Source organism: Flavobacterium hauense, assembly GCF_054457175.1.
In genome coordinates this window covers 1-115,343 of the sequence record NZ_JBTKVX010000010.1, presented here as the reverse complement: position 1 = coordinate 115,343, position 115,343 = coordinate 1, and the positions used below count along the sequence as shown (strand labels likewise).

Below are 115,343 nucleotides of genomic sequence, written 5' to 3'. Positions count from 1 at the left end.
CCATACTCATAGCTCTCGAGTGCAAACTCGCTATAGGCAGTGGTTAATATGGTACGGGGTGGTTTTACCAGTTTTTGGAGCATTTCAATACCCGATATTTCAGGCATGTCAATATCAAGAAACATAAGATCAACCGTATTACTCTCGAGATATTCCATAGCCTCTACCCCATTATATCCCTGAAAAACAAGTTCCAGTAACGGATTTTGGCTGATGTAGTTAGCCAGCACATAATGCGCGGCAGGCTCATCGTCTATTATTATACATTTTTTAACTGACTGGCTCATACCTCTTTAGCTGTAATTGTAAATTTACGGTATAAATATCGGTTTCCTGTATGTCCAGCGAATAATTACCACCATACAGCAGTCTTAATCGTTCTGAAGTGTTCTTGATACCAATCTTTGTAGACACCACTTCGGTCTTCTTCTCCGGTAGTGAGTTCCTTACTACCATTTCAAGTTTTCCATCGGTTACGGTAATATCCACATCCACAAAGCATTTTTCTATGGTGCAGGTGCCGTGCTTAAAGGCGTTCTCAATAAAACAGATAAGCAGCATTGGCGGTATCTTATAGGCATTGGCATCATCGATCTCACTATTGAAACTGATATTGCAGCGATAGCCTACACGCTCTTTCTCAAGTTCTATATAACTGCTGATGAAATTTATCTCATCTTCAAGCGCTACACATTGCCTTTCGTTGCTTTCCAGTTGGTAACGCATCAGTTGCGATACATGCATGATGAGCTCCGGTGTGCGTTGCGGATACTGAAGGCTGATACCATACAGCGTATTAAAGGTGTTGAACAAAAAGTGAGGATTAAGCTGCTCTCTCAATGAGTTAAGCTGTGCCTGATTGTACAATATCTTTTCCTGATCAAGCTTCTTGCGGTCTCGGTAAAACTGCAATATCATGTGTACCGATAGTATACAGATAAGCGTTGCCACCAGTGTCGCCGCCTGAAAAAGATAGCTCTTCTGCTCCGATGATTTATACAGGAAACAGTTCTTGTATATCCATAGTGTTGCTACCTCATACATGATTATTGAAAAGACAAAAACCAATAGTGCTGTAAGCAGAAAATACAACAAAACCTTGTGCTTTTTTAGTAAAAAAGGCAAAAGCAAAAAGCGGTTGAGCTGTGCGTGTCCATAAAGCATAAGGAAATACATGCAACCCGACCAGATGCCGCGCCATGACTTGATGAGTATCCAGTCGTTAAGGGTAAAAAGAATGAAAGAGAATGCCAGTATAAAAAACTCCTGCGACCATTTATTCTCAATTACATTCCTGAAAATTTTATTCATGCCATTACATTTCTTACTGCAAAGTAACTACATAAATGCATAACTGTAACAATTTGTATGACCAATTCAATTCATCATTAATTATCGGCTTCGCCCAAAACCCCAATGTACATTTGCCAATAATTTCCAAAAAACACCATTAATCACTTACTACAATGTATTCACCAAAATTAATGTTAATCCTGCTTCTTGCCTCTTTTAGCGGTTTTAGCCAGACAAGGCTTTCCCTGAAAGATGCAGTAGACAAAGGCATTGCCAACTACGGCCTCGTAAAGGCCAAAGAAAGCTATGCTAAAGCAGCGCAGGAAACTGTAAAACAGGCCAGACGTGATTACCTGCCTAACCTTAACCTTTCGGCTCAGCAGGATTACGGTACGGTAAACGGACAGAATGGCCCGCTTTATGGTCTTGGCGGACTTGCCGTTGCTTCATCTGGGCTTCCGTTGCCGGAACAAAACTGGAATGCAGCCTTCGGGGCGCTGTACCTGGTAAACATGAACTGGGATTTCTTCACATTCGGGAGAATGCAGCAGCGCATCAACATTGCCAAAGCCGATGCCAACAGGCAACAAAAGGACTTTGAGCAGGAACAATTCCAACAAAAAGTAAAAATTGCCGGAGCTTACCTTAACCTGTTAGCGAGCCAGCGATTGGAACGTTCGCAGATCAAGAATCTTGAACGCTCTGAGGTTGTGCATAAAAATGCCGCTATCAGGGTGAGAAACGGGCTCCTTGCAGGTGTAGATTCTACACTGGCTTCCGCCGAAGTATCAAGGGCTAAGATCGCCCTGAACCAAATTAAGGAACAGGTAAAGCTGCAAAACAACAGACTGGTAGAGCTTATGGGTATTGAACCTGCAGATTTTATCGCCGATACCACTTTTGTGGCATCAATTCCTAAAGCAACCATTACAGGTACAAATCAGGCAGACAGCCTAAACAATCCTGTACGCCAGTTCTATAAAAGCAGGATTGAACTCAGCGATTCACAATTAGGTCTATATAAAAGGGAATACTATCCAACGTTTAACATGTTTGGTGTATTACAGACAAGGGGCTCAGGTTTTAGCAGCACCTACGCTTCAGACCAGACTGCCTATACCCGTAATTATTTTGATGGCGTAGACCCTACCCGCCAAAACTATCTGTTAGGAGTAGGTATGACCTGGAACCTGACTTCCATTGCGCGTTCATCTAAAAAAGTGAGTGCACAGAAACTTATCTCTCAGGGACTACAGGATGAATACCAGGCCGTAGATCTTCAGCTTAAAGCACAGGAAGATGCCGCTAATGTCCGTATGGATTATGCTATGCAAAACTTTACTGAAGCACCAAAACAGGTTAAAGCAGCACAGCAGGCTTACCTGCAGCGCACTACCCTGTACAATAATGGCCTTACCAATCTGGTTGATGTAACGCAGGCACTTTATACGCTCAATCGTGCCGAGACCGACCGTGATATCATTTATACCAATGTATGGCAGGCATTGCTGATGAAATCAGCTGCTACAGGCGACTTCAACCTTTTTATCAACGAATTTTAATATCTATTAAATAATGAATTTAATACGTTTTGCACTCCGCAAGCCTATCTCCATACTGGTACTGGTAGCCGGACTGTTCTTTTTCGGCATCGGGGCAGTAAAGGACGTTAAGGTAGATATCCTGCCTAAAATGAACCTGCCTGTTATCTACCTTGCCCACCCTTTTGGCGGTTACACACCCGACCAGATGGAATCGTATTTTGCCAAGAACTACATCAACATCATGCTATTTGCCAATGGTGTGAAATCGATAGAAACAAAAAACATACAGGGCCTTACCCTGATGAAGGTTACCTACTACGAAGATACTAACATGGCACAGGCAGCAGCCGAGCTGAGTGCCCTGTCTAACAGGATTCAGGCAGCTTTCCCTCCGGGGTCACAGCCACCGTTCGTTATCCGTTTTGATGCTTCTTCCCTTCCGGTAGGACAATTGGTACTGAGCAGTAAAACACGTACCAATAATGAACTTCAGGATTTAGCTAACGTATATGTACGTGCGTCATTTACCTCGATACCGGGATTATTGTCGCCTCCTCCATTTGGCGGAAGCCCAAGGACCATAGAGATAAATGTTGACCCGGCACAGCTTCGCTCGCACAACCTTACCCCGGATCAGATTGTAGAAGCGATAAGGATTAACAACCAGACAGCCCCATCAGGTAACGTAAGGATAGGCGATAAAAACTACCTTACACCAACCAACAACACCATAAAAGAAATCAAGGATTTTGAGAAGATCCCTTTATTCAAAGGCGGCGTTCAGAATCTTTCCTTAGGTGATGTAGCCACAGTAAGAGACGGTGCCGATATTACCAACGGTTATGCTCTCATTAATGGGAAGCGTTCGGTATATGTGAGTATAGCCAAAGCCGGCGATGCCTCAACTTGGGAAGTTGTAAAAAACCTTAAGGAAAACCTTCCGAAAATACAGAGCACACTGCCTGAAGATGTAAAGATATCATACGAATTTGACCAGTCGGTTTATGTAATTAACTCGGTAAAAAGTCTTATCACCGAAGGTATCATCGGAGCGGTGTTAACCGGACTGATGGTTATCCTTTTCCTTGGTGACAAAAGAGCAGCGCTCATTGTTATCCTTACAATACCAATCTCTATTATATCAGGTGTATTGTTCCTTAAATTATTCGGACAGACAATCAACCTGATGTCACTGAGCGGACTGGCACTGGCTATTGGTATACTTGTAGATGAGAGTACCGTAACCATCGAAAATATTCACCAGCATCTCGACATGGGCAAACCCAAGGCCCTCGCGATATGGGATGCGTGTAAAGAGATCGCGTTGCCAAAACTATTGATATTATTGTGTATCATTGCGGTATTTGCACCTGCATTTACCATGAAAGGCATACCGGGAGCATTATTCTTACCGTTGGCACTAGCCATAGGATTCTCCATGGTGATATCCTTCCTGCTTTCGCAGACGTTCGTTCCTGTAATGGCCAACTGGCTGATGAAATCAGGCGGACATGGTAAAGCCCACGCAACACATGACAAACAGGCTTTTGCCGACAGGGAAGATTTTGATGATGATGGCAAACTGAGCCGTTTTGAGCGCTTCAGGCTTCGTTTTATGAAACTGATAGACCGACTGATGCCAAAACGTAAATTTGTGTCTCTGGCCTATCTCTTGGGTATTTCAGCAATAGCTGTACTGATGCTGAACGTTATTGGTCAGGATGTGTTCCCTAAGGTGAACTCAAGCCAGTTCCAGGTAAGAATGCGTCTTGCTGATGGTACACGTATTGAACGCACCGAAGAAAAAGCACAGGCCGTATTAAAAGAGATTGAAACAATGGTAGGAAAAGAGCATATAGGTATATCTTCGGTATATGTGGGTACTCACCCATCGTTGTTCTCTGTTTCTCCTATTTACCTGTTCATGGCAGGACCGCATGAAGCTGTATTCCAGATTGCCCTTAAAGATTATCATAATGGCGATATGGACAGTTTTAAAGATGAGCTTAGGGCAAGGATCAAAAAAAATGTTCCGGGAGCATCAATATCTTTTGAGCCTATAGAGCTTACCGATAAAGTACTGAGCCAGGGGTCGCCTACTCCTGTAGAGATCAGGATTGCCGGCAAGAACAAAAAGCTCAATGAAGAGTATGCGAACAAAATCATTGCGGGGCTGAAACAAAAAGACTATTTCAGGGATGTACAGATAGCACAGCCTATCCACTACCCTGCGCTGGATATAAACATTGACCGTACAAGAGCTGCACAGTTAGGCGTAGATATGAATGATGTTTCGCGTTCACTGATAGCCTCTACATCATCATCCCGTTATACCGAAAAGAATACGTGGATCGACGAGAAAGCTGGATTATCTTATAACGTACAGGTTCAGGTACCACTGAATAACATGATGACCAAAAACGACATTAATGAGATTCCGCTATTGAAGAACTCAGTAAGGCCAGTACTTGGCGATGTGGCTACAATTACACAGTCTGAAACCCACGGCGAAAACGACAACCTTGGAGCCATGCCATACATATCGGTAACGGCAAACATAGACCATACCGACCTTGGTACTGCCACAAAAGACGTAAACAATGTAATTACGGGCCTTGGCGAACTGCCACGAGGATTATTTATTGAGCCGATAGGACTTAGTAAAGTATTGGTAGAAACCATGAAAAGCCTGCAGTCAGGATTACTGATAGCTGTAGTGGTTATCTTCCTGATGCTTGCTGCCAACTTCCAGTCGTTCAGGGTATCGTTAGTGGTACTTACCACTGTACCTGCCGTAGTACTTGGCGCATTGCTGATGCTGTTGGCAACAGGCTCTACGCTTAACCTACAATCGTATATGGGAATCATCATGTCGGTTGGGGTATCCATTGCCAATGCCGTACTGCTTATTACCAATGCCGAACAATTACGAAGAAAGAATGGTAATGCACTGCAATCAGCAAGGGAAGCTGCATCGCTCCGTCTTCGCCCTATCATTATGACCTCGGTTGCGATGATCGCGGGTATGCTGCCAATGGCCATAGGCCACGGTGAAGCCGGAGAGCAGGTATCGCCGCTGGGAAGAGCTGTTATCGGAGGGTTATTGTTTTCCACCTTTGCCGTACTGATCATCCTTCCGTTAATTTTTGCATGGGCACAGGGCAATGCCACTACTCAGTCGGTTTCCCTTGATCCCGAAGATGAAGAAAGTAAATTTTATGTACCTACTATAGAACACCAATAAAATGAAAAAGACATTAATAATACCATCGGCTCTTCTTCTATCCGCATTGCTACTCAACAGTTGCGGCGAAGAAAAAAAGGAAGCTATCCCTTTTGATGCTGCTCCCGTAATAGAAACATTTGACCTTAAAAAAGAAAAATTATCATCAGAGATTCGCCTTCCGGCAGAACTGTCAGGTTTCCGCCAGGTAGACCTGTATGCTAAAGTAGCCAGCTATGTAAAGGAACTTAAAGTAGACATTGGCTCTCAGGTTACCGAAGGACAAGTTTTGATACAGCTTGAAGCACCTGAGATAAGCTCACAGCTTGCGGCCGCACAATCAAGGCTGCATTCGCTTGAAGCGGTTTATACAGGCAGCAATGCCAACTATAACCGTTTCCTTGAAACCAGTAAAGTTGAAGGCACCATCTCTAAAAATGATCTTGACCAGGCACTGGCACGCAAAAGCTCTGACTATGCGCAATTGCAGGCTGCAAGAGCAACAGTAAGAGAAATTCAGGTGAACCAAAGTTATCTTCAGATACGAGCGCCTTTTACCGGAATAGTAACAGCACGTAATGTGAATACTGGTGCCTATGTGGGCCCTGCAGGAAAAGGTTCAGACCTTCCGCTGCTTACCGTACAGGACCAAAAGAAACTAAGGCTTGCAGTATCAGTTCCTGAAATCTATACAGGCTACCTTAAAAAAGATGATGAGATCGGATTTAACGTACGCTCACTTCCAAATGATAATTTTAAGGCTAAGATTCAGCGTATGTCGGGTGCACTTGACCTGAGGCTGCGTTCAGAACGTGTAGAGATGGACGTAATAAACAGCGACAGTAAACTGCTTCCGGGCATGGTTGCCGAAGTATTGCTTCCGCTAAAAGCACAGGACAGCACTTTTGTAGTGCCAAAATCGGCAGTTATCGCTACAGCCGAAGGCATATTCGTAATTCGTGTAAAAGACAATAAGACACAGCGCGTACCCGTGAAAAAAGGACGTGAAACAGCCGAAAGCGTTGAAATATTCGGAGAGCTTACTCCTAACGAAAAACTGGTTAAGGCTGCAAGCGAAGAACTTAAAGACGGCACAGATATAAAAGGTTAACCGAGATTTTTCTCCTGGTTATTTTGTTTGGTAGAATCCCCGGAAGCATTGCTCTCCGGGGATTCGTTTTTAAACAGAAAAAGGATAATCTCTTCTGATTATCCTTTTTCCCTCAAATTAATAAACCTTATGCAGTTAGTAATAACTATATGAATTTATATCCAAACCCGAACGTCCATATCTGCTTATTCTTGCTATCATAGCCGTAGTAAGGAGTAATAAACATCCAGCGGTTGTATTCAATTATTGGCGATACTGCCAAACGCGGTACTGCTTTATCATCAGCTATGAACAGCGAAGGAAAAGCACCTACCCCTACTTTAAACTTTTTAGTAAACTTATATTTAAGGCTCGGGCCTCCAACGTTTATGCCCAATACATCGCTGCCGTATGATACAGCCAGTAATCCGTCAAAGCCGGCTTCGACATTTTTAATTGTTTTGGGCACATCTGTTGCAGCAGGAGTTTCCTGTGCATAGGCACCCGGCGTTAACAGGCACGACAGCAACGCTATTTTAAGTATATTCACGCCCATTATTGTTTTATGATTAACAATGACGGAGTATCGTTAAGCCATGGGCTACGTGATTCTACCAGTTTTTTCCAGCTGTCAACGCTAATGATCATAAGATCCTGTCCCTGCAGGAACTCTTTTTCAAGTGTACGCTGACTCAGTAGTTTAATATGATTAGGCACATTGTGCTCAATAATACGGATAGCCTCTTTTATCTGAGGATTATTCTTAACCGAGCCGTCGGCATCAAGAACTGTAACCTGAGATCCCACATTGCTGATAAGCTTTTGTGCATAATCAATAAGGAAACTATCGGCAGCATCAAATATGGAAACAAACACCCTGTCAGTACTTTTAAACTCCTTGTCAACTAAAATCCCCACAGATGCCTCGCTCTTGGAAATAATATGCTGGGTACGTTCATCAAAGGGTGAGTTCTCAAAAAGCTTTTCTTTACCTGTAATGGTATTAACAATACTCTCCGGATTAATTATCCTTGTAGTAAAGCCTAAAATCTTACCTAATAACGTACCTTCAAATATGCTCTGCCCTATTCCGATCAGTACAAGGTCAAATTCACCTTTATTCGCTACAGTTGCAATATCACTGTCAATGTCTGTAGATGCCTTGAACAGTGTTGTTACCTTTTGCCCAAGCTCTTCGGCTTCGGCTAGTACCGGCTTGAAACTTTCTTTTTCGTATTCCTCAAGGTTAAAGGTATGAATCTCACTACTTGGCAATATGTGCATTGCAGTAACCATAGCATTAGAGCGCATTTTTTTCACCAATGAGTTACCAAGCCTAAGCAATGATTTCCCGTTTTCAGGGCTATCAAATGACACTAATATCTTAAACCTGCTTTCCTGGCGTATCTCAGCCGGAATGTAGTTTTTCTTTCTGTTGTAAATATAACCTATCAAATCCAGCGCGGGACCCGTCATAAAGGTTGTTGCAAGTGCCATAATAACCATCATCGAGAATATCTCTGTAGAAAGCACCCCTAGATCGTAACCAATGTTAAGAACGATAAGCTCCATCAGTCCGCGTGTATTCATCAATGCACCAATCGTAAAACTGTCCCGCCAATTCTGCCCGACAAACCTTGCTGTAATTGCACTTCCTGCAAATTTACCTATTACGGCAACTGCAATTATAAGTCCGCATACTTTCCATAAATAGGGATCATCAAGTAATCCGATCTGTGTACGTAATCCTGTAAACACAAAGAATAGTGGTAAAAGCATTACCTGAGAAACGTCTTCAACTTTCTCAATAAAGATACTTCTGAAACGCATGTTATCAGGCATGATGGCACCAGCCATAAATGCTCCGAACAGCGCATGGATACCAATGACCTCTGTTGCATAAGAAGATATCAATAGTGTAAGGAAAAATATTGCTATAACTGGTTTTGCCAGTGTTTCTTTATTGCTGTAGAGATCTCCTATACGCTTAAGGAAAGGTTTTACTACCCAAAGCATCAGGAATACATAAGCAATAGAAAGACCTATAATGTATAATGAACTTACAAATGAGCCCGCTTTTACGATAGCGATAACGGCAGCCAGTATACACCATGCTGTGATATCATCGGCAGCGGCACAGGTAATAACGAGTGCCCCTATTCGGGTACGGTGAAGTCCGCGCTCCTGAACAATACGCGCCAGTACAGGAAAGGCGGTAATACTCATCGCTATACCCAGGAACAATCCGAAAGATGCGAATGCTACTCCGTTTGGTGCGAAATCCTGATAAATGAAATAAGCAAGCATGATCCCCATAGTAAAAGGGATTATTATACTTGCATGACTGATAACCACCGCATCTTTTGCTTTATTTTTAAGTACTGTAAGGTCAAGTTCCATACCTACCACATACATAAACAATATAAGGCCTATCTGACTTAAGAATTGCAGGTTACCCAGTGATTCTTTTGGAAATAATAACGCTGAATATTCAGGAAAGACGGTACCCACTAATGATGGCCCTAAAACAATACCCGCAATCATTTCGCCGATAACGGTTGGCTGCCCTATCTTACGGCATATCCACCCGAAAAGGCGGGCAACGAATATTATTGTGATGATTTGTACCAGTAATAGTGCTAAGGGATGCGTAAGGTTATGAAACAGGGAATCTACAAAATCTCCCCATTGTCCTTTACCCGAAGTTTTATCAACAATGTTTTGTCCGGCCTCAAGGGTTTTACCATTCTTGAGTGCCCAATAAATCAGTGCTGAAAAAAAAGCAATTACCCCTATATAAAAGGCACTTGTTTTAAAGTTTTTCATGTGTGTTTTTGGCTTGTAGTTAATTTGCGGCAAAACTACACAGAAATAAACTCCTAAACAGCACGGGAACAGTTAGCTTACAAAGGTTTTGTAGTAAAAGGGATAAATTATGTAATGAAAACGAGAGATTAGATTTTAGTATTGAGATATTAGATGAAAGATGTGAGATAATAGACAAGAGATGTTAGATGTTTAACCATTCTTCTCAATTCTCAATTCTCAATTCTCAATTCTCAATTCTCAATTCTCAATTCTCAATTCTCAATTCTCAATTCCCTTTCACCTTTTTCATAAAGTCATTACGGTAGATCTCGCTTAAAGGAAAGGTAAAGTTTTTACCATCAGGATAAATGATATCGGCAGTTATCTCATCATGGCTGTAAAACTGCACATGCCTTAGCGCTATGACAGCCTTTTTATTGATACGGCAAAATTCCGCATCCGGGAGCATCTCCAGCAGTTTCTCAAATGAACTATTTTTGACCGTGATCTTTGAGCTGTCATTAAGAAAAAGTATTTTATCGCGACTATCGATCGTAGAAGTAACAATGCAAAATATTTTTGCCGTATTTATAAGTGCTTTTCCTTTATCGGTATTCAGCTGAATCTGTTTGGATGTTTCTTCAGGTTTTGCTATACGTGCAGCAACTTTTTGCACTGCTTGCTTTAGGCGTTCCGGTTTAACCGGTTTAACCACATAATCTACTGCATTCCTGTCAAAAGCATCAACAGCAAAGTTCTTGTAAGCGGTTGTAAAAATAATTGCTTTGCCTTTTATAGCATCTGCCACCTGAAGCCCATTCATTCCCGGCATTTCAATATCGGTAATGAGCAGGTCAAAATCCAGCGATTGCCATTCGTCAAGCAATGCCTGAGGGCTGTTAAAGGCTTTTACAACTTCCAGTTCGTCCATCTGCTCGCACACCATTTTTAAAAATGTAAGTCCGGGCAGCTCATCATCAAGCAGTAAGCATTTGATTTTTGTGTTCAAGCAGGTTTATTTTTAGTTTGGCAATATAAATATCTTCTTCCACATAGCGCTCCAGCTTAAAACAGCCATTATAAATAATCTTAAGGCGCTGTTCCAGTGTTGCAGCACCTATGCCGCTATGTTCTTTTAAAAAAGTCGATTTGGGTGATATCTTATTCGATACCATCATAGAGAACTGATTATCTTTAAACTCAATAACAACCGTTATAAAAGCATCCGGGCTTTGCAGGTCGGCATGCTTAAAAGCATTTTCGATCAGGTCAATAGAAATAAGTGGAGCCAGTATCTTTTCTTCATAAAGGGCATCCATCTCGTCTATCTTCTTTTTAACGTTGATAGAAAACAACGGGCTTATCTTAATCTTATTAATTTCGATAAGGTTGAACGCAAACTCGATCTCTTCCCGCGGACTTACAAAACGGTTCTGGCTTTCATAAAGTATATAATCCAATACATTGGAAAGCTTATCCATCGCAAAATAGGTCTGGTAAGCATGTGATTGTATCGAGTTAAGGATGTTCTTGAATAAATGCGGATTCAGCCTTGCCTCAAGGGTTTGCAATTGCAGAGTATTGGTCTTATTCTCCAGTTCAACAAAGCGGGTCTCCAGTGTTTTCTTAACCTTTTCCGCTTTACGCAACCTTACAATAACCGATATCAATACTATAAATAGTATAGTAATTACAGCTGCAAGTATAATATTTAGTGGAGTCAGCATTTTGACATATTAGTTTTGAAAATTCAGATAATAAACTTAAGCTTATTGCTTAAGAGGTTTTCCTGCTTCTGTCCAGGCATCAGTACCGCCCTGCAGTTCTACAACATGCACAAAGCCATTAATTTTCAGCGATTCGACCGCTTCTGCACTGCGGCCTCCCACTTTACAGTAAACGTAGACCGTTTTCTTTTTATCAAGTTTATTGATTCGCTCGTTAAAATCCTGATCATATAAATGGATATTTGTTGCCCCGTCAAGGTGTCCTGCTTTATATTCTTTGGGCGTACGCACATCTATCAGCTGCCCTTTATCCTGAGTCATCTCTTTTTCAAATTGTGCAGGAGGCAATAATTCTGTCCCTTTTTTGTGCTGTGCTTCGCACGATACAAAAGCAAAAGTTAACAGCAGTAAGTACATGGCTCTTTTCATAAGATTAAATTTTAATGTAAAAATAAGCGTTTTATACGAACCAATACACGATTACATCCGCTGGCTTATTTCTTAATTGTAAACGTCTCTCTGATTACCGCAAGCTGCTTGTCTGTAAGTTTTGAAGTTTTCTTAAGCTTAGTAATAAATTCGGTTACTTCTTCAGGACTACCCGGACAACCTAAATTCTCTCCTTTTGAATTAAAAGAATCAGTCTGTACAGCGCCTTTGGCATCCAGTATTACCCAAAATGGCAACCCGGCCTGTTCGCCTTTATATTTTTTAAGCAATGCTTCACCTCCCGGATTTTCGAGATCTTTGTTTTTTGGTGACTCTTTTACATCAATATGAACCATAACATAGTTATCTGTAAAATATTTGCGGCATGCATCGCTTGTCATGTTATCATCCATTTTTTTACACCATTTACACCATGATGCATGAAACATTACAAACACCTTTTTATTTTCCTTAGTTGCCTGAACAGATGCTTTCTCAAGCAATACCGAAACATTTTCCTGAGCATTGGCAACTGCTATTGCAGCTACAAGAAACAAGCATATAAATATTGACTTTAATTTCATGGTTTGGTAAATTATAATTGGTAAATTTAGATACGCAATTTAAGGAAATTACTTATACGATATATCTGCTTAGGATATAATATCAAACTAAGAAAAATCTGAAGAATTGCGGAAAAACCGTAATTGGGTTTTACAGAAATATCATATTTTGCAGGGGAATTGAGAAACTCCATCAACCAAAGCGATCAATCATGAAAATGCATAGGGACATACTTGTTATAGAAGATGACGAAGACGACAGGGATATCTTAAAACAGATATTCCGCGACCTTGGCTATAAGAATAACATAATGTTCTTTTGTGACAGTACAGAGGCTCTGGAATATATAAGGAAACCCGAAGTCAATCCCTTCATAATAATCTCAGATATCAATATGCCTAAACTTGGCGGATTTGAGCTTAGAAATATTATTATTGAAGAAGAAGTCTTAGCCGACAAAGACATACCTTATATATTTATTTCCAATGCTCAGGATGAATATTCGATAAAGCAGGCCAACAGGCTTGCTATCCAGGGTTATATTCAAAAAGGCAATGACTATAACAAATACAAAGAAAAGATTAAAAATCTTATCGACTACTGGAAAGAAAATATCCAAAATTTTTCTTCAAAAAAATAGGACTTCAACACAATATCGTATAGAATAAAATTCTTTTATATTATACTGCATGCTTATTCATAAAGATTTCTTCTGCAATGATTATTACATAATAAAAGTCTTAAACATAAAATATTGATTTCTATAAACAGCCAACTTTACTACGAAAAGAAGTAAAAAAATACTTACCAGAACTAATCCAATAAAATATATATTTGCACAAAACAAAGAAGCATGAATGTAAGTAACAAAATTCTGTATTTCATTTTAACAATTTTACTACTAGCAGACCTATCCTTTTCATGCTATCAGTACTCAAAATCAACAATAGATGGTGATTTTTCTGTAATTGTTTTAGGAAACGCCCCTTATGATAAAGTTTTAAAGGACCCTTTAGGCTTTTCAGTCCTTCAGGGAGAAAGCTATGCCGCTACTAACCGATTCACAGCACATGCAGTGATGTCCGGATATTTTAAATCTGTCCCGCTTCTTTTGCAAACAGTAGTATCGCCAACAGAAAGTGTATACATGAGTATTATTATTGCTAAACTGGCTATACATATCTTGTTATTACTTTTAATCAGTTACTATGCAACTGCGTGGAATGGCTTTAAATGGAAAAACATCCTTATAGCTTCGATACTTATAAGTCCTCTATTCCAGACCGAAGAAGGATTCATTACTTATTTAGCCTTAATTGATCCGGCTATAACATACACCATGTATTATGCTCTTCCTATGGTGGCCCTTCTAATTTTCTATTTGCCTTTTTACAAACATTTTATAACAGGCAAAAGTATATCTTCATCTAAACTATTTGTAATCGGGTGGATTCTGTTTTCTCTTCTCCTTTCATTCTTTGGCCCACTTACAGCTCCTGTAATTATATTAAGCAATCTGAATATATCTCTTTATCTCTTCTTCAAAAACTTTGACAGTTCCGATAAATCTAACATTCTGATAAAATGCTGGGAATCAGTAAAAAAAATAAACCCAACTATTCGCGTCTTAGTAATTACCTCGGGATTGTTTAGTTTATACTCACTGTATATTGGAACAAAAAATACAGAAAATGGTGCCCCTATGCCTCTTTCAGAACGTTATTCATTATTATTAGAAGGGATAAAAGACGCATTTTTTAATATCGAATCAGGCATTGCATATATACTTCTTGCGGCAATTACATGTATTACAATTGTATATTTTGCATATAGAAAAGAATACCCAAAGTACTTTAATCTTCTTGTTTTTCTTTGTGTATTCAGTATCCTTTACATTTTACTTTTACCAATGGGCGGATATCGTTTTTACAGACCTCTAATTATAAGACGGGATACCCTGACGCCGGTAATATGTATTATTTTATTTTGCTGGGCCAGTTCGTCACTTATACTATTAACTCGTCTTCCTAAACAAAAAAAAGCACTTCCAATAGCGCTGGCTTTAGTTTTTACTGTTTTTTACACAAAAAAGGATACCAGCCTGTATGAAAATCCAAATGTTGCGTGTGAAAAAGAAGCAATGAAAACAATTGCTGCATCTAAAGAGGACTGCATATTGCTGGAAAGAAATTGCGCTCTGGCACGATGGTCTTTTAACACTACATGTGAGGAAAGCGAAAACCCTGCCGCCTTATTAGAGTACTACAACATTACGCCACGAAAAATATATTTCCATTATCCCGAAGAGACTAATAAGCAATAGAATTGGTTATTTAAACATCTATCTTTTCTTCTATAATGTAACGTGGTCGCTGCTTAACTTCTGAATAGATTTTACCTACATATTCTCCTACTATTCCAAAGCAAAACAGCTGTACCCCACCCAAAAAATACATTGGGAGCACAGTAGAAACCCAACCGGGTACATTAGTACCGCTAAAAAAAGAAGTCAGGGCATACGCACTCATTAAAAGGCAAACTAAAAATATGACAAAGCCAATGACTGTTACTAACTTTAAAGGAAAAGTACTAAAAGAAGTAATGCCATTCCAGGCAAAAGAAAGCATTTTTTTAAATGGGTATTTAGATTCTCCGGCAAATCTTTCAAGCCTGTTATAATACACAACATCACTTTTAAAACCTATTGATGGAATAATACCCCTAATGAAAAGATTTACTTCATTGTAACCTGAAAGCGCGGCAATTACCCTATGGCTGCACAACCTGTAATCAGCATGGTTGTGAAGCACATTTACTTTCATTTTTTTCATTAAGTAATAAAACAGGAGCGCAGTGTTCTTCTTAAAAAAAGTATCCGTTTCACGCTTATTCCTCACACCATAAACTGTATCAACACCTGATTTAAATTTCTCTATCATATCAGCAATAACGCTTATATCATCCTGTAAATCGGCATCTATCGAAATCAACGCATCAGCCTCACTATTAAAGGTTAACAACCCCGCCAGTAAAGCATTTTGATGTCCAACGTTTCCAGCCAATTTTAATCCTTTAATATATACTTTTTGTTTGGTTAGGTCTTTAATAATAGACCATGTGGCATCACGGCTCCCATCATCCACAAATGCAATGAAGCTTTTTTCGGAGATCTTATCATTAGCAATAAGCTGTTCCATAAGAATATGCAATTCTTCAGATGTTTTCCTAAGTACTGCTTCCTCATTATAACAGGGTGATACTATACCGATTACCGGCTTACTGTTGATTTTCATTCTGATTGGTTGGTTAAATAAAGTGCAATAATAGTCATATTAATTGAAATTTGAAACGACAAACCTTACACATCTGGATATAAAAAAATCCCATGCTTTTCAGCACGGGACTTCCATATCTAGAATATGTGTTAGTTTCTAACTACTAGCTTAATGCAGCTTTAACCTGGTCTGCAGCTTCCTGGAACAATGTAGCAGAAAGGATTGGCATACCTGAGTTATCGATAAGTTCTTTAGCGATATCTGCATTAGTACCCTGTAAACGAACGATGATAGGCACTTTGATAGAGTCTCCCATGTTCTTGTAAGCATCAACTACACCCTGAGCAACACGGTCGCAACGAACGATACCACCAAAGATGTTGATAAGAATAGCTTTTACGTTAGGGTCTTTAAGGATGATACGGAAAGCCGTCTCAACACGTTTAGCATCAGCAGTACCACCTACGTCAAGGAAGTTAGCCGGTTCAAAACCTGCATATTTGATAAGGTCCATAGTTGCCATAGCAAGACCTGCACCATTTACCATACATCCTACTGTACCGTCAAGGTCAACGTAGTTAAGACCTACTTCTTTAGCCTCAACTTCGATTGGGTTCTCCTCGCGGATGTCGCGCATGTCAGCATATTTCTTTTGTCTGTAAAGTGCATTGTCATCAAGAACAACTTTAGCATCTACAGCCATGATTTTATCATCAGATGTTTTTAACACCGGGTTAATCTCAAACATAGATGCATCGCTGTCAATGTAAGCATTGTAAAGAGAAGCAACAAAAGCAGTCATTTCTTTGAAAGCATTTCCGCTAAGGCCAAGGTTAAAAGCAATCCTTCTTGCCTGGAAGCCCTGTAGGCCAACAGCAGGATCGATTTCTTCAGTGAAGATAAGATGTGGCGTGTGCTCAGCAACTTCTTCAATATCCATACCACCTTCGGTAGAATACATGATCATGTTACGGCCACGGCCCCTGTTCAATAGAACAGACATATAGAATTCAGAAGTTTCACTTTCTCCAGGGTAGTATACATCCTCAGCGATAAGTACTTTGTGTACTCTTTTACCTGTAGGAGGAGTTTGAGGAGTAATAAGGTCCATACCTATTATTTGTCCTGCTATCTCTTCTACCTGCTGAAGGTTTTTAGCAAGCTTAACGCCTCCGCCTTTTCCACGGCCACCTGCGTGAATCTGTGCTTTTATAACATGCCATGAAGTTCCTGTTTCTGCAGTTAGCTGTTTTGCAGCTGCTACCGCTTCGGCAGGACTGTTAGCAACGATACCGCGCTGAACGCGTACACCATGGCTGGCCAGTATTTCTTTTCCCTGATATTCGTGTAAATTCATAAGTATTGCATTTATCTTATTAAAAGTGGAACAAAAATAGCAAAATACATCCAACGACCATAAGTATTTTTAATTTTTTATCCACCGTAACAACTTCATAACTTATGACAATGCTTTTTAGCTTTTTGGGCATAAATATCACTTATGGATATAAAACACAATTAATCACCATTCATTATGAATTTTACATTATATCATAAATTTTGATTAACTTAACGCAACCTATTGGCAATTTTACTCTCTATAATAAAAGAACATTACTCACAAACAATTAATGCTATGAAAAAAATAATACTCCTTTTATTATTACCCATCCTTCTGCTGGCCGGCTGTGGAAATGATGATGAAGAAGGCCCTGAAGGCCTGAACGGTAAATGGAATCTTATCAGGATTACTGAACCGATGACTGCACAAAGTGATGACTATGTAAAAGGCGATATTACGCTAACATTTAATGAGTCGCAAACCAAAGTAGTCGTTAAAGATAACAGGACAATACTTCCGCAGCATGTGGGATTTGAAACACCCGCCACAGGTACTTATGACTATACTATCGGTGTATGGGATCCGGTATGCGATAGTGCAATGACATTTGGCAAAAAACAATATGGCTGTATGGAAATCAATGGTAATGAAATGACTTTTAGCACAGCAGCTGTAGATGGTGTGATCTTTAAATTAACCCGATAAAATTAATTATCATGAAGACAATTTTATGCTTAGTAACAACCGTGGCCCTTACTCTTATATATTTAGGGAAACGAAGAAAGTCTAAAATATAGGCTTTATAAAACACAACTACTATTGCATCATACTATTAACTATTTGTTTACTGCTTTCCTGTATTTCCGGGCATGATCTAAAGAGCAAATCATTACTGCCGCTTCAGGCAAGCCCGGAATTTTTTAAACTACCTATCAACTCAATCTAATAAAAAATGTTATGAAAAAAATATTGTTACCCCTACTGTCACTCCTATTGCTGAGCCTTAGCGGCTGCAATAACGACGATGACAAGAAACCGACCGACCCGCTTCTTCATCAATGGACACTTATAAGTGCCGAAGGAGGTTTTGCCGGAAGCAATTATGATTTTGAAGAAGGCCTTATTTTATGGAGATTTAAGGCTAATGGAACTGTCCAGGTCATTAATGGCAATACCGATGAAAATAAACCCGACGGTTTTGACAGCGGAACCTATGACTATGAAATAAATGACAACACCTCACAAATTCAGGATTGTCCCAAGTCTATGGATATTGACACATTTACTTTTTATTGCTATTCTATCCAACAAGGACAGCTCATACTTGATGATTCTCCTGTTGACGGAATCAAATATACCTTTGTAAGAGCTGATCTGATCCCATAACATTGGAAGGGACACATAATAATTTGTGATTTGAAAACGATATAGAATTCCATATTGTTATATTTGTAACTTTTTGTTATATTTTGTTAATGTTCTGTCAATTACTTTTTTAAGTAGTATATCGTGTCTATTTTTGTAGTCTTAAAAGTGATGCACGATGATGGATACAAAACAACTACTGCAAATGGCAGAAGAATTCGGCAGCCCGCTATATGTATATGATGCGGCAAAAATTCAATCGCAATACCAAAGGCTTGAGAAAGCTTTCTCTAAGGTTAATAACCTGCGAATAAACTATGCTGTAAAAGCATTATCAAACATATCAATACTTAAGCTACTGAAACAGATGGGCTCAGGCCTTGATACGGTTTCTATCCAGGAAGTGCAGCTTGGCCTTCTTGCAGGCTATACGCCTGAAAAAATCATCTATACGCCAAACGGTGTCTCTATGGAAGAAATCGAAGAAGTAGCAGCACTTGGTGTCCAGATAAACATCGACAACCTGTCTATACTGGAGCAGTTTGGAGCAAAACACCCTCAAACTCCGGTCTGTATACGCATAAACCCTCACGTTATGGCGGGAGGAAACAGCAATATATCAGTAGGCCATATCGACAGTAAATTTGGTATCTCTATCCACCAGATGCCACACCTGCTGCGCATTGTGCAAAATACAGGTATGCACATTAATGGTATCCACATGCATACGGGATCAGATATTCTTGATATCGAAGTATTCCTTTATGCTGCTGAGATATTATTTGAGACTGCGGCACAGTTCAAAGACCTTGAATTCCTTGACTTCGGCAGCGGATTTAAAGTACCTTATAAAAAAGACGATATCGAGACCGATGTTGAAGAGCTTGGCAAAAAACTGACCAAACGTTTCAACTCATTCTGTGCAGCATACGGACGTGACCTTACCCTTACGTTCGAACCTGGTAAATTCCTTGTGAGCGAAGCGGGTGTATTCCTTGCTAAAGTAAATGTGGTTAAGCAAACAACCTCAACAGTATTTGCGGGTATCGACAGTGGCTTTAACCACCTTATACGCCCGATGTTCTACGGATCACACCATAATATCGATAACATTTCTAACCCAAAAGGTAAAGACCGTTTCTATTCGGTAGTTGGCTACATCTGTGAGACAGATACTTTTGGCAGCAACCGCAAGATAGCAGAGATTAAAGAAGGAGATATACTTTGTTTCCGGAATGCTGGAGCCTACTGCTTCTCGATGAGCAGTAACTACAATTCACGTGTACGCCCCGCAGAAGTACTTTGGTATGAAGGACAGGGACATATCATTAGAGAGCGCGAAACGTTTGAAGACATCATCCGCAACCAGGTCATACTGAATTTTGAAGATAACGCTACTGTACAGCAGCAGGAAACCGTAACCGCATAGGTTATGAAATAATTGTTTTTAGTTAGAAAACCGCGCTGCAAAGTGCGGTTTTTTTTATTTACCTATTTAGTTAAAATCAGGTATTTTTACTTTATGAAAGGAATTCTTATTAAATTATCTTTGATATTTAAATATAAAAACGATGTATCATTATTCTCCAAAATTTTTACGCGAAGGAATAAATTCAACCGCATTCTATAGTATTGCCAATTCAAAAAAGCTTATAATTTTTGTACATGGATTTTCAGGCGTATCGCTAAATACATGGAATAACTTTTCTGAAATGATAGTTTATAATAAAAAATTTGAAAAAAGTGATATTCTTTTTTATGGATATGATAGTTTTAAAGGTCAAGTAACTGACCAATCATCAGATTTGTATCACTTTTTAGATAAGCACATTCCTGATTCTTACAACACAATACGAAAAAGTATATCATCGTATAAAAAGGTTATAATTATAGCACATTCACTTGGTGCTATAGTGTCCCGATATGCTTTATTAAAAGCAATTGATGAAAATGTTGATTGGAAAAACAAATGTAAATTAATGCTATTTGCCCCCGCTCATAATGGTTCAAGAATTCCTAATCTTTTAATGCTCAGCCTACCTTCTTTCACAAAAATTTTAGGAGGACTTGGATTATACCAATATCCCGTAATAGATGACTTAACACCTGGATCAGCATGTTTAAAGAAGCTTGAACAGTTAGTAGTAAAATTACAAAAAAAATACAAAAAAGTATTAACCGCACATGTCATTGAAGCACATGGTGATAAGGTTGTCCATAATGGCCCTTTTTGTTATGATAAATATTCTACGATAAGCCCAATCAAAAATAAATCTCACACAACAGTATGCAAACCTATTAAATATTCATACGAAGAACCAATAGATGAACTAATCAATTTACTATAATGGAAAATATAAATTATATACGCCAAGAAATACTTCGAGAAAATTTTAGGTTATCAAAAAATGTAGATAGAGGATATAAAACATTAAGCAGATTAATTGAAAAGAATGATCAAAGACTAGACTACCTTCTAAGAAATCATAGAGATACCCCAATCAAAACAGATCGCGAGGTCGTTTTTAGAGATGATATTGATTTCCTTTTAGCTTATTATTCAATATTAACTATTGGAATAATTTCTGGATATCTACCAACAAAATTAGATTCAGAAACTGTAGATGAGGCATATCTTATACTTTCTAATCCTTTTGTAGAAAAATATTATAAAGATCATTATAAATTAATTTTACCTCAGTTATTGTTAAAACATTTAAAAACTGAAATAGATTTATACAATAACGAAAGTGGAAGTGACAAAACCTTTGAGCATTTTATAATTTTGATAAATTCAAGAATGAATGATGAAGATATAGATTTGTTTCTTTGGCTATTAGATGATGGTTATACATATAATGCAACAACCAAAAACTTTCTAACTTTGAAAGAATTAATATGGTCGATTAAAAACAAAGAAAATTTTAAAGAAATATACGACACTCCATTAGAAAGCAATTATTTACTTAAAAGTGCAATTAGAGGTTTCGCAAAATTCATATCTTATCTTGATGAATATAGTAATTTACTTAAAGAAAACGAAAATAATCCTACATTACAATCCGCTTTTTGGCATATGGAATCTTATTGGTTTAATCATCTTGACACATACCTTAAAAATAATTTAGAACAATGTATTGAGAATTTATATGAAATTATTACTGCAGGCTATTATAAAAAATTTGAATCCACAGAAGTTAATAACGATATACTCGAACAGTGGAAAGAAGAATCAAAAATTGAAGTTAATAAAGCTTTGAACAATATAAATTATCTATTTAATAATAAATTAAGTGAAAAAATTTCGAAATTAATTTAAATTATTTTACACTCAAAATCATATTATCCTAAATCAAATCATCTAATCCATAACAGTTAAATAATATACTTCCAATCCCCAATATTCATTAGTTTATTAACTTTGGCTTTCTAATTAATTTACAATGAACAGAAGAAAGTTTTTCAGGAATGGTTCGCTTTTTACCCTTGGGGCTGCAATTATCAGTCCGTTAGAGAGTACTGCGAATATTCTTGACCTTCAAACCATAAATAAGAATAAAAAAGCCAAAAATATCATCTTTATGGTGAGCGACGGTATGAGCACCGGTACACTTAACATGGCCGACCTGTACCTGAACCGCAAAACCGGAAAAGGATCTAACTGGCTTCAGCTATACAAAGACCAGCGCGTAAACCGTGCCCTTATGGATACGGCTTCGGCAAGCTCTATAGTAACCGACTCTTCAGCGGGAAGCTCTTCGTGGGGCGGTGGTGTAAGGGTAAATAACGGTTCGTTAAACGTTGGCCCTAATGGAGAAATGCATATGCCTATCTGGCAAAAATTTAAAAAAGCCGGAAAGATGGCAGGCTGTGTGACTACCGTGCCTATTACCCACGCTACGCCTGCGGGTTTCTGCGTAAACAGCAAGAGCCGTAACGCACAGGAAGATATCGCCGAGCAATACCTTGAGCTTGGCTTCGATATCATGATGGGCGGCGGAAACACTTACTTCAGTCCTGAAATCCGTAAGGACAAGAAAGATGTTTACGCTGCTTATAAAGCCAAAGGCTGGCAGGTGGCACGTACACGCCAGGAAATGATGGCTGCCGACAACAGCAGGCCTATTTTGGGTGTTTTTGGCGACGATGGACTTCCGTACAACATAGACAGAACAAATGATAAAGCTTTAACCGATACCACTCCTACCCTTGCTGAAATGGCACAAAAAGCTATAGACCGCATGAAAGGGAATAAGAACGGATTCGTACTCCAGATTGAAGGTGGAAAAGTAGACTGGGGCGCACATGCTAATGACATCGGGGCTTTACTATACGACCAGGTAGCTTTTGACGAAGCTATTAAAGTAGCGATAGATTTTGCTGCCAAAGATGGCGAGACCCTTGTTATCATCACTACCGACCATGGTAATGCCAATCCAGGTGTGATCTATGGCAAAAGTGCCAATGATAACTTTGACAGCATCCAGAAATATACCCATACCAACGAATGGATACTGAACACTATTAAGCCTAACAACACAGTGGCTCAGGTTCGCGAAATTATTGAGGGTGCCAATAAAACCACAATCTCTGAAGAAGATGCGAAAACCATCCTTACTTATTATGACGGACTTCATAAAGAAGAAGGCGGACTGTACAATTATAATAACTTACCATTTAAGGCTTTTGCCCAAATGCAGCAAAAAACGAACTCCGTTGGCTGGATTAGCATGGATCACTCTGCCGATTATGTAGAGCTGGCAATGTTTGGCCCCGGCAGCGATCTGCTGAAGCCATTCGTAAAGAACACCGACCTGCATTACCTGATGCTTCAGGCAGCAGAGGTTGAGAATAAATTTTAAACTTTTTATAGTATAGTTAAGGCGCTCAATGAGCGCCTTTTTTTATCTTGCAGGATATTTCCTTATCCTATGACCCGATATCTTAAAGAAGCCATATCTTTTTCATTGCTGCCTTTAGCGGTGGCGATTCTGTTTTATATTTTCAACAGCCAAAAATATATTCTTAGCTCACATGATATGTACTATAGTGTCAAGAGCATTTATGCGGCCGTTTGTGTTTTAATAGCTTCAGGATATTTGTGTTATACGATACGCTGCTTCTTTTTAAAATTCAGGGACAAGTCAAGCAATATAATTTTATTGGTTTACAGCATCTTATTTATCCTTTTATGGGTGGTCCTGATCACCCTTAATGAAAGGTTAAGTATTGATGGTGGCTGGACGATAAATCCTCCTTTAAGTGCAGCTCCCAAAAAAATTGAAACGGTTTACTTTATTATGAAACCGGTATATATGTTTATTTTACTGGCACTCTTTATCATCAGTCTGGCATTTTGTGCATTCAAAACGGGGAAAAAATTCAACCGTATCAACAATGAGATTTAGTAATATCGACTGCTGCGATGTTTGAAAGTGATTTGTTGACTACAGTTATAAGTAATTAATATCTATAGAAATGCAAAGAGTAAACCGTAATAATTCTGAACTAAAACTATGGTATCTGGACTCCGGTGGAGTACCGGTATATCAATACCGCGGAGAGCCATTTACAGGGATAATTGAAGAATATTATGATAATAATGTTCTTCAATCAGAAGAAGAGTATCAAAATGGATATAGAGAAGGATGGATACGTTCATACTATTATAATGGAAATATAGATACAGAATATCAGGATCATAACAATATTACTGTTCCAGGTACTTATAAAGAATTTGATGAAAATGGGAATTTAGTTCACAGCATGTAGTAAAGTATGATTTTAGCAATTGATGTCCATTACAGAGAAACGTATGCAAAAGCTGTAGGTGTTCTTTTTGAGTGGAAAGACAGCAAGCCTAAACAGGTAATCATTGAGTATATCAATAACATTGAAGAATATATACCCGGAGAATTTTATAAAAGGGAACTGCCATGCCTGCTAAAGATAATAGAACAGGTAGATTTAGATTCGCTTGAAGCCATAATTATAGACGGTTACATTTATGTTGACAATGATCTTTCTTTGGGGTTAGGCGGACACCTATACCACAAACTGAATGAGCAAGTACCCGTTATTGGCGTTGCCAAGACTTCATTCTTTACCAACAGGCAAACTGTAACAGAACTCATCAGAGGAGAGAGTAAAAACCCATTACACATTTCATCTGTTGGTTATCCGCTGGAAGAAGCTGTACAAAGAGTATTTGAGATGGAAGGAGAATACAGGAATCCCACCATACTTAAGGAATTGGATAAGATTACAAAAGATGATACTTTAGATAAATAAAAGCGTTTGTCATTCTGACAAAGGAACAATCTAAGGGTAATAATATTTAGATTCTTCACTTCATTGCATTACGTTCAGAATGACAAACACTACATCATAATTTTATAAATTCACAGCTTCCCGCTTTGCTTTCTCAAAATCAGCAATGATATCTTTAAGAATATCACCTGCCGGTTTTATTTCGTGAATAAGTCCCGCAATCTGGCCTATCTCAAGCTCTCCTTCTTCAAGGTCACCTTCAAACATACCTTTTTTGGCACGCGCACGTCCTAATAATGTTTTCAGGTCATCTACACTTGGTGCTTTGGCATATAACGCCATCACATCGTGAAAGAATTTATTCTTGATAAGTCGTACCGGTGCAAGTTCTTTTAGTGTAACATGGGTATCGCCATCCTGAGCATCAACGATTGCCTGTTTAAAATTAGCATGCGAAGACGATTCTACTGAAGCTGCAAAACGGCTCCCAATCTGAACGCCATCAGCACCAAGAATCATAGCGGCAAGCATACCACGGCCTGTAGCAATTCCTCCTGCAGCAATTAATGGTACGGTCAGTTGTTCCTTAACCATTGGGATAAGTGCAAGTGTAGTAGTCTCTTCACGCCCGTTATGGCCTCCTGCTTCAAAGCCTTCGGCAACAACAGCATCAACGCCAGCTTCCTGCGATTTAAGGGCAAATTTCACACTGCTTACCACGTGTACCACCGTGATTCCTTTTTCTTTAAGCCATGATGTCCATGTCTTAGGATTTCCTGCCGAAGTAAATACGATCTTTACGCCTTCTTCAGCAATGATATTCATTATCTCTTCAATATTCGGGTACAGCATCGGAACGTTTACTGCAAACGGTTTATCAGTTGCTTTTTTGCATTTCTGGATATGCTCACGCAATACCTCCGGATACATAGAGCCTGCTCCTATTATTCCAAGTCCGCCTGCGTTGCTCACGGCACTTGCAAGTTTATAACCGCTCGCCCATATCATCCCTGCCTGTATTACAGGATACTGAATATTAAAAAGTTGAGTAATTCTGTTCATTAAATTTATTTCGTTTGTGTTTGTCTATTGCTTGATTATCCATCCTTTTTGAGATGTTCCTTCCATACTGTAGCTGTAAATACCTGTAGCCAGTTGTGATATATCAAATGAAGGATTGGCTAAAGTAATATTTTGTTGTGAAACCCTTTGCCCAAGCTCATTAAAAATATTTACAGTTGAGCTTTGAAGGTTTTTCGGGAAGATTAGATGTATCACGCCATCGGTCGGGTTAGGATATAGTATAAAATTACCATCGCTAAGTCCCATGCCTTTTTGCAGGGCCAGGTTAAAATCCGGAATCCCATAACCATATTGATGTGTAGGTGCTGTATAACGGTCAGAAGATTCTTTTATCAGCTGGCGCAGCTCCGAATTGGTCATATCGGGCAAAGCCTGCCACAAGCAGGCTACAAGTCCGGCTGTAACCGGACTTGAAAACGAAGTACCGCTTGCCGATCCAATCTCTCCTACTACGGTAGCAACGGTATCCTGATACCCCCTTGCCATGACATCAGGTTTCACACGATTATCATAAGACGGCCCTATAGAACTAAAGCCAACATAATTTTCATTGGCATCAACAGCACCAACCGTAAGTATGTCAAATGCATCGGCGGGGGCTCCCATATTTGGGTTTGGGGTATTGCCTGAGTTTCCGGCAGAAACCACGCAAAAAATACCTCTTGAAACCGCGACATTGGCGCCACGGGTTATAAAAGCGGTTAGCCCATCCATATTTTCATAGGAATAGCTATAGCGGCCATCATCATAAGTAAAATAGCCCAATGATGTATTGATCACGTCTACACCAAGGCTGTCGGCGGCTTCGGCGGCTTCCACCCAATAGGACTCCTCAACAGGGTTTTCGTTTGTTGAATCTTCGGTCCTGAAAAGGTAGTAAAAAGCATCCGGAGCCGTACCCGTAAGCTGACCATCAACATAACCGGCCATCGTAGAGAGTACAAGCGTACCGTGGGCTCCCCCTGCGTAGAAATTATCTGAGCGGGCAACATAATCATAGCCACCTTTTATAAGTCCGTTATCACGCATTCGCTGAAAAGGCTGTGTGGTATCTACACCTGGGAAACCGGCATCGAGTATTGCAATGGTCATTCCTGTACCTGTGTAATTGGACTGGTGCAGCAAGTGCCCGTTTAGCATTTGTATCTGATTGGCAGAAGTGCCATAATTGAAATCGATTTGCGTCTCAAGTGTTTTATTTACAGCGACAGTTTGTTGCTCCATATTTACTCTCGATGAGCTATTAAGCGACTTGTCGGCATAATCTATACGCGCAACAAATTCAAAGTTCTTCAGCAGTTCCAAATCTTCAGCTAAACCACGCACATGAAGAGCATTGAGCCATTTAGACTTTGCCATTACAGTAACTCCGCCTGATGCCCTAATAGCATCTACATATTCAGCATAGAGCGGCACATCTTTGTCATCAAGTGGAATGTTTTGCCTGGTGCGCCTGTCCAGTGCTTTTTGGGAAAGCATCGCTGTAGGATTGGCGAGATAATATGCGGTATCAGGCTTGTCTTTGAAGTACACCCATGCATCTTCCTGCGCGAAGCACAAAGCAGCCGTAAATAACAGCACTAACAACAGCATCATCTTTTTCATCACTGTTCGATTTTCTGCCCAAATTTAGTTTTGAGGAATGGCTTTATTATCGCATTTCCATAAATAAAATTCCAGATCATACATTCAGAGAAATGATAAGATCGTCAAATTCTTTAACAAGTATGCGATCAAGAGTGTTAACATAAAAATGTTTCGACTCTTCAAAGTTAAGGTATGGAAGCTGTGCTACTATGCTTTGTACTTCAGGCTTATTCATTAAATGGGGCAATTTCATATCAAATATACAAAAGAACGGACTAAACAAAGGCGATGAATACAGCAAAACACTATTTTTGTGTACCAAAAACAAATACAATGCTCTTTTTACTACTCAGCATATTATGCAGCGTGACAGTAGGGATTATCTTTAAAAAAGCAAGACGTTATGATATTTGCCTGACACAGGTGATCATGTGGAATTACGTTTTTGCCTTACTGTTCTGCTATCTTTTCTTCAGTCCCGATTTAAATGCCATAGATGCAACGGCTCCCTGGAGTATCTATTTACCGCTAATGCTCCTGCTGCCATCCATATTTATGTTCCTCGCAATATCGATAAACCGGATGGGAATTGTTAAGACTGATGCCGCACAGCGACTTTCCCTCTTTATCCCGATACTTGCCGCATGGTTCATTTTCAGGGAAGATTTTAATTTACTGAAACTTATCGGGCTTGGCGTAGGATTTCCTGCAATTCTGCTGATCCTTTCAAAAAAAGATGAGAATACAAATAAAGACTGGCTCTACCCTGCAATCGTACTGATAGGTTTTGGAATAATAGATATCCTTTTTAAACAGATAGCCATTCATACTTCTCTACCCTATACAACTTCACTTTTTGTTGTTTTTTGCGGCTCGTTAATCGTAATTACAATTGTTGCATTGTATGAAATGCTATTCAAAAAGCAAAAAATTGATATCATAAACTTTGCTTTCGGATCGCTGGTAGGTATATTCAACTTTGGAAATATTTTATTTTACCTGATGGCGCATCAGGAATTTTCAGAAAATCCATCGACCGTTTTTGCCGCCATGAACATGGGTGTAATTGTCGTTGGAAGCCTTGCCGGAATATTCATTTTTAGAGAAAAACTCTCAAAAGTGAATTTTTCAGGTCTGTTTTTGGCATTGATAGCGATTGTTATCATTACACTTTCGCAGATTTATAAATAAAAAACAGGCAACTAAATCGTTTTAAATCAATGAAATAAAAAATAATTTAAAATTTATTTGGTTTTTATATTTTTTGTAGCCTACATTTGCAGCAAGTTCTTTAAAAAATTATTCTTATCCAGAAAGACCGAGGGAATTGACCCTATGACGTCTTGGCAACCTGTCCGCATTTGAGCGAATAAGGTGCCACATTCAACCCCTGCTTTGCAGCGGAAAGATAAGCTTAGAAATTGTACATAATACCATAAAATATTATATGCTCTTCTGACTTATCGGGGGAGCATTTTTTTTTGCTCTTTCGATACCTGGTTTTAGGATGTTTTTTACTGACATAAAAAATTTACAAACTAAAATTAGAAATAACAATGAAAGAGCAAACAAGAATTTTACACAGCATTCCGGTAGATCCATTAACAGGTTCAATCTCTACGCCAATTTACCAAACATCAACATTCGTTCAGGAAGCTCCGGGCGTTCACAAAGGTTATGACTACGCAAGAAGCAACAATCCTACCCGTAAAGTACTTGAAGATACTATTGCCAAACTTGAGAACGGAACAAACGGTTATGCATTTGCAAGCGGACTTGCAGCTATAGACGCTGTTATCAAACTTCTTGAAGCAGGCGACGAAGTTATTGCTGTAGACGATATCTATGGAGGCGCTTTCAGGTTGTTTACCCATATTTACCAAAAATTTGGTATCAGCATTAAATATGTTGATACTACAAATGCCGAAAACGTAGCAGCTGCCGTTACCGATAAGACAAAACTTATCTGGATCGAGTCGCCTACAAACCCAACCCTGAAAATATCTGACATCAGAGCAATCGCGGCTATCGCAAAAGCGAATAATGTATTGCTTTGCGTAGACAATACTTTTGCATCTCCTGCTGCACAAAAACCTATCGATCTTGGTGCTGACATCGTAGTACACAGTGCTACAAAATATCTTGCAGGACACAGTGACCTTATTGCCGGACTTGTAGTTACCGCTACTCAGGAACTTGGAGATAAGATCAAATTCATCCAGAATGCATCCGGAGCAATATTAGGGCCGTTCGATAGCTGGTTGACTATCCGTGGTATTGAGACGTTAACGCTACGTATCAAACAGCATGCTGAGAACGCACAGAAAATCGCTGAATTCCTTCTGGAAGAAAAGCTTATCAAAAACGTTTACTACCCTGGGCTTCCATCACACCATAACCACGAGATTGCGAAAAGCCAGCAAAAATACTTTGGCGGTGTAATTGCTTTCGACCTTGTGATTGACGATAAAGAAATTGCTTCAGCAATTGTCAGCAATACAAAACTATTCAAGCTTGCTGAAAGCTTAGGCGGCGTGAAGAGCCTTTGTTGCCTGCCATGTGAAATGACCCATAAATCTATTCCGGCAGAGAAACGTTACAGCTCTGGTGTAACTGACAGCCTTATCCGCCTTTCTGTAGGTCTTGAAGATGCCGATGATCTTATCGACGACCTAAAACAAGCGTTGGAATTAGCTGTAAAACAAAGTACTAACAAAAGCGCAACTGCCGCTGTTTAAGGAATTAAATTTATGTCAAGAAAAACTTTAAATATAGGCCTTTACGGTTTTGGATGCGTGGGTTTTGGATTATACGAAGTATTGCAAAAAACTCCCGGCTTAAAAGCCAATATTAAGAACATTTGTGTTAAAGATAAGAACAAGCCAAGAGAAATTGGCCTTGAGAACTTTACCTTCGATAAGAACGATATCCTTAACGACGAGGAGATCAATGTAGTTGTAGAACTTATTGATGATGCCGACGCAGCTTTTGAGATCGTTTCGGAAGCATTAAAAAGAGGCAAAGCAGTAGTTTCGGCCAATAAAAAAATGATTGCCGAACATTTTACCGAACTGCTTGAACTTCAAGAGAAATACAATGTGCCATTGCTTTATGAAGCAGCAGCATGTGCAAGTATTCCAATCATTAGAAATCTTGAAGAGTATTACGATAATGACCTTCTGGAATCTATTGAAGGTATTGTAAACGGCTCAACAAATTACATACTAACAAAAACCTTTGCCGAGAACCTGTCGTATGATGATGCCCTGAAACAGGCACAGGATCTGGGCTTTGCGGAAAGCAACCCTATCCTTGACACCGGCGGTTTTGATGCTAAATACAAGCTATTGATACTATTGGCGCATTCATTTGGCTACATCGCAAAACCATCAGACCTTTTCAACATCGGTATTGACGGAATCGGTACGCTGGAACTTAAATATGCCAAGGAAAAGGGATTAAAGATAAAACTGATTGCACAGGCTTTTAAAGGCAGCAACGGAGAACTATCTGCCTTTGTAATTCCAAAATTTGTATCGCCTGAAGATCGTCTTTATAATGTTGATGATGTATTCAATGGCGTACTGACTAAGACCAGCTTTGCCGATACACAGTTCTTTGTAGGTCGTGGCGCGGGTGCACATCCAACGGCTTCGGCTGTATTATCAGATATCTCGGCACTAAGCTATGATTACAGGTATGAGTACAAAAAAATAAACCAAAAAGAAAACCTTATTCTATCTGATGACGTAAATCTAAGGGTATTATTAAGGCATAAAAAAGAAGATGCTGAAACGTTCAAAAAACAATTCTTAAGCATCGAAGAAGCGTATACCAATAATGAATCGGGTTACATTACAGGAATTATATCCCTAAAAAACCTGAAAGACATACAGGCAGGCAATACCGGTGACCGATCGTTTATATTACAAAACGTTGTTACCGAAAAAGAAGCCGCTGTACAACAAGTTGAGATTGCCGTATAAATATAAACTACTATTGTCCCCAAAAAATGCTATGAATGACAAACCCCAAAGATTCTCTTTGGGGTTTTGTTTTTTGGATAAAATCTAAAGAGGTTTATTTTTTATACTCTTTCACTCCGGCTTTAACCTCTACAGCGATATCATTCTGTGGTGGTGGTATTGGGCATGAATAAGTATGGTTATATGCACAATACGGATTATAAGCCGTATTGAAATCAATTTGAATTGTTTCACCTTCAGGCTGCTGCAAATCGATGTACCTGCCTCCTGCATAGCTCCCGTTACCCGATGTATAATCTGTAAACGGAAGGAATAAGTGCTTCTTGTATTCTTCCCTTTTTACAAGATCGATATTTTGGAAAACATCCAGTTTGCATTCCTTTCCCTGAAGTAGAAAATACACCTCGCCAAATTTTACATACATCGGCTTGCGATCGGTAGTCGTTGGCATGGCAAAAGGTTTTTCATTGGGGGTACTTACAAATTTAGCCGTTATGCAATAGGCCATATCTACAGGATAAAAATCCAATGATTTGAATTTTTTCAGATCCTTTTTGGTAAGCGGCGATTCAGCCGAATCGGCATATTCTTTATTCAGCTGCTGCTGATATGCCAGGGAATTATCTTTAGAGCATTCCTGTGAACATGCAGAAGAAACTGAAAGAATTGTTATTGCAGTAATTAAGCTTAAATAGTATCTTTTCATGATATTGATAAATGGATCTGAAGTCAGTCAACACAAAAATAGCATTATAAATTAAAGATTTATACATCATTTTGCCACGAGCATATCATTAACATTTGTAAATTTGTTGGAAACCGATCCTTTCTCATGCTTCAGCAAGCTTTTACCCGCTACATCAATAACTTTCGTGGTTTTTCACGGGAGGTATGGATTCTTGCCATTATAACTTTCATCAACCGTGCAGGCACAATGGTGTTCCCTTTTCTGTCAAAGTACCTTAAAGAAGACCTGCATTTTTCGTATAGCCAGGTGGGATGGATCATGGTTTGCTTTGGCACCGGCTCCATGCTGGGTTCATGGATAGGAGGTAAACTATCAGATAAGATAGGATTTTATAAAGTGATGGTATTCAGCATGATTGCAAGTGGATCATCATTCTTTATTATACAGTACATAACCACGTTTCCGGGCTTGTGTATTGCCATGTTCAGTATTATGGTAATAGCTGATATGTTCCGCCCTGCCATGTTTGTATCTTTAGGTACCTACTCTAAACCAGAGAACCGAACACGTGCATTTACCCTTGTCCGCCTTGCTATAAATTTTGGATTTATGGCGGGTCCTGCATTGGGCGGACTCATAATATTAGGTATAGGGTACAAAGGTTTGTTTTGGGCCGATGGCGCATCATGCATAATTTCCATACTTATCTTTATGTTTTTGGTTAAAGAAAAAGAAAGAGTAAGACCGGAATTGCTTCCTGTAGAAGATATGCAAAACACGCGAACTATAGCTAATGACAAACTCTACTGGGTTTTCTTATTTTGCAGTTTTGTTACGGCTACGGTATTTTTTCAGCTTTTCTCTACCCTCCCGCTCTATCACAGGGAACAGTATGGCTTAAGTGAATTTCATACCGGTTTATTGATGTCATTTAATGGACTACTGGTTTTACTATGCGAAATGCCAATTGTAGGCTATGTGGAGCGCAAGGGAATCCAGAAGATAAAAGTAGTAGCATTAGGTGCCTTTTTTATGGGGCTTAGCTTCTTCGCGCTTTTGTTTGAGGGTTGGGTAGGCACTCTTGTTATCAGCATGATCATTATTTCTTATGCTGAGATGTTCAATTTTCCATTCTCCAATGGGTTTGCCATGAACCGTGCTCCACGCGGTCGCGAAGGGCAATACATGGCCTACTATACGATGATGTTTAGCCTGGCTCATATTGTAAGTGGAAAAACCGGGTTATCAATAATTGAATACTACAAACCCAATGGATACACAGCTAACTGGATCTTTATGGGAAGCCTTGCACTACTTGCAACATGCTCATTATTATTTCTTCATAAAAAGCTCCTGAAAGAGAATACATAAAACTTTTTCTTAAGCATCTCACAATAAAAAAACTAACATTTTAGTTATATAACTACAAAAATAGTTGTGTAACTAAAAAAATAGTTTTAAGTTTGGATTACTAAACAAGATGTGATGCAAAAGTTAACCAACAAAGAAGAGGAGATCATGCATATATTATGGAAGCTTGAAAAAGCTTTTGTAAAAGATGTGCTAACAGAAATTGAGGATGATAAGCCTCATTACAACACACTTTCTACAATTATACGCAACCTTGAAGAGAAAGGCTACGTAAGCCACAATGCTTATGGAAACACCCATCAGTACTTTCCCGTTGTAACCAAGGAAGAATACAGAAAAGGTTTTATGAACAATGCGATTGAGAGTTACTTTAATAACTCATACAAGAGCATGATCTCCTTTTTTGCCAAAGAGGAGAAGATTAGCGCTACCGAGCTTCGTGAAATCCTGGACATGATTGAAAAAAAGGAATGATATGGAAAGCCTGATTATATACATCGCTAAAGCTTCAGGACTGCTCGCGGTCTTTTTTATCGCTTACCATATCCTGTTAAGGAAAGAAACCTTCTTTAGCTCAAACCGTGGATTTCTTATTGCCGGACTATTCACCTCTACCCTGCTTCCATTAGCAGAGTACACTAAAACTGTATTAATCGAACCGGTACAGCAGGCATATCAACAGCCCATCTCTGCCGAACAACTACAGCAACTTATTATGATGCAAAAGTTCGTTGCAAAACCTGAGTCTTTTAGTATTAACTGGTACTATATCGCATTGGTAGTATATGCAATTGGAGTATTGTTCTTTTTAACGCGCTTTATAATGGATTTCCTTTCGATCAGGCGTATACTGAAAGGCAATAAAATAACCAAAGAAGGCCGATTCAGGCTTATAGATTCTGAAAAGGTCCAATCACCCTTTTCTTTCTTTAATTATATTGTTTACAACTCGGCAGTGCTGCAGCCTGAAGAGCTTGAAAGCATTATGAGCCACGAAAAAGTGCACAGCAACCAAAGACATTCGGCAGATATGATCATCAGTCAGCTGTTTTGCATTGCTTTTTGGTTCAATCCATTTATGTGGCTTTATAAAAAAGCCATATCTCAAAATCTGGAGTTCATTGCCGATGCCGTTGCCATAAAGCAGCTAAACGACAAAAAAGCTTACCAGAGAACCCTGCTGAAAATTACTATTCAGCCGGAATGCATCGCAATCACTAATCATTTTTATCAATCATTAATCAAAAAACGAATCGTTATGTTAAACAAAAAACAGTCTAAAAGACGAAATTCATGGAAGTATGGAATAGTGCTTCCTGCGCTTGCCGCATTTATTTTTCTTTTCCAGGTAAAAGTTGTTGCACAGGAAAAAAACTCTGCTGTAACTACCTCGTCGGAAGAAAAAACAAAGATGTCAATAACCATTGACAAAGATGCTACTGATGACGAACTAAAAGAAGGAGTTACAGTTTTTAAAGAAGAATTTGATGCAGATGTTACGTATAGCGATCTTAAAAGAAATGCATCCGGAGAAATCACATCCATCAAAATAAATGTAAAAGACAAAACCAACACCAGGGATTTTGTAATGAGTGGTAATGGACCTATAAGACCATTCTCTGTTGAAATTGAAAAAAGCAGCGGCACAGCTGAAAACACAATATCATTTGGCAATCCCTCACAAAATCATGTAACAGCAGATAAAATAAGTGTGTCAACCGCTGTAAATGCTGTTCCTGCAAAAAATGCTATAATAAATACATCCACTTCAACCTCTACAAACACCGGTACCGGTTCAGTGAGTGGAGCAAATTTAAATATCAGCAAAGGCTCCCTCGTTATTGTAAACGGTGTTTTGCAAAAAGAAAATGAAAACGACAATCTAAAGCAGCTTCAATTGCCAAAAGGACAGGCAATAAGCAATATGAAAGTGCTTTCCCCAAAAGAAGCTAAAAAGAAATATGGCAAGCCCGGGAAAAATGGTGCTGTAGAAATAGATACAAAGCAAGCTCCTATGAATTATACCTATGCCTTTGGCAACGATGGGGATGCTATGAATTTAAAGCTTAACATGCCCGATATGGATAACTTAATGGCTATTGCAGCTAACGGTGTCAATGTAGGGATGGATGCTGTAGCTAATATAGACTGGCAATCACAAATAGCTTTTGAAGGTATTACTGAAGAGGAAAGAAGAGAAATTCAGGAAGAGCTGAAAAAGGCTCATGCAGAAATACAACAAGCCATGAAAGAGCTTAAAATCGATATGAGCAGAGAGTCACTTGGTAAGGAGTCTAAAGACCAGGAAATGAAGCAGGCTATGAAACAAATGGAGCAGGCTAAACTACAAATGAAAGAAGCCCAAAAGCAACTTGAAGAAGCTCAGAAAGAAGTCCAGCAAGCGCAAAAAGAAATGGATAAGAAAAAAGCACTAAGCAAAAAATCATAATAATTTGAGTTAATTATCTGATTCAACTATGCTGTCAGGCGTAAACTGCCTGGCAGCTAAATTACCCAACACCAACTAAATCTACCGATTATGATAAGCATTTTTATATACCTCGCAAAAGCTTCGGTACTTATCAGCCTGTTTTTCATAGCTTATTACCTGCTTCTTAAAAAAGAAACTTTTTTCATCTCAATACGTTCCTTTTTGCTTGCCGGTATTTTAACCGCTTTCATAGTACCACTTATAACCTATACAAAAACAGTATGGGTTACGCCTCAGCCATTGCCCGAAATGATAAGTTCCGGTAATGTGATTGTACAAACAAATACAATTACAGAAAATCCTGTATTCGAACTGAACTGGTCGGATATTGCAATAGGCTTGTATGTAATCGGAGTAGTTTTCTTTTTAGGGAGATTGTTTATCGACATTCTGAAAATATATAAATTACTTACATCTCAAAAAGCGGTAAAAGAAGGTAAATACAAATTTATCAATTCTGATGTTGTTACCTCTCCGTTTTCATTTTTCAATTACATTGTTTACAACGCATCGTTACTTCAGCCGGAAGAGTTGGCCACCATTATCGTCCATGAAAAGGTACATAGCAGGCAGCTACATTCGCTGGATATGATTATAAGTCAGCTGGCATGTGTATTCCTTTGGTTTTGTCCTTTTGCCTGGCTGTATAAAAAACAAATTGCTCAAAACCTTGAATTTATAGCCGATGCGGAAGCCGTTAAATCAATCCCTGACAGTAAAATATATCAAAAAACATTATTAAAAATAACGCTTCAGCCGGAGTGTATTGCAATCACCAATCATTTTTATCAATCATTAATCAAAAAACGAATCATTATGTTAAACAAGCAACAGTCTAAAAAGCGCAACTTCTGGAAGTTCGCCGTTGTACTGCCTGCCCTTGCAGCTTTTATCTACCTGTACCAGGTGGAGGTTATAGCTAAGGAGAAAAAACAGTTAGTAGAAAGATCTATTACTGTAATTCCTGAGAATACAACCTTACAAACGAATGATATTGCTGTGGGAAGCGAATTATCCTATCCTCTTGCAACTGTATTTGTTGTAGACAAGGACATGACAGAAGCAACAATGAAGCAAAGAAAACAAATGTATAAAGACCTCTTTGATGCAGATGTGTATTTTGAAAACATCAAACGCAACAAAAACAATGAAATTTTTGAGATCAAGGTTTCTGTAAAAGATAAAAAGCATATTAAAGCATATCCTGTGTATGAAGTTATTAGTGATGATGATGAGCCTATACATTCATTTACACTAAATATTGAAAAAGAAACAGCAGTTGCTGACAACGTAATATATTTTACCAGTAAAAATGGTTCGGGGGCAACCACAACTTTTAATAAACCTGAGCCAAAAGAATCTAAAAAAGACCTTAACGAGTATGTTGAAAACGCCATGAAAAAAGAAAAAAAGCTAGTCGTAATCAATGGCGTGGTTCAAACAGAAGACAATATCGTATTTAAAGACAAAAAGGAAATCAGTATAATTGAACTTTCAGGTGAGGAAGCCGTGAAAAAATATGGTAATATAGCTAAAAACGGCGCTTTGGAATTTATAACGTCAGACTTTGATCCTGAATCAGAAGACAGAAAAACTATAGTGACAAGCACAACTACCACAAAAATTAATACTGACATAAACACCAGCATTACCGACAATGTAAAGCAAATGAATGCAAGTCCTTACAGAACAGTCACAGTAACTACCCTGCGTGACGATGATGGGAATCTGATCGCTAATGATGGTAAAAGCCTTTACTTTGTTATCAATAGCACAACAACAGATATTCAGCTTAACAACTATAAAGAAGATCTTGAAAAAGGTGGGATTTCAGTTAGCTATTCTGATATAAAACGAAACAGCACCGGAAAAATAATAGCCATAAAAATTAGCCTGTCTGATAACAATGCTAAGTCAAAAGCATCAGGGTCATGGGATGTGAAAAAAAGTGACCAGGCAATACCTGATATTTATATTGGTAAAATAAAAGGAAAGCTTACAGTGTCTGCTACAAAATAGCCAGACTTAATATAATCTTAAAGGCTGCCCGATTGAGGCAGCCTTTTTATATATTTGATATACAAAAAAATACAGTTATGTTTAAACTCCTTGCAAAACTGAATCACTGGCTGTTGCCAAACTACACAAAAGAACAGCTTGACCTGAGCAGCGCTACAAAACTACAAAAGGCCATTATCGCCTGGAAATATTATGTAACCACACGCGCTTTGGATTAATATACTAATGGTGAATATACTTCGCGATTACCCAACTTATCCCTGCCATTAAGAAAAGATAATTCCATTAAGAAATTACATTGCACAATTTCGCCTCCTAATTTTTCTACCAACTCACATACAGCTGCGGCAGTTCCTCCCGTTGCCAATACATCATCATGTATAAGAATGCGATCTCCCGGCTTAATAGCATCGGTATGTACTTCCAGACAATCAGTGCCGTATTCAAGCGCATAAGAAGCTGAAATGGTCTCGAACGGCAGTTTGTTAGGTTTACGAACAGGTACAAACCCGGCATTTAGCTCATATGCCAGCAAAGTGGCAAAAAAGAATCCCCTGCTTTCCACTCCTACCACCTTGTCGATTTTACGATCACGAAGATTATTCAGCAGTAAAGCCATGCATTCACGTACTGCTTTTGGGTTTGCAAGCAATGGAGTTATATCTTTAAAGATAATTCCTTCTTTCGGAAAATCCTGAATGTCACGTATATACTGATTAAGCGTCATTTTTTTGTGTTTTTTTATTCGTTTAGGCTTGCAAGTTAAGCAAAATCCCGTATATTTGCACCCGAATTAAGGCCTCGTGGCGCAACTGAATAGCGCATCTGATTACGGCTCAGAAGGTTACTGGTTTGAATCCAGTCGAGGTCACAAGTACTAAAAGTCAAACTTTATCTAAAAGCTTATTAAGTCCAGTAAACACTGGATTTGGTAAGCTTTTTTACTTATTCCCAAACGTTTGTAAAAAAGATAAAAATGATGACTATAAACCCCGCATATGTTACGCAGCTTGTTACGCAGAAAATTATTATGTCAGTAAACACAAGCTTTAAAATTAGAAAGGACCTTACCTTGAAAAATGGTTCAACCCCAATATATCTTGATGTTACCGGTAACGGTGGCCGTAAGATGATAAATCTTGAATTGCATGTAGATCCAAAGTACTGGATTGCTGATACGCAAAGTGCCAAACCAATTGACCAGGCACACCGTGATTTAAATCTCGTACTGGATCATGTCAGGTCACGTATTTCAGATATAAAAATTAAATACAGGCTGAACAATACGAACCTTACGCCGGGTATCTTAAAGGAAGAATTGATCCAGGGCAACCACAGGGTTAATTTTGTTTCCTATATGAAGTTTAAAATCAATGAAGATAAGCGACTGAGCAAAGGGACTATTAAAAGATATACAGCTGTAGCCAATAACCTGGACCGCTACAAGCCTGAAATTCTTTTTACAGATATCACCGCAAAATTTATTACCAAATACCGTAATAACATGATAGGAGAAGGTAAAAAGATAACAACGGTTAACAGCAACATCATTGCCATCAAAAGATATCTGAAGCTCGCAAAAAAAGATGGGATTCATATTCAGTTGGATCTCGAAGATGTACAGGGGGGTATTACGACTGGCAACAGGGTATCATTAAATCCTGCTGAGCTAAGAACATTAACCAAATACTATTTCGACCGTAAGATTGATCCTAAGAAGCAGCTCACACTTGGTTATTTCTTATTCTCATGCATGACCGGCTTAAGGATTTCAGATGTAATGCAGTTAAACAGGAATCAGCTTATTTACAAAGACATTGCTTTTAAGAATATAAAAACGACCAAGGATCAAACAGTGGCACTTAATAAAATGGCCAAGAAAATTGTAGATTTCAACCCTAACTTATTCCTGGTTAAACACACTGATCAGGACATGAATAGAGACCTGAAGCGAATAATAAAAAACAATCGCATACAAAAAAAGGTGAGTTTCCACGTGGCAAGACACACCTTTGCAACAAACTTTCTTAGAATGGGTGGCCAGCTGCAGCACTTGCAAAAATTACTGAACCACTCTAAAATTGAAACCACAATGATTTACGTTCACATCCTTGCGGATGAAGCGAACGCCGAAATTCATAAACTCGACGATATGTTTAAAGATTATGGTTTCAATCTCGAGATTGAATATTAAATCACTGTAGCAGCTCAGTCACAATTTCGACTTCAAACAGATCCGGTGACACTTCAGTTTTCTGAAGTGTCTTTACCTGATGAATTTTGCCATAGGCATGAACCCTACTTTTGGCAGTAAGATTCATTATTTCTTCATAATATGCCAGAAAAGTCCATGTAAAGGATTCAGCATTGATCCTTGAAGTTAACCATTGAGCATAACTTTCCTGATATAGATTTGGAATCAACCATCTATCGGAAGAAACGCTTAAATTTACACCACCCTGAAGGCCTTTGTAAGTAACGAGATAAGGCTTGTTTTTATCGTTATCAAATCCATGAGCAGACTGTACACCATTCCTGAATAACAAAGGCAATGGCAGTGCATTCAGAACTATCTCAATTGTTTTCTCATCTTTATTAATATCTACAGTTGAAAAACCATCAGCATTTTGAAAGACAGCAGTAAACTTATATTCTTCAGAATTAACATCCTGATATTGCAGCAGCCATGAAGCCCCTTTTGTAAAAGTTATTTTAGGGTATTTTACCTGCTTCAATGATAAATCATTGATTTCTGAATCATATATCTGTTTATTGATATAATTTACCCATACCTCTTTTGTAACAATGTCGGTAGTTATATCCATCAACTTAGCTGATAGTACAAATTTGACCAGATCACCAAAGAGCATATCCGGAACCGCCCTGATAAGATCCACTTTATTTTCGTTCCTGATAGTCGGTATTGCTTCTCCGGATTCGTCATGCAATCGGATTGGATTTACACTGAGGTCAAAAATAATATCTTCTTCGTTATACCCTGCAAAATATGTCAGCCTTAAATAATCATCCTGAAAATCGGCCAATGTTTCAAAAACCACATCAACATTCAGTACTACAAAATCTTTGAACCTTACATTTGCCCAATTGTAAATACGGGTATTTCTATAATAAATTTCAACACGTCCATAATGAGTATCCTTCGTCCTTACAAATACAGATCCAACTATTCTGTACTTCCCCGGATGGGCAATATCAAAGATATGATCATAAGACATACTTCGGCCATCATCAACATTTGCTATAGCATCATAATCAGTAGAAGGAACTGTAATCTGTATGCTCTCCTGGGTTTCATTTAGGAAGTATTCTACATCAGCATAAATTAAAGTTTCCTTGAGATCCTGGTCCTGAAGTATATCTCCCTTTAATTCATAACCTGCATCCAAAAATCCTGTTTTTAAAACATATAATAAATACGGCAGTGGTTGTATAATATTCCTGTTGTAGGTTATGTCCTCTTCTGTATCAACAGTATTCCTTAGAAAAGCACCTGCTCTATAATTGTTGATGATCTTCTCAAAAGCAGCCCAGGTATCACTATCCTCTGTTTCAATTTTATCGATATGGATCTGTGGGAAGTTATAATTAACAGCTGGCCATGACTGAGCAATTATTCCTGCAGCATGAATATATATATCTGTTACCGGTACCTTGATCAGTGGCAGTTCTGCCAGTTTCTTGACAAAGTTCGGAAAGTCTTCAAGTCCATACCGTACACTGGCCGATAATTCCTTTTCCGATTCTTCAATTTCCAAAACAGCTTTTTCCATTATATTATTATGCACATAGATCCCCTCAAACAGTGTCTTTTTATTGGCTGAATTGTAATTACTTAAAAAACCAAAAGCAATATCAAGCTCATCAGTTAGTGGCAACGTAAAAGGATAACTATATTTAGCGAAATAATTACCCGAGAACCAGGGATTCTCGGCATTATCTGTCATCTTTAATTTGCTAAGGTCAATCTGAAAATCAGAATGAATAAATTTCCTCATTATACTTTCTGTTTATTTGAAATTCAATGTCATAAGATATCGTATCGTCGTCATCATTAACGGTAATAATCGATTTTTGAATTGGCACAAGATTAATTACCCTACCATTTACAATCAGAATTGCGCGTTTAGAATCACAAAGACTCTCAACCGATGGGATATCGCTTTTTAAAATAAAACCTGTGCTTATAGTCAATGTGTTAACCTTGGTGCTATCAATTTTTGACAACACGTCGACCAGGTTATCAGTGTATAAAGCTGTTCGATTATCAAAATCTGATTTTATTTTCAGGGTTTTTCCTGTAAATTCCATTGAAGCTTTAAGCTTATACTCATTTTCCCAAACTATCATGTTAGAGTTGTAGCCATCAGGAAATACTTTTAATATTTTGATAGCAGTTCCACTAAGAAACGAGCTAAAACGGTATTCAAATATATCTCCCGGTTTCGCGTCTAAACTTTGCAAATCAACTAACAAGCTTTTAACACCTGCAGTTTCGGAACGTGTAGCAGTTCTACCCTCATCGATATTTTCACCATTCTTATAGATTGTTACACTGTAGTTGGTCGGAGAAAATAAATTGATATAGTAAATTGATGACGAAGTTACTCGTGATGCTTCTTGGTTCATGTCAAGGATACAGAGTTTAGAATCAGAATCAGGCTTTAATCCTGCAACGAACTTTAGCCCATTAATTGCATACTGATTCTGTACTCCAATATCATCAAAACTTCTTTCTGTAAACTCAAGATCAACATCTGCAGGCCTGTATTGAATTCCCTGTACATGTACAAAATCATTCATTCTGTTCATTAATTTGTCAACTGTAAGTCCAATGTTTAAATTTTGTTTTCTTTGGAAAAGTGGCACCTTCAGTGGAATTACAAAGGTTTTTGGCAGATACGTATAAAAATCATAGGTTGTAACACGCATCACAACATCATAGTAGCAGTTATCTTCTAAGGATGAAAACTCTAAGCTATTATTATCCTTAGTGAAACAGGTTTCACCGGCCAAATAAGGATTCTTTATTTTACCAATGATATTATACTGTAAGTCTATGGTTCCCAATAAGGAATTGTCAGACACTTTTCTAATTTCAATCACTCCAAAGTATTCACCTTCTGCCATATTATCCGCAGACATGACCCCAATTGATATGTTTTTCATCAATGATCCTGTTGAAGGACTGACAATACACCATGCAGGCCCGGACAATTTATAATTACCCGCGAAATTCATTGCAACAACCTGAGCAGGTGCCGATGTAATTCCTTTGTAGGCCATATACTTCAGATTGTCTTTTGAAAGGAATAACCCTCCAGATGTAACAAATGTTACTGTAATTGGTAGATCCATCATGTTACCATTTACATCGAGGGTGAGGTGTATAGGATTCTCAATGATATCTTCCGGAACAATTGAACTAAGCGCTATAAGGTATATAGTTCTTGTACCGATGCCGACTATTTGTGTTGTACCATCGGGAAGAGGGGTAACCGTTGTAAATGGTACATTTGAAAAAGTAAAGCTCTGCGGACAGATTAGCATCCAGTTAGGTGCTGTAATAGTTAACGATTTTTGGAGAGTTTCTGTTACTCCCAATGTCCAGACATAATCAAAAGATGTGGCACTAAGAATAGGAACCGAAGCAGCATAAACCCTAACTTTAACTGTAAAGATCTTTTCTGACAATATACGCCTTCCTGAAATCCCAAACTTATTACCGGATATCTGAAGATATGTGAAATAATTATAAGTTCCTGGAGGAAGGATATGAAGGTTCTGAAAAGTAAAATGCATTTCCCCTTCAAGTCCATTTACATATTCGTGATATTCTGTATTACCGGTATAAAACTCACCGCTCATTACAACACAAATTGGTAATCCGGAATCTTTAACAAATGCCCTGTACTTGAAATCTGAAAAGTAGGTAAACTCACCAGTTCCAATCACATCTTTAAAGATAGTATTCACATCTATTGCAGAGGGCATCGCCTGTCCTTGATAATAATCTATAGAAATTGAATCAGGCTGAAGCAACCAATCCTGGAATACAGGTGTACTCGTTGTTTCTACATTTGACTGAGGGCTGCTTAATGGTATATCTGGCATATTTAAAGTAGTATTGGATTAATAGCTCCAGCTCGTTGCACCTGGATATTATTGTATGTAATTGCAAAAAGGTCGGCAATTGGTTCAAACCATATTTCAATAAACAGGTTATCAAAATAAAACAGTGTTCTTTCCTTAAAGAGGGTAACTCCGTTATTTGGCCATACCCTTGGCAATTCCTTTTGCACAAATTCGTAGATCTCAGACAATGGCGTAATAAATACAATATTATTACATGGAGCCGGTGGTGTTTCATTTTGATGTATATAAGCAGCTCTACCCGTAAGGGGGATTTTAAATGGCAGTGCTTCAATACTTGGCAGGCCTCTCATGAGCTCGTAATACATCCTGTCGATAATTGCATTAACTGCAGGATCTTGGAACACTTTTTTTTCAACGTACTTTGTCATTAGTTTTGGGCTTTAGATTTTGATTTGGTGATTTTTTCCATTTCATCCATCATTTTTTTTAGGTCACGTGGATCTCGATTGAAGTAAGCGATAACGCCTTCATCAATTAACATTTGCATAACTGCAGTATTATTAGCGATGATGGAATACAGCTGATCATTTGATACAGCTGTAGGTGTTCCGGTACTCTGACCTGCAGGAACCTGGTATTGTGGTTTAGTAATATTATCATTGTAATAACCACCTTCAAAACCTTTGATACGTCGCAGCTCTCTCTCGAGAGCATAACGCGTCTCCGGAGAAAGGTCACGATATGCTTTACTATCGATGATCATTTCTGGCCCGTTCTCACCGGCAAGGAAATATGTCGGCTTATTTACCATTCCCGACTTGGTTCTGCCACCGTAGGAAGATTTGAAAACTTTACCATCCTGTTCCCTTTGCACATACTCCGGATACAAACCTTTTTCATATCCACGTGCAGGTAAAGGTTGTTTTGCTATAGTAGCAATCTGAAGCGCACCTGCAGCTGCAGCCATAGCGGCAAAGATGAAACTCATCGGGGGAAGCATTCCAAGCGCTGCCGTCACACCTCGGGCTGTATTAATTGTTGCATCAACAATCGCCATCCTTTTTTGCCTCTTGGCCTGACGGTATTCCATTTCAGCTTTTTTAACCTCCAGCTCGGCATCCATTTGCTCAAGACGCTTTTTATACTGTGACTGGTTAATATAACCATTATCTAACTGCCATTTAAGCTTTCTCTTTTTAGCATCAGAAGATCTTTCGTAGTTTCTTAATTGGGCATTCTCACTAGCGGTAACATAATTGTTGTAGGCTCCCCAAATATTTTGAAGGCCGGACACAACCATATTCATAGCAGCAAGCTTCTCAGATAATGTAGTAAGATGTGAAAAAGTCTGTTCCCAGTCAGCTGCAGTAAATCCTAAAATATCAGTGCCGCCAAAAACCCCTGACAAAGCATTTTTCACATCACCTTTAGCATTCTGACCCTGAAGCTCTGCCTTTGCTTTTAAAATTTCGGATATTTTAAGCTTAAGATCCGCTATATCTTTTTCTAGTGCCTTTTTGTCTTCAGGTGATAACCTGGCCAGATCTATGCCTGTATTTTTATCTGCCAATACATCAAGCTTTTGCCCAAGAAGCTTTTCTAAATGCTCCTTTTGTCTATCAAGCTCTGCCTTATCAAACTTTTTTTGGAGCTCATCCTTTGCAACAGCATCAGATCCTAATGCAGCCAGCTCGTAATTATGAGCTGTTTTTCTGGCCATCGACTCTAATTCATAGGCATCCTGAAGATCATTTATTTTTTTCTCTGCTGCCTTCTGCTCTATAGCTGCCAGTTTAAACTTATGTTTGGCATATTCAAGCTCAACCAGGTTATTTATATGTACATTTTTTTCTACCCATACATTCATCTGCCTGGTCCAGTAATCCACATCCTGTTTAGAACTCTTAGGATTTTCAATTTTATCCATCGCGCTATCGATATCTGAATCTGATATCAGCTGCTTCTTGAGATCCTGCAGTTTTCTACGGTGATTTTCGTTCTCAAGTACTTCCTCTTTATCAAAGCCATCTTCAAGCAGCGATAACCTGTCATCAATGGCCTGTCTTTCCAAATCCTGAAGATCTTCGAGCTGCTTTTTAATATCCTTCATACGGTCAGCATGAATTTTAGCAGCATCCTTAGCAGCTTTCTTACCTGCTTTTTCCGCAGCTGCATCAGGAATATATAGACCTTTGGTCAAAGGTGATTCTGTAGGCTCTGAAGACTGCAGGCCAATTAGTATATCCAAAGCTTTTTGTTCAGCTGTTATATCCTGGACAAGTTCATTATATTGCTGAGATCCTTTTTTAAGCGATTGCAGTTTTTTATTAGAGTTTGCAATGATCTTTTGATACTTAGTAATTTCCTTGTTCTTTTGGGAATCTATAGCTTCTAACTGATGGTTGATCAATTCGCCGGCTTCCTGCTGTTCTTCAATTTCCAGTTGGATCTGTTTCTTATTCCTGCTTCCAAGGCCAAATATTAAACCGTCATCACCACCACCTAAAGCACCCTCATTCTTATTGGCTTTTTTCTCAAGAGATAATCCAAGCACCTTGTTTTCATTTTCAAGCTGCTGCTCCATCAATTTAGATTTTACACTCACCAGGGCTTTCGCTCTGGCCAACTGATCAATTGATTTAGTGTACCTATCAATAAGACGGGTACCTTCAGCAGTTAGAATATTTTCGGCAGTAAGATTATCCAGGTATCCATCACCTATTTTTTTAAGCTGAGTAAGCGCTTCCTGTTTTTGTCTGTGCGATGCATTTTCATCTTTCATTATCGCAACGAGCTCCTCAATCTTCGATTTAGTTTTTGCTGTCTGATCTGCTACGATTTTCATTACCTCTGACTGGGCTTTAATTATCTCTGCAGATTTGTCAGCCTCATTGCCAAACGCAATGAATGCAGCTACCACAGCTCCAATAATTGCCAGTAAAGCTCCAAAAGGATTTATTCCCATTGCAACGGTTAATGCCTGGTACGCGAGCCTTACTTTACCAATATTAAAGGATAACAACGCTTTGGCCAGGGCAAGGCCTTTAGTAGCAATTTCCTGTGCTACCAGCATTGCATACTGAACCTTAAATACTATATTGGATAACGCAGTAGCCTTACCAAGGTTATTACTCCATAAAGTCGCCAATTTGGCTCCTGCAGTATAAGATAAAAGGGAAGCTACAACAATCGAAAGTATCTTAGCAGTAAAAACAAGTGTATTACGAAGCATGTTCATCGCTCCATCACTGTCTTCTACAGCTCCAATTAATTTAGCCAGGCCATTAACTGCAGATTCTAGGAAAGCTACAACCGAATCAGATGTAAACCATCCAACAACCTTTTTCTTCAGTCTCTCAAGAGTTGCAGCAAGGTTATTATTCTTCAGGTCATATTCTGTAGTAAGGGATGTAGCATCAGACATTGATTGTCCTGCAAGATCTATTTTCTCCCTGAAAAGGTCAACATTAGCAGATGCTGCACCAAGAACCATCTTAACCTCATTATCATTAAGCTTAAGATAATCCAGAACCTGGGCAAGCTGAGTTGCATCAAGATCTTTTAACGCTCCGGCAAACTGAAAGAAAAACTCTGTCGGATCTGTGTTGATTAATTTCTCAAGCTCAGCACGTGGCCTTTGCAATACCGTTGAGAAAGCTCCGATATCCCTTGCTGCAATAGAAATTACTTTACCATAGTTATTACCGGCAATCTCTGCCTTAAGTCCGGACTCTTCAAATGCAGCTGCCAATCCAAGTGCCTGTTGTATGGATGGTTTAAGCGCACCGGGCAAAGCTCCTACCCTTGTGACAAACTCTGCCATATTATCTTCCGATGCTGCACCACTAGCGCCAAGGTCATTCAGCGCAGAACCCACGCTCTCAAACGAGGATTCAACATCACTATTCTTCAGCTCATCATAAAGGCCTTTTATACGGCCAAGTTTTTCGGCTACCACTTCAGGCCCACCCTCGAAAGAATCTCCAAGAGCTACAGCCGATTTATCCATTACCTTAACAAAGTCCTTGATCTCTTCCTTGGCAATACCCAAACGCCCTCCCACTTCGGCAATTCCTAAGAGCTCAATCCTGCCGGTTCTGGTCTTGAGTAATCCAAATGATTTTGTAAGCTCATCGACCTCCCTTCTGGTCATACCGGTGGTCTTCTGCACATTCGTTTGCGCATCAGCCAGTTTTCCGTTATAATCGATTACTTTTTGTATTGAAAGCACTACTCCGGTCAGGCCGGCGATAACAGATGCGCCCAGGGCAGCAAACCTGTTAAAGCGATCTGCCATAGCGCCAATTGAAAAACCCGATTCTTTACCGTTGTTTTTCAGCTCAGCAAGCCTTTCATTGATCTGCTTAAGTTCAGCATCAAATTTTTTAAAATCTTCAGAACCGGGAACGAGGTTACGCAATGCCATCTTTAAGTGAAACGCCTTATCGCTAAGCTGTTTCATCGTCAGTCCGGTTATACCTATCTGATTTTGCAGCTCGGCCATCTTGGTTTTATTTTCCTTGATGGTTGCATTATTTTCCCTTATTGTCTTGGTAAGGGTTTTATATTCTTCAGTTTCCTGCTTGTTAGCTTTTTCCAGGCGTTTTTTTTGAAGACCAAGCTCTTTGTTGGTTTCATTTAATTTGCGGGTAGACTTTTCCAGATCAAACAGTTCTTTTTGTGCCTGGTTACCGTCAATTAAAATAGAGAGCTTTATCTGTTCGTCGGAAATCTTCTTTGCCATGATATGGGATTTTCCCAAAATTGGCAATTGCCTCTACGATACATTGTAATATGAAAAAAGCCCCAATCAGGGGCTTTTTTTAAACTACTTTATAGAATAATTTCTCACTGACATTAAAATCAATCAGTATCATTTCATCATCGTCGATGAGTCTCAGTATATCATCCCGTTTCATCCAAAGGCACTCAGGTTCTATCTCTGCATTAAGCTGGGTCTTTAATGGGACTTTGTTCCGGTATAAACCTTCACAGCCCAAATTTTCAATTATCTCATCAAAGCTTAATTTCCCCGACAGGTACCATTCAAGTGAACCTGAATTATAGAAAATCTTACTACCGGTATCCTTAAACTCAAGTAATAAAGGTCTGAATCCTATCGGATAATTTGCTTCAAGTGACAGCTGATCCTTTACTACCATAGCCAAAGTATGGTCATGGTAGACTACCGCTAATTCCCCTGGGAACCAAACGGTAATTGTAGTAGGCGAATCCATGCATTAGACTGCTAAGGATGGTAAGAAGGCAGGAGAGGTCATGGAATGGCGCTGAAGCGTTTTAAGGATATCCTTAAAGATCGCTACTTCGACATGTGCTTTTTGTCGTGCTTCACGATCATCAGCCCATTCGCTGTTGATGTAAGCATTGTAAATGTGTTCGAGAATCTCTAAATGGTCGGCAGGTTCGCCTGACTGCAACAAATTTTCAATGTTGCTTCTTACGTCAAGCCAAAAATCGACTTGCTTTTGTTCACTGTTGTTTCGCATATCTGAAGTGATTTAAAAGACCCAGCGGTAGAGGCTGCGAAACAACAGAATTTTACTTCAGCTAGGAGTTGAGCTCCTACTCTACCGTGGGATATTGTTAATGATAGTTTTAATGGAATCATAAGTAAAATTATTAATGTTGTTTCGCACTACAAATATACATATTTATCATTAAAAAAACCTGCCGAAGCAGGTTTGATTTATGAATTTGATGCGACTACAAATATGATCGCAATTATTATTGATAGAATTACCAGGTTCAAAAAGAAAATCAATGTTCTGTCAATTGATTTTAAATGGTCAGATGATTTTCTTTGGTGATAGGTATTCAATTCCATCAATTCCCTATCTGTAAACGGTTTTAAGCTTTCTATGTAGCCATCTTTTTCAGTCTGTTTCATATTATTGCTTCTTTCTTAATAAGTAATGATACACATTTTGGCCAGAGAACTCAGCTGCATATGCTGAAATGAATTCATAACCATTTTCGCCCATAAAATTTAAAGCATCAATCATTGAATTAAATTCAAGCTTGTTACCTGATGCATCTTTAACGAGTTGTTCCTTTCCACCAGAAAAAAAACCTGTTTTTTGACCAAAATCTAATTGAATATTTAATTTAGTTGACATCATTTTGGAGGTACCTACAATCTGTACGTATTCCACTTTAATATCCTTTATAGGAACATCGTTCACAGTTTGACAATATGCAATAGGAGCACACAGCAGCAGAGCTGCAATAAGTAGTTTTTTCATAATTAAGATTGGTTTGACTTTTAAACTGGAAGTAAATGTAGGAATTTTTACAAACATAGGCATCCCCATTAATGGGTATAAAAAAACCCTCCGAAGAGGGTAATGTTTTAACTAACGCATTGTAAAAAGTCGAGATTCAAAGATACAAAATTTATTGTTCCAGCTGTCGCATTTCTTCTTTTACTGCATCGGTAAACCCGAACTTCATTTGACGGATAATATTATTGTAATGACCGTAAACAATACGGTTATGTATAGGGTGCGATTTCTTTTTATGTTTTGCCATACCAACACTTATACGCTTCATATCTACAAAACGAACCTTTAGCAGCTGAGAGTATTCAAGAGCCGTTTCACTGGCCACAAACGAACGCCCGGATCTCCAGTCCTGATTGCTGAATCCATGACTATCCATATATTTTATCTGGGCAAGGTTTATGTCCTGTGATTCTTCAGACATAACGCGCTTGATAAAACGCCCCTCCAGAACTTCATTTAAATGCTTTTCCTGATCAGTCATTCTTTTCTATTCGGATTACCTCGAGCTGCAGCAGCACCTCAATCATTTTACCCAGTGTAGGAACACGATCGGGGTTTTTCCAGTGTGATACAGCCTCAATCTTAACATTAAGCTTCTTATAAATTCCTCTCTCACTGATAGCCTTGAAAAATTCTTCCTTGATTTCTTCCGGTGACATACTTTAATTTTTGACCAAGATACAAAACATTTACAAATTGGCAGGGTTAAGGATTGGATTTCATCGTAATTTGTACATACCAGCCATTACAGCCGTTCAGCGCCTTAACGGGATCTACCCGAACAGAACTTTCATCGAGCCATGCGAGGAACCCGCAGAACAATCCTGTATTATCAGACTTATCCATTATGAGCTTGTTTACAAATCGCCTAGCCACATTCTGAGTCCTATCAAAAATATCTAAGTACCCATCATGATCATGTTGGGAATAATCGGTTTTCTCGAGAAAATAAAACCCTGTTGTATTTATCCACTGGGCGTTATCCTGGCTGCCATCCATGCCATGCCCGGGAACAAGCGATAGCATTAAGGTGTTCTCTTCAGATGTATGATCATTAAGGAACTTCACGAGCTCTTCAGACGTGACTACAACTACATGTTTTTTAATCGCCGGAATAGCAGCCATAACATCGGCCGAATATTCCTTGAGTTGGTTTACTGTTAGCATTAATAATCCGAAGATGAAGATGAACTATCATAAGAAGAACCCGAGTCGTAGCAGCTACCGCTGTCATAACTGCTGCCACTATCGTAGCTGCTGTGATGTTCATGAATTGAATGTCCTGAAGATCCTGAATCAGGTTCCCAGCTCGCACCGGCACCTCCACCACTGAAACCTCCACCACCAAAACCGCCATCAAATCCCCTGTGATGCTCGACTGTAGTATCTGGAAGCATACCAAAGTCAATACCAAACTGTGTAAATTTTTCCGACGCATTAGGATCTATACCAAAACAGTCAACAGGAAAATCCAGCTTATCCTGCATTCGCAAAATTTCATTCTTATTTTTCTCATCTAATTTGCTTTGCAAATTAGACATTGCAGTATTTGTTTTCTCTCTTAGATGGTCATGAAACTTACGATAATCAAATTCTGGATTTAATTGAATGTTTTTATTTTCAATTGCGCGCCTGCGTAATTCTTTTGATCGATCTATTTCCCATTTCGCTTCAGTAAACAGATCCTTTTTTTCAGGAATTTCTCTATATGAGAATAGATCCCACAACCATTGGAAGGTAAAAAATCGAATTAGCTTTTTCATTTTGTTTTGGTTTTATCATTAAGTTTATAATCGAGATCCTTTTTCTTACTGTCATACAGGCGAACCATGACCTCCCACATATTTGCTTTGTTAACACCCTCCATATTGCCAAATTCGCCACTCTCAGCAAGCGCAAAGGCAACACTATCCATTCCAAGCCCCGGAACAGCTTCGAGCCTGGTATCACCATCGGAGTTAAAGAGGATTGACAGATCAAGATCTTTACCTCCCCATGGGATCAACGCAGTACTAAGATACTTCTGGAAACTGGCAAACAATAAAAAGAAACCATATACAAAACCAACAGGCGCATATTTAAGACCTTCAGCCCGTGTATCTACGGTCTTAGAATTGTACGGTTCCCTGATATCACCATCATATCCAGGCAAGCTTTTTTTAAAATAGTGGAATTTCTTTTTAGGCCTGTAAAAGATAGCAGCAAGTATATATAACAGATTGGTGTTACCGGTTGCAGAGAAGTCCAGGAACAGGCGAAGCCCGTCCCTGTATTCCCCAAAGGTTACGTTCATAAAGCTGTCTGCAGGACCATAATAGGTTTTCCATAATGGCTTAAAGGATGGTACCGGATTATGTATGTATTCCTGCTTTATAACTTTACGCCCGTCCTGGTCTTCAAAAAATGAATCTATAAGAAGCGACAGCTGGTAGACGTTAGACCATTTAGCTTCTTCGTCCAAAATAAACAGCTTCTTTTTGCTCTGCTCCATGTTTAGCAGCTTATATACAGCCTGAGCCCTCAGATCAAAATAGCTCAGTTCACCGGCCTGAAACCTGAAAATAAGCTCACACATATCCATATACTGGATCTTGTCGCACTCTGACAAGTCATGCGGGATATATAGCTTCTTATTTAATTCAGGTATTTCTATGCAACGCATAGCTCTAGCTTTTCATTAATTGTAATGCCTACTCGTTTCATCTCGTCACCAAACCTGCCAATTACCTGTTGGCGGCTTTCCTCGTCACTTTTTACATCACGGGGTATATATTTAGAATTTGCATCAACCTTAAGGTATTTGCGCATATACTTCTTAATCTGAATCTTTAGTATAATGCGGTCAACCTCCTGATCCGTAACCGCTTTGTTCAATCGCTTATGAAAGCCATTGAACTTAATGTACTTCCTGAAGTACCATAATCTGTAAAAAAGTTGAACTAATGCTGTTTTTAGAATTTTCATGGTTAAGTAGATATAAAGTTATCTCCAGATATAAAATCCGGATCTAATGGTTCGTCTGTTTCCTGTTCTGCAGGTGGCGATAGAAGATCTTCTATCTTTTTAACAACTACACTGGCATCTGAAGCAAATGCCAGGCGTGCAGCTTCAGGTTCTATATTCACTGAAGGGAGTTTGCCCTTGGTTGTCATACGATCTGATGTGTAGGCTTGAAGAACACCCTCCGGAAAGAGCTGCACCGATAGACGCATCATTGCCCAGGAGAGCGAATAATATACACAGGCTTCTTTAACCAGATTAAGCAGCTTCTTTTCATCTGCAGACAGATCGCTGCCATCTTTGACCTTCCCTTTTAGCTCTTCAAATTTATCAGTCCCAAGCCTAGGCAAAATCTCATTCTGTTCACATTGCCTAATACCCGGTTCCAGCTTCAATAGCATTAGCCTGGACTCAATCCTGAAGAAGTCATTAAATTCATCAGTTGTGCGAATAAATAATGAATGAGATTTCTTGTAGGCATCTGATTCTTTCCACTCTTCAACGTTCTCATCTAGGTATTCAATTAGATCATCCAGCGCTCTGTAGTACCTGCGCTCGAGGTTTTCATTATCCCTGTCGAGCATCCATTCAAATGCCTGTTTTTCGTTGGTGTCACTACGCATCTTACGCCCATTGGAGGTATGCGCAATATCATTACTTGGCGCAAGTAGCATATACGCTCTAATAGCTATGGGATACCTGGTATTATAAAGCAGATCCAACTCATCTTCATCGGTACTTGAATCGGTATAGATATCTATAACCTTATCGTAAACCTCTTTTCCCATCAACTTTACCACCTCCTTAGTTGCTGAAGTGACATCCGATTTTATCTTTTCAAATTTAATATCGGCATCTATGAAGCCTAACAAGGCCTTTAATTCAGTACTGCCGTTAGTACCTGATTTAGCAAATAATAATTTCATTACGCAGCCTGGTTATTGATTGATCTTTTACTTGGAGAGATATCCTGTTCCTTTTCCGGTTGTATGTGATAGAATCCAAGCTTAAGGCCTGAGCCAGGGAAATTAGCTTTGATTGCATAATTGATGGATTTTAGTACAATCATTTCAGGGATATCTACACCGGTGGCCATATAGTTCTTAAGCGCATAGATCTGTTCAGAGCCACTATCTGCCTTACCACCATCATTTACATTACCCAAAGCACCATGTAACCCAATACCGGCAGATACAGCCCTGTCCGCGCGCTCAGATATGAGTATCTGTGATTCAACAAAATCTTTTATTTTCTGGTCGATTACCTTAATCTCCCATCCATGCTCAAGTATATTGGTACCATCTACAGTAAGTGTCTTGGAAGTATGCCAATACTTACCGGTATTTTCTTCACCTGATAGTATTTCAGAAATGCTCGTTAGCATTTTTTGTTTGTACTGATCTAGGTATTTCGATTTATACGGGATTGCTCTTTTAGTACAATTTTCCTTAATATCTTTTTCCGCCTTATCCCACCATGCTTGAGGCGATATCACGTGATATTTTAAGTTGATGCTATTCTTTGAAAGAGCTTTAAGAATAAGAGGAATAGCAGTAGATCTGTGAAGCCATTCCAATGAGCCATATAAGTCCGGAACAGTATAATAGTCTGTACAGAAGCTATACATATTAGAATAGTGAACTGAGTTCCTGCTTTTAAATGGATTTCTGAAGTCGAACAGATCATACACCTTTGGTGCCAATATCGAATTGATGTGATTAAAGCCCCAATCTGTCACGATACCATGAGTAGGGTTCTTAGATGTAGTAAGGCTATCCTTATGTGTTGCCAGCCTGAACTTATCTGAAGGAACATGCTCAAGCCTGCTTATCCAGTTCTTACCGATCCTTGACCCACGAGATAGTTCAAATCTGGTAGAGACCCCCTCCATGTGATGATAGTCCACACAGCAGCTTAGTATGTATGATTCAGCATCCCAATCCTCTAGCCATGCCTGTATCTCAGGATTATCCTGCCATTCCTTAACTAACTTACCATCCTTGAATACTTCCTTGAATAGCTTAGGACCAGAACCCCAAAGAAGCTGAGTCTTTTTCTTTAAAATCCCTGGAGCTATATAGTTGTTCTGAACTACCTCTCTGATTACATTCGGCAGATCATTGTTACTGCCAAATGGGTGCACAACATAATCCCCTAAGAAGTTAGTGCGAGAGCTCCAGTCTAAACTGTGGTTCCTTGTCCTTGATTCGTTGAACTCTCTTGGTGTTTCAGCAGCTACCTGATAGGTAAACGCTACCTGTTCATTACTTACTATGGCATCCTGCCCTACATACTCTACATGCATACGCTATGGTTTGACTGTGTATCCGTTAAACATCATTAGTAATGGTAAGTAGAAGAAACGGTCAACACCTCCTTTGCTATGGTCACTGTATGCTACAAGAAGCTGTGCCTTGTCGCTCTGGTCGTTTCTCAAGCCTAACCTGAACAGGGCTCGAGGTACTTCTTTGTAACCATTCGATGAGTTCTTACTTGAGTTGTAAGAATAGAACCCAAAAGAGAATGGCACACCAGCATCGCTCAGCTGTCGCATGCGCTTGATAGCTTGGTATGGTGTTATCGTTGGTGCACTTGCCATATAATGCAATACTACATAGGCATTATAACAATGGTTGTGATATGAGAAACACCAGCAAAACAAGGACATCCCAAGGGATCACGTATTGGTGTGGGGGTGCCACGGCACTTGCCACGGTGTCATATTTCCCCCATTTTTCCCCGATGGCAAGTGCAAACACGATTCTTAGCGGGGCGGTATACGGAAGCATTAAAACATCAACAAGCAGCACCCGAAAAGGGTTTGTTTGTTGATTTTGTGATACTTACGAGTTTTCGCTTTTTAAAAAGAGTTAATTCCAGATTAAATAATTTGGCAACTTTGCCTATTTAAAATCGTTCTTAATTGCTCTCAATAGTGATGTTTTTTGCAAAAAAACATTGCCAATTTGGCTATATTTTGTATCTTTAAGTATTGATAATCAAAACAATAATACAATATGACAACAAAAGCAAGTGCCGAAACCGCACCTAAAAACACAGATGTAAAAGCACCGCAAATTGGTAAAAACCTACCCAACGAGGGAGAAAAGTTAATTAATGCACTTTTAACCCCTACAGCTGAACAACGTATTAAAAGCCTTAAGAATTTAAAATTGCTAACTGAAAGATTTGAGTTCCTTAAAACCAAAGAAGATGAATTGAATACTTTCTGCGTATCAAGTGACAGCACACAGGAAAAAATAAAATTAACCAACGGTAGCGGATTCATTTTTACAATAAGCAATTCGCAGGTTATAGAGGATGTTATCGCCCTAATCAGTAAGCATATTTCAACCAAAATTAGCCATACTGAAAAGGAGATAATCGAATTTCCTATTTAAGTAAAAAAGACATTGCCCACAGTTGGAGCTGTGGGCAATTATTGATAACCAAATAAATACACGCCATGAAAGCATATACAAATTTAGAAGCCGAAAATACATCAATTAAAACAAGTGAACAAGTAAAAGCAATACTCCTTGAAAAAGGATTTTCAAAATATTTTAACTGGGCAGATTATCAGTATTTTAAAAGTCAATGCCAAAACGCATTTAATAAAGCTGTTGCAATTGCTGAACTTTTCATACTTGACAATAACGATAATACCTCGGACTACCATGACTACATTTATTAATAAAGTAAGGAAACTAAAAGTTTCTGCCGTGATGGTTCGAGGAAGATGGACAAAAAGTATAAAGCCAAAACTTACACTTTCAGGCGATTGGATGAAAGAGGCAGGTTTTACAGTAGGCTCACAAATACAAATTGAAGTTCTTAACGGAACATTGATTTTAAAGAAGGTTACAAATGAATTTCACAGTTAAAACCTTCGACCCTAAAAAACAAATAATATCTGCAAATTCATTTTATATACAATCTAAAGGCTATAATTCAGGACGACCATTACGAGAACCTAAAGTTAACAGCTGGCTGATTGAAACCGATATAGAATTTGCATATGAAATTCTAACCGTTTTATGGCTTTCAAAATATTTTCATCCCCATCTATGCGGTAGTGTAATCCCATTTCTTAAAATAAGAGATTTTAAAAAATTGGTAAATCCTGTTTTTCGTGCATCTACAAAAATTAACTTCAAAGCACACTTTCAAACGCTTCAGGGAATCGAGGAACTTATTACCAATACTCAAACAAAGCTTAAACTTATAAATTCACTCAAAATTAGCACCGCTAATCAATTATTAAAAGAGTTGAGTCCATTTAAATAACTTATAAAAAAACGCCCATTACAGGCGTTTTTAAAAATTTCTCGCGCTACGCGCTCGGCTGTCGGAAGGTTTCTTCAAAATATATTCCTGGCTACATTCTTTCGAAAGGCAAATATTAAAAACTACCCGGCTCAGTACCTGTATAGCCACTCTCACTTCTAGTATAATCAAGGTAATCAACTCTGCAGACGAGATATTTAAATGCATCCGAAAAGTTAGTCGAGAACATAGGCCTTGAAGCTAAAGGTAACTTTTCAGAAGATTTATCTTTTTGAATTCGCTTTGAACCATTCCTATCTATTTTTACAGTAATCTTAGTAAGCTCAAGGCTGCTTTTAAGGTGCTTGCATTGGAATTTGTCAATTTTCAATTTAGGCAACTCTTTTTTTGTTTCACCCATGAACTGCCTTGCAAAATTATATTCCACTTCCTGGTCAATATTTCCCTGGTTCAAACTCATAAGATTTACTGTCCAACCGGTACTAACACCATCAGCAAATTCGATATTGTTTTTAAGTTCACTAGCCCAGTCGCGTTTTACTTTTGCATATTGATTTGCCGCCCTGTCATAGTACATATCAATTACCTTGTACTTATGATGCTTGTAAAAATTCCTGAAACTTTGCGCAAGTTCCTTAGAGCTTGCCGGTGCCAGTGTATGAAAATCTTTAAGAACATACAAGAAATTACCTCTTCTTTGTCCGGACACCAGGCTACACATATCACCAAAATCGACACCTATTTCAATTTTGGTATTATGATCAATATATCTAAGTGCTAAACTACTTTCTTCGATATCGTCAAGAATTGAGTATTTGTCATAATAAGATGCTTCAGTTCCATCGTCGTAGAAGTGATGTTCTCCAAGATGGCCATAAAACTTTTCGCCTTTTTTTATGTTGACTTTAAACGACAAGATTGCACTCTTAAATTCTTCGAGGCCAAGTGCTGAAAGGTTATCGTAAAAGAATCCATCCTGTAAAATATCTACGTTTACCAATGATGACACAACATAGAAAAAGGTCAGGCCTTTACGTGCCCTGATCCAGTATTCTTTCCACCGTTGCACCTGCTTTTTCAGAAGCATAACTTTTCTGTTGTCACCGGCTTTAGCATAGTTGATCAATTCACACCGAATTTGATTTAACTCAAGCCCTATCTGGAGCGCGAGCTTTGCCTGTTCCGGATCCATGTCGGCCTGCATATTCCATATCCAATCTTCATCCCCGGACAGTATATTAGGCATATCTGTAGTAAACGTTCTGCCTCTGTAAAATACTGAATGACTAAACCTTTCATACTCTCCACGTATAGCAGGTGTTAACCTCTTTAGTTTTTCGAATTTTAAAAGCCTGGCTTCATCACCATACATATGCTGATAGGAGTTACCGGCAAGACCACTAGGCTGATCCAAACTACCAATATTGAAGAAACAACCATTAAAAACTGATATAGTATGCTTATAGATCTGTACCGGCTTATAAGGTAACTTAAAATGCGCCGGAGGTCGTTTATCTGTTACATAATGTAATCCTTCTTTCCAGCCTTTACGAGTCCATCCCTCCAGTAAGGTAGGAACAACATTCTTTAAAGCATTGACATAAGTATCGGAAACAAACACCTGATAACTTCCCGGCATATCATATATGATATCCATAGATCTTTCAGCAATTATATCTGAGGTTTTTGCAGTCGCCCTACCGGCAATTAATGCCAGGTTCTTAGGCTGCATCAGGTCTATTGCCGTTTTTACTTTGGATGCATAACGAGCTTCAACAAAAGACTCATCAAGACTTACGTGGGTCCTCCTGCTCATTAGGGAATAGTTTAAATGGAATTATATCTGCTTCCTGCAGTAGTCGTGTTTTCTCTTTCTCTGTTAGTTCCGGTAATTTCTCAATAAAGGCTTTTAACTCAATCCTGTTAATTTTCGGCATACCAAGAGCTGCTGCATCTGATGTATAAATTTTAACCGGCTGTTGAAATAATTGGTCCGGAAGCTCTTCTTTGTCTTCTATATGGGTTTCTCTTAAAACAGCTGCATCAGCAATCATTTTAACCACCTTCTGAGCATCTGAGATATCCGTAACAAGCTGCATACTAAAATTAATCATCATATCAACTTTATCAGCGTAGATATTCGCCCAGGCTTTTTTAGATATTGTAGAATCACAATAAAAATACTCCAATGTATCTTCATATACCTTTTTGGCTTGATATCTTGATAAGCCGTCAAATTTAATGAGGTGTTTTAAAATAGACTCTGGGTTTCCATACCTATCGATACGCAAATACATCCCCCTTACTTTATCCATCAGGAGCACATAATTCTTTATTTTTTCTGGAGCATTGTCCAGACTTCCGTGTTCAATAAATTCATAAACATCGTGGATATCCACATCATCAATCTTCATGGCCATAAAGAATTTGTTTTAGAATATTTTGAACTTTATTTTTTTCTGATTCCTTAAGGAAGATTTGTGCAGCTGTAATATTTCCTGATTTTGCGAGCTCCAACTGCTTTTGATTAATAAGAAATTCAGCCTCCAGCTGGCCTTTATCATAGGCCTGACGGATTACACTCAAATGATCATAATAATGTTCCAGGAATGCTTTTTTATCAACGTCAAGGTATAACGCGATTTTCTCTGGAGAATAATTTACCGCCGCAAGGTTCTCAACAGCCTCGAGCTGTTCATCAGATAATATTAGCGGAAGTGGTTTCATGTAAATTTCAAAAAATCGGTTGTTATTATAAGGCTAATTATAATGACCAGGTATAATGCATCGATAAGTAAACTCCTTAATTCAGAAAAATCAAAGATTTGCCACACCTGCAAGCAAATTGCAATGATCAGAATTAATATTATTGCGAAACTAAACGGATCCATTAGTATTTTTTTAGTTTAGATGTTGTAAATAACTGCATTCTGAAATCATACAATCCTTTAGAATTCGCTAATAAATACTGCTCATAATGGGCATTCTCACTCCAATTACCAGAACCTTCAATGACAAAGTAGAAATCATGTGTTCGTAGCAGGCAAACCTTTGCATGTGACCAGGCAAAAAGGACCTTCAAATTTGCCCTCGATGAAGCCATCGCCATCAGATGTTCTATTGTAATAGGGTTCCGCTTGATCATGCTATCTGATATCAGCAACGTTACCTGTTCAATCATTCCAGAATCGTGCAGCTCTATAAGCGCATCAATTACTTTCCGGCTAATACTGTACGTACAGGCATGCAGCTCCTTTATCGGGTATCGCTTAGCTATAAAAGGGATGAACGTAAAAGCATTAAAAGAGCTGTCTGACTGCAGGAAAAAGGTTTCTTCCGGAGTCGGAATCCTGATGAGATCCTCCTCGAGAGTTGCCACCTTTTCAAAGTGTGTGGCCAGATATTTGGAAACCCAAACTCCGGGACCTTTTTCCTGCTGCTTTTCTTCAGACAGCTCTTTATAATTGAAAAATCTATTAGCCTGCATTTATACCCAGTTTCTTTTGTACCAGGGCAAGCATCTCGTTTCTTTCAGTAATCTTTTTGTTTATCTCATGCTTTTCCTCCTCAGTTGCAGTTTTTAATGCAGTATTCTTTTTCGACATATAGGAAGGGGTCTGGGTAACAAAGTTGTTAAGTTGTTTAGGAGTCATAGCATCAACTTTACGTTGCAGCGCTAAAGATGAAAATATTCTATGCTTGCCAAGAATATCCTTATGCTCTTTGTAATAATCTAGCTCAGCTGTAATTTCTTCATTATCTTCAAACCATCCCACTGCAGCTGCAGCCAGCTCTTTTTCTTCTTCCGGAGATACAACAAGTTTACCATCTTTTATATCCTTCAGACGCTGATGGCAATCTTTGTAATTATCAAGTACAGTAAGTTTGTCGGATACAAGTATTTTTAACTCTGCAGGGCAATCATCATCTTTCAGAAATGGATATTGATCACGTAGCTTTAAAGTTTCTGACTCGCTTTTGTTGACCTTATCACCTTTTGAATCAAGAATTTCAACATCACTTATGTTGATATTGGCAGCTGTCAGGTCAGGATTATCATCAAGCTTTTTTACTTCTTGATCCTGCAGTTCTTCAGAATTATCAGCAGAAGCAGTAAACTCTTTCAGTATATTATCCGGGAAAACAGTAGCAGCTATTTCATCAGCCATTAACGGAAGTATCTCAAGTATAGGGAACAGTTCCTTAATACCTTCATTTTTCATAAACTCCTCAAGGAAATTTTCACATTGATCTGTCAATGTTTCTACAAATTCCCTAACAACAGGACTAACCTTATCCATTTCCATGTCGGGGTATTCAGCTGCAAGCTTAAGACCGTGCATTAAATGAGTTTTGATAACTGGATCAGCACCTATTATAGCAATCTTCAGTTTATCATTTACCGTAAGCTCATGATACTGCACCAGTGCCAGTTCAGGAAGCTTTTCAAGGTCGGTTACACCATGCAGCTGCTGCAGGTCATATAATAGATTACCTAAAGCATAATCAGAATAACCTCCACTGTTATATGCCCTTTCAGAAGCAAGGTTTTTATTAGGTGATCTTCTGTACAATTCAAATGCCTTATTAAATTGCTCCGGTTCCGAGTCCGGTAAATTTTGAAAAAACTCGATTACTTCAGATTTCATAAGTAGCGTTTTTGGTTAAACTTTTTTCAAATGTGGCAATTGCCATATTATAAAATTGTGATATGAAAAAAAGCCTCTCAAATGAGAGGCTTTCTTAACCAACCAAAAACTAAAAAACATTAACTTCTGCTTACTTCGATCAGGTACTTTTTAGCACCATCATCGAACACCTGCAGGTTAATTACTGAATTTGCCAATCCTGTCCATACTGAACCTGATTTAAGCAATATTGCCGGTGTAGCAGATGTGCTGTTTGTTAGAGTAGCAGGAGCTACTCCACCACCTCCTATAAAGGTAACGATCTGGCCAGTTTCTACTGTAACTTCAGATGGCTCTATAGCATCAGTTACTGCTAATGACGGTAGTTTGTACTGAAGCCCATTTGTGGGATTAATTGCAAAAACCCCGCTTGTTGCAGCGAATGGTTCTGCCAATACTAAATTACCAAGGTAATGACCAGGGAACCACTCAGTAGCAATGCTTTGCTCAAATACAAGCATTTTCTTTCTGGCTTCGTTATCGTCCTGAGAAGAAGGCTTAAGCTTTACCGGTGCACACTTGGTTCCTACTACTGTCCTAAAAGGATCCGCACAGCTACCATAAATAATTATACAGTCAACACCCATCCAGTTAGCCACAAACTCTTTTGTCTCGAGATCATCACCAGGGATTTCAGTTTCAAACTTTTGTTTGACCCTGAAATTGTCATCTTCACCTTCAGTTTCATATGAACCTTTAGCCTTTAATGATGTTTGGTAGAACTGGATCATTTTAGCGTTTGGCTTCATAACGAAGCTTCCAGGAATCTTTATTTTATTAGGATCCCTTAATGGCCATGTAGCAATATCTTCAACAGCTACAATTGTAACATTCGGCTCTTTAGGAGCTGGAGCCCCGGGAGAAACTCCCGCGGGCTTAGCTAAATTTGTTCTAATATAGGTCATGATTTATTTTTAAGCAATTACACGTTTCGTCTCTCTCCAGTAACCTCCAATCAGCGTCAGCTGAATGTAATCCGCCGCTGTATCTAAAGTTGCAGCAGAGTTTAGCTTAATGTTGCCGGTAGTCGCCAAAGTAACATTTACACCTGCAGCATTAGTACCATAAATTTTAATGTTTTTGTTTTCAACTCCATTAATTACACCTGTAATTGCTGTAGTTACACCACCATTAAATCTGAAAACGCCGCTTGATTTAGCATCAACAACACCTGTGTTAAATGACACATCTGTTGTAGCAGCTACAGGAGCTGTCGTTGTGCGCTCAATTTCCTTCAGGGTTTTATCTTCGTTTACGTATAAAAGAATATAACCCGGTGTATTTAAAGCGTAATCTGCAGTAAGGTCAAAAACAGGATTATCTTTCAAAGCCTTTGCACTTGCCATCCTGTTATTACCGGTAATCTTTATTACTTGTCCAGGAACTACACCTTCGATAGCTGCTATATCAGTATTCCATTTCTCATCCATAACGATATTTGGATAAGTTACTTTAAGAATTCCAGTTGTATCATCGAATGCCGGTACTGTTACGTCGGAACCGAATACAGGCACATCGTTAGACCACACTTTTTGAACCTCAAAGTTTTCAGGCTCATCACTCGCACGTTTATTACCTACAATAATGAAACGGATACCAAGTCTATAATCTGCGAAGATGTGTGTATCCCTCTTATCATGCGTAACTGTGAATTTACCTTTCTCGCTTGTATCGTAATCCATGATCTGAACATTCTTAGACAAAGTGATACCAATAAAATCAGTATTAGTCTGATCTTTGAGAACCTGGAATCTGAAGTTAGGATAATCAACAGGGTAATTTTCCTTATATTCATACATTCCTGTATCCGTATTATAGTTTAATTGATACAGCTCACCAGCTCTTTTCCTATATGCTTTCATCCAACGATCTGAAAGCTGTATTTCCATACCTTCCTGACCTCTTTCTTCTTCAGGAATACGCTTGATCATATCTTCGATATAATCTTTAATGTTAGCATCAGTTGGAACGCCTAAGTCAAAAGCCCTATATTTCTTTTCTACATCTCTGTAGTAATACCAAAGGTATCTAAGACCATTCTGTGAATTTACGGCAGCTCCAGGCCTGTTATCATCCTCATCCGGATTGATTGAGAATATACCGTTAACCTGTCCTTTTCTGTCGTCAAGTTTTTGCTGTTTCACAAGCTCTGCCAATAGGAAGCCGATGAAAGACATTTTCCAAGGGTGAGACTTGTCTGAGTTTTTAATACGAACCCATGTGTTTTCAATCTGCTGCAGCTCGAAACCATCAAACGTAATATCAATTTTCTTTCTGAAAACCTTACCGGTTTCAGTAACAAACTTGAACCTGTTCTTAGCAGCCCAGCCTTTTTTCCTTCCTTGAACTATCTCACCCGTTATTATATATCCATCAGCTACGGTATCAAGGACACCACTTCTGCGATCCCATTCTGCAGGAAGATCTTCGTAGTCATTAAACAATGAGTTAATAACCGAAGGGTTTTCTCGTACAAAATGCTCAAGGTCCCCCTGAAGGGTAGGAATGTTAGAATCAGTGTTAAAGGTTGTGGCTTTTGTACCGCCATCTCTAAAACGCTGGTTCCACGGCCTTTTATCAAAAGCATCGTAACCTTTTGTTGAAGCAAATAAGTGTGTTGCTGAGTGCTGCATACTTTGTCTGGCATTATTAATTATTTCGAGTGGAGAATCCCCTTCAGGTTGATCCATCAGCGCCTGAAGCTGCTCGGTCATTTTTTCTTTAAAATTTTTGTGAGCTGAAGCTATGGCCTGCATTTTTGCCAGTAGATCATTTCCATCATCAGAACTACCCTGGGCAATTATTTCCAGCTCTTCAGCTGACATATTGGTTTCTGCCACTAGCGCATCAATTTCATCCTTGATGGCTTTTAATGACTGATCATTTTGTGACATATCCTTTAGTTCTTTATCAAAGCCCTGGATAAGTTTTTGAGCATAGTCGGCACCGAGATGCTCTTTTAATTTTTCCTTCTGCTCGTCAGAAAAATCAGTGCCGGAGTTTTCGGCATTAATAGGAATACTAGCAATTCCCAAAAATGCCTGGATTGCTATGGCCGTCTTAGCCAAGAATTTCCATTTCATAGATTAAGTATTAGAGTTATTAATTATTTAAAAAGTGATTTCATTTCATGTCGTATGTGGACCATATCAATAGCATCGGATAGCGATCCCTTTGAATCCACTAAACCGTATTCAATAGCTTGGTCTGTGTAAAATGTCTTACCGGTAAGAACACCAGGAGCATTTTTTTTAAGTTTTGGTCTAGTATCTACAACTGCATTCTGGAATTTTATAGCCAGAGGGGAAAGCATTTCTTTTTTGATCATATCATACTTTCCTTCAAGAGCCAATCGTAAAGCAAGATTCTTATCTTCACTTTCGTCCGGATATATTTCATGGATTACATAACCAAGACTCTCAAGAAATTTACGATTGTCTTTAAATGACAGAACAACCCCCACCGATCCAATAGTAGCTGAAAGATCGTTTTCGGCCATTAAGTGATCCACACACTGCAACATTGCATAAAGATGGGCTGAACATAATTGTTCATACAATCCAACTGAAGGCTTTTTTCTCCTTAATCCGAAAGAAACGAAAGGGGATATTGCATTTACAGCTCCTCCAGGGCCATCACCATATAAAACATAACCTATGTAGTTGGGATTAGCCTCGATCTCATCAAGAACCGCAACAATCTCAGTAGCGCCATTAGTACACCAATCTCCATATTTAATAAGTATACCTACCATATCAACGACAGCGACAGAACCTGGAGGAACTTCTAAGTGTCCATTCTCATCAGGAGATACAATTCTCTTATTTTTATCAAAAACGGTAAGTAAAGCTCCGGGCTTCAGATCCAGTTCTAATACTGCCCCAGACATTATTTTTTGTGCGATAGGTGCCCATGTAGATAAAGCCTCGAATGTGATACCCCACATCCCTTTCGCTATATCGTTTAAAAGAGGAACTACATTCATTTTGTTACTTTTATGCGAAGATGATTGAAACAGTAAACTTTAATTGTGATATGTTTTTACAGTAATTACACAAAGCCTTTCTTACGCAGGTAATACCTGCCTATCAGTATAATAACTATCAAAAAAAACAGGCAATAGTGAAAAAATGTAAACCCTGTGGACTTCACTTTTTTATCAAGGATCAAACTGTTATAATTCGATTTACTGGCCTGCTCAGCATCAATCCGGATATCTACCTTTTTCTCTGCAGCTGCAACTTTACTCTTCGTCTCTTTTTTGGTAGAGTTGGAGTTTTTAAACTTAAAAGAACCGGGGCCGGTCATAGTGAAGTCCGCTACAGTATCACCATTTTTAACCTGGACAAATCGTGCAGGAGTATAATTACCCGATCTATCAGCCACTCCGGTATATACACCTTCCACTTCTGTAGAATCGCATTCGGAAACATCTTGCGACGTGCTCTGCTCTGCAGATGATTCCTGCCCCTGAATTGTTAGTGATCCGGAAGAGGATTCACTTGTATTGACAGTAGTGGTAGTTTTCGTTTTATTCCTTGAAGCGCAACCGGCCAGACAGATGACCAGCAGCATAATTGTTACTATTCTCATATGTTAACCCAGTAATATTTTTTACCGTCAATGACCTCAAGAAATGTTTGATTCATCTTTACTTTAGTGAGTAGATCCTTCCATTCATAACCAAAGGTTTTTTCAAGATGCGGTGGATCATACAGGCTTTTCCAGTCACCACCCCACGACCAGCCAAGTTTTTTGAAGTAGTTTACTACTTCCATCCAGTCGGCAATACCATCATTATCAAAATCTTTAACGATATCCCATGAAGCTGTCTCAAAGGTTCCATTATTGTCTTTGTCCAGCAAAAGCACAATATCAAGTGCTAATCCATAATTATGGATTGACTGGCCACCTTTAGCTCCCGTTACTTTTCCAAGCCTGTTCCCTTTGGCATCAAACAATTTTGTACGGCCCTGAGCGTACAGCTCGTCCTGTTCAGCATTGGATCGTAGCGTGTATGCGAAGCGAAGCCTTACGCCTTTACCCAATAAGAAGTTATTTATCTGCTTGTAAGCCTCAAGGGCTTCCTGCCTTACTTTCGGATGCAGGAATTTAATCCTGTCTAAAGTGATCTGATCCATAGTGATTATTTTGAAGTATTGATTTTTGATTTAAATGCTATGAAAATCAGTTCAACACCTTTAAGACCACTATAACCCAATAAAAAGGCTATACCTCCAAGGATATTATCCGACAGATTAAACCAGTCGGCAACCACAGGCGTGAGGTAGTTTGCTGTAAGCCCTCCGGAAAGAATGGTAGATACTTTTTGTAACCTGGTAAGTTTTGCGGATTTATTGATGAATACATATCCGCCACAGAAACCGGCTAAGATGATAATTACATCTATACCCATATCCTTCAGGATCTGTGTAAATGCTAGGAAGAAAGATTTCATGTAAGCTGCTTTTAAGTTGTAGCAAACATAAAAGCAGCCAGTCAATTAACTTGTGATATGATTTTTAAGCGAAGTTTGTCACACGATTAGCCGGACGCATCTGCATCCTTGATAATCGTCTATCCTTTGAACGTTCCCTATAGTACAGCTGTCTCAGCTTCTCATTACAAAAACCAAATTCAAGGAGGTCGTATTTATCGATAAAAAAGTCGATGCCTTTTGTAATATTGGGTTTTCCATTATGCATGAAGCCATCCACAAAAAAAATGAAGGACAACCTGAAGATATCCTCAAGTAAATTATTAATCTCCCTGTTTACATCTGCAGGCAGTTCCAAAAAGGAGTTCGCTCCGGAGACATATTTAAAATAGTTACCCTCATACTGCTTACCCCCTTCAGGATTGTCAGCTACAGAAAGAAATAAGTTATAATGATCAACCTTAGCCGGCTTTTCAACCTTGAGCATAAACAGACGTATCATTTTCCCCAGGGATGAGGAAGTAGAAATTTTTACAGCAGTTACTGTTTTACCACAGTAAGAAGCTTCTTTTCCTTCAAATTCAAGAAAGAAGAACGGAATTAAGTGTGGCCGGATATTCACTGGAACTACGCTCATATATAAGTAAGGTTTAAATTCAATTTTTATACTTTCCTAACTACTATCTTAAAGTCTGCTGGATTTAAAGATGTGATTGCTGTAGCGCTTGGGTTTGTTACCAATGCTGTAATTTCGTTAGCTGCAGATACAAATCCTTTAAATATTAATTTTTCTGTAAGTGCATTGGTTAATATAGAGAGCGGAGGTATAATAGTAACTTCATCACCTACAGCAGCGCCGGTGAAAGTTATAAGTACAGAGAGCTTGGCAGTAGTATGCGCTCCAGGTTCTGGAAAATCTAAATTTTTAATATCGCTCAGGACTTTACCTGCCAGTGTATCAAGTCCACCGCTAAGATTACTAAGTTTATCAGATAGATTTGGTATATCGGCGATGACCATAGAATGGACGTTGCCGGTTGCTTCACTGTGACTTTTCAATTGACCTAGTGTTGCGCCGTGCGAAGATGAAGTAGCGTTTGCCATAGTAACAGTACCAGCAAATGAAGCTGCACCATTTTGTTTAAAAGTAATTACTTGCGAATTAGAAGAACTGTAAAAGCCCAAATCGCCCGCAACACTCCTACCATTTTCAATATTCCAGTCTGAACCCCCAGTTCTTGCATTATCAAGAAGCTGGATTAAAGGGAATCCTCCGCCAGCTTGACTTCTTACAGATATACCTGTATTTCCATAATTTGTTACTATGACATTCCCGCCTTTAAATACAGTACTATATCCTGCTCTAGGGGTTATATCAAGATTTCCATCTGAGTTATACAATATAGAGGCATTTTGCCCCGCAACCCCTAAATAATATCCTTTGTTATTACCTTGTAAGGTCAGGCTGCCGTTCTTTGTTTCATCTGAATATGTATGTATTACATCTGAATTGTTTGCTTTTATTTGTAACTGCTGTACATTAACCGCATGATATCCAGTGACACCGTCTGGAACAACTGGACTAACATCAAATGTCTTGGTTCCTGTTATACTTTCTGCGCCCGCTTTGTGCAAAACTGTTGTATTATCTGCTTTACTTGTTATCGCAGCTGCAACATAACCTGTTGTAGCAATTTCTTCCCAAGCATTCCAATCAGCTCCAGCTTGATACCTGGTATAAAGCCTTCCGGTGACATCGCTTATAAGATCAGTATTAAATCCTGCATTACCTGCTGTATTTAATCGTATACCAGTACCATATAATCCTATGCCAGGTCTATTTGCTGCATTTTGAAGGGCACGAATCAATGTAAATTTACCTCCTTGTGGTGTATTAAAATCTATCACATCTACAGGTGACCAATTTGCAGCATCATTTGCAGTTACGGCATTACCTGTAATTGATATAGGCCAGTTACCTGTAGCATTTGTGCCGTTTGTGTTGGCTTTACCAGCCAATGCACTAATAAGCCCGCTAACTTCTGACATACCTATTGCGAGCCATAATTTAAATGAGGAGGCTGTATATCTTCTCGCTTTTGAAGCAACATCATCATAAACCACTGCATGAGTTATACCTGATCCATCAACAGTGAAATCAGCATAAGAACTTCCCCATAGATTAGCCTGCGCAGCTACACCTGAAATATTTATAGGCCAATTACCTGTTGCATTTGCTCCGTTAGTATTAACTTTCCCATCAAGAGCTCCCTGAAGCCCCTGTATATTTGCTATTGTAAAAGTTACCGAATCTATTAAAGTTCCTGAAGGACCTTTAAACTCAAGAAGCTCCGGAACCGATGCTTTAAAATCAACCTGCTGGATCAGGTTAGATACAAATGCGCTCGCAGGAACCGAGGTCAGAACCTCGCCGGCATCGTTCTGCAGCTCGAGGCTCATAGTAGCGGAATTGAATACAAAGGTAGTACCCTCGTTATTCAGGAAAGCCAGGTTAATTGTAGCTAATGTGATACCATCATAATTCTTCAGGTACATTTCAGCTGTAGCCGGATTAACTTCTATCTCGAGACCATTCACAAAAGCTTTGGTCGCATAAGGGCTCACACCATCACCGTTATTGATCAGTTGAGAAGTATATGTGATGTAAGGAGCGACATCACTATTTGTGAGTTTTGAAAACTGTGTGGCCGTGAACTGTGTTCCGGATCCACCGTAGATGCCTTTTGCTCCAGTGAAGAATAGAATGTATGTCTTACCGCTTACACTGTAGCTAACCTGGTATTCAGAATGCTCTGCAGAGAAGTTTCTTTCCTGGCTATTTAACGTAGGCAGGAAAGTGTGGTTAGGTAAAGCTCCAAGCGAAATCGTAACCGTATTGGCATCGATACCGGCATCACCCATCTGCACATTTTCACCGACAAGCAGTTCCAGATGTGAAGCTTCAACAAGAGTACCACCTATACCCCACATTCCTTTGCCTGGCTTAAATAAATATTTATAGCGCTGCGCAGTGAAGGTTTCAGACAGCTGAATAATAGTAACTATTACAGGTGTTTGCTTTTCAGTAATTACCAACGCCATAGCGTTAAGTCTGGCTACCACATTTTCTTTTGTAGTCGTTCCTGAGATCGGTATCAGATATCCGGTAGAAATAACTCTACCGATGTTATTTTGATCCAGGCCAGCTGGACCTAAGTACAACTCAATAAGAGAGGCCCTTATCAGGTTTAAAAATTCCGCATCTGCATAATACTCTTCGCCAATGCCCTCAAACATTGCCAAGCGCTCAGGAGTATCTACTTTTTCCAGATACGCCTGCAGCTTAGTTAAATTACTCATTATTCTTCAAATAAATTAATTGGTATAAATGCCGGTAGACCACCTTCGTTTACGGGTGGTGTATATCCTAATGGGCTAATGCTAACAGTTTCAAACTGTATCTGCCCTATTCTTTCGTCGGTTTTAGCCTGAATTTTAGGCCTTACATTTTGTTCGAAGTCGTTACGCCCCATCAGTAGATGTCGATTATCTGAAAGCTTGATCTTAATGAATTTTGCTTTGACGATAGTATCCAGGCGCACAGCTCGGGAACTGCCTCCGGAAGGGAATGTAATGACAAGCTTTTGTTTGTAGATATAGCCTGCATTCGTAAGCTCGCTTTCTTCAGAGAATCCAACGGACGCACGGCCGAAATATGCTTCCTGGAATGATGCTTCGGTAACTATAGTATTGAAAAAAGTTTGGTAGCCCTCTAAGGTAGAAGGTAAAAAAGATCCTGCGAAAGCCAATTCAATTCCGCAGATAACGGGAAGTGAAGCCACTTTGGCAAACAGTGCTGACATAGATTGGTGATTTAGTCAAATATAGGCTAAATAGTCTATTTAACAATGAATTAAGACAATTTAGTATACCGATAACAAGAAAAATTTTTCAACAATAAGTAATGACATTATTGTTTCAAATGGTCAACGGGTCAACATTAAGCGTATTAATTTGATAATCAAATAAATACAACGTTGACCCGTGTTAAAAATCATGTTGAACCTACCCTGATATGTTGACCGAGAAAAAAGAGGTCAAGACGGTCAACATAAAAAACACTATTTTTTGATTAAAGTTTTTATTGAGGTCAACATTATTAGTGTATTGTAATTTAGTACAATAATAGTAATAATTAGTATAATTGTTGACCTGTTGACCAATAAATTAGTGTTTCGCCAATCTGCCTTAGTCGATTTTTTTATAATTTGGGGGCGCGGGGGAAAATGAAAAAAGCCGAGAGAACTCGGGAAAGAGGAATAGAATTAGAAAGGTGTCACGCTCCCGCGTGACGGATTTTTCGTAATCTGCTGCCGCAGATTAAGCCAATGAGAACGAATATGAAAGTACGAACGCTATCACAACAGAACTCCATCGAATTTTTTAATGTGGATGATTCCAACCCTCTCCACTTGCAATTTGTGGGCGATATCAGTCATGGTTTTCCCCTACCGAGCGAAGATTATATGGATAAATTCATCAGCCTTGATGAAGAGCTGGTAAAACATAAAGATGCTACCATATATGGCCGGGTAAAAGGTGACAGTATGAAGGATGCCAACCTTGAGGAAGGAGATGTACTGATCATTGACCGCGCCGTTAAGGTAGAAAGCGGTGAGATCGGCATCTTCCGAATTGACGGTGACTTTATATGTAAGCGCCTGTATATTTTCACCGATCGTGTAGAGCTGCATCCGGCCAACAAACGCTTTAAGGTCCATACTTACGATAACGACAACTTGCCCTCCGATTTTCTTTGCATCGGCCGTGTAATGTATACCATAAAGAAAACGCGATGAATTTCAACGAAATGTATGCCCTGGTGGACTGCAATAATTTCTTTGCGTCCTGTGAGATAGCTTTCGACCCGAAGCTATACGGGAAACCTGTGGGTGTACTTTCTAATAATGACGGCAATATCGTTGCACGTAGCCCAGAGCTCAAGGAGCTGGGTGTTAAAATGGGTACTCCCCCATTCCAAATTCGCGAGCTGCTGAGCACTTACCAGGTCGACCTGCTATCGAGCAATTATGAGCTATATGGCGATACAAGCCAGCGCGTATTCAATACGCTATGCCGCTTCTCTCCGGAAACGGAACGCTATAGTGTCGATGAAGTATTCCAGAAGTATTTCGGTTTTAAATACGCAAGCCATAAAGTATTAGGAGCAGATATCAGGAATGCGGTAATGCAGGAACAAAACATTCCGGTATGCGTAGGTTTCGCCCCTACCAAGTCACTCGCGAAGATTGCCAACAAAATTGCCAAGAAATACCCATACCTCAATGGTGTGTGCGTAATCGATACGCAGGAGAAGCTCGATACAGCCTTAAAGATGACGAAGACCGAAGATATCTGGGGCATTGGCCGTGCGCATACTAAGCGCCTGGACAAACTCGGAATTGTAACGGCCTATGATTTTGTACATAAGCTACCGGTAGAATGGGTGCGAAAGAATATGACAGTGGTGGGCGTGCGTATGCAGCGAGATCTCAGCGGCGAACAGGCTATTTTCTTTGAGGATATCAAACCCAAGAAGCACATTATATCCTCCAAATCCTTTGCGAAGAATACAAATGACCTCACTTATATATTGGAGCGTGCCGCCAGTTATGCTTATACAGCAGCAGAAAAATTACGCAAAGATAACAGCCACTGCAAAGAGGTGTTTGTCCAGGTGCAGACCAACTGGTTCCGTGAAGACCGGCCTCAGGATTTTGAAGGTATCAGTATAACGCTGGACTATCCTACCGATTCTGCAATACAGATATGTAAAGCTGCTACCGATGCGCTGCGCCGCATTCATAAAGAAGGTTACCTGTATAAGAAGGTTGTTGTTGGACTCAGCCGAATCACTCCGGCCGGTACGCCGCAGCTGGCGCTCTTCCGAAACGAAAAGCCGGGCGAAAGCCAACTAATGAAGGTAATGGATACCATTAACAAACGCCAGGGAAAACACAGTGTGATGCTGGGTAGCATGGACCCAAAAGAACCCATTAAAATGAAACGCGGGAATCTCTCTAAACGTGCATCAACAAAATGGGATGAGCTGATTGAAATAAACTGTACGAAATAATTATGTGCTACAAATATAAACGACCTGAAGATAAAACACAGACCGAGGTAGAATTTGATGCACGGTTCAGCCGTCCTGAATATTTCAATCCATCAAAGGATATCGTTAATGGATTTGATTACCCGATGATGCCTATAATTCTGGACAGTAGCCCTAACCTTATCATCGAAGGGCAATGGAAGCTAATACCACCTTTTGCCAAAAGCGATAACCCAAAAGAATACCAGGCCAATACATTGAATGCCCGTATCGAGGAACTACGAAATAAGCCTTCCTGGAAAGATTCAGCCGATAATCGCTGCCTGATCCTTGCTCAGAGTATTATTGAATACCATCATATAGATGTACCCGGAAAGAAAGCTCCTAAAACCGTTCCTTATGAGATTTGGAGACAATGTAATAAACCTATGGGAATTGCAGGTATTTACAACATGCGCAGCGGTGTGCCGACGTACTCAATGGTCATGACTGACGCCAATGCGCTCATGGCAACAGTACATAACAGCGCTGAACGTATGCCGGTAATATTGGAAGGTGACGAATATTTACGCTGGCTAACAGGCGAGGATGAATTAAATTTTGTTGATCGATCTCTTATAGAACTGCAGGCGATTATGATCGGAGATTCTTCTGAGGAACAGTTGACATTATTTTAGTTAAATCAAACCTTTCATAAGCATTTATAATAATCTGCCGCGCTTCGGTTTTAAACGAATTTTTACGCGTCGAATCTGAATGTGTATAAAGACGCTCGGCAGATCTGAATTGGGAAATAAAAAAATTCAATAGCGTAGTGTGATCCCGAGAAAATACTATGCGCTCGTCTGTATGCAAACGCAAGACAATATCAGTGTAGCCATTGATATTGAAGGATTCAATATTCGCACGCCTGATATTCAGTGTTGGCTTTTCTGTTCCACTACCCATAAATATGGACAAACCATTATCAACAGCGTTAAATACCGCATTCCAGATCTCCCCCTGGCGCTTTTTCGCTAACATATATGGAGGAATCTCTACCTCTGGCGGCAAAAGGAATCGTACAAAACTTATATGTCCATAATTATTGATCATTTTCCATAGTATTAGCCGAATTGTCATCACGTTTTTCTCCAGGCTCTGCCCTGAACTCAGGCGCAATTGGTTCATCCGGATATAAATATTCAATCTTTAATATCTGATAACCATATACCGACTCAACTGGAGTGATAAGGTTTCCTTCCTGAAGACCAAACATTATATCATCGCGCAGTGCATCATCAGTAGGCATTTCTGAAAAATGGCCTCCGTAAATAACATAGGTGCTGTATGCTTTTGGACGTTGTAAAAGAGAATGCAATTCATCAGTCAATTCCAGGTTACCTTCAAATATGGTAATGATCTCCGGTTTCTTAACAGAACGCATTGCATGATACAGCTCATTGGGAGCTACATTCTTTTCAACCTTCAGTTCTTTACCTCCGGGTATGTAAGTAATTGCCTTGTAGTAAGCCATAATCAATCAATTAGTAAGCAGGATGTATTTCGATGCCTATTGTGCTTTTCTGCATAGGTTCATCCCCGATGGTGTAAAAATACATAATTTCAGGTTCACCTAGTTCCAAGGCATCCATAACGTAATGAAAAAGGTCGTCACCCCCATCATGCCAATCAATAGCTTCTTCAGGATGCTCCGGATTATGAATTTCAAGGCGCACTTCCATTAGGGTGTGATTTTCGATAACAGGCTCATTTGTATCACAGGGATTATCAATTTCCTCTCCGTGTATCTCTTCCCAACCACACATTTCCACTCCCCCTGCACGTAGCAGCTCAACAATTTCCTTCATCAACTCGCCATTCGTGTAATTGGTAGCCGTACTAGTGTTCAGCTGACTCTCATATTTAAAGGTAACAAGCACTTTTTTCATACTTTCCAATTTTATTCACTCTAAGATACGTAATACTGTGTAAAAGTGTGTAGTAATTAGATTATTGTTAACTTCGTGGAAATAACCAATAAATTTAAAAACATGGCACAAATCCCTCAACTATATATGAATACTGTTGTGGCAATAGGTTCAGCAACTGCACAAGGCATGCATTGGATTGGAACCGGCTTTTTGTATGGTGACGCTATTCCCCAGGCAGATGGCAGCACAAATTACAAGATATTCCTTGTTACAAATAAACACGTTGTTGAAGGACTAAAAACAGTCCACTTAAAATTTAATCCCACCAATGGTCAGGCAGGTAAAGATTATGAATTGATTTTACTTGATCATGAGGGTAACAATTATTGGGTTGGACACCCAGATCCAAATGTAGATGTTGCTATAATTGAGGTTAATGCTCATTTTTTGAACGAGGAAGGTATGGTTTTCAATTTCTTTGAATCAGACAATTTTTCACATACATCCGAACAAATGATGTTATGCGGTTACTCTGAAGGAGATAGTGTGTTTGCAATGGGGTTTCCTATGGGAATAGTTACAGACCGTAAATATGTGATTGTAAGAGGAGGTATAATTTCACGTATTTCTGATTTGTTTGAAAACAGAAGTAAAGATTTTATTATAGATGCTCCAATATTCCCTGGTAATAGCGGTGGGCCTGTAATTAGCTCTACAATATTTAATGATGAAGGTAAAGAAATTGTAGCTAGCAAGCTAATTGGGATAGTAAAACAATATATTACATTTAAAGACATAGCTGTAAGCCAACAAACAGGTAACCCAAGAATAATTTTTGAAGAAAATTCCGGATTGACATTGGTTGAACCTGTTGACAGGATCAATGAAACAATCACCGAGTTTAAAAGAATTGTTTCTGTACTGGAATTACAACAGCAAAACCCCGCTAATTAGCGGGGTTTTGTAATATATTTGCTTTATGACACCCGAAGAAATAAAACGCTACTTTTTACACAACCCTCCTCCGGAAGAAGTCGATTGGAAACCTTACATGAAGATTGCCAACTCACAAGGCTTTCTGAACCACACCTTTGTTTTAATCCATAACCATAAAGGCAAGCTCGAAGATTGCCCGGCATGGTGGAGGCTTAGAGAATTTTACCAGGATATGAAAAAGCTGAATGAAGCAGCACAATAAAAAAGCCTTCCGGAACCACCCGGAAGGCAATAATTCAAACGCAATTTCCTAATCAACTAGGGATAATGCGATGTAAAAATAATAAAACCCCGCTAATTCGCGGGGTTTTTTCTTTATACATTTTCCTCTCCGGTATCCTGCTGTTCAGTCTTAGGCGGCTTCAACCCTTTAGCCTTCACCTTGTCAACTGAGAGCTGCGCATAGTAGGCTAAATCACGCCCCCTATTGAGTGCAATAAGATTTAGATAGTACAGGGTATCAGCCACCTCCTTATCAAACGCCTCGCCACCGTCTTCATCTTCTCGGACTATCATTACACCTGGAGCAAAATGTGGATTAGCTCGAAAGTATTTCTTCAGATCGTCGATTATCGAAGCAATACCAACCGCAAGAGCTTTCCTTTTTTCGTTCTCATCACCGTCAAGATCGTAGAATATGACTTCGTTTAGAACCTCGCCAGCTTCACCGAAAAGCCCGAGTAAGGCAACGGGATTAAGCTCTCCCAACTTATATCCATACTGCAGCTGCAAATCTGTTAGCTCTTTAAATGGATCCATCTCCCTTTTCTGTTTTAATTGATATTGTAATACCTAACCCGGAGCGCACCTGGCTCACAGTCCCGAGCTTCAGAACCGCCTCCAGTTGCTCATGCTGAATTGCATTCTTTATATTTAACCTGGTCAGGTTGTAGTCATGAAATTCAGAGCTTGTAGGCTTTGCATCACTTCCGAAAATTTCTTTTAGTCCTTTGGCCACCTCTGCCGGTGACAATACTGTTTGTGTTACTGTATTTTCCATAATTAATTGACGATTCCCTATACTTCGCGAGGTGTTAATTATTTTTGATTAAATGTTTCCTGGTACCACTTCAGATAAACATTACATTTTTTTAAGATTTCTGCATCTTTTGAATCAATCTCATCTTCACGACAGCTAGCAATTACATTCGATACAAAATAGTGGGTTTCAAAAACAACATCATACGCTGCCGTGAGAGCTTCATAAAGAGAATTGTCATTAGGCATTATCTTCAGGGTATGATACAGGCACCACGCTGTCAAGTAATCCATAAAACTCATCATTCCCACATGTCGGGCAAACAAACTTATGACCACACTTTGTCTTTTTCTTTGATTTTTCAGCCATGGAACCCTGCCACTTACATTTTCTCTTGGTACATTCATACTTTGTGGGTTTCTCTCCAAATCGGGTATATTTTCTTTTAGTCATTTGTCACGACATTAGGTTTATAAAAAGCTATCGCCTCCGGAGTCCACACTGGTACACCATTAGCAAACTCAACCTTCGGATAGATTTTACGTATAGAGCCCTGGACAATTTCAGGAGTATAGTCAACTTCAAACTCCAGTGATCCCATTACTTCGTAAACCGCGTCTTCCTGATTGTCGCTCTCGAGCTTTTTATAATTAAGTTCCGGAACATTTGAAAGACACATCCAACCATCACTATTATTTGCATGGCCGAAGATCAGTTTGAACCACAAGCCCATCCCGAGCTTGTATTCACTATGGGTAATGTCGTATCTCATGATAGATATCCAAAGATTGTTGCTGCTTCTTCTCCAATAGATAACAGATTAAAATCGTTTCCAAAATCATCTTCGCTGTCTTCATCAACTTCCTCCTCAGCATAGGCCTTTTTTAAATACGCATCCAGCTGATCATATCTATCAATTTTCCTTTGAATTTCCGTAGAAATCATGGTATTAGAATTAGCACTCAGCACCGGCTTTAGCGAAAGCAATAAGCAGCTTGTAACCGTTACATTAATTACTTCAAATTCTTTTCCTCCTATAAACTGAAGGTAGTAATTATAGTCCGGAGCTTGTTCTTTTGCAGAGCCCTTATATTCGGCCACGGCATCAGTAAATAGCTTATCCACTGCAGCTTTCGCCTGATCCATTGAATCGCATAATGTAAAAGCCAGGCTTTTACTTTTCTCGAGAATAATCTCCTGCAACTTGTTTTTGGTAACGTAGGTTGCTGCTACGGTAATAAAGTACTTTTTCATGGTATAATAATTTGGTTATCTTAAAATAAAAAGGGGACTTCCTCCCTGTACACAATACACTTGCGAATATGTACAGGTCTTAAGTCAGCATGTTCTGTAATCGACCAGGCGAGGAACTGGGCAGTTTCAAGTTTTTCACAGTCAGCGTAGAGCTCTATGTAACTATCAGATGATGTTGTACCTTCTACAACTGAATATACCTCGATAGCCATTAGTTCAGCATTTGTTTTTCTTCCTGCAGCGCGTTTATAATTTCCCTGAGTCCAAAATGCCTGATGCAAATTGCCTCGCCATAGTCCGGGAATCGTTTCATTTCAATCATGAAATGATACAGCTCTTCAAAACCAATATCTACAGCTCTACAGTGCGATTTTATTTTCCTCCAGGAATATTCAGTATTACAAACCAATGCACGCACCTGAAGTAGCCTTTCCTGCAGTTTTAAAATAATATGATCTGTGTTAGGCCCTGGTAGTCCGGCTGCTTCATTTTTAACCTTCCTGAAATATATTTCAGTGTCTGTGGTTGTTGTCAGCTCTGAGAGATCCCTAAGTATAGAATTCATCAGAGCTGATTTTTCAGCTGCTTCCCTTGCATGATTAAATAATCCTGGCAGCGCTACTATTGCTGAAGTAAATGCGAATATTTGGTTTTGAAGTTTTGTTATAGTCTCTCTCATGATCAATATTTTATTTCGGTCCAGTGAATAATCTTCTTAATGCAATCAGTATCGAACCACTCAAAAAAATCATCCGGAGAATCAAAACCTTCATTCCTTGAGAGCGTCAGAACCTCCCAGTTCTGAAGTACACGCCCATCAACCGAGACAACAGCATCAAGTCGCCAAAAACCTGTACATCCTATCCTGTCAATCATTATAGTTTGGGTATTGGTACATTCTAATGATGGTGCGATGATCAGATCTAAGTCATCTAAAAAATGAATCTCAGTTCCCGGATGTATCTCGTCATTTTCATCTGTCCGGATTGTATGGTATTTTGGATTTACATGGCCAACAAGCGCTATCTCTGCAGGAGTAAGTCGTTGTAGGTGCTGTATGTACTTTGAGGACTTAAGATTATTAAGATCCATCTTTGCAAAACCCTGCCATAGTTTTGCTTTAAAATCTGTAGGTAGCCCTCCCAATATTGGCATGTACTTAGGGAAATTTGAGGCAAATTGAAGCTTCATTAATTAGCCAGGCTTACAGTAAACTTCCAGTAAAAAATATTCTCCCGCTGCAGTAGCTCCACTTCCTCGATTACAACTTTAACGTACTGATCCAGTATATAAGTTTCGCCTTTGGCGTAACGGGATGGATGCCAATTTATAGGAGATTCACCTGAAGTATTAGGTACCCACCTAACCCACGCGCGTGTAACACCTTCAGCTGTGGCAATATTAGTAACCTTATGAACCCCGGTCTCATGCCTTGGTAATTCGAATCCTTTAAAATCTTCTTCAAATGTTGTTAGATTTCTGTTAGCAATCTGAAGCTTTTGTGTTTTGCTTAATACTATTTTTTTCATAATCAGTCATTAAAATTTAATTTGTTTTGCTTGCCCGGCCTCTTCGGTTCCGGCTTGAGTAATTTAAATTCGGGATAGTAGAACCTGGTCAGCTCGTAAGAGCCATCTTCCTTGTACACCTCCCTTATAATTTGCTGCTTAGTGATTTCATAAAGGAGATAGTAATCCTGGTCTTTACGCTTGAATAAGCTTTGATTCAGCTGCAGCGCATAATACTTCCTGTTATCGATCATTATGGTACCGGCATAAACTGCAGGGAGTTTAAAAATATCTATGGCGTTGTTTCGCGTTTCAGGTCCTTTGCCAATTTTTAATATTTTGGTACCAGGTTTATACCCAATCATCTTATCCTCCCTGAAGCGGATATTTATACCCTGGATGCCCATCGAATTGTATATCATAACTTTTTCAAAGGGAGATATTGAAAGTACCTTTTGGATCACGTAGCCATAATTTTCAACCAGGGCATCTACCCTCTTCTGATCCGTCTTACCTAATTCCATTCCTTCAGGAATGTCAATTCTCTTTTTATGAGAATCTATATGAAGTATCGGCTTTAGCGCACGCTGCAAATGATACCTCCTGTTATACTGGGTTTCGTGTTCTCCTACTGTCATGATGCTTTTTTGATAGGGTTTAACTCAGGAAAGTGCTGCAGGCTTTTGTGCTCCAACACATAAGCAATACCGCTTTTGATCTGTCCGTTCAGGTCTTCAATATTTGTTTCTTCAGTCAGTAGGTAAGCACCTGTGATCTGACCGTTCAGCAGTAAATAATAGGATAGGCCATATCTGAGAAACTGTTTCATGATTGTAAAGTCAGCTGATATCGCCCGCCTATAATGCAGTGTACTGGAGATAACACCCTCACCTTTTCTGAAATATGGTACATACACCATACCATATTGTATTTGAGCAAATACTTCAGTAATGTATGTATCCGGATATCCAATTTCAAAAGGTCCTTCAAAATGCCCATCAGGATATTTCACAAAGTAGCTCCTGTTTTCAATCAGTGTACCTCCCACCCTGTCAATAAGGTCATCTATCGCAGCTGGCCTTAAGTATCCTGTCGCTTCCATGTCAAGAGATAAGTTCTCTAAAGCGTTTGACCATAGTGTAATTGATGAATACCGATGGAGCCTGAGCACCCTCACTGATCAATACACGTAAAATTTTCGCTGCTTTCATGACCTCCTTTATGGAGTTACAGCCTCTAGCAATTTGTAAAATTTCGGTTTCTGTGTACATAATATAAAATTTGGTTATCAATAATTCTTTTAAAAAAATAGTCCGTCACCATCAGGTTCTACACCTGCAGGTTGCAAATCTAGATTGTTGTATCCGGGAGTATGTTGAGGCGATCCCGGGGAAGCTGTCGGTACCTTAAAATCACGTACCAGATTTACCATTCCCATTTTTTCCATCATATCATAATTGAATGCATAGCAGCTGCCTGATCCATTTTCAAAATGCATTGCCGGCACCATGCCTATGAAGTAAGTTTTACTCAAGAAGTATCCTCTCAGCGTACTTTCTCCGATTGGTTCTTCACCTTTCCGGCGCGATACTTCAACCAGATAATCCTGATGCACCTTACCAAGTCTCAAGAAGAGTATCCTGTCACCTTGGGGATTAGACTCCTGTTTTGTTTCTTTCTTATTAAGCCTGATTGTAAATGTGGCTTTAGGTTCTATGATGAATTCTACACCACGATGTATTCGCTTTTGATCAACCAGGAACTCAAGTATCTGCCAGAACTTAGCTGTTCCTTCAGTTTCGGATATCATATCAGATGATGAAACGATCATCTTTTGGCAGGTGCTATAAAATTCATCCCATGTAAATGGAAAAGAGAACTTATTCCATAGTATTTTCATGGGCGCCATGACAGAAATAAAGTTGTTTAGCATACGCTCCATGTAACCCGAGTCCATAGTTTTAACCAGGTCGCGATTCAGTTCCTCGATCACTGTGGATAGTGATAATTCAACATCAGTTCTATACTTAAGCAGCTCCAAAAGCATTGATGTCATTCCCTTTCGCTCGAAAGACTTCAGACGTCCATAGGTTATTTTTTGTTCCGGATTATAGTTTGCTTCCTGAAAAGCCATTGTAATTGATCGAGATGTCAATGAGTTATCATCACGGGTAGAAAGGTACTGGGACAATATTATACATGCCGACTGAACCTTTGTAACCGTAGTGGACTTATCTCCGGAAACGTTACCCGTTTCCCTGCCCCTGTTATCAAATGCAGCCTTTAAAGTCTGGAATTTTGCCTCGTGGATCTGATCGGTAAACTCCTCCAGGCCTACAGCAATATTTTTTATCCTGGACACCATTCTGAAGAAACCAACCATGGTACCGGTATTAAGGTCAAATGATTTCTTGCCTGGTGTAAATACCCAAGTTAATGATTCAGAGAAAGTAGTTTTACCCGATTGACGTTGGCCAGTTAAAAACAAATGGGGGAACGTTGAGAACTGGTTTACTATGATATCCCTGAATGTAGCCGCCACAACGAAAGCAATGCCCACCATAGCTTTTTCACCATAGACTTTATACATCAGATCCATCCATTGATTAAAGACTATCTCAGAGGGCTTAAATGCAAACTCCCTAACTCCTTCGAATGCATCATCGTCTTCACGCCCTCCAAGATTGATCTTTGAGAACGCAGGCGAGTAAAAGGTCTCGATTTTCTGCTCGATCCCTTTTTCTTCGTCTGCTTCCTTAACAACTACATCAACAATCCCATAATCATCAACCGGAAAAAACTCACTATTATAAACAACACCATTCGCAAATGCATAAAAACCTTCAGGCTGTTGGCCAAGTGTGTACAGCTCGTGCGCAGTCCTGAAATTATATAGCAGCCTGTTCCTGAATTGTGTAAAATGTACATTACTTACACCGGATTCAAACGTAAAGTTGAAACCATCTACAATTTTCTCTTTGAACTGGCCGAAATTGGATATCTCTTTATTGTTTAGGGCAAAAACAGTGTTTTCCCCCACCTTGTTACAAAATTCAATAAGCCGTTTCCCTTCACCTTTAGCAGACCTTACAACGAAAAGTGGATTAATAACGAAGTTGGTACCCTTCATAAAATACTCACGATCAGTCTTAAAGTAAATGCTCATTTCCTCCGGAGAAATTACATAACCGTCACGCTTGAATTGCACAACATCCCCATCCTGCGGAAATCCAAAGGCTACAAGCTCTGTCTTTTCGTCGTCATATATTTTTTTCTCCAGCTTTTTTATAGCCTGGGCAGCATTGTGAAGCTGAGTGATCCGGGCAGTCATATCCTTAGCACTAACACTAAGTTTTTTTGCACACTCTTTTGCGTATTCCTTACGCTTAATTTCATCCTTAATTTTTAAAAGACTCTCTGCGATATTGGTAACAGCATCAGATTTATCATGAGCTGTTTCGGCTTTTTCAAATAGTCTGAGAGCTTTCCAATGTAATGCATCATAGGTATTAGAATCAAGCCATGCCTGTAACTCCTCACCTTTTTCTTTAGCCATAGTATCAGGATCTTCACCGTCCGGAAGTTCCACCACTGAAACTTTTAACGAAGCTTCTAGCAACAGATCTATATCACGATAACACGCAGCCTGTCCTGCTTTATCACCATCACGAACTATGATTACATGGGAACACAGTTTCTTTTTAAAAAGAAGAACATGCTCAGGGGTTAATGCAGTTCCGCATGTGGCAACTGTATTACTTACATTTTTGTCATGGAAAGCTATTACATCGGTATATCCCTCAGTTAAATAAGCCTGATTGCGCCTAATGATTTCAGCACGCCCCTGGAATAACCCGTACAGGACAGTTTTTTTATCATAATGCTTAGTGTCGGGGGAATTAAGGTACTTAGCAGATGTTTTAGCTTTTTCATTAGACGCACGGCCACCAAAACCAATTACCCTACCACGTACATCGTGTATAGGAAACATGATCCTGTCATTATTAAAATCATAGGTTCTATCGCCTTGAGCTTCTTTAACCAGACCAACTTCAATGCCATCTCTTAATCTGCCTTTTTCTTTTAGCGGAGACGTGATTTCATTTGAGTTCGGTAATGAGTAGCCTATCTGGAACTGATCATGGGTGATATCCTGATATCCTCTATTGGCCATGTGCTCTTTTGCCCAATGATCAGTTGGCAGCTCTACGAAATTATTGAGATATTTTACACTAACTTCCTGTAGCAGCTTACGCTGTTTTTCAAACCTGTTTTGTATTTCTATTTCTTCATCGGTCTGATGTTCCCTCTGAAGAATAATATTTGATAATGATGCAACTTTCTCTACAGCTTCTATCCAGCTCAGTTTTTCGTAGGCCATCACAAATGAGATTGGGCCAACGCCGCCATTACCTGTAGAAAAATCTTTCCATACCTGTTTTACCTTTGAGGCCATGAAAGACGGCGATTTTTCAGAAGTGAAAGGAGAAAATCCTTTATAATTTACACCAGCCTTTTTAAAACCCTGAATTTGGTATTTCTCCAGGATCTCAATCAGGTCTACGTCGAGTACACGATCAATGCTTTCTTTGGTAATCATTTATAGGCTGGCTGAAGTGTTATTGAATGCGATTGAATACTCATTATTCAGCTCCTCGAGCTTGCGTTCTAATGCCGGACGCTTAAGCAGTTCCTGTTCTACCGTAAAATAATTCCTGTCCTCCAGCTGAAGTATCTCAGCTGCTACTTTATTTATTTGAGATTGTATTGCTTTAGTATCCATGTTGGTTGGGTTAAGGTTATATCACTCCCGCGGTCAGGCGGGAGTGAACCAGTTTAAAAGTCAAACCTATCTAAATAGGCGGGGTAAGAACGTAGTATCCGGACAAGCCGAAATATTTTAAATCTGTATCAGGTTTAGCGATACAGCAATAAGCGTGAGCTCTTGTTTGGTGAACACTCCTAACTTATCGTGCAATTGTTTTTTTAGTAAATGAAATGTTCCAAGAGGCAGGAACAGTTCTTCAGCAATAACATCATTGGTTTTATCACTGACCGATTTCTGAATTATCTTTATTTCAAGACTATTTATAACCTTATTGTTATAGGTAAGAGGCTTGCAGATAATTCCATCACCCGGACACAGGTCACGTTTTGGACAATCCCAATACTCACCCTTCTGCATTATTCCTTCTTTTATATCCGGAACAAAGTCAAGTCCTGAAAAATTACACCTGCAGTATTGCTCCACTCGCATCATCTCAGAATCCGGATGCATTTGCATAAGTATTACTTTGGCAGGCTCATCTGCTTCAATAGTTTCACGTACCAGCTGCAGGTAAGGATATGGAGTTGCATAAAAAGGAATAATCTGGCCGGCATTAAAAGCCTTGAATTGTCCATTTGGTAGCGTGAAGAATTCAATTGAATCACAAAGGATTCCGGGATAAATACTATTAGTGCTCATAGACTATTTTGTAGTATTAATAAGACTTCCTAAATTATCCTTCGCAGCTTTCTCCTCATTAGCCATCAGCACAAGCTCTGACATAATGCGAGTAGAATTTTTTGCCGACCTTCCATTACGGACATTTCTTACAACATCGGCAGAAACTATTAACCCTTTATCTCCTAATCGCTTAACCACCTCAGTAGAATAATGGTCGGGTAGGTTATCTGATAAGAGCTCGTCGATGTCGGCTTTATGTAATTGCATAACTCTAACTTGTTTTTTTATGTATATATTTGTTTAACCGTGTATAACTAAGTACAAATATATAGACAAATTAGACTATTATTTACAACATAATAGTCTTTTTAGTCTAATTTAGAATGAATCTAAATGAGTTTAAAGGATAAGATTAATGATTTTTTGAAGTCAAAGGGGATGACTCAGCAAGATCTAGCCAACGCCTTAGACCTTAATTATCAGCGTATGAACAAGAATATTGCGGCTGGTAAACTTACAATTGAAGTTGTATTAGGAATGGCGAAGCTGTTCCCTGAAATAGACATGAATACTTTAACACGTGAAGAGAGTAGACAAATTAGTCTACTAAATGAACCTATTGCAGAATATAAAACAAAGTCCAGAGCGGAAGTTTTAGTTGATGAAATAAAGCAACGTGTTTTTGAATTAGATGAAATCGTATCACGGAAATGATACGCAGTTGTTACGTAAAATATATAAACCATTAAATATTAACTGGTTGCGGAGATATGAATAATCCAGTCGAGGTCACTTAGAGAGACAACTATCAAATAGTTGTCTCTTTTTTTATGCCCATAAGAATCTCTTTATCAAACTTTTACAGCCTAATATTTTATGGTTTGAGTTTTTTCATAAGAAATTCTTAGTCTGTTTGAAATAGACAGCCTAAAAGTGCTTTATTTAGAGGTTTAGTCGGAGTTGAACGGTGGTTCTAAATCTCATTAACGATATGGTATTTTTTTATCTCTTGGTTTATCGTAACTTTTTGATACTAAATATAATAATTCCAATATAATTTCGGCTTCCTTCTCATTTACCTGAATGCCGTTCTTCGAAAGAATAATAACGGCTTTTTCTACTGAAACATTCTTATCAATGAAATTCATGATTTTTATTAGTTTTTCGGTTACTTTTTTTTGATAATATTTTTGAAAATGCTTGATTTAAATCTAAATAAAGAGTTCCTGTTTTAAAATCAACATCAGTGGGTGGAATAAGATTTACAAGATGTCTTTTATCTGAGGTATCAAATTCAGAAAATCTTTGAAAGATGTCTACTAATGATGTATCTTCTATTTGATTTTTTTTATCAATAGCTTTTAATTTAAACACAATATCACGTGCTTCCTTTTTAAAGTTTTTAATGTTAACCAGATTCTCTTTTTTTAATTCATTGTAGTCATCAATTTTTAATATTCCTGCTATAAATAATTTTCTGCCTCGAGAAAGGGTTAGCCCCTCCTCTTTTATTTTCCTCTCTAATACTTTTTGAGAGTATATATAACTTGCTTTCTCTTTCTTAATATTTTGGTCTTCTAAAATATTCTTAAACAATTCAATTGTATTATTTGAGAGTATCAATTGTTGAAGCTTATTTCGATAGCAATCATTAAGAAAAACTGCATCTATCCTTGTTCTGCAGCCATCATGACAATGATAATATGGATATTTTTTTGACCTCCCTTGTGAAACACTTCCACTAAGTTTTCTACCACAAATAGGACAGATTAAAAGACCTCTAAGAAAAAATAATGATTGTAAATCATCTCTTTTTGCAGTAGTTCTTCTTTTTGTATTAATAACAGATTGAACTTGATTAAACAAAGACTCAGATACCAATGGTTCATGTAATCCTTTTATCAATTGCTTTTCGCTAGAGTCTAGTTTGATTGGAATAAGTCCACAATAAACTGGGTTGTGCAAAATCCTGAAAAAGTGTGATCTTGAACATAGTAATCCTTTATCATTAGCTATTTTTATGATTTCAGATATTTTATGATCGTTTTTGGCAACCTGATAAAATGCCCATTTTATAATTTCGGCTTCCGGCTCTTTAGGAGCGATAGCTTTTTTACCATCCATTGATGTTAAATTGATAAACCCCAATGGTGCCTTACCAGGATATCAACCCATCAGCTTCGCTCGACGAATGCCGCTTGCAGTATTTTGAGCTCTTCGAGTATTTTCTGCTTCGGGAACAGCTAAATAAACAGCCAGCATAACTGTACTTTCCGGAACAAAGAAATCAATTGGTTGGTCTATAGCCATTGCGGTTGTTTTATATTTCCGAAGCTTACCGATCATTTCGTAAGCATATTCAACATTACGACTGAATCGATCCCATTTGATAAATAATATATTTTTATCTTCTCCTGATGATTTCTTTTTAATTTCTGAAAATAACTGTTTCCATTCGGGTCTATTGAAATTCTTTGCAGAGAAATCTTCCCTATAAATTCCTTTAACTTGGATATTGTTGTATTTACAATATTTCAATAATCTGTCCTCCTGTTCCGGCAAGGAGTAACCTTTTCTTTTTTGTTCGTCCGTACTTACACGAACATATAAATAGGCTGACTTCATATAATTAATGTATTTGTAAGATTATTAATAATTAAAATATATGAAATGGTTATTTCTAAAAGCATTTTATATATTCTAAAGTAAAACGCTATACACAATAAAAAGATTTCGCTTCTTTAGAAATCCTCAACATTAATAAATATAATACAACATAATATTATGGGAAACCGTAATCTTTAGAAAACTTCCAAATACATTTACTTTAAAAAATCAATACATGCTCTGGACGACCGAATTATTTGTATTTTAAGTATATGGTCAAAAAGGAAACGAGAACTGTCATTTAACACATCTTAGCCTATATCATAATAGCAATTAAGTGTTACCTTGCATTAGATTAGAACAATAAACACTATCCCAACATTGCATCGGTCACATTTGGTCAGACAAGGCCTTTTCGCTTCCGGAATAAGGTGGAAAAAAGCCTTGCTCAGTTAGAAGTGCCTTTGCACCACGGAACTTTGCTTGTAATGTCAGGAACGACCAATACCTTTTGGGAACATCATATCCCCAAATCGGCCAAAGCGATGCTTCCAAGGATCAATCTTATGTTCCGACAGATTAAAACACGATGATTCATTTCCCGGATTTTACTAAATTCGCTAAAATCTTCCATGTATGTCCTACTACGATTTTACAACGCTTAATGCTACTGATTTTGAAAAATTGGTTTGTGATTTACTAAATGCAAATGAGGGAAGCGGCAAACTTGCATTCAATGCTTTCAAACCTGGAAGAGATCAGGGAATCGATCTTTTAAAAAGCACACTTCAAGCAGACTATGCTGCAATTGTCCAGGTGAAACATTACGCTGGCTCATCGTTTTCAAAATTAAAAAGCGACCTTCAAAAAGAACGCGTTAAAGTCGATCTGCTTAGACCATTGCGTTACATCGTAGCTACATCCCAAGGGCTGACACCAGAAAATAAGGATAAAATCAAAGCTATATTCAGTCCTTATATACAAGCAAGTGCCGATATTCTTGGCAGGGATGATATCAACAACCTATTGGCATTACATCCTGGAATAGAACAGGCAAATTACAAATTATGGTTCTCTGGGGTTGCTGCACTCAAAGGATTAGTGAATTCAAAATATTACGGAAGAAGAGGTGAGTTTTCTCCCGATGAAATCACACGTAAATTAAGACTATTTGTCAATGTACGAGAAATTGAATATGCTGATGCGCTGCTTAGCCAAAATAAATTTGTCGTTATCACAGGTGAGCCCGGGGTTGGGAAATCCACCCTTTCCGAGATTCTTGTCTATAGATATCTTTCTAAAGGTTTTGACTTAACGGTAATTTATAATGATATCCTTGAAGTAGAGGATACAATTACCGAAGATGATACCTCTCAGATATTTTACTATGACGACTTTTTGGGACATACGCAAAAAGAAATAGCAAAATGCAAAACAGCGGAAAATTCATTGTTAAGGATTATTTCCCGCATCAGTAAACTTCAAAATAAATTTCTGATCCTCAATACACGCAGGTTGATTCTCAATAGTGCCCTGGAAGAATCCGAAAGGTTGCGGAATTTTAATTTACTGCGTGGCGAATCAAAGATAGAGCTGCGGTCCTATACTATGGGCGCTAAGATGAAGATGCTGGAAAACCATTTACTCGAATCGGAAATGGATGAAAGCAAAATTGACCTCATACGATCCTTAAAATCATATATATGTGGGCATGATAGCTTTACCCCGAGGCATTTGGAGTTTTTCACCAGCACACTTCATACCGAAAAATTAAGCGTAAGCGAATTGAAAGATTTTGTCCGTGAGAATTTGGAATACCCACGCCGCATCTGGGAACATGCCTATTCGCATCAAATTGAAGATCGGGAACGTTTTTTTCTTAATACCATGTATTCACTTGGTAGTAATACCGAATTCGAGATCATGGAAAAAGCTTTTTCCAACCGTATCGGCTATGAAGTAAAACACAGTAACTTTTTTAGGACGCAATACCCTTTCAGAGAAGCTATGCAAAGGCTTAGCGGGGGATTTATAATAACTGATTTCTACTACGACCAGAAGCTTTATTTCATAAACCCCTCACTGGAAGATTTTTTGAAGCATACACTAATAGAAAATCAGGGTGAGATTGAGCGTATTCTTTACGCATCGATTGAGATTGGACAATGGTATACATTCTTTCCTCCCTACCTCAGGAAAAAGAACTTGAAATTAACTCAAGAATTGTTAGATCACTTTATTAATGGTTTCAGCCCTACTTTCATCAAAAAAGACAAAGACAGGTTTCTTGCCGCCATCTTTTTAGCAGCCCACTCAAAGGAAAACACACGTACTGTTGTTCATCTTATACGAGGCATCTCTGATTGGGACAATGTGTTTGACAATCTTGAGGTCAATGACTATACCTTACGTTTTTTGAAAAAAGCAAAATCAAATAAAGTTCTGAATTACATGTTTGTTAAAGCAGACTTTGGCTTTTTTTATAAAATGATCCTATCCTGCCAGTTTATGGAAGAGCTTATTGAGCTCTTGTATCTGCTGGCCAATCATTATGGGTTCCGCTTAGCATATGAAATAAACGTTCTTAGTTTCCATTTCTGCTGCAACAAGGAACGTATTAATGATATCATCACCCATTGTAGTACTATATTCGAGTATGAAGTTGATGAGCAATATAAATTCCTGACTCATACCATTGATCCGGACAGCTATAAGGATGTATTTGAAAAAATCGATGCACACTTTGATTTCATTCAGCATTATATTTCATATGATTTCAAATTTGATTACTCAAACCTGAAGATTCCCAATTGGCCTGAGATTGCAGAACAAAACCATGCAGATTACCTGACAATCCCGCAGTTGACTTTCGACCCCTATGAGGAGGAAAACCTTCTTTTTGGATATGATAGGTATGAGAATGATTATGACTTGTCGGATGTGGACCAGGAAGCTGAAAAGGACGAACATCCTGATCTTCCTTTTTAGATCACTCCAATTGCTTATAGCCCAGCTCAAACATCGATAGGTCCAGATATAGCATAAAGCTGTCATAATATTCTTTAAGCTCATGGTCATCAACCTGATTCTCATCAATAAGCTTCAGCACATTTCCCGGAAAAGTCCACAACGTATGAAAATAATCAATAGGAGTCAGTCTTGATGTGATGGCAGAATGTAATACTGTCCTTATATTCTTTCTTATATCTTCTTTTTCGAAAACATTATAAACATCAGGATCTGCCATGGCAGCATAGTTACCGTTTCCATATGCAGCCACCTGGTGGGGCCTTAGTTGTTTTTCCTTAATCATAGCGATGTTTTCCATATCCAAAATCCCTTGCTCCAAGCGCGCCTCACCGCTAGTTTCATAGCTTCCATAACTTTTCTCCTCAAATGCCTGGTATGGAATTTTAAGGGCTTTTAGTTTTTCAATTTCCGGATCACCATCTTTGATTTGTATCTTAAATCTGTTAAAGATTAGATCCTCTCTGAATTTATCAACTTTATTAGAATCCAGCAGGTTTTCTATTTCATAATAATCAATGCTATTACTGCTGCGATGAAACCTCAACAACTCCCGTAACTCAAAATCATAGATCCGATCTGGCAATATGTTGATATACTCATAGTTGAGATCAAACCACGATATCCTTAAATTAGTTGGATGAAAATCCTGAAGGATTTCCATAATAAATTCGGGCTCATGCTCCATAATGTAAGCGGCCAGTAACCCCCTATGCCCTTTCTCGGACATCTCCTGGATCTTGGTTATCAATACCACCGAATCAAACATATTGGTATAACCGGCCCTTTCAAAAATAGGCAGCGCCACATCAAGACTGTACAGGCTATGATCCCCACGCTGGTAATATTTGGTCCAAAACATCGAAATGGATTCAATATCAATATTCCTCTGCTGATGTAAAGCCAGACGGGTAAAATTCAAGATATCAACCCACATGGTAAAGCTGCCGTCCCTGCGGTGCGCTCTTATGAATTCAGCAAGGCTCATTGTACAATATCCATTAGTATCCGGAGACATTCCTAAAGACAAAAGATTTTCTCGCGCATCCTTTAAAATCCATGATGGATGCGGCTCTTCGATTTGCAGTTTCCAGAAAGCATCTTCAAGCGTCGATTCCGCTTTCCATTTCTCACCCTTCATGCTATATTTTATAGCCTTATATAATTTTTTATAGGCACCACGCGCCTTAGCATGGATATAGAGATTTTCCAGGATATAGGCAAAGGTCTTCCGATACTCCCATCTTTTGGTCCTTTTTATTAGCTTTTCTATTTCAGCGGCACTGAGTGCTTTTTCATGCTTATCAAAGAAGTACATCTCATGATCCACATCTTCCTTTAGCTGATAAAAAAAACGACTGGTGTCATAATGACTGTTGCTGACACCATTCATAAGCAGGGAGCCATCATCAGTCTGCAGGTAATACATCATTCCAAACAGATAATCAGAACTGGTAATCTGCTCAATACTAAAACCATTGTGAATAAGTGATTTGCAATATGTAAAATTAAAACCGTTAAGTGTTGAGATATGATCCCGCTGGACAATGTTTATGACCATCGCCAGGTCAAAATACTGCAGCACAGTGAAATCCTCCGGAGGCAACTCCGCTAATATCTCGCGGATCTGATTATAAAAGTCACGTATAGCCTCAAAATCGATAACTCCTTCCATCAGTGTCTTAAATTCTGTCAGGCAAGCATATCTCCGAATAATCTCCCTGCTCTGGTCAGGATAAAAATCAAAATACGAAAAGCGCGAAAGGAATCTTTTCTCCCCACCCATAATTGATGCATAAGCAATGGCATTTACTCTTTCCTGGACATCCTTATAATTGGGACTTTTCTTTCGTAAAAATGTGATAAAACTATCATGAAAAAGTGATATCCTGTTCAGGCGCAATTCAAAAAGATATGGATGTTCTTTGACAAATTCCAATACAAACGCAGCGCTGAATCCATCCAGAAAAGAACTTATCTCGGACTCCATAAGATAAGAGCGCACACAGAGAAAAAGCGATAACGCCTGCTTCCCCTTTTCATTTGCTATTACCTCTTCATAATAATTGTCAAGCGTTCCAAATGTTTTGAAATCCGGTAACTTCTTCCCTATCTTATATTGTTCGGCAATATACCTTACCAGGATCGGATAGCCATCAGTGATCGCAAATATCTTTCTTACAAGGTTATATTTCTCAATACGATACAAGTCTTTTAAAACTATTGCGGTCTCTTCCCTGTTCCAATTTTGAAGCAGTTGCTTTTTCCAGCTCAAAGTACGCTGTAAGGGACGGCTCAGGACAATTACCTTACAATGCTTTTTCAAATCATCAATGAATCTAACAAAAGCGTCAAAGTCCTTAGGGTTGTAATTTTCAACATGATCAAACCCATCAATGATTACGGTCTTTTCCAGTTCGGCCAGTTTTTCGATAACTTCTGCCTCAGTGTAACGTCTTAAGTTATGAAATATCTTTTTTGAGAAATCCTGTATAAAATTGCTGTATTGCAATCGTTCGTGATAATCGTTATTTTGATTTGAGACCCAAAAACGGTAAATGATGCAATTGTCAAATTGCTTCTCCAGACTGACAACCAAATGGCTTTTTCCAACCCCTGGCTTTCCCTTTATCAAAAGGATATTTTCCACGTTAAGCACTTTGCGCGCCAGGACAATAGTAGGCTCAACCAAATAGGTCTTAAAAATATTTAGTGCGGGTAAATCTGTTTTTTTTATCTCTAAGATCCTGTTATCCAAAAGTTCGCTAAAGAATTGATCGATGAGATATTTTCGCTGGGGATCAGTGTGATAAAATTTTTCAATTCTGGATTCTATCGCCAGTCGCGATTGCGAGATGATGTATATGTTCTCAAATTTATAGGCCGGAATTCCTAAGATCTCGCAGTTGGGGTCAATAGCTATCGCATTAAAACAAAGCACGTTTATGGCTTCCGAAAATTTATGGGGCTTGCCGGCAATATAGATTTGGTTATCCGATATTGTAATGTCGCTAAGGGAGACACTCTTGAAATCCTTGATCTGAAAAAAGAACGTTGCCTCATCAGTAGTCACTTTTATATCATCAAATTTATGGTCTACCACAGCCTCAATTTCAATCGTATCGATTTTTCGTTCCACATCCATCATGGATAAGATCAGTGTCGTAACGAGTTTTTGGTACGAATAGCCATAGAAAGCATTTCTCATATTTCAGAATGTTTTGTAATAGTAATAGTCCTCTGCGTATAGATACCGCTAAATTAGTCCATGTCGCTATAACAACTCAAAAAATGTGTCAGAGCCAATCTTTTAGCCTAGTCCTACAAAAACGGAAAAGTAATATTTAAAATACTTATTATTCAATATTTTGTAAGATATTTACATCATTAACTAAGATCTCGAAGCTATGAGAATAACAGCGATTTGGGTGGAAGACTACAATGTCATCGTTAATCAAGGTTTTAATTTGGGAAGCCAGCTAATCTACAGTTTTGCTTTTGATCCTATTAAAAGGAGTCTGGCTATAACAGCCAGAGCAAATGCAGAGTATTATCCCCTTTTTGAGCCTCCAGTAAAGAATATTACCGGCATTATTGGTATCAATGGCTCAGGAAAAACATCTCTTTTGCGCCTGCTGAATCTTATCGCAGCTGGAAAACCGTTAAAGACCAGAACCGTTATAATTGCGGAAAATGAAACGACAGGCAGTATCGAGGTCTATAATTATCTCAATAACGAATACCGTTTTTCTGCTTTACCAACCGACCTGAAAATATCTTTTCCTCAAAATGGCGTATTGGATACACCGGCATTTCCGGTATCATTACAGCAATCCAATATCTTCAGCAAAATAGATCTGGTTTTTTATTCCAACCTTGTATCGGAACATAATGAAAAATATTTAGCACTTGATAATCCTCTAAACCGCTCAGTGAACTATCAGATGCAACTTGCGCAGTCTCCGGAAAATATGCGAGAGTACTTAAAGGAATTTGATAGGAAAAAAGAGGAATCTATGCTTATGGCAGAAGAAAGCTTCAATCCCATGAGTCTTTATTATGACGAAAAGATGAAAAGGATGATCACCTTTCTGGATGAGATGCGAGATGAGAAGCCTCACATCGTAAATAACATAAACTTTAGAAAAACAATAGCGGTTTGGTTTGAGGAATTCATTGGCCGTGAGACTGAAAAACTGATAAAAAAAACTGGTGATCAATACATCGAATTCTACCCGCTTTATAAGCTGGGACAGGAATTGATTAAACAGGAAGCGGACACAAAAGAAGCCTTTAAGAAAGGCATGATACTTCATTACTTTCTCATCGCTTTCTATAACGATTTTTATAGGAAAAGTAAAACTGTCGATTCATTAAAGGATCTCTCAGCGTTTTTACAGGCTTACAAGAAAGATCACACCCTTTTTGATCAGTTAAAAAGCTTTATGAGAGCCCAGGATGGTAGAGATGATAATGCGTCCATAAGCAGGATAAACAATTTATTGGAAGAACTCGATCAACTGCTCTCAACCATCAGTATCACTGAATCCGAGGGCGTCTTTTTTGGCAAAGGCATTTACGAATTGACTATCGATCGTAATCTGTGGAACTTTTTGGAACGTACCAACCAAATAACCGATCATCGCTATAAATCAGTTATAACCTATAGGAACGATCCTTTCAGCGCGGGGGAAGATGCTATACTAAACCAATTTTCTGAATTCTATGAAGCTTTCAAATCCCTTAGAAATGATCATATCTTTGTTGCCATTGATGAAGGCGAGCTTTATTTGCACCCTGAATGGCAGCGACAATATATTCAATCATTGTGTGATTTCTTCATATATTTTGGGAAAAAATTCGATAAGAGCTTTCAGCTTATTATCACATCCCATTCGCCTTTCATTGCTTCAGACCTGCCACGGTATAATCTTCTATTCCTGCAAAAGAATTCTAGTGGGATAACAGACGTATCAGGTTCTGAAAACCATCTTCCAACACTTGCAGGCAATATCTTTGAGCTCTTTTCTGATGGCTTTTTTATGAAGGAATTCATTGGTGAGTTTGCTCTGAAAAAGATTGATCAGATAATCGCTTTTCTAACAGGGCACGAATCAACGATAAAGACTTTGGAACAGGCAGACCAATTGATCAGCCTTATAGGCGAGCCGGTATTGCGGGAAGAGCTCATTAAATTACGAAATCTCAGGATCGCCCGGGAAAATGGCCTTATTGATTTAGGAAACGATAATTAATAGTTTAATTCAGCAGAAATGGTAAGCGTATTTTATTCCACCCACAAAGACTATGCGGCACTTCATGCGGATGCTATCAATCTTTTTTGCACCAATCCAAGAAAGACGAAATATAACACCACTAAAATCAATGCCCTAATTTCGGCAAATTTTTCCGCCTACCTGACCGATTTCCGGTCTCTGTTGTTGGCAAGCCCTGAAAAGCTTACCGAAATCAAAACGTATTTCGATAGTTTGCCCTCAACCGTTCAAGATGATGTCAGGGAAAAGTTTAATCTGATAGGACTATACAATTATTTTATTGAAGGTTACTTTAGAGATACTATGGGCGAACCGTATGGCTCAGATGCTCTTGCCAGCAAACAGTCCATTCCTATCTGTCCATTCTGCAATGAAAATCCCACCTATCACTTCAAGTATCAACGGAAAGGATACAGGAGGAGCTATGACTGGGATCATATGTATGCCAAGGAACATTATCCGTTTCTTGCTATAAGCTTCTATAATCTTATCCCGTGCTGTAAACTGTGTAATTTCCTTAAAAATAGCCAAAATAAGCTGTTCCTGAATCCTCATCTTGAATTTGACATCGATCAGGTATATTGCTTTTATACCAATCCTCTTGATTCAGGCTTTTTAAGAGATGCCTCGAAGATCCGGCTTACGATAGCCTATTACAGAAGCAGCCCTTACCGTCGCCAGATACAAGACACTTTGGAGACCGTTGGTCTTCAGGAACGTTATCGGCAGCAGAAGGAACTAGCAATGGATATCATTAATAAAAAAAGGATGTATAATTCTATTTACCTTGACACCTTACGCGACAGGCTTAACCGCCGTCATCCCGTATTGGCCCATGATCTGAAGCTGATGCTTTTTGGCACCCAATTCTCTTCTCGTGATTACTATAAAAGGTCTTTTTCAAAACTGACCAATGACTTGATCAATAGTGATATCCATTAACATATCCTTCAAACTTCCCTTCGAGTGATATCATAAATGGTAAATTCAGGTATTTTTACCTGGTTATATCTTGAGAGGTTTTAATATCTTTATCTCTGGTTTTCATTCTAATTAAAAAATAAACCAAGCATGAGCGTGTCGCAAAAAACAAGTAAGAATGAAAGAGAAAAACGACTGACAGATTAACTTTATAAGACGACAAACTCTTTGACTGATGAATAAAACAATCTTATTTATCATTACTTGATGCCGGCAATTAACATCTTACAACTTATATAATGATATGAGTACCGTCCGACCAAATGAAAGATCCACTAAGATACTGGCAATAGCACTATTGCTGATAGTGACCATTATCACTGTATTTATACCTTACCCATCCAATACACTCCGTTATTCTATCTATATCCTTAGTGGCATCGGCATTGCACTATTATTCATCAAACAGAATAATGAAGCAAAAACGAGCATCAAAATCCGAAATATCACGACCACTATTGTCGGAGGAGCTGTCATTCCCGTCCTGCTTATAATCTATGATCCAATTGGCTATTTTAAGGAATCAAAATCACCCAAAGTTGGTACAACTGTTTTTGTGCATGGAAAAAATGGTAAAATGGACATGGTACTTAAGAGAATGGGCTATGTGATAATGGAACTCAATGGGGATCGGATAAAGAAATCCATCGGTGATAATGGCGAGGCCCGGTTCGATAATCTCCAGGTGGGAGACCAGATTCGGCTCTCAATCGATTTTTCGGAACCTTTCGTACCCGTCAATCCTGATTCGATATATACTATTGATGGAAACGGCAAAATTTATCTTCAGGTCGCCTTGAAGGGAATAGATATAGTACAGGGAACTGTACTCCATCAAGATGCACCTCTGGAGGGTGTAATTGTTAAAACAGGAAACATAACCACTACCACCAACAATACCGGAAGTTTCCAGCTTAAAATACCGGAAGCTGAACAATCGGATCACTATCAGGTCTGGTTTATGAAACCTGGATTCAGAACAATAAGAACTACGGCGTACCCTCAGACCGGAGTACCTATTGACATTGTAATGATGAAATAATTATGTAAACGCACGCAAATGATAAATCGTTTAACATATTTAATTGCATTTTATCTTGTTTGCGGCAACATATATTCTCAACATAGTGAGCTGAAAGGAATTGTTTCTGTAAAAAACAGCAAATTCCTCAGTGGCCAGACTATCTACGTCAGCAATGCAAGTGTCTTTGACGAGGATCAGAAAGCCCAAAGAACGGTTACGGGAAAAAATGGAGATTTTCGATTAGTGTTCGTAAATGTAAAAGAAAGTGAATCTGTTTCTTTCTCTGTTACAAAAGAAAATCTGCAGGTCGTAAATATTGATGCGCTAAACGCAGTGGCCGGACAAAAAGAAATCATACGGATAATTATGGCCGATCCCAAGGTAGTTGCGGATTTCAGAAAAGAAATCTATAAGGTGGGGAAAACAGAGAACGAAAAGTACCTGGGCTCAAAAATCAACAAACTCTCAAAAGAACTGACCATCGCTATCAATTCAGCAAAAGCGGACAAAACCCTGATAGCCGACTTGAAAACAAAAATTGCGGATCTTGAATTGCAGCTAACTAAAACCGACGAAAGGGCAAACGAATTTGCTGATTATTATACGGCGATTAACCTGGATGATGCCGACCCCACTTATCAGAATGCTTTTCGTCTTTTTCAAAGTGGCGACCTGAATGGAGCACTCAAAGTATTAGAATTGGACAAACTGCAGAAAAGAGTGGATATATCACTTGAAAGGGCAAAAGAGGTCAAAAGACTACAGGAAGCAGCAAACAAGCTGGATTCAGTCCGTAATGCCAAAGATGTTGATCTGATAAATTCTCTTACGTTTGCGCTGGACCTGCATAAAACAAAATATGATTTAGACAAAATAGCGGAATGTTACAGAATGCTTTTTGAATTGGACGACAACAATGTTCAGTATTTTATGGGTTATGCCGATGCAAAAGTAAAATTAAATGATGACGAGGTTGCTATTGCGGCGTATAAAAAAGCTGTCAGTTTAACCACCAACGATTCTCTGATAGCGGAGATCAAAACGAATTTGGGTGAGATATATCAAAAACGCGGTGAATTCCGGGACGCGGAAATGTATTTCAATGAATCATTGGAAATACAAAAAAAAATATATACCATTAATCCACAGCAGAATAAAGACAATCTGGTTTCTGCGAACGTTAAATTAGGTAACCTCTATCTGGAAAATAAACAGTATGGTAAAGCCAAAGAATATGCGGGTAAGGCTCTGATGCAACAAACGGACGGTAACGAGAATATCTCTGACCATAATTCCGAACTCTACAGTATGTTAAGTATGCTAAGTCTTTACAAAAACGAGCTTTCAGAAGGAAAGGAATCTTTACTAAATTCCATTGAGCTATTAAAAAAACAGATAAAGGCTGACCCTGAAAACACAAGGCGTCAACTGGTGAGATCCATTAGTCTTTTAGCGCGTTGCTTCTATAATGATAATGATATTGTAAAAGCAAAACGATACTTTAATGAAGCGCATGAATACTATTCGGCGTTAAAACCTGAATACTCACAAGACGTATTAGCGCTCCTGCTATGGACTGAAAGCGAATTTGAGCTGTACCAGCAAAACGAAGATCGTGCATTTGAGTTATTTAACGAATCGCTCGATATCTATAAGAAACTTGCTGCCAAAAATCCCGCTGTTTATGAAAGCCCGTATGCGGATCTCAAAATCCGTTTGGCTGACTATTATAATAATAAAATGGGTAAAAAAGATGAAGCTTTAGCAGTTTTAAATGAAGCAGATGACGTGTATCGTAAATTATATAACCGGGATAGTGTCGCTTACGGTGGGCAATACGCGTATTTGAAAACAAGACTTGCCAACCTGGAAGCCATAAGGCAACACCATGAAAAAGCACTTCAACTATATAATGAAGCAGTATCCATTATCCTTTGGCTTTCCAAAGAAAATCCTGAATTTTATCAGGAAAGCCTGGCCGTCAATTATCACATAAGAGCTATACAGCTCTATAACATGGGACAGGTAGATAAAGCCAGAGAAGATTTTGAATCCTCTCTTGCTATTCTTGACAGTATAAAGGAGAAAAGCGCCTCATTATCCGCAACAAGAATATATGCTCAAACATATTATGGAGTATTATTACAAAATGTCGGGGAAGCCGAAGACGCTTTATTACAATTTACAAGTGCAAAAAATAAATTAGAATTGTTGGTAATTGACGGTAATCAAAAGCACATACCTGATTTAGCGACAGTGTATTACAATATAGCAACCGTTTATGAATATAAAACGGATTATATACGAGCGGAAAGAGAGTTATCAGCAGCTTTGACTACACAAGAGAAGGTTACAAAAATAGACAAACGTCCTTTTCAGGTGACACTTCTTTTCGAGATGGCCAGAGTCCAGGGGCAACTGGGTAAAACCAAGCAAAGCGAAGAAGCTTTAACAAAATCCATCATCCTGCAGCGTGAGCTGATTGCTTCTGATAAGAAATATGAGACTTTTCTGGCAACTCTACTATTCACGCAATCCAATGTGTTATCAAATAAACCTGATTATGAAAATGCAGGAATTTTACTTGAGGAAGCCATTACCATACTTGAGGATAAATTAAAAGACAATACCGCAAACCAGGACTTTTACATTCAGTTGCTATCCAACAGAGCAAACCTTTACAAAATAAATAAAGAATATGACGAGTCAGAAAAATATCTTATGCTTGCTTTAGAAAACCTCGCAGTGTCCTCTCTTCCTGATGACGTTAAAATATTCAACCAGGCATATCTTCTTCAAAGTCTGGCCGGCTTGATGGTTGAAAGAAATAAATTTGATAAAGCAGAAGAAAGCTATAATAAAGCTATAACGTCTCTTTCAGATATAAAATCACATCCGAAGGCTGCTAATCTGGCTATCCGGCTAAATCTGAATCTGGCTAACATGTATGCTATTCAGAAAAAAGCTGACCAAACTATACTGTTCGTTGAAAAAGCAATAAGTCAGCAAGAACTTATAACCGGGGAAAAACCAAAAGAAGAGTCCCCAAATTTAGCAGAATATTATTGGTATGCAGGAAATTGTTACAGGATTACCGGTAAATATAAAGAAGCAAATAATTTATATGATAAGGCTGTCGCGGTTCAATTGAAACTTGTTAATAATTACCCGGGATATACTTATTTTCTTATCACCATATACCGTTCCATGCTTGAAAATTATGCCGCCCAAAAAGATTATGTTGCAATGGACAGCGTATTTGAAAAAATAGGAGCTTCTATAAAGACATTACCTAACTCGAACACAAATCAGGCGCTCCTGGCACAAATCTATCTGGATTATCATGGATATTGCAGGCTCAATGGCAGGAAAGATTGTTCATTAATAGTCTCGAAAGCCTTGGATATTGCAACCAAACTTGTGAGAACAGAACCGGATAATTACACCAATCTGCTTATTAATGCGAATGTCGAATACGCATTCTTTTGGGAAGCCTTCCCTTTGCCTGAATACACTGATAAATATATTACCAAAGCAGACACCTTGGCATCTGCATTTTATTCCAGCACTCATAAAATGGCCCCATTTCAGCGAATTTGGGTATGCTCCCAGAGAATCAGAATAAAATCACAGTTACTTAAATTTCAAGATGTAATCAATATCTCATTAAATATTTTACCTTTAGTCAGGGAAATGGCAAAAAAAGACCCTCCGACCTATCAGCCTTATCTTACTCCAATTCTAGGTTATCTGGGTCAGGCCTATACCTGGCTGGGTAAGACAAAGGAAGCGCGAAGCACTTTGATGGAAGGAATCGACGTTCAAAAGTCTTTATGCACTAAAAATGGTATTTATGAGCCATTTTTAGTTATGTTATATGAGTATAAAGCGCAAATTGAGTTTTTGGAATTCAATACTGAGGCTTATACCGATACCATGAAAGAAGCGGTTAGCATACAAGAGAAATTAGTCAAACAAAATACAATTTATGCGAATTATCTGGTAAAGCTCTACGAAGATGCCGGCCTCAGGTCAGATATTCTAAAGTCATATGAATTTGCCGAACGCATGTGGGAAAATGCATTAATTACCTCGAAACAATATAATATTACCGGGTTCTATTCTTCATTAGATGATCATCTTTCATTCCTTGAAACAAACCTGGCAAAAACGCTTAGAAATAATGGTAAACCGGAAGACGCTTTAAAACTTTTTTTCCATAGTAACACCTATCTTGATGAGCAGGAAGACAAGCAACGGATAATCCTTTTATATTTTGAAATCGGGTTAACTTATGAAATGGATAATAATCATTCTTTAGCTCAGGATTACTTTAAAAAGGCAAAAAAAATCTATAATAGTTTACCAAGAGACAGTAAGGATGAAGACTTTGAGAAAGAGCTTAATGACAAAATAAATAAGTAAGCATAGACTAATCATCGACAGATTGCCAGAAATTATAATTAACGTAATAAATAAGTGTTGTAAATTCTAAAATTGTCCGGAATAAAATAATCCTTGGCGAGATTGATTAATTCATATTGTATAAGGTCATATTACATTTGAATACGATTAAATCTGAATTCAGCTGGGAATCTTAAGCATTGGTTTTCCGGTTGCTTTCAGCCCTTATATAATTTACCCGATGATGCTCAGCGACATTATAGCCCCAAACCTTACTGTTATTTTCTGCGGGATCAATCCCGGCCTGAAATCTGCACTGCATGACCAACTTACAGCTACTCCCTACAATATTTAGATGCCGTTTTTTAGGAAAATAATAACTGCGAATGTACATTCGGTGTATACTACGCAATCCGTTCAATCAGGTATTTTTACCCGATCATATGTATTTTTTTAATAATTTTAACAAATTTGCTTTCCATTTTTATGCGCTATATAACGAATGTTATCTAGCCATTAATTATTAACTTTGATCATGAGTGATACTATTTCATACGGTCGCGTTTTTCCAGAAGATACCTGGGGATCTACTTTCTATGAGGTAACAAGCGTTTCAGATACCGGAAACATCTTTGTCTGCCATGTGAGCATTTCTGATTTGGAAAAAATCGCACTGGAACTGACAACGCTTGTCAATGACAATTGTTGGGTTACAAAATTAGATGACAGAGCCAGCCGAGCTTATGCTACAACAGCACAGAAAACCGCAGAGGCACTCGTTAAGGTATTTAAGGCAACTCTGTCAACAGATAACAAGGTGGCTATTGAGTTCGGTGAGCTTATGGTTTCGATGGGTTCTTCAAAAGCTTTGGAAGTTGTATTCGGACATCGCTCCCTTCCTATTGCCGAGTTGTGGAAACCTAAAATTGCCCAAAATGAGGGTTTTGACTTTCATACCGTCTGCACACAAGATATCATTAATTTTGGAGAGGCAAAATTCTCCAACAGTTCCTCGCCCTACAGCGGCATTTCCGGTGATAGTTCTGGAGCGGGAGGCCAAGCGGATGGCTTTATCGGTGGAGGCAAACACCTGATGGACGGTCCGCATATGGGACCTCTGGCTGGGGAAGACTGTGCATTGAATCTCGATAAAGATATTTTTGGCGTCGTTTTGGCATTCTCCATCAATGCGCAAAATCCATTAGCTGTTCTTAAAAATGCATTAGAACACTCCAAAACATATGAGAACTTAAAAAAGGCAAAAAACATTTATATCGTAGGAGTGAGCCATGAATCTTAATACAATTAAAATCACAAAAGATCCGGCAAAAGACCTAAGCCAATTGATCGATACAATACATCGCGAAGGACCTAAGGATTCAAGCCTATTGGAAAACCTAAGTTATTTTAAGGAATTTTATCCTCAGGTTTTTGAAGCCTTTGAAGAAAAAATCATTTCAGCGTTAGGGCTTTTTTACAAGATCGGGGATCCCGGCAACCTATATTCCTTTTTAATGCAGGGATTTGGGAATAAGCATCTCGAGGATCATGGAGCCTTGCTCACACCGGTTCAGGCTAGCTTTCGCAGGGCAATTGACGATAAACAATACATATCGATTTCTGCACCGACTAGTGCAGGAAAATCATATTCGATCCGGGATTTCCTCGCAGAAGGAACCGGAGATGCTGTAATAGTGGTCCCTTCCAGGGCCTTAATTGCAGAATATATGAACTCCATGCGCAGGAAATTTGAGAATAATAAAAGCGTTATGATATCTTCTTTTGTGGATCTGGTTTATAACGACCGTAATCTACGCCGCATTTTTGTTCTAACGCCTGAACGCTCTAAAGATCTATACAAGTTCAAGAATGAATTGAATATTCAAAGCTTCTTTTTCGACGAGGCACAGATTTCTGAAGAAAATAGCAGAGGGATCACTTTTGATATTGCTGTGCGTAGGGTAAAAAAACATTTTCCAAATGCTAAGATTATTTTTGCGCATCCCTTCATAGAAAATCCCGAAGCACAATTCTACAAACACCAACTTCCTCATGAGAACGGCTATGGCCGTTCCTATCAACATGGTGCTGTCGGAAAATTATGCATCGCTTTAAACGGAGATGAGTATCTCTACTTTTCTCCCTATATCGATAATGGACACTGGAAAAAAAACGGTATAGCCTTTAATGGAAATTTTAAAAATTTCGCTTTGTCGGGCCAACATTCCATCCTGGTTTATGTTTCGAAAAACTCAATTTATAAAGGAAGGTTTAAAGAAGGTTTTGAAGAGTATATAGCAAGCCTACCGGAAGTAACGGATGATAAGGCCCTTCAGATTATAGATCACATTAGTGATATGGTTGGCGCGGATAAGACCAGACATATATCATTTCTGGTAAATCTTCTGAAAAAAGGGATCGTTATCCATCATGGCTCCATTCCCCTTGAGGTAAGATTTTTGATTGAGGATTTTATTCGCGGAAAACATTCCACGCTATGTTTTGCAACCAGTACCTTGGCTCAAGGCATCAATATGCCGTTTGATATTGTCTGGTTGGAAAACAACAAATTCGAAGGTAATGAGCACGAACGTGCTTTAGCATTTAAAAACCTGATTGGTAGGGCTGGCCGTTTAACTGAAAATAAAATATTCGACTATGGATACGTATATACCACCAATGCAAAGTTATTTTCGGAAAGGATAAAGACCACATTTACCTTAAGCGAGAAGTCCGTATTGGAAAATCCAAAGGACGGAGAACATGAAGAAGATGATAAGGAACTTATCGACGCTATAAATAATAATACTTTTGATGACGACAAAAATATTCCCAACTCAAAAGTTGAGCGTCTGTCAGCTCCGGCGGTATTGCTTGCCGCTAAAGAATTTCTCAATATCTTTTACAGACTTCCAAATGACCTGAGAGGCAGTATAGGTGGTGCCTTTAACAAATACAATCGCGACAACGCCAAGATAGCGCTTAAAAGGATTTATGAAGCTTCGCTGGGACGGATGCTTAATGGAGGTGAAACAAATGTATTTAATCAGGCGATAGATATTTTTTTCACGCAGCACAGGGACGCTCGTTTAGTGAGATTGTTGGTCTTAGATATAGCTCAATTACAAACAGGGACAACCCGAACGAATCCTTTGCCGCCTTTTCTCAACCTGCGAAAAAGCTTCCAGACAGCAGCCTAAATGTATATGGATTATATGATAAGCAAACACCTAAACGAAATGTAAGCTATGACTCTATAGTGTATGATACGTATGACTATATGGACCAGGTAATTTCTTTCTCCCTCTCCGATACATTTGTAGCAGCATTCAAGATTTATGGTGAGAAAAATAACGATGCCGGGGCAGAAAAGATTGTTGAATTATTTAGGTATAATACCAATAATAAAATTTACATCCTCTTATTAAGATATGGATTTTCACCGGAAATAATAAAGGAGGTTGCTTTGCATATTGAGTCCATTGATGAGGATAAAGTAATATTTCGGTCGACTATCCATAATGCCCCTGATTTTATTCAAAATATGATTAAATGGTACCTGCCAGATTAAAACTCTCTGGTTCAACTTCTTCATAGACCATTTTATTATTTGACTTATAAGTATCAATAAACCTCGAATAGCCTACTGTAAAATAATTTTAGTTTTAGCATTATTTTTTTCACCTTTTGGAAAGAAAAATACAAAACTATTATATGTATTATTAAAGTAGTGGTAGCCAGCATTTAAATTTTCTCCTTGATTTGTAGATAAAGAAATCTGGCCTTTTTCGTGAAATTTCTTTTTAAATTTAAAATCCTGAACAAATGCCCACTTAAAGCCAAATTCGTTTGGTAGCGATAATTCACCAAATTCATGAATAAATGATTTCGAATAGAACAGATCTCTTGTAACTAATTTATTCACATAACCATTACCATTTACAGGGTGATTTAAAACAAGCAAAGCACATCTATTCTTTGATTGCAAAACATAATTTCTAAATGCAGAATGTACCGACGAACCAAATTTACTTCTTAATTCCATTACGGCTCCTAATCCAAAATTTAATTTTTGGCATTCCTCTAAAAAGCGTTCATGCTGAAACAAAGTTATAGAAGCAAAATAATTAGCCTCGGCCTCAAACTGATCTTCATATTCTTCATTCAGGGTTTCATCATTATCCATCGCTAACAAAACCTCGTTTTGCCAAGATAGCACCCCATGGCCAATTTCATGTAATTGGACAAAATTCTTCTTACCAATGTTATTATCTAGATTAACATCAAGATAGATAATATTTTCTTCCCTATAAAAAATTCCCTTTATTTTAGAAAGAGCACTCAAAAGAGCATTTTTTGAAGGGTTAAGTAATTTTTCCTTAAACGACTCAAAAAAAGAAGTTTCAATATTCGTCAAATCAATTTGGTTATCAATCGCAAAATTAGAGTAGTTTAAAATCCTATCCACAGGTGTTGGAAAGATATCTAGCGATTTGCTTTCTTTTAAAATATTATATGAAATTTTTTCAATTTCTTTTTTTGTAAAATCATCTATCATAGCTCCCTTTTACGTGATTTTATAAACTCTAAATATTTCAGCACATCATTCCTTTCTTCCTCGGTAAGGTCTTCTGCCCGAAAGGCAATCTTTTGGGCAAAACTTAAATTAATCTCTTCTTGTTGGGCTTCTTTCTTGTCTATCATTTTTGCGTTTGAAAGAAGGGTTTTTAATGACACTTTGTATAAGGAAGACAATTTTGATAAGATATTTACCGAAGGGTTTTTAATCTTATCATTTTCTAATTGACTTAAGTAAGCATTAGAAATATCTGTCATATCCTCTACTTGTCTTAATGTAAGCCCTACATTTTTCCTCGCTTCTTTCAAGGTTGCGCCTAGTGAACTCATCATTATAGTTTTTACAAATATAAGAACATTCTTGAAATATCAAGCAATATTCTAAATTCAATCTAAATTTATAAAAAATATTTGCTTGATATAATTAGATTTTTATATATTTGCTATAGTTAAATTTTAAATATATAATGATATGGCAAATTACCATGTAACACAGAAAAAAGGACAACAGGGATGGAATGTCCAAAAAGAAGGTGGTCAGAAAGCATCCGCTATTACAAACACCCAAAAAGAAGCAGAGCAACTTGCGAAAAAGTTTTCAGCAAACAACGGAGGTGGAGAAGTACGAATCCATCGTCCAAATGCGGGACCTATTAGGGATAGTGATACGGTAAAACCTGGAAATGATTCTAGTTCAATTAAGGATAAAAAGCATTAATATTAAACGGATAAAAATAAAAAACCAGGCGAATCACCTGGCTTAATTCCTTAAAGGAAACAAAAGCCCTTGCAAGGCTCTTGGTAGTATTGTTTTTGCACTTCAAAACTACTTCCTTTATCTGAAATAAGCAAGTCATTTGTGTTTTTAACACTGAAAAGAAAGATTTCAGCCCGGTATTAATTGTAAAAATCCAAGTTGCAGCCGAACTAACTATCGCAGGGCAGGCCCTAACTATTGCTGAAAGGATAGGCAATGAACAATAGATTAAATTAATACTAAAATTAGTTCATAATGAACAAAAATAGCCATGGGGAAACAGATTCCCCTAACCCAAAAATGCCGCTACTATTTGTAATAGATGGTAAGGAATTCGAAACCACTAACCAGTATAAAACTGGCGCCCAGCTAAAACAGCTGGCGAGCATACCGCTAGATACCGAGTTGTATCTTTCAATTAGCAGCCCTTATCAGGACGAACTTATAGAAAATGAACAAAGAGTTAACTTAGCAAGGCCGCAAATAGAGTATTTCTTTGTCAAGAAAAAACTTGAGTTCTTTATCAATGATAAACCTTTTACCTGGTACAAGCAGTACATAAGGGGTCTTCAAATTCGCGAGCTTGGCAGCATACCCGCTGATGACGAAATTTTTCTTGACCTCAAGGAAGGTTGGCAAGATGACCAGATATTAGATGATGAAGTTGTAGATCTTGCCCGTCCAGGCAAAGAGAAATTTTTCTCAAAACCAAGACCTACGGAATTGACAATTATTGTAAATGCTCGTCTTCATATATGGAAAGAAGTAAACATATCTTTCGAGCAGTTGATTGTTTTGGCTTTCGGGTCATATGATAATAATCCCAATAAGGGTTATACAGTTACTTACAGTAGAGGTTGGGAACCTAAACCAGAAGGAACTATGGTCAAAGGTTCGGTTGTTCATATCAAAAATAAAATGATCTTCGATGTCACTGCAACTGATAAATCATAGTCCCGACCTTAAACGTCTAAGAGATGAAGGTTATGAAATCGAGGTACGTGGTGGATATTTACTTATCCACCATATACCCTTTGTCGATCAAAATAAACAGATACAATATGGAGTATTAGTAAGTACGCTTACCTTGACTAGCAATAATCGCACAGGAATCCCGGATAACCATGTTATATATTTTATCGGAGGTAATCCCTGTGAAGTAGATGGTACTATCATCACATCTATTCAACATAATAATACTAACTCTGTGCTGAACCAACAGATCACGGTAAACAGGTCTTTTTCGAATAAACCTGCTACCGGATATCCGAATTACTATGAAAAAGTCAAGCGGTATGCAGATATTATTTCTGCATCCGCCAAATATCTGGATCCTTCGGTTACGGAAAAGACTTTTAAGGTGATAGCAGATAATGCAAATGAAACAGTATTCCAGTACATTGACACCAATTCGAGCCGTGCAAACATCGAAGTGATTAATGCAAAATTAGAAGGTCAAAAAATAGCAATTATTGGATTAGGCGGCACAGGAGCTTATATTCTGGATATGGTTGCTAAAACCCCCGTAAAAGAAATACATCTTTACGACGGTGACAGCTTTGACCAACACAATGCTTTCCGTTCTCCTGGTGCAGCATCAATGAGTGAACTCGAGGGAAATATGAGGAAAGCAGCCTATTACCAAAAATTGTATTCAAACATGCATAAGCATATCCATATTCACGACTACTATGTTAAAAAAGAGAACTTACCAGAGCTGGATCAAATGGATTATGTGTTTGTATGTGTGGACAGAAATGCTGTAAGGAAAATGATAACGGATTATTTGGTAAGTGTAGGCGTAGCTTTTTCCGATGTAGGTTTAGGAGTTAATGTTGTTGATGACAAGCTTACTGCTGCTGTTAGGGTAACAACAGCAACTTCTATCAAAAACGACCATCTGCCCCTCCGTATCTTTTCGGAAGATTCAGACAATAATGAATACGCTACCAATATTCAGATTGCTGAATTGAATGCATTGAATGCGATTTTTGCTATTTTGAAATGGAAGAAAATATCTGGAATTTATGTTGATTTGGAAAATGAGCATCATAGTTCCTATTCTATTGGTGTATCTAAAATTTTTAATGAAGATGTTACAGCATAAATTCGTCGAATTTATTCCGGAAATAATTGAGAATGATGTTCTATATATATCGGTCACTTACTGTACCGCAATACATAAATGTGTATGCGGATGCGGTAACGAAGTGGTAACCCCATTGTCTCCGACAGATTGGAAATTGACTTTTAATGGTAAAGCGGTTTCCCTTCATCCATCAATAGGCAATTGGAGTTTTGAATGCAAATCCCACTACTGGATAAGAGACAATAAAATTGAGTTTTCCGGTCATTGGAATGAAACAGAAATTCGTTTAAGCAGAGAAAGTGATTTTGATCGCAAGACGCATTATTATGATGATTCGTCGAATACTTCGAAAGAAGAAAATACTAATCAACAAAGGTTAAAACCAACTTTTTGGCAGAAAATCTCCCAATTCTTTAGATTGTAGAACTTTAATTTTTATTTCTATAAAGCCGAAGAATTATCTTCGGCTTTCATATGATTATATACTATATACTTTTACTATTGCTAAAATAAATTGCCATGATTATGCCATATACTAATAAACAAAAAATTACTATAACCCCAACAGGACAACCAAACCACTTTTTTAGTTGTTTCCTAAAAATTATCTTACAGATAATAAGCCAATTTCTTTAAATCGTGCATAAAATGGTTTGGAATTTGTCCTGTAGAGGTCACAAGCTAAAATCCCAAAATCATATTGATTTTGGGATTTTTTGTTTTATTATTCTTACATATTTAAAAATAAAAATTAATACCTGTAAGATTTTACCGTTGGTTTGGATGTCCCGAGTAGCTACCTCAACCGGATTCAAACCATCTTAGATACCTAGTATCAATGGTCTTAATCTTAGAGATTTATTTGAAAGAATAATAACTTTTATTCCCTAATGAAATTGGATCTATTATTATTCAATAGTTGCTTTAAAATCCCTTTCTATTTTATATAAATTTTCATCCCAGTTAGCAAGATTCGCCCCAATACCATAAGTACTCCTTAAAAATGTTAACAGCAAAGTATCGGGGTCAGCCGAGTTTTGTACAGCCGAATAGGGCAAAATAAATTCACCCAGATCATGATTATAATACGCTTCAGGGGGAGACACCTCAGTTGTTTTATAACCCTCGGGTTCCGGATACAAATAACAATAAAAAGCAGCTTCAGGAAAAGCCTCGGATCCTGTCCAAAAACCAAAATCACATAATTCATGACTATAAGCATCCTGTAATACCCAGTTAGGCAGCCCGGGAATTTTGCCAGGATGCGTAGGGGCTTCCCTTCCTGAAAATAAAGCCAGGGCCAAATCAAAGCCACCCCAAAAAAAATGAATTGGACTAGCCTTTCCTGTGAATTCTCCCCTAAATTTCATAAAAACATCCTGAATAGCCAGAAGAGCCAAATGGAAATCTGCTGCCTGACCGATATCGTATCGTGCATGTATAATGTCTAATTCAAAAGGTATAGGATCAGCAATTTCAGATGGGGTAGTCATTATTTCCAATGCAATACCAAGTTCCTTTAATAATATAAAAGTCTTTTTGTAAAAATCGGCTACAGTAAGGTTATACAGCTTAAACTGCCTTACGTCTCCTTTACTCGTCACAACTTTCAACTCGTGGTTAATGATATCCAGATCAATCTGGAAATTGAATTCTTCATAAGGCATTGTCTGGGTAGTTAATCCTGATGGGATGATATGCAGCGTTACATTCCATGAATGATTTGCCCAGGGTAGTGTTGCTAACTTAATTTTTCCCAATATCTGGGAATAAAGCTGTAATGTTTCATATGTTGCTTTTCCATTTTCATAAGAAAGCAAAGGCCAGTGTTTTTTCATAATAGATATTTTAGAGTGGTTAATTTATAAATCCGTTAGTAGCTGTAATTATATAGTCGCAGCTAATGACAGAAGTGCATTAGTAAGAAATCCTTTTTCGGTTTGAAAACCTTCAAGTATATTAAAATGGTTCGCTTCGGATACTATTAGGAAGCTGCCATTATTACCTGCATTTTGCCATGCCTGTAAAAAATCAGATGATTGTTTTTTAAATGCATTTGTTTCTAAGGCTCCCCATGCAATAATTAATGGTATATTACTTTGTCTTATAAGCCTTATAGGACTCGCGTTAAGGATATGCTCCGCCGTTATGCGTATTGCCGGCTGTACAAAAGTCTGTGATACCGGCTCAAGATCATACAGGCCGCTAATTGCCAATATACCTTTTATACAATCATCCGGCAATCCATAGTCATTCCAATTGGTCAATCCTGTCATTGCAGCCAAGTGGCCTCCTGCCGAATGTCCTGCAACAAAAATAGCATCAGGATTACCATTATGGACTGCAATATTTTTAGCGGTCCAGTAAACAGACGATCGCACCTGCCTTATGATTTCCGGAATATTAACATTAGGTGCCAGTGCGTAGGTAACTATAACTACTGTAAAATGTGCAAGAGATGGCCCCATAGCTACAAAATCATAGTCATCACCTAGTCCAAGTTTCCAATAACCTCCGTGTAAAAAAACAAGTACAGGTGCGTCCGGAGTGCGTGACGGGTAAACAGTAAGCCTTTCCATCGTGGTAGGCCCGTACTTAATAACTATTCTGTTTTTAAGAACATTCCGTGTTTCTTCACTCGCTTTTATAAAGTGGTCAATGTATTCAGAAAAATCAGCTACTGCTTTTTCAACATCATATTCGGCATCTATTTCCTGTTGCGTATTAAATTCACCATAAAGTTTAGGCATAGCAAATGTGCGCCCTGTCTCAAGGTTGCTTTGATTTTTCATTGAAATTTTAATTAGGTTAGAGTTGAATGACAATTTTATCAGAAGTATTCTGGTGTCAAATAATATAATTAAAGAATAATGTTGTGTTGGGATTCCAGAAATGGAGGCAGGTCTGTTTCGCCAAGCATTTCTCTTAAATCTATTTCTATAATTCTTGATATTTGGGATATAGGTACATCATTAGCACTTCCTTCAAATGGGTTTTCGGTACTCTCCCCTACCTGGCTTAAAGAGGTATACATCCAGGATATTATAACGCTGAATGGAATAACAAGCCAAACCATATTGCCTTTCATAATACCTTCTACACTGTCATTAAGTTTATCAAACTCTTTCAACATTCCAAAAGGCAGCAAAAAACAAAAAAATCTTACAAGCAGTGTGTTTATAATTGCATATTGCCTGGGATAAGGAGAGTCTTTTATTTGTTCACTTCTGCCCTGCTGTCCAAAAAAATCTTTAATTGCTCGCTGCATATCAACAAACTGCAGGATAACAATTTGCTGGCTATCATAAAGTTCTTTAAGTGTTTTACTTTGTAGCGACAGTATTTGTGTTGCTTTATTTTTTGACGTGAGAATATTGCTTAATTCAGTATCATCTAAATATTTAGACAGTTCGTTCTCTAATGTTATTTCCTGTTCGGGTATTGAATAATATCGTTGATATTCAGTATTATGTTTTTTTTGCAAAGCTTCCCAAATGCGGTAACTCCTCATTTCATATCGCATAGCAGTGAGCCATGCAAAATGCCTGTAAATAAGTTTTCTGGTTATTTCAGGATCGTGAATAAAATCCCTGCTCATTGTGCCCCAGGACCTGCTTATATTTAATATGCCTGTCCACACCTGCTGTGCTTCCAGCGTTCGGTTATAGGTTTGGGTATTTTTAAAAGCTACTATAAATGCTGTCGCTGTACCCAGCATAGCTACAACAGTCCAGGAAATTCCCAGCCATTTTACATCCAGATACTGATATAATATAACAGGAACCGCCCCCATTAAAAGTAATGCATATATGCTTTTTCTGGTCCATATTATAAACTCTGATAATTTATATGATTTGCCTGTATACATATCTTATTTTATTAATTACATTACTTAAGCCATCCAAAATAAATGGACACAGGCATCATTACTAAAACCAGCGGCACAACTATCGAAAAGCTGTTGCCAAGGAATGCCAGTATGGGATTCCATTTAGGATGTGATATTCCCAAAGATGTCAATGCACTTTTAAAGCCGTGAAGCAGATGCCAAAACAATGTAAAACAACCAAATATGTATATGATTACTTCTATGGGATTTTGGAACTTCTGAATCATCATCTCATATAAAGGCAGTTCTTCATCAAATTTAAACTGGTGTATCCTGTTAGGTATCCAGAAATTTGAAGTGTGTACTACCAAAAACAATAAAAGCAGAGATCCTAGCAATGCCATACTTCGGCTATACCATGTTACATTGCGTGTTACTGTAGCATAAACATATTGAACAGGACGTGCATTACGGTTCATTCTCCAGATTAATAACCCCTGAATAATATGCACTATAAAACCAAGTACTAAAAAAATTTCAATAGTTCTTATTATTATATTGGTTGCCATAAAAT

117 protein-coding genes, 1 tRNA gene and 1 riboswitch (1 of these 119 running past the window's edge) are annotated in these 115,343 nt (G+C 38.5%); of the genes, 47 read left to right on the top strand and 71 right to left on the bottom strand.

The window, feature by feature from the left end; all coding sequences use genetic code 11:
- Both ACX0HA_RS09265 and ACX0HA_RS09260 read right to left on the bottom strand, forming a co-directional pair.
- Positions 1-287: the beginning of a LytR/AlgR family response regulator transcription factor gene (locus tag ACX0HA_RS09265; RefSeq protein ID WP_458844991.1), read on the bottom strand. The gene continues 433 nt to the left of window position 1, outside the view; 287 of the gene's 720 nt are visible here — the first part of the coding sequence; its start codon is at positions 285-287; its stop codon lies off the left edge, out of view.
- On the bottom strand, positions 271-1,311 hold the full coding sequence (locus tag ACX0HA_RS09260; RefSeq protein WP_458844990.1) for a sensor histidine kinase: 1,041 nt from the start codon (positions 1,309-1,311) through the stop codon (positions 271-273). Before ACX0HA_RS09260 ends, ACX0HA_RS09265 begins: the two co-directional genes overlap by 17 nt.
- A gap of 173 nt (positions 1,312-1,484) precedes the next feature.
- Between ACX0HA_RS09260 and ACX0HA_RS09255 the strand changes: the two genes are divergently transcribed.
- Genes ACX0HA_RS09255 through ACX0HA_RS09245 form a run of 3 tightly spaced genes read left to right on the top strand, consistent with a single transcriptional unit; the run spans position 1,485 to position 7,171 of the window.
- Entirely contained in the window at positions 1,485-2,855 is a 1,371-nt protein-coding gene (locus ACX0HA_RS09255; protein WP_458844989.1) for a TolC family protein, read from the top strand.
- Between the two features lie 13 nt (positions 2,856-2,868).
- A complete protein-coding gene (locus tag ACX0HA_RS09250; protein ID WP_458844988.1) occupies positions 2,869-6,081 on the top strand; it encodes an efflux RND transporter permease subunit in 3,213 nt (1,070 codons plus the stop codon).
- Between the two features lies 1 nt (position 6,082).
- Entirely contained in the window at positions 6,083-7,171 is a 1,089-nt protein-coding gene (locus ACX0HA_RS09245) for an efflux RND transporter periplasmic adaptor subunit (RefSeq protein ID WP_458844987.1), read from the top strand.
- 145 nt (positions 7,172-7,316) lie between these two features.
- Here the strand turns inward: ACX0HA_RS09245 and ACX0HA_RS09240 are convergent, their stop codons facing one another.
- From ACX0HA_RS09240 to ACX0HA_RS09215, 6 genes are all read right to left on the bottom strand, one after another.
- Positions 7,317-7,700: a hypothetical protein gene (locus tag ACX0HA_RS09240; RefSeq protein ID WP_458844986.1), complete on the bottom strand. Its 384-nt coding sequence runs from the start codon at positions 7,698-7,700 to the stop codon at positions 7,317-7,319.
- A gap of 5 nt (positions 7,701-7,705) precedes the next feature.
- Complete coding sequence (locus tag ACX0HA_RS09235) at positions 7,706-9,976, bottom strand: cation:proton antiporter domain-containing protein (RefSeq protein WP_458844985.1); 2,271 nt, start codon at positions 9,974-9,976, stop codon at positions 7,706-7,708.
- Between the two features lie 268 nt (positions 9,977-10,244).
- Positions 10,245-10,967 carry a LytR/AlgR family response regulator transcription factor gene (locus ACX0HA_RS09230; protein ID WP_458844984.1) on the bottom strand — a complete coding sequence of 241 codons (723 nt, stop codon included), beginning with the start codon at positions 10,965-10,967 and terminating at the stop codon, positions 10,245-10,247.
- Positions 10,936-11,685 carry a histidine kinase gene (locus tag ACX0HA_RS09225; protein WP_458844983.1) on the bottom strand — a complete coding sequence of 250 codons (750 nt, stop codon included), beginning with the start codon at positions 11,683-11,685 and terminating at the stop codon, positions 10,936-10,938. The genes ACX0HA_RS09230 and ACX0HA_RS09225 overlap by 32 nt, the downstream gene beginning before the upstream one ends.
- A 42-nt stretch (positions 11,686-11,727) precedes the next feature.
- Positions 11,728-12,114, bottom strand: coding sequence for a rhodanese-like domain-containing protein (locus ACX0HA_RS09220; protein WP_458844982.1), 387 nt, complete (start codon positions 12,112-12,114; stop codon positions 11,728-11,730).
- Between the two features lie 65 nt (positions 12,115-12,179).
- Positions 12,180-12,698: a thioredoxin family protein gene (locus ACX0HA_RS09215; protein ID WP_458844981.1), complete on the bottom strand. Its 519-nt coding sequence runs from the start codon at positions 12,696-12,698 to the stop codon at positions 12,180-12,182.
- Between the two features lie 191 nt (positions 12,699-12,889).
- Here ACX0HA_RS09215 and ACX0HA_RS09210 point away from each other — a divergent pair, with 191 nt between their 5' ends.
- Positions 12,890-13,318, top strand: coding sequence for a response regulator (locus tag ACX0HA_RS09210; protein WP_458844980.1), 429 nt, complete (start codon positions 12,890-12,892; stop codon positions 13,316-13,318).
- A gap of 213 nt (positions 13,319-13,531) precedes the next feature.
- A complete protein-coding gene (locus tag ACX0HA_RS09205) occupies positions 13,532-15,001 on the top strand; it encodes a hypothetical protein (RefSeq protein ID WP_458844979.1) in 1,470 nt (489 codons plus the stop codon).
- A gap of 10 nt (positions 15,002-15,011) precedes the next feature.
- Here the strand turns inward: ACX0HA_RS09205 and ACX0HA_RS09200 are convergent, their stop codons facing one another.
- Positions 15,012-15,971, bottom strand: a complete 960-nt coding sequence (locus tag ACX0HA_RS09200) for a glycosyltransferase family 2 protein (protein ID WP_458844978.1) — start codon at positions 15,969-15,971, stop codon at positions 15,012-15,014.
- Between the two features lie 145 nt (positions 15,972-16,116).
- Complete coding sequence (gene sucC / locus ACX0HA_RS09195; RefSeq protein WP_458844977.1) at positions 16,117-17,310, bottom strand: ADP-forming succinate--CoA ligase subunit beta; 1,194 nt, start codon at positions 17,308-17,310, stop codon at positions 16,117-16,119.
- A gap of 279 nt (positions 17,311-17,589) precedes the next feature.
- Here sucC and ACX0HA_RS09190 point away from each other — a divergent pair, with 279 nt between their 5' ends.
- The 9 genes from ACX0HA_RS09190 to ACX0HA_RS09150 all read left to right on the top strand — a co-directional run bounded on the left by ACX0HA_RS09190 (position 17,590) and on the right by ACX0HA_RS09150 (position 24,951).
- Complete coding sequence (locus ACX0HA_RS09190) at positions 17,590-18,000, top strand: hypothetical protein (protein ID WP_458844976.1); 411 nt, start codon at positions 17,590-17,592, stop codon at positions 17,998-18,000.
- Positions 18,001-18,252: 252 nt separating this feature from the next.
- Positions 18,253-18,681, top strand: a complete 429-nt coding sequence (locus tag ACX0HA_RS09185) for a hypothetical protein (protein ID WP_458844975.1) — start codon at positions 18,253-18,255, stop codon at positions 18,679-18,681.
- Positions 18,682-18,841: 160 nt separating this feature from the next.
- Positions 18,842-20,089, top strand: coding sequence for a diaminopimelate decarboxylase (gene lysA / locus ACX0HA_RS09180; protein ID WP_458845024.1), 1,248 nt, complete (start codon positions 18,842-18,844; stop codon positions 20,087-20,089).
- Positions 20,090-20,231: 142 nt separating this feature from the next.
- Positions 20,232-21,008: an esterase/lipase family protein gene (locus ACX0HA_RS09175; protein WP_458844974.1), complete on the top strand. Its 777-nt coding sequence runs from the start codon at positions 20,232-20,234 to the stop codon at positions 21,006-21,008.
- The gene (locus ACX0HA_RS09170; protein WP_458844973.1) at positions 21,008-21,979 is read left to right on the top strand and encodes a hypothetical protein; all 972 of its coding nucleotides are present in this window, start codon (positions 21,008-21,010) and stop codon (positions 21,977-21,979) included. Before ACX0HA_RS09175 ends, ACX0HA_RS09170 begins: the two co-directional genes overlap by 1 nt.
- Positions 21,980-22,103: 124 nt before the next feature.
- Positions 22,104-23,522, top strand: a complete 1,419-nt coding sequence (locus ACX0HA_RS09165; RefSeq protein WP_458844972.1) for an alkaline phosphatase — start codon at positions 22,104-22,106, stop codon at positions 23,520-23,522.
- Between the two features lie 69 nt (positions 23,523-23,591).
- Positions 23,592-24,068: a hypothetical protein gene (locus ACX0HA_RS09160; RefSeq protein WP_458844971.1), complete on the top strand. Its 477-nt coding sequence runs from the start codon at positions 23,592-23,594 to the stop codon at positions 24,066-24,068.
- Positions 24,069-24,138: 70 nt separating this feature from the next.
- Positions 24,139-24,432, top strand: coding sequence for a toxin-antitoxin system YwqK family antitoxin (locus tag ACX0HA_RS09155; RefSeq protein ID WP_458844970.1), 294 nt, complete (start codon positions 24,139-24,141; stop codon positions 24,430-24,432).
- Between the two features lie 6 nt (positions 24,433-24,438).
- Positions 24,439-24,951 (top strand): endonuclease V, encoded by a 513-nt coding sequence (locus ACX0HA_RS09150; RefSeq protein ID WP_458844969.1) that lies wholly within the window; start codon positions 24,439-24,441, stop codon positions 24,949-24,951.
- Between the two features lie 102 nt (positions 24,952-25,053).
- On the opposite strand, the gene ACX0HA_RS09145 is transcribed toward ACX0HA_RS09150, so the two are convergent.
- The 3 genes from ACX0HA_RS09145 to ACX0HA_RS09135 all read right to left on the bottom strand — a co-directional run bounded on the left by ACX0HA_RS09145 (position 25,054) and on the right by ACX0HA_RS09135 (position 27,835).
- Positions 25,054-25,992 carry an NAD(P)H-dependent flavin oxidoreductase gene (locus ACX0HA_RS09145; RefSeq protein ID WP_458844968.1) on the bottom strand — a complete coding sequence of 313 codons (939 nt, stop codon included), beginning with the start codon at positions 25,990-25,992 and terminating at the stop codon, positions 25,054-25,056.
- A 24-nt stretch (positions 25,993-26,016) separates the two neighbouring features.
- On the bottom strand, positions 26,017-27,618 hold the full coding sequence (locus ACX0HA_RS09140; protein WP_458844967.1) for a S8 family serine peptidase: 1,602 nt from the start codon (positions 27,616-27,618) through the stop codon (positions 26,017-26,019).
- A gap of 76 nt (positions 27,619-27,694) precedes the next feature.
- Positions 27,695-27,835 carry a hypothetical protein gene (locus ACX0HA_RS09135; protein ID WP_458844966.1) on the bottom strand — a complete coding sequence of 47 codons (141 nt, stop codon included), beginning with the start codon at positions 27,833-27,835 and terminating at the stop codon, positions 27,695-27,697.
- A 98-nt stretch (positions 27,836-27,933) separates the two neighbouring features.
- On the opposite strand from ACX0HA_RS09135, the gene ACX0HA_RS09130 reads away from it, so the two are divergent.
- The 3 genes from ACX0HA_RS09130 (at position 27,934) to ACX0HA_RS09120 (ending at position 31,586) form a co-directional block, all read left to right on the top strand.
- Positions 27,934-28,791 carry an EamA family transporter gene (locus ACX0HA_RS09130; RefSeq protein ID WP_458844965.1) on the top strand — a complete coding sequence of 286 codons (858 nt, stop codon included), beginning with the start codon at positions 27,934-27,936 and terminating at the stop codon, positions 28,789-28,791.
- A gap of 111 nt (positions 28,792-28,902) precedes the next feature.
- Positions 28,903-29,015: riboswitch (SAM riboswitch) on the top strand.
- Between the two features lie 141 nt (positions 29,016-29,156).
- Entirely contained in the window at positions 29,157-30,338 is a 1,182-nt protein-coding gene (locus ACX0HA_RS09125) for a trans-sulfuration enzyme family protein (RefSeq protein ID WP_458844964.1), read from the top strand.
- Between the two features lie 12 nt (positions 30,339-30,350).
- Positions 30,351-31,586 carry a homoserine dehydrogenase gene (locus ACX0HA_RS09120; protein ID WP_458844963.1) on the top strand — a complete coding sequence of 412 codons (1,236 nt, stop codon included), beginning with the start codon at positions 30,351-30,353 and terminating at the stop codon, positions 31,584-31,586.
- 94 nt (positions 31,587-31,680) lie between these two features.
- On the opposite strand, the gene ACX0HA_RS09115 is transcribed toward ACX0HA_RS09120, so the two are convergent.
- The gene (locus ACX0HA_RS09115; RefSeq protein ID WP_458844962.1) at positions 31,681-32,292 is read right to left on the bottom strand and encodes a DUF1684 domain-containing protein; all 612 of its coding nucleotides are present in this window, start codon (positions 32,290-32,292) and stop codon (positions 31,681-31,683) included.
- A gap of 126 nt (positions 32,293-32,418) precedes the next feature.
- Between ACX0HA_RS09115 and ACX0HA_RS09110 the strand changes: the two genes are divergently transcribed.
- From ACX0HA_RS09110 to ACX0HA_RS09090, 5 genes are all read left to right on the top strand, one after another.
- A complete protein-coding gene (locus ACX0HA_RS09110) occupies positions 32,419-33,645 on the top strand; it encodes an MDR family MFS transporter (RefSeq protein ID WP_458844961.1) in 1,227 nt (408 codons plus the stop codon).
- 114 nt (positions 33,646-33,759) lie between these two features.
- Positions 33,760-34,119: a BlaI/MecI/CopY family transcriptional regulator gene (locus ACX0HA_RS09105; RefSeq protein WP_458844960.1), complete on the top strand. Its 360-nt coding sequence runs from the start codon at positions 33,760-33,762 to the stop codon at positions 34,117-34,119.
- Position 34,120: 1 nt separating this feature from the next.
- On the top strand, positions 34,121-36,094 hold the full coding sequence (locus tag ACX0HA_RS09100) for a M56 family metallopeptidase (protein WP_458844959.1): 1,974 nt from the start codon (positions 34,121-34,123) through the stop codon (positions 36,092-36,094).
- 90 nt (positions 36,095-36,184) lie between these two features.
- Positions 36,185-38,155: a M56 family metallopeptidase gene (locus tag ACX0HA_RS09095; RefSeq protein WP_458844958.1), complete on the top strand. Its 1,971-nt coding sequence runs from the start codon at positions 36,185-36,187 to the stop codon at positions 38,153-38,155.
- Positions 38,156-38,232: 77 nt separating this feature from the next.
- Entirely contained in the window at positions 38,233-38,373 is a 141-nt protein-coding gene (locus ACX0HA_RS09090) for an SsrA-binding protein (protein ID WP_458844957.1), read from the top strand.
- Here the strand turns inward: ACX0HA_RS09090 and ACX0HA_RS09085 are convergent.
- Positions 38,370-38,882, bottom strand: coding sequence for an adenine phosphoribosyltransferase (locus ACX0HA_RS09085; RefSeq protein ID WP_458844956.1), 513 nt, complete (start codon positions 38,880-38,882; stop codon positions 38,370-38,372). The two genes, ACX0HA_RS09090 and ACX0HA_RS09085, sit on opposite strands and share 4 nt — an antisense overlap.
- 70 nt (positions 38,883-38,952) lie before the next feature.
- Here ACX0HA_RS09085 and ACX0HA_RS09080 point away from each other — a divergent pair.
- Both ACX0HA_RS09080 and ACX0HA_RS09075 read left to right on the top strand, forming a co-directional pair.
- Positions 38,953-39,026, top strand: a tRNA-Arg gene (locus ACX0HA_RS09080).
- Positions 39,027-39,131: 105 nt separating this feature from the next.
- Positions 39,132-40,349, top strand: coding sequence for a tyrosine-type recombinase/integrase (locus ACX0HA_RS09075; RefSeq protein WP_458844955.1), 1,218 nt, complete (start codon positions 39,132-39,134; stop codon positions 40,347-40,349).
- Position 40,350: 1 nt separating this feature from the next.
- Here the strand turns inward: ACX0HA_RS09075 and ACX0HA_RS09070 are convergent, their stop codons facing one another.
- The 16 genes from ACX0HA_RS09070 to ACX0HA_RS08995 form a co-directional block, all read right to left on the bottom strand.
- Positions 40,351-42,171 carry a hypothetical protein gene (locus tag ACX0HA_RS09070; protein ID WP_458844954.1) on the bottom strand — a complete coding sequence of 607 codons (1,821 nt, stop codon included), beginning with the start codon at positions 42,169-42,171 and terminating at the stop codon, positions 40,351-40,353.
- Positions 42,149-44,287: a hypothetical protein gene (locus ACX0HA_RS09065; protein WP_458844953.1), complete on the bottom strand. Its 2,139-nt coding sequence runs from the start codon at positions 44,285-44,287 to the stop codon at positions 42,149-42,151. The genes ACX0HA_RS09070 and ACX0HA_RS09065 overlap by 23 nt, the downstream gene beginning before the upstream one ends.
- A 2-nt stretch (positions 44,288-44,289) precedes the next feature.
- Positions 44,290-44,697, bottom strand: coding sequence for a hypothetical protein (locus ACX0HA_RS09060; protein WP_458844952.1), 408 nt, complete (start codon positions 44,695-44,697; stop codon positions 44,290-44,292).
- Complete coding sequence (locus tag ACX0HA_RS09055) at positions 44,697-49,013, bottom strand: phage tail tape measure protein (RefSeq protein WP_458844951.1); 4,317 nt, start codon at positions 49,011-49,013, stop codon at positions 44,697-44,699. The genes ACX0HA_RS09060 and ACX0HA_RS09055 overlap by 1 nt, the downstream gene beginning before the upstream one ends.
- Before the next feature lie 79 nt (positions 49,014-49,092).
- On the bottom strand, positions 49,093-49,506 hold the full coding sequence (locus ACX0HA_RS09050; protein WP_458844950.1) for a hypothetical protein: 414 nt from the start codon (positions 49,504-49,506) through the stop codon (positions 49,093-49,095).
- A gap of 3 nt (positions 49,507-49,509) precedes the next feature.
- On the bottom strand, positions 49,510-49,776 hold the full coding sequence (locus ACX0HA_RS09045) for a hypothetical protein (RefSeq protein WP_458844949.1): 267 nt from the start codon (positions 49,774-49,776) through the stop codon (positions 49,510-49,512).
- Between the two features lie 402 nt (positions 49,777-50,178).
- On the bottom strand, positions 50,179-50,532 hold the full coding sequence (locus ACX0HA_RS09040; RefSeq protein ID WP_458844948.1) for a hypothetical protein: 354 nt from the start codon (positions 50,530-50,532) through the stop codon (positions 50,179-50,181).
- 151 nt (positions 50,533-50,683) lie between these two features.
- A complete protein-coding gene (locus tag ACX0HA_RS09035; protein ID WP_458844947.1) occupies positions 50,684-51,052 on the bottom strand; it encodes a hypothetical protein in 369 nt (122 codons plus the stop codon).
- A complete protein-coding gene (locus ACX0HA_RS09030; protein ID WP_458844946.1) occupies positions 51,045-51,230 on the bottom strand; it encodes a hypothetical protein in 186 nt (61 codons plus the stop codon). Before ACX0HA_RS09030 ends, ACX0HA_RS09035 begins: the two co-directional genes overlap by 8 nt.
- A gap of 46 nt (positions 51,231-51,276) precedes the next feature.
- Positions 51,277-51,738, bottom strand: coding sequence for a hypothetical protein (locus ACX0HA_RS09025; protein WP_458844945.1), 462 nt, complete (start codon positions 51,736-51,738; stop codon positions 51,277-51,279).
- Entirely contained in the window at positions 51,738-52,112 is a 375-nt protein-coding gene (locus ACX0HA_RS09020; protein ID WP_458844944.1) for a hypothetical protein, read from the bottom strand. The genes ACX0HA_RS09025 and ACX0HA_RS09020 overlap by 1 nt, the downstream gene beginning before the upstream one ends.
- A 218-nt stretch (positions 52,113-52,330) precedes the next feature.
- Entirely contained in the window at positions 52,331-53,233 is a 903-nt protein-coding gene (locus ACX0HA_RS09015) for a hypothetical protein (RefSeq protein WP_458844943.1), read from the bottom strand.
- Positions 53,221-53,535 (bottom strand): hypothetical protein, encoded by a 315-nt coding sequence (locus ACX0HA_RS09010; protein WP_458844942.1) that lies wholly within the window; start codon positions 53,533-53,535, stop codon positions 53,221-53,223. Before ACX0HA_RS09010 ends, ACX0HA_RS09015 begins: the two co-directional genes overlap by 13 nt.
- Positions 53,536-53,537: 2 nt before the next feature.
- On the bottom strand, positions 53,538-54,497 hold the full coding sequence (locus ACX0HA_RS09005; RefSeq protein ID WP_458844941.1) for a DUF6712 family protein: 960 nt from the start codon (positions 54,495-54,497) through the stop codon (positions 53,538-53,540).
- On the bottom strand, positions 54,497-55,876 hold the full coding sequence (locus ACX0HA_RS09000; protein ID WP_458844940.1) for a hypothetical protein: 1,380 nt from the start codon (positions 55,874-55,876) through the stop codon (positions 54,497-54,499). Before ACX0HA_RS09000 ends, ACX0HA_RS09005 begins: the two co-directional genes overlap by 1 nt.
- Positions 55,877-55,879: 3 nt before the next feature.
- On the bottom strand, positions 55,880-56,170 hold the full coding sequence (locus tag ACX0HA_RS08995; protein ID WP_458844939.1) for a hypothetical protein: 291 nt from the start codon (positions 56,168-56,170) through the stop codon (positions 55,880-55,882).
- Positions 56,171-56,588: 418 nt separating this feature from the next.
- Here ACX0HA_RS08995 and ACX0HA_RS08990 point away from each other — a divergent pair, with 418 nt between their 5' ends.
- The 4 genes from ACX0HA_RS08990 to ACX0HA_RS08975 all read left to right on the top strand — a co-directional run bounded on the left by ACX0HA_RS08990 (position 56,589) and on the right by ACX0HA_RS08975 (position 57,858).
- On the top strand, positions 56,589-56,972 hold the full coding sequence (locus tag ACX0HA_RS08990; RefSeq protein ID WP_458844938.1) for a hypothetical protein: 384 nt from the start codon (positions 56,589-56,591) through the stop codon (positions 56,970-56,972).
- 65 nt (positions 56,973-57,037) lie between these two features.
- Entirely contained in the window at positions 57,038-57,265 is a 228-nt protein-coding gene (locus tag ACX0HA_RS08985; protein ID WP_458844937.1) for a hypothetical protein, read from the top strand.
- On the top strand, positions 57,249-57,455 hold the full coding sequence (locus tag ACX0HA_RS08980) for a SymE family type I addiction module toxin (RefSeq protein WP_458844936.1): 207 nt from the start codon (positions 57,249-57,251) through the stop codon (positions 57,453-57,455). Before ACX0HA_RS08985 ends, ACX0HA_RS08980 begins: the two co-directional genes overlap by 17 nt.
- On the top strand, positions 57,439-57,858 hold the full coding sequence (locus ACX0HA_RS08975) for a DUF6943 family protein (protein WP_458844935.1): 420 nt from the start codon (positions 57,439-57,441) through the stop codon (positions 57,856-57,858). The genes ACX0HA_RS08980 and ACX0HA_RS08975 overlap by 17 nt, the downstream gene beginning before the upstream one ends.
- Positions 57,859-57,973: 115 nt before the next feature.
- Here ACX0HA_RS08975 and ACX0HA_RS08970 read toward each other — a convergent pair whose 3' ends face one another.
- The 14 genes from ACX0HA_RS08970 to ACX0HA_RS08905 form a co-directional block, all read right to left on the bottom strand.
- Positions 57,974-59,674: a hypothetical protein gene (locus tag ACX0HA_RS08970; RefSeq protein ID WP_458844934.1), complete on the bottom strand. Its 1,701-nt coding sequence runs from the start codon at positions 59,672-59,674 to the stop codon at positions 57,974-57,976.
- Positions 59,646-60,272, bottom strand: a complete 627-nt coding sequence (locus ACX0HA_RS08965) for a hypothetical protein (protein ID WP_458844933.1) — start codon at positions 60,270-60,272, stop codon at positions 59,646-59,648. The genes ACX0HA_RS08970 and ACX0HA_RS08965 overlap by 29 nt, the downstream gene beginning before the upstream one ends.
- The gene (locus tag ACX0HA_RS08960) at positions 60,262-60,585 is read right to left on the bottom strand and encodes a hypothetical protein (protein WP_458844932.1); all 324 of its coding nucleotides are present in this window, start codon (positions 60,583-60,585) and stop codon (positions 60,262-60,264) included. The genes ACX0HA_RS08965 and ACX0HA_RS08960 overlap by 11 nt, the downstream gene beginning before the upstream one ends.
- A 163-nt stretch (positions 60,586-60,748) precedes the next feature.
- Entirely contained in the window at positions 60,749-61,345 is a 597-nt protein-coding gene (locus tag ACX0HA_RS08955) for a phospholipase D-like domain-containing protein (RefSeq protein ID WP_458844931.1), read from the bottom strand.
- Positions 61,335-62,507 carry a hypothetical protein gene (locus tag ACX0HA_RS08950; RefSeq protein WP_458844930.1) on the bottom strand — a complete coding sequence of 391 codons (1,173 nt, stop codon included), beginning with the start codon at positions 62,505-62,507 and terminating at the stop codon, positions 61,335-61,337. The genes ACX0HA_RS08955 and ACX0HA_RS08950 overlap by 11 nt, the downstream gene beginning before the upstream one ends.
- 119 nt (positions 62,508-62,626) lie before the next feature.
- Positions 62,627-63,451 carry a hypothetical protein gene (locus tag ACX0HA_RS08945; protein ID WP_458844929.1) on the bottom strand — a complete coding sequence of 275 codons (825 nt, stop codon included), beginning with the start codon at positions 63,449-63,451 and terminating at the stop codon, positions 62,627-62,629.
- 9 nt (positions 63,452-63,460) lie between these two features.
- Positions 63,461-65,629: a hypothetical protein gene (locus ACX0HA_RS08940; protein ID WP_458844928.1), complete on the bottom strand. Its 2,169-nt coding sequence runs from the start codon at positions 65,627-65,629 to the stop codon at positions 63,461-63,463.
- A 23-nt stretch (positions 65,630-65,652) separates the two neighbouring features.
- Positions 65,653-66,492: a S49 family peptidase gene (locus ACX0HA_RS08935; RefSeq protein ID WP_458844927.1), complete on the bottom strand. Its 840-nt coding sequence runs from the start codon at positions 66,490-66,492 to the stop codon at positions 65,653-65,655.
- Positions 66,493-66,596: 104 nt separating this feature from the next.
- Entirely contained in the window at positions 66,597-67,139 is a 543-nt protein-coding gene (locus tag ACX0HA_RS08930; RefSeq protein ID WP_458844926.1) for a hypothetical protein, read from the bottom strand.
- Entirely contained in the window at positions 67,136-67,687 is a 552-nt protein-coding gene (locus ACX0HA_RS08925; RefSeq protein WP_458844925.1) for a M15 family metallopeptidase, read from the bottom strand. Before ACX0HA_RS08925 ends, ACX0HA_RS08930 begins: the two co-directional genes overlap by 4 nt.
- A gap of 5 nt (positions 67,688-67,692) precedes the next feature.
- Positions 67,693-68,004: a hypothetical protein gene (locus ACX0HA_RS08920; RefSeq protein WP_458844924.1), complete on the bottom strand. Its 312-nt coding sequence runs from the start codon at positions 68,002-68,004 to the stop codon at positions 67,693-67,695.
- A 64-nt stretch (positions 68,005-68,068) separates the two neighbouring features.
- Positions 68,069-68,620 carry a hypothetical protein gene (locus tag ACX0HA_RS08915; RefSeq protein WP_458844923.1) on the bottom strand — a complete coding sequence of 184 codons (552 nt, stop codon included), beginning with the start codon at positions 68,618-68,620 and terminating at the stop codon, positions 68,069-68,071.
- A gap of 26 nt (positions 68,621-68,646) precedes the next feature.
- Complete coding sequence (locus ACX0HA_RS08910; RefSeq protein ID WP_458844922.1) at positions 68,647-71,343, bottom strand: autotransporter outer membrane beta-barrel domain-containing protein; 2,697 nt, start codon at positions 71,341-71,343, stop codon at positions 68,647-68,649.
- Positions 71,343-71,846: a hypothetical protein gene (locus tag ACX0HA_RS08905; RefSeq protein WP_458844921.1), complete on the bottom strand. Its 504-nt coding sequence runs from the start codon at positions 71,844-71,846 to the stop codon at positions 71,343-71,345. The genes ACX0HA_RS08910 and ACX0HA_RS08905 overlap by 1 nt, the downstream gene beginning before the upstream one ends.
- Positions 71,847-72,383: 537 nt before the next feature.
- On the opposite strand from ACX0HA_RS08905, the gene ACX0HA_RS08900 reads away from it, so the two are divergent.
- Genes ACX0HA_RS08900 through ACX0HA_RS08890 form a run of 3 tightly spaced genes read left to right on the top strand, consistent with a single transcriptional unit; the run spans position 72,384 to position 74,775 of the window.
- The gene (locus ACX0HA_RS08900) at positions 72,384-72,842 is read left to right on the top strand and encodes a LexA family protein (RefSeq protein ID WP_458844920.1); all 459 of its coding nucleotides are present in this window, start codon (positions 72,384-72,386) and stop codon (positions 72,840-72,842) included.
- Between the two features lie 11 nt (positions 72,843-72,853).
- A complete protein-coding gene (locus tag ACX0HA_RS08895; RefSeq protein WP_458844919.1) occupies positions 72,854-74,119 on the top strand; it encodes a Y-family DNA polymerase in 1,266 nt (421 codons plus the stop codon).
- A gap of 2 nt (positions 74,120-74,121) precedes the next feature.
- Positions 74,122-74,775, top strand: coding sequence for an SOS response-associated peptidase (locus ACX0HA_RS08890; protein ID WP_458844918.1), 654 nt, complete (start codon positions 74,122-74,124; stop codon positions 74,773-74,775).
- A 407-nt stretch (positions 74,776-75,182) separates the two neighbouring features.
- Here the strand turns inward: ACX0HA_RS08890 and ACX0HA_RS08885 are convergent, their stop codons facing one another.
- Both ACX0HA_RS08885 and ACX0HA_RS08880 read right to left on the bottom strand, forming a co-directional pair.
- The gene (locus ACX0HA_RS08885; protein ID WP_458844917.1) at positions 75,183-75,614 is read right to left on the bottom strand and encodes a hypothetical protein; all 432 of its coding nucleotides are present in this window, start codon (positions 75,612-75,614) and stop codon (positions 75,183-75,185) included.
- A gap of 10 nt (positions 75,615-75,624) precedes the next feature.
- Positions 75,625-76,029 carry a hypothetical protein gene (locus ACX0HA_RS08880; protein ID WP_458844916.1) on the bottom strand — a complete coding sequence of 135 codons (405 nt, stop codon included), beginning with the start codon at positions 76,027-76,029 and terminating at the stop codon, positions 75,625-75,627.
- A 102-nt stretch (positions 76,030-76,131) separates the two neighbouring features.
- Between ACX0HA_RS08880 and ACX0HA_RS08875 the strand changes: the two genes are divergently transcribed.
- On the top strand, positions 76,132-76,965 hold the full coding sequence (locus ACX0HA_RS08875; RefSeq protein WP_458844915.1) for a S1 family peptidase: 834 nt from the start codon (positions 76,132-76,134) through the stop codon (positions 76,963-76,965).
- A 25-nt stretch (positions 76,966-76,990) separates the two neighbouring features.
- Positions 76,991-77,209 (top strand): DUF6965 family protein, encoded by a 219-nt coding sequence (locus ACX0HA_RS08870; protein WP_458844914.1) that lies wholly within the window; start codon positions 76,991-76,993, stop codon positions 77,207-77,209.
- A 113-nt stretch (positions 77,210-77,322) separates the two neighbouring features.
- Here ACX0HA_RS08870 and ACX0HA_RS08865 read toward each other — a convergent pair whose 3' ends face one another.
- From ACX0HA_RS08865 to ACX0HA_RS08800, 14 genes are all read right to left on the bottom strand, one after another.
- On the bottom strand, positions 77,323-77,766 hold the full coding sequence (locus ACX0HA_RS08865) for a hypothetical protein (RefSeq protein ID WP_458844913.1): 444 nt from the start codon (positions 77,764-77,766) through the stop codon (positions 77,323-77,325).
- Positions 77,753-78,007, bottom strand: coding sequence for a hypothetical protein (locus ACX0HA_RS08860; RefSeq protein WP_458844912.1), 255 nt, complete (start codon positions 78,005-78,007; stop codon positions 77,753-77,755). Before ACX0HA_RS08860 ends, ACX0HA_RS08865 begins: the two co-directional genes overlap by 14 nt.
- 38 nt (positions 78,008-78,045) lie before the next feature.
- Complete coding sequence (locus ACX0HA_RS08855) at positions 78,046-78,393, bottom strand: hypothetical protein (protein WP_458844911.1); 348 nt, start codon at positions 78,391-78,393, stop codon at positions 78,046-78,048.
- Positions 78,394-78,431: 38 nt separating this feature from the next.
- Complete coding sequence (locus tag ACX0HA_RS08850) at positions 78,432-78,719, bottom strand: hypothetical protein (protein ID WP_458844910.1); 288 nt, start codon at positions 78,717-78,719, stop codon at positions 78,432-78,434.
- A gap of 35 nt (positions 78,720-78,754) precedes the next feature.
- Positions 78,755-79,240, bottom strand: coding sequence for a hypothetical protein (locus tag ACX0HA_RS08845; RefSeq protein WP_458844909.1), 486 nt, complete (start codon positions 79,238-79,240; stop codon positions 78,755-78,757).
- A gap of 211 nt (positions 79,241-79,451) precedes the next feature.
- Positions 79,452-79,919 carry a hypothetical protein gene (locus ACX0HA_RS08840; RefSeq protein ID WP_458844908.1) on the bottom strand — a complete coding sequence of 156 codons (468 nt, stop codon included), beginning with the start codon at positions 79,917-79,919 and terminating at the stop codon, positions 79,452-79,454.
- 2 nt (positions 79,920-79,921) lie between these two features.
- The gene (locus ACX0HA_RS08835) at positions 79,922-80,431 is read right to left on the bottom strand and encodes a hypothetical protein (RefSeq protein ID WP_458844907.1); all 510 of its coding nucleotides are present in this window, start codon (positions 80,429-80,431) and stop codon (positions 79,922-79,924) included.
- Complete coding sequence (locus tag ACX0HA_RS08830) at positions 80,431-80,769, bottom strand: hypothetical protein (protein WP_458844906.1); 339 nt, start codon at positions 80,767-80,769, stop codon at positions 80,431-80,433. Before ACX0HA_RS08830 ends, ACX0HA_RS08835 begins: the two co-directional genes overlap by 1 nt.
- Before the next feature lie 2 nt (positions 80,770-80,771).
- Positions 80,772-81,386, bottom strand: a complete 615-nt coding sequence (locus ACX0HA_RS08825; protein ID WP_458844905.1) for a hypothetical protein — start codon at positions 81,384-81,386, stop codon at positions 80,772-80,774.
- On the bottom strand, positions 81,383-81,850 hold the full coding sequence (locus ACX0HA_RS08820; RefSeq protein WP_458844904.1) for a hypothetical protein: 468 nt from the start codon (positions 81,848-81,850) through the stop codon (positions 81,383-81,385). The genes ACX0HA_RS08825 and ACX0HA_RS08820 overlap by 4 nt, the downstream gene beginning before the upstream one ends.
- Positions 81,851-82,048: 198 nt before the next feature.
- Entirely contained in the window at positions 82,049-85,348 is a 3,300-nt protein-coding gene (dnaG, locus tag ACX0HA_RS08815) for a DNA primase (protein ID WP_458844903.1), read from the bottom strand.
- Positions 85,349-85,531, bottom strand: coding sequence for a hypothetical protein (locus ACX0HA_RS08810; protein WP_458844902.1), 183 nt, complete (start codon positions 85,529-85,531; stop codon positions 85,349-85,351). It lies immediately after the preceding gene.
- A 117-nt stretch (positions 85,532-85,648) separates the two neighbouring features.
- On the bottom strand, positions 85,649-86,215 hold the full coding sequence (locus ACX0HA_RS08805; protein WP_458844901.1) for a helix-turn-helix transcriptional regulator: 567 nt from the start codon (positions 86,213-86,215) through the stop codon (positions 85,649-85,651).
- 3 nt (positions 86,216-86,218) lie between these two features.
- Complete coding sequence (locus ACX0HA_RS08800) at positions 86,219-86,464, bottom strand: hypothetical protein (RefSeq protein WP_458844900.1); 246 nt, start codon at positions 86,462-86,464, stop codon at positions 86,219-86,221.
- 126 nt (positions 86,465-86,590) lie between these two features.
- On the opposite strand from ACX0HA_RS08800, the gene ACX0HA_RS08795 reads away from it, so the two are divergent.
- Positions 86,591-86,911, top strand: a complete 321-nt coding sequence (locus ACX0HA_RS08795) for a hypothetical protein (protein WP_458844899.1) — start codon at positions 86,591-86,593, stop codon at positions 86,909-86,911.
- A gap of 269 nt (positions 86,912-87,180) precedes the next feature.
- Here the strand turns inward: ACX0HA_RS08795 and ACX0HA_RS08790 are convergent, their stop codons facing one another.
- From ACX0HA_RS08790 to ACX0HA_RS08780, 3 genes are read right to left on the bottom strand one after another with little or no spacing between them, the layout of a single operon-like run.
- Positions 87,181-87,345: a PTS sugar transporter subunit IIBC gene (locus tag ACX0HA_RS08790; protein ID WP_458844898.1), complete on the bottom strand. Its 165-nt coding sequence runs from the start codon at positions 87,343-87,345 to the stop codon at positions 87,181-87,183.
- Positions 87,332-88,321 (bottom strand): recombinase family protein, encoded by a 990-nt coding sequence (locus ACX0HA_RS08785; protein ID WP_458844897.1) that lies wholly within the window; start codon positions 88,319-88,321, stop codon positions 87,332-87,334. The genes ACX0HA_RS08790 and ACX0HA_RS08785 overlap by 14 nt, the downstream gene beginning before the upstream one ends.
- 42 nt (positions 88,322-88,363) lie before the next feature.
- Positions 88,364-88,822, bottom strand: coding sequence for a recombinase family protein (locus tag ACX0HA_RS08780; protein ID WP_458844896.1), 459 nt, complete (start codon positions 88,820-88,822; stop codon positions 88,364-88,366).
- Between the two features lie 362 nt (positions 88,823-89,184).
- Here ACX0HA_RS08780 and ACX0HA_RS08775 point away from each other — a divergent pair, with 362 nt between their 5' ends.
- Positions 89,185-89,397 (top strand): alpha-ketoglutarate-dependent dioxygenase AlkB, encoded by a 213-nt coding sequence (locus ACX0HA_RS08775; protein WP_458845023.1) that lies wholly within the window; start codon positions 89,185-89,187, stop codon positions 89,395-89,397.
- Positions 89,398-89,440: 43 nt separating this feature from the next.
- Positions 89,441-91,792, top strand: a complete 2,352-nt coding sequence (locus ACX0HA_RS08770; RefSeq protein ID WP_458844895.1) for an nSTAND3 domain-containing NTPase — start codon at positions 89,441-89,443, stop codon at positions 91,790-91,792.
- A 1-nt stretch (position 91,793) separates the two neighbouring features.
- On the opposite strand, the gene ACX0HA_RS08765 is transcribed toward ACX0HA_RS08770, so the two are convergent.
- The gene (locus ACX0HA_RS08765) at positions 91,794-95,039 is read right to left on the bottom strand and encodes a hypothetical protein (RefSeq protein WP_458844894.1); all 3,246 of its coding nucleotides are present in this window, start codon (positions 95,037-95,039) and stop codon (positions 91,794-91,796) included.
- A gap of 199 nt (positions 95,040-95,238) precedes the next feature.
- On the opposite strand from ACX0HA_RS08765, the gene ACX0HA_RS08760 reads away from it, so the two are divergent.
- The 7 genes from ACX0HA_RS08760 to ACX0HA_RS08730 all read left to right on the top strand — a co-directional run bounded on the left by ACX0HA_RS08760 (position 95,239) and on the right by ACX0HA_RS08730 (position 107,087).
- Positions 95,239-97,086, top strand: coding sequence for an AAA family ATPase (locus ACX0HA_RS08760; RefSeq protein WP_458844893.1), 1,848 nt, complete (start codon positions 95,239-95,241; stop codon positions 97,084-97,086).
- 18 nt (positions 97,087-97,104) lie between these two features.
- Positions 97,105-98,049: a hypothetical protein gene (locus tag ACX0HA_RS08755; protein ID WP_458844892.1), complete on the top strand. Its 945-nt coding sequence runs from the start codon at positions 97,105-97,107 to the stop codon at positions 98,047-98,049.
- A 283-nt stretch (positions 98,050-98,332) separates the two neighbouring features.
- On the top strand, positions 98,333-99,130 hold the full coding sequence (locus ACX0HA_RS08750; protein ID WP_458844891.1) for a hypothetical protein: 798 nt from the start codon (positions 98,333-98,335) through the stop codon (positions 99,128-99,130).
- Between the two features lie 18 nt (positions 99,131-99,148).
- The gene (locus ACX0HA_RS08745; protein WP_458844890.1) at positions 99,149-103,537 is read left to right on the top strand and encodes a tetratricopeptide repeat protein; all 4,389 of its coding nucleotides are present in this window, start codon (positions 99,149-99,151) and stop codon (positions 103,535-103,537) included.
- 514 nt (positions 103,538-104,051) lie between these two features.
- The gene (locus ACX0HA_RS08740) at positions 104,052-104,816 is read left to right on the top strand and encodes a hypothetical protein (RefSeq protein WP_458844889.1); all 765 of its coding nucleotides are present in this window, start codon (positions 104,052-104,054) and stop codon (positions 104,814-104,816) included.
- Positions 104,806-106,716 carry a DEAD/DEAH box helicase gene (locus tag ACX0HA_RS08735; protein ID WP_458844888.1) on the top strand — a complete coding sequence of 637 codons (1,911 nt, stop codon included), beginning with the start codon at positions 104,806-104,808 and terminating at the stop codon, positions 106,714-106,716. Before ACX0HA_RS08740 ends, ACX0HA_RS08735 begins: the two co-directional genes overlap by 11 nt.
- An 80-nt stretch (positions 106,717-106,796) precedes the next feature.
- Positions 106,797-107,087, top strand: a complete 291-nt coding sequence (locus tag ACX0HA_RS08730; RefSeq protein ID WP_458844887.1) for a hypothetical protein — start codon at positions 106,797-106,799, stop codon at positions 107,085-107,087.
- A gap of 72 nt (positions 107,088-107,159) precedes the next feature.
- On the opposite strand, the gene ACX0HA_RS08725 is transcribed toward ACX0HA_RS08730, so the two are convergent.
- Together ACX0HA_RS08725 and ACX0HA_RS08720 are read right to left on the bottom strand one after the other, a co-directional pair.
- A complete protein-coding gene (locus ACX0HA_RS08725) occupies positions 107,160-108,074 on the bottom strand; it encodes an ImmA/IrrE family metallo-endopeptidase (RefSeq protein ID WP_458844886.1) in 915 nt (304 codons plus the stop codon).
- A complete protein-coding gene (locus tag ACX0HA_RS08720; RefSeq protein WP_458844885.1) occupies positions 108,071-108,424 on the bottom strand; it encodes a helix-turn-helix domain-containing protein in 354 nt (117 codons plus the stop codon). The genes ACX0HA_RS08725 and ACX0HA_RS08720 overlap by 4 nt, the downstream gene beginning before the upstream one ends.
- Positions 108,425-108,566: 142 nt before the next feature.
- Here ACX0HA_RS08720 and ACX0HA_RS08715 point away from each other — a divergent pair, with 142 nt between their 5' ends.
- The 4 genes from ACX0HA_RS08715 to ACX0HA_RS08700 all read left to right on the top strand — a co-directional run bounded on the left by ACX0HA_RS08715 (position 108,567) and on the right by ACX0HA_RS08700 (position 111,364).
- Entirely contained in the window at positions 108,567-108,812 is a 246-nt protein-coding gene (locus ACX0HA_RS08715) for a DUF2188 domain-containing protein (RefSeq protein ID WP_458844884.1), read from the top strand.
- 294 nt (positions 108,813-109,106) lie between these two features.
- Positions 109,107-109,805: a multiubiquitin domain-containing protein gene (locus tag ACX0HA_RS08710; RefSeq protein WP_458844883.1), complete on the top strand. Its 699-nt coding sequence runs from the start codon at positions 109,107-109,109 to the stop codon at positions 109,803-109,805.
- Complete coding sequence (locus tag ACX0HA_RS08705; RefSeq protein ID WP_458844882.1) at positions 109,780-110,958, top strand: ThiF family adenylyltransferase; 1,179 nt, start codon at positions 109,780-109,782, stop codon at positions 110,956-110,958. The genes ACX0HA_RS08710 and ACX0HA_RS08705 overlap by 26 nt, the downstream gene beginning before the upstream one ends.
- Entirely contained in the window at positions 110,879-111,364 is a 486-nt protein-coding gene (locus ACX0HA_RS08700) for a DUF6527 family protein (protein ID WP_458844881.1), read from the top strand. The genes ACX0HA_RS08705 and ACX0HA_RS08700 overlap by 80 nt, the downstream gene beginning before the upstream one ends.
- Positions 111,365-111,848: 484 nt before the next feature.
- Here the strand turns inward: ACX0HA_RS08700 and ACX0HA_RS08695 are convergent, their stop codons facing one another.
- From ACX0HA_RS08695 to ACX0HA_RS08680, 4 genes are all read right to left on the bottom strand, one after another.
- Complete coding sequence (locus ACX0HA_RS08695) at positions 111,849-112,778, bottom strand: DUF5996 family protein (protein ID WP_458844880.1); 930 nt, start codon at positions 112,776-112,778, stop codon at positions 111,849-111,851.
- Between the two features lie 48 nt (positions 112,779-112,826).
- Positions 112,827-113,732 carry an alpha/beta hydrolase gene (locus ACX0HA_RS08690; RefSeq protein ID WP_458844879.1) on the bottom strand — a complete coding sequence of 302 codons (906 nt, stop codon included), beginning with the start codon at positions 113,730-113,732 and terminating at the stop codon, positions 112,827-112,829.
- Positions 113,733-113,800: 68 nt separating this feature from the next.
- The gene (locus ACX0HA_RS08685) at positions 113,801-114,808 is read right to left on the bottom strand and encodes a bestrophin family protein (protein ID WP_458844878.1); all 1,008 of its coding nucleotides are present in this window, start codon (positions 114,806-114,808) and stop codon (positions 113,801-113,803) included.
- Between the two features lie 20 nt (positions 114,809-114,828).
- A partial coding sequence (locus tag ACX0HA_RS08680; protein ID WP_458844877.1) for a succinate dehydrogenase/fumarate reductase transmembrane subunit occupies positions 114,829-115,343 on the bottom strand: 515 nt, incomplete at its 5' end.

Coding starts and splice junctions, on each gene's coding strand:
- ACX0HA_RS09260 (WP_458844990.1), bottom strand. CDS start 1,311: ATGAATAAAATTTTCAGGAATGTAATTGAGAATAAATGGTCGCAGGAG.
- ACX0HA_RS09255 (WP_458844989.1), top strand. CDS start 1,485: ATGTTAATCCTGCTTCTTGCCTCTTTTAGCGGTTTTAGCCAGACAAGG.
- ACX0HA_RS09250 (WP_458844988.1), top strand. CDS start 2,869: ATGAATTTAATACGTTTTGCACTCCGCAAGCCTATCTCCATACTGGTA.
- ACX0HA_RS09245 (WP_458844987.1), top strand. CDS start 6,083: ATGAAAAAGACATTAATAATACCATCGGCTCTTCTTCTATCCGCATTG.
- ACX0HA_RS09235 (WP_458844985.1), bottom strand. CDS start 9,976: ATGAAAAACTTTAAAACAAGTGCCTTTTATATAGGGGTAATTGCTTTT.
- ACX0HA_RS09225 (WP_458844983.1), bottom strand. CDS start 11,685: ATGCTGACTCCACTAAATATTATACTTGCAGCTGTAATTACTATACTA.
- ACX0HA_RS09220 (WP_458844982.1), bottom strand. CDS start 12,114: ATGAAAAGAGCCATGTACTTACTGCTGTTAACTTTTGCTTTTGTATCG.
- ACX0HA_RS09215 (WP_458844981.1), bottom strand. CDS start 12,698: ATGAAATTAAAGTCAATATTTATATGCTTGTTTCTTGTAGCTGCAATA.
- ACX0HA_RS09210 (WP_458844980.1), top strand. CDS start 12,890: ATGAAAATGCATAGGGACATACTTGTTATAGAAGATGACGAAGACGAC.
- ACX0HA_RS09205 (WP_458844979.1), top strand. CDS start 13,532: ATGAATGTAAGTAACAAAATTCTGTATTTCATTTTAACAATTTTACTA.
- ACX0HA_RS09200 (WP_458844978.1), bottom strand. CDS start 15,971: ATGAAAATCAACAGTAAGCCGGTAATCGGTATAGTATCACCCTGTTAT.
- sucC (WP_458844977.1), bottom strand. CDS start 17,310: ATGAATTTACACGAATATCAGGGAAAAGAAATACTGGCCAGCCATGGT.
- ACX0HA_RS09190 (WP_458844976.1), top strand. CDS start 17,590: ATGAAAAAAATAATACTCCTTTTATTATTACCCATCCTTCTGCTGGCC.
- ACX0HA_RS09185 (WP_458844975.1), top strand. CDS start 18,253: ATGAAAAAAATATTGTTACCCCTACTGTCACTCCTATTGCTGAGCCTT.
- lysA (WP_458845024.1), top strand. CDS start 18,842: ATGGATACAAAACAACTACTGCAAATGGCAGAAGAATTCGGCAGCCCG.
- ACX0HA_RS09175 (WP_458844974.1), top strand. CDS start 20,232: ATGTATCATTATTCTCCAAAATTTTTACGCGAAGGAATAAATTCAACC.
- ACX0HA_RS09170 (WP_458844973.1), top strand. CDS start 21,008: ATGGAAAATATAAATTATATACGCCAAGAAATACTTCGAGAAAATTTT.
- ACX0HA_RS09165 (WP_458844972.1), top strand. CDS start 22,104: ATGAACAGAAGAAAGTTTTTCAGGAATGGTTCGCTTTTTACCCTTGGG.
- ACX0HA_RS09160 (WP_458844971.1), top strand. CDS start 23,592: ATGACCCGATATCTTAAAGAAGCCATATCTTTTTCATTGCTGCCTTTA.
- ACX0HA_RS09155 (WP_458844970.1), top strand. CDS start 24,139: ATGCAAAGAGTAAACCGTAATAATTCTGAACTAAAACTATGGTATCTG.
- ACX0HA_RS09150 (WP_458844969.1), top strand. CDS start 24,439: ATGATTTTAGCAATTGATGTCCATTACAGAGAAACGTATGCAAAAGCT.
- ACX0HA_RS09145 (WP_458844968.1), bottom strand. CDS start 25,992: ATGAACAGAATTACTCAACTTTTTAATATTCAGTATCCTGTAATACAG.
- ACX0HA_RS09140 (WP_458844967.1), bottom strand. CDS start 27,618: ATGAAAAAGATGATGCTGTTGTTAGTGCTGTTATTTACGGCTGCTTTG.
- ACX0HA_RS09135 (WP_458844966.1), bottom strand. CDS start 27,835: ATGAATAAGCCTGAAGTACAAAGCATAGTAGCACAGCTTCCATACCTT.
- ACX0HA_RS09130 (WP_458844965.1), top strand. CDS start 27,934: ATGCTCTTTTTACTACTCAGCATATTATGCAGCGTGACAGTAGGGATT.
- ACX0HA_RS09125 (WP_458844964.1), top strand. CDS start 29,157: ATGAAAGAGCAAACAAGAATTTTACACAGCATTCCGGTAGATCCATTA.
- ACX0HA_RS09120 (WP_458844963.1), top strand. CDS start 30,351: ATGTCAAGAAAAACTTTAAATATAGGCCTTTACGGTTTTGGATGCGTG.
- ACX0HA_RS09115 (WP_458844962.1), bottom strand. CDS start 32,292: ATGAAAAGATACTATTTAAGCTTAATTACTGCAATAACAATTCTTTCA.
- ACX0HA_RS09110 (WP_458844961.1), top strand. CDS start 32,419: ATGCTTCAGCAAGCTTTTACCCGCTACATCAATAACTTTCGTGGTTTT.
- ACX0HA_RS09105 (WP_458844960.1), top strand. CDS start 33,760: ATGCAAAAGTTAACCAACAAAGAAGAGGAGATCATGCATATATTATGG.
- ACX0HA_RS09100 (WP_458844959.1), top strand. CDS start 34,121: ATGGAAAGCCTGATTATATACATCGCTAAAGCTTCAGGACTGCTCGCG.
- ACX0HA_RS09095 (WP_458844958.1), top strand. CDS start 36,185: ATGATAAGCATTTTTATATACCTCGCAAAAGCTTCGGTACTTATCAGC.
- ACX0HA_RS09090 (WP_458844957.1), top strand. CDS start 38,233: ATGTTTAAACTCCTTGCAAAACTGAATCACTGGCTGTTGCCAAACTAC.
- ACX0HA_RS09085 (WP_458844956.1), bottom strand. CDS start 38,882: ATGACGCTTAATCAGTATATACGTGACATTCAGGATTTTCCGAAAGAA.
- ACX0HA_RS09075 (WP_458844955.1), top strand. CDS start 39,132: ATGATGACTATAAACCCCGCATATGTTACGCAGCTTGTTACGCAGAAA.
- ACX0HA_RS09070 (WP_458844954.1), bottom strand. CDS start 42,171: ATGAGGAAATTTATTCATTCTGATTTTCAGATTGACCTTAGCAAATTA.
- ACX0HA_RS09065 (WP_458844953.1), bottom strand. CDS start 44,287: ATGCCAGATATACCATTAAGCAGCCCTCAGTCAAATGTAGAAACAACG.
- ACX0HA_RS09060 (WP_458844952.1), bottom strand. CDS start 44,697: ATGACAAAGTACGTTGAAAAAAAAGTGTTCCAAGATCCTGCAGTTAAT.
- ACX0HA_RS09055 (WP_458844951.1), bottom strand. CDS start 49,013: ATGGCAAAGAAGATTTCCGACGAACAGATAAAGCTCTCTATTTTAATT.
- ACX0HA_RS09050 (WP_458844950.1), bottom strand. CDS start 49,506: ATGGATTCGCCTACTACAATTACCGTTTGGTTCCCAGGGGAATTAGCG.
- ACX0HA_RS09045 (WP_458844949.1), bottom strand. CDS start 49,776: ATGCGAAACAACAGTGAACAAAAGCAAGTCGATTTTTGGCTTGACGTA.
- ACX0HA_RS09040 (WP_458844948.1), bottom strand. CDS start 50,532: ATGAAAAAACTACTTATTGCAGCTCTGCTGCTGTGTGCTCCTATTGCA.
- ACX0HA_RS09035 (WP_458844947.1), bottom strand. CDS start 51,052: ATGACTGATCAGGAAAAGCATTTAAATGAAGTTCTGGAGGGGCGTTTT.
- ACX0HA_RS09030 (WP_458844946.1), bottom strand. CDS start 51,230: ATGTCACCGGAAGAAATCAAGGAAGAATTTTTCAAGGCTATCAGTGAG.
- ACX0HA_RS09025 (WP_458844945.1), bottom strand. CDS start 51,738: ATGCTAACAGTAAACCAACTCAAGGAATATTCGGCCGATGTTATGGCT.
- ACX0HA_RS09020 (WP_458844944.1), bottom strand. CDS start 52,112: ATGTCTAATTTGCAAAGCAAATTAGATGAGAAAAATAAGAATGAAATT.
- ACX0HA_RS09015 (WP_458844943.1), bottom strand. CDS start 53,233: ATGCGTTGCATAGAAATACCTGAATTAAATAAGAAGCTATATATCCCG.
- ACX0HA_RS09010 (WP_458844942.1), bottom strand. CDS start 53,535: ATGAAAATTCTAAAAACAGCATTAGTTCAACTTTTTTACAGATTATGG.
- ACX0HA_RS09005 (WP_458844941.1), bottom strand. CDS start 54,497: ATGAAATTATTATTTGCTAAATCAGGTACTAACGGCAGTACTGAATTA.
- ACX0HA_RS09000 (WP_458844940.1), bottom strand. CDS start 55,876: ATGCATGTAGAGTATGTAGGGCAGGATGCCATAGTAAGTAATGAACAG.
- ACX0HA_RS08995 (WP_458844939.1), bottom strand. CDS start 56,170: ATGGCAAGTGCACCAACGATAACACCATACCAAGCTATCAAGCGCATG.
- ACX0HA_RS08990 (WP_458844938.1), top strand. CDS start 56,589: ATGACAACAAAAGCAAGTGCCGAAACCGCACCTAAAAACACAGATGTA.
- ACX0HA_RS08985 (WP_458844937.1), top strand. CDS start 57,038: ATGAAAGCATATACAAATTTAGAAGCCGAAAATACATCAATTAAAACA.
- ACX0HA_RS08980 (WP_458844936.1), top strand. CDS start 57,249: ATGACTACATTTATTAATAAAGTAAGGAAACTAAAAGTTTCTGCCGTG.
- ACX0HA_RS08975 (WP_458844935.1), top strand. CDS start 57,439: ATGAATTTCACAGTTAAAACCTTCGACCCTAAAAAACAAATAATATCT.
- ACX0HA_RS08970 (WP_458844934.1), bottom strand. CDS start 59,674: ATGAGCAGGAGGACCCACGTAAGTCTTGATGAGTCTTTTGTTGAAGCT.
- ACX0HA_RS08965 (WP_458844933.1), bottom strand. CDS start 60,272: ATGAAGATTGATGATGTGGATATCCACGATGTTTATGAATTTATTGAA.
- ACX0HA_RS08960 (WP_458844932.1), bottom strand. CDS start 60,585: ATGAAACCACTTCCGCTAATATTATCTGATGAACAGCTCGAGGCTGTT.
- ACX0HA_RS08955 (WP_458844931.1), bottom strand. CDS start 61,345: ATGCAGGCTAATAGATTTTTCAATTATAAAGAGCTGTCTGAAGAAAAG.
- ACX0HA_RS08950 (WP_458844930.1), bottom strand. CDS start 62,507: ATGAAATCTGAAGTAATCGAGTTTTTTCAAAATTTACCGGACTCGGAA.
- ACX0HA_RS08945 (WP_458844929.1), bottom strand. CDS start 63,451: ATGACCTATATTAGAACAAATTTAGCTAAGCCCGCGGGAGTTTCTCCC.
- ACX0HA_RS08940 (WP_458844928.1), bottom strand. CDS start 65,629: ATGAAATGGAAATTCTTGGCTAAGACGGCCATAGCAATCCAGGCATTT.
- ACX0HA_RS08935 (WP_458844927.1), bottom strand. CDS start 66,492: ATGTGGGGTATCACATTCGAGGCTTTATCTACATGGGCACCTATCGCA.
- ACX0HA_RS08930 (WP_458844926.1), bottom strand. CDS start 67,139: ATGAGAATAGTAACAATTATGCTGCTGGTCATCTGTCTGGCCGGTTGC.
- ACX0HA_RS08925 (WP_458844925.1), bottom strand. CDS start 67,687: ATGGATCAGATCACTTTAGACAGGATTAAATTCCTGCATCCGAAAGTA.
- ACX0HA_RS08920 (WP_458844924.1), bottom strand. CDS start 68,004: ATGAAATCTTTCTTCCTAGCATTTACACAGATCCTGAAGGATATGGGT.
- ACX0HA_RS08915 (WP_458844923.1), bottom strand. CDS start 68,620: ATGAGCGTAGTTCCAGTGAATATCCGGCCACACTTAATTCCGTTCTTC.
- ACX0HA_RS08910 (WP_458844922.1), bottom strand. CDS start 71,343: ATGAGTAATTTAACTAAGCTGCAGGCGTATCTGGAAAAAGTAGATACT.
- ACX0HA_RS08905 (WP_458844921.1), bottom strand. CDS start 71,846: ATGTCAGCACTGTTTGCCAAAGTGGCTTCACTTCCCGTTATCTGCGGA.
- ACX0HA_RS08900 (WP_458844920.1), top strand. CDS start 72,384: ATGAAAGTACGAACGCTATCACAACAGAACTCCATCGAATTTTTTAAT.
- ACX0HA_RS08895 (WP_458844919.1), top strand. CDS start 72,854: ATGTATGCCCTGGTGGACTGCAATAATTTCTTTGCGTCCTGTGAGATA.
- ACX0HA_RS08890 (WP_458844918.1), top strand. CDS start 74,122: ATGTGCTACAAATATAAACGACCTGAAGATAAAACACAGACCGAGGTA.
- ACX0HA_RS08885 (WP_458844917.1), bottom strand. CDS start 75,614: ATGGCTTACTACAAGGCAATTACTTACATACCCGGAGGTAAAGAACTG.
- ACX0HA_RS08880 (WP_458844916.1), bottom strand. CDS start 76,029: ATGAAAAAAGTGCTTGTTACCTTTAAATATGAGAGTCAGCTGAACACT.
- ACX0HA_RS08875 (WP_458844915.1), top strand. CDS start 76,132: ATGGCACAAATCCCTCAACTATATATGAATACTGTTGTGGCAATAGGT.
- ACX0HA_RS08870 (WP_458844914.1), top strand. CDS start 76,991: ATGACACCCGAAGAAATAAAACGCTACTTTTTACACAACCCTCCTCCG.
- ACX0HA_RS08865 (WP_458844913.1), bottom strand. CDS start 77,766: ATGGATCCATTTAAAGAGCTAACAGATTTGCAGCTGCAGTATGGATAT.
- ACX0HA_RS08860 (WP_458844912.1), bottom strand. CDS start 78,007: ATGGAAAATACAGTAACACAAACAGTATTGTCACCGGCAGAGGTGGCC.
- ACX0HA_RS08855 (WP_458844911.1), bottom strand. CDS start 78,393: ATGAATGTACCAAGAGAAAATGTAAGTGGCAGGGTTCCATGGCTGAAA.
- ACX0HA_RS08850 (WP_458844910.1), bottom strand. CDS start 78,719: ATGGGCTTGTGGTTCAAACTGATCTTCGGCCATGCAAATAATAGTGAT.
- ACX0HA_RS08845 (WP_458844909.1), bottom strand. CDS start 79,240: ATGAAAAAGTACTTTATTACCGTAGCAGCAACCTACGTTACCAAAAAC.
- ACX0HA_RS08840 (WP_458844908.1), bottom strand. CDS start 79,919: ATGAGAGAGACTATAACAAAACTTCAAAACCAAATATTCGCATTTACT.
- ACX0HA_RS08835 (WP_458844907.1), bottom strand. CDS start 80,431: ATGAAGCTTCAATTTGCCTCAAATTTCCCTAAGTACATGCCAATATTG.
- ACX0HA_RS08830 (WP_458844906.1), bottom strand. CDS start 80,769: ATGAAAAAAATAGTATTAAGCAAAACACAAAAGCTTCAGATTGCTAAC.
- ACX0HA_RS08825 (WP_458844905.1), bottom strand. CDS start 81,386: ATGACAGTAGGAGAACACGAAACCCAGTATAACAGGAGGTATCATTTG.
- ACX0HA_RS08820 (WP_458844904.1), bottom strand. CDS start 81,850: ATGGAAGCGACAGGATACTTAAGGCCAGCTGCGATAGATGACCTTATT.
- dnaG (WP_458844903.1), bottom strand. CDS start 85,348: ATGATTACCAAAGAAAGCATTGATCGTGTACTCGACGTAGACCTGATT.
- ACX0HA_RS08810 (WP_458844902.1), bottom strand. CDS start 85,531: ATGGATACTAAAGCAATACAATCTCAAATAAATAAAGTAGCAGCTGAG.
- ACX0HA_RS08805 (WP_458844901.1), bottom strand. CDS start 86,215: ATGAGCACTAATAGTATTTATCCCGGAATCCTTTGTGATTCAATTGAA.
- ACX0HA_RS08800 (WP_458844900.1), bottom strand. CDS start 86,464: ATGCAATTACATAAAGCCGACATCGACGAGCTCTTATCAGATAACCTA.
- ACX0HA_RS08795 (WP_458844899.1), top strand. CDS start 86,591: ATGAGTTTAAAGGATAAGATTAATGATTTTTTGAAGTCAAAGGGGATG.
- ACX0HA_RS08790 (WP_458844898.1), bottom strand. CDS start 87,345: ATGAATTTCATTGATAAGAATGTTTCAGTAGAAAAAGCCGTTATTATT.
- ACX0HA_RS08785 (WP_458844897.1), bottom strand. CDS start 88,321: ATGGATGGTAAAAAAGCTATCGCTCCTAAAGAGCCGGAAGCCGAAATT.
- ACX0HA_RS08780 (WP_458844896.1), bottom strand. CDS start 88,822: ATGAAGTCAGCCTATTTATATGTTCGTGTAAGTACGGACGAACAAAAA.
- ACX0HA_RS08770 (WP_458844895.1), top strand. CDS start 89,441: ATGTCCTACTACGATTTTACAACGCTTAATGCTACTGATTTTGAAAAA.
- ACX0HA_RS08765 (WP_458844894.1), bottom strand. CDS start 95,039: ATGAGAAATGCTTTCTATGGCTATTCGTACCAAAAACTCGTTACGACA.
- ACX0HA_RS08760 (WP_458844893.1), top strand. CDS start 95,239: ATGAGAATAACAGCGATTTGGGTGGAAGACTACAATGTCATCGTTAAT.
- ACX0HA_RS08755 (WP_458844892.1), top strand. CDS start 97,105: ATGGTAAGCGTATTTTATTCCACCCACAAAGACTATGCGGCACTTCAT.
- ACX0HA_RS08750 (WP_458844891.1), top strand. CDS start 98,333: ATGAGTACCGTCCGACCAAATGAAAGATCCACTAAGATACTGGCAATA.
- ACX0HA_RS08745 (WP_458844890.1), top strand. CDS start 99,149: ATGATAAATCGTTTAACATATTTAATTGCATTTTATCTTGTTTGCGGC.
- ACX0HA_RS08740 (WP_458844889.1), top strand. CDS start 104,052: ATGAGTGATACTATTTCATACGGTCGCGTTTTTCCAGAAGATACCTGG.
- ACX0HA_RS08735 (WP_458844888.1), top strand. CDS start 104,806: ATGAATCTTAATACAATTAAAATCACAAAAGATCCGGCAAAAGACCTA.
- ACX0HA_RS08730 (WP_458844887.1), top strand. CDS start 106,797: ATGGACCAGGTAATTTCTTTCTCCCTCTCCGATACATTTGTAGCAGCA.
- ACX0HA_RS08725 (WP_458844886.1), bottom strand. CDS start 108,074: ATGATAGATGATTTTACAAAAAAAGAAATTGAAAAAATTTCATATAAT.
- ACX0HA_RS08720 (WP_458844885.1), bottom strand. CDS start 108,424: ATGAGTTCACTAGGCGCAACCTTGAAAGAAGCGAGGAAAAATGTAGGG.
- ACX0HA_RS08715 (WP_458844884.1), top strand. CDS start 108,567: ATGGCAAATTACCATGTAACACAGAAAAAAGGACAACAGGGATGGAAT.
- ACX0HA_RS08710 (WP_458844883.1), top strand. CDS start 109,107: ATGAACAAAAATAGCCATGGGGAAACAGATTCCCCTAACCCAAAAATG.
- ACX0HA_RS08705 (WP_458844882.1), top strand. CDS start 109,780: ATGTCACTGCAACTGATAAATCATAGTCCCGACCTTAAACGTCTAAGA.
- ACX0HA_RS08700 (WP_458844881.1), top strand. CDS start 110,879: ATGTTGATTTGGAAAATGAGCATCATAGTTCCTATTCTATTGGTGTAT.
- ACX0HA_RS08695 (WP_458844880.1), bottom strand. CDS start 112,778: ATGAAAAAACACTGGCCTTTGCTTTCTTATGAAAATGGAAAAGCAACA.
- ACX0HA_RS08690 (WP_458844879.1), bottom strand. CDS start 113,732: ATGAAAAATCAAAGCAACCTTGAGACAGGGCGCACATTTGCTATGCCT.
- ACX0HA_RS08685 (WP_458844878.1), bottom strand. CDS start 114,808: ATGTATACAGGCAAATCATATAAATTATCAGAGTTTATAATATGGACC.